122 protein-coding genes, 1 pseudogene, 2 riboswitches and 2 other annotated features (2 of these 127 cut by a window edge) are annotated in these 115,343 nt (G+C 35.3%); of the genes and pseudogenes, 42 read left to right on the top strand and 81 right to left on the bottom strand.

Annotated elements, in window-relative coordinates:
- On the bottom strand, positions 1-830 hold the 5' portion of the coding sequence (locus NST63_RS02175) for an ABC transporter ATP-binding protein (RefSeq protein ID WP_071977311.1). 61 nt of this gene lie to the left of the window's left edge; the window shows 830 of its 891 coding nt (coding positions 1-830); its start codon is at positions 828-830; its stop codon lies off the left edge, out of view.
- A gap of 146 nt (positions 831-976) precedes the next feature.
- On the opposite strand from NST63_RS02175, the gene NST63_RS02170 reads away from it, so the two are divergent.
- Positions 977-1,567: a TetR/AcrR family transcriptional regulator gene (locus NST63_RS02170; RefSeq protein WP_341041163.1), complete on the top strand. Its 591-nt coding sequence runs from the start codon at positions 977-979 to the stop codon at positions 1,565-1,567.
- Between the two features lie 230 nt (positions 1,568-1,797).
- Here the strand turns inward: NST63_RS02170 and NST63_RS02165 are convergent, their stop codons facing one another.
- Positions 1,798-2,067 carry a hypothetical protein gene (locus NST63_RS02165; RefSeq protein WP_058004154.1) on the bottom strand — a complete coding sequence of 90 codons (270 nt, stop codon included), beginning with the start codon at positions 2,065-2,067 and terminating at the stop codon, positions 1,798-1,800.
- A 217-nt stretch (positions 2,068-2,284) separates the two neighbouring features.
- On the opposite strand from NST63_RS02165, the gene NST63_RS02160 reads away from it, so the two are divergent.
- From NST63_RS02160 to NST63_RS02150, 3 genes are all read left to right on the top strand, one after another.
- The gene (locus NST63_RS02160; protein WP_058004155.1) at positions 2,285-2,617 is read left to right on the top strand and encodes a winged helix-turn-helix transcriptional regulator; all 333 of its coding nucleotides are present in this window, start codon (positions 2,285-2,287) and stop codon (positions 2,615-2,617) included.
- A 224-nt stretch (positions 2,618-2,841) separates the two neighbouring features.
- Complete coding sequence (locus NST63_RS02155; protein ID WP_071977313.1) at positions 2,842-3,327, top strand: C40 family peptidase; 486 nt, start codon at positions 2,842-2,844, stop codon at positions 3,325-3,327.
- A 247-nt stretch (positions 3,328-3,574) separates the two neighbouring features.
- Positions 3,575-4,627: an ATP synthase beta subunit C-terminal domain-containing protein gene (locus NST63_RS02150; protein ID WP_212946122.1), complete on the top strand. Its 1,053-nt coding sequence runs from the start codon at positions 3,575-3,577 to the stop codon at positions 4,625-4,627.
- A gap of 99 nt (positions 4,628-4,726) precedes the next feature.
- Here the strand turns inward: NST63_RS02150 and NST63_RS02145 are convergent, their stop codons facing one another.
- The 4 genes from NST63_RS02145 to NST63_RS02130 form a co-directional block, all read right to left on the bottom strand.
- Entirely contained in the window at positions 4,727-5,002 is a 276-nt protein-coding gene (locus tag NST63_RS02145; protein WP_341041162.1) for a hypothetical protein, read from the bottom strand.
- A 521-nt stretch (positions 5,003-5,523) separates the two neighbouring features.
- A complete protein-coding gene (gene proS / locus NST63_RS02140) occupies positions 5,524-6,960 on the bottom strand; it encodes a proline--tRNA ligase (protein ID WP_212946121.1) in 1,437 nt (478 codons plus the stop codon).
- A gap of 54 nt (positions 6,961-7,014) precedes the next feature.
- Positions 7,015-7,222: a binding site (T-box leader), on the bottom strand.
- Between the two features lie 65 nt (positions 7,223-7,287).
- Positions 7,288-8,322, bottom strand: coding sequence for an AI-2E family transporter (locus NST63_RS02135; protein ID WP_212946120.1), 1,035 nt, complete (start codon positions 8,320-8,322; stop codon positions 7,288-7,290).
- 222 nt (positions 8,323-8,544) lie between these two features.
- Positions 8,545-9,450: a TIGR01777 family oxidoreductase gene (locus NST63_RS02130; protein ID WP_212946119.1), complete on the bottom strand. Its 906-nt coding sequence runs from the start codon at positions 9,448-9,450 to the stop codon at positions 8,545-8,547.
- 175 nt (positions 9,451-9,625) lie between these two features.
- Here NST63_RS02130 and NST63_RS02125 point away from each other — a divergent pair, with 175 nt between their 5' ends.
- Positions 9,626-9,898, top strand: coding sequence for a hypothetical protein (locus tag NST63_RS02125; RefSeq protein WP_341041161.1), 273 nt, complete (start codon positions 9,626-9,628; stop codon positions 9,896-9,898).
- An 81-nt stretch (positions 9,899-9,979) separates the two neighbouring features.
- On the opposite strand, the gene NST63_RS02120 is transcribed toward NST63_RS02125, so the two are convergent.
- Positions 9,980-11,134, bottom strand: coding sequence for an ABC transporter permease (locus tag NST63_RS02120; protein ID WP_341041160.1), 1,155 nt, complete (start codon positions 11,132-11,134; stop codon positions 9,980-9,982).
- Positions 11,131-11,874, bottom strand: coding sequence for an ABC transporter ATP-binding protein (locus NST63_RS02115; protein ID WP_058004163.1), 744 nt, complete (start codon positions 11,872-11,874; stop codon positions 11,131-11,133). The genes NST63_RS02120 and NST63_RS02115 overlap by 4 nt, the downstream gene beginning before the upstream one ends.
- Positions 11,875-12,034: 160 nt before the next feature.
- Here NST63_RS02115 and NST63_RS02110 point away from each other — a divergent pair, with 160 nt between their 5' ends.
- A complete protein-coding gene (locus tag NST63_RS02110) occupies positions 12,035-12,736 on the top strand; it encodes a LytR/AlgR family response regulator transcription factor (protein WP_071977318.1) in 702 nt (233 codons plus the stop codon).
- A 60-nt stretch (positions 12,737-12,796) separates the two neighbouring features.
- Positions 12,797-13,780, top strand: a complete 984-nt coding sequence (locus NST63_RS02105) for a sensor histidine kinase (protein WP_341041159.1) — start codon at positions 12,797-12,799, stop codon at positions 13,778-13,780.
- 100 nt (positions 13,781-13,880) lie between these two features.
- On the opposite strand, the gene NST63_RS02100 is transcribed toward NST63_RS02105, so the two are convergent.
- The 6 genes from NST63_RS02100 to tatA all read right to left on the bottom strand — a co-directional run bounded on the left by NST63_RS02100 (position 13,881) and on the right by tatA (position 18,642).
- A complete protein-coding gene (locus tag NST63_RS02100) occupies positions 13,881-14,609 on the bottom strand; it encodes an amino acid ABC transporter permease (protein WP_078110902.1) in 729 nt (242 codons plus the stop codon).
- Positions 14,610-14,624: 15 nt separating this feature from the next.
- Positions 14,625-15,278 (bottom strand): amino acid ABC transporter permease, encoded by a 654-nt coding sequence (locus tag NST63_RS02095; protein ID WP_341041158.1) that lies wholly within the window; start codon positions 15,276-15,278, stop codon positions 14,625-14,627.
- Positions 15,279-15,353: 75 nt separating this feature from the next.
- Positions 15,354-16,157 (bottom strand): transporter substrate-binding domain-containing protein, encoded by an 804-nt coding sequence (locus tag NST63_RS02090; RefSeq protein WP_341041157.1) that lies wholly within the window; start codon positions 16,155-16,157, stop codon positions 15,354-15,356.
- A 20-nt stretch (positions 16,158-16,177) separates the two neighbouring features.
- Positions 16,178-16,906, bottom strand: a complete 729-nt coding sequence (locus tag NST63_RS02085; protein WP_180212813.1) for an amino acid ABC transporter ATP-binding protein — start codon at positions 16,904-16,906, stop codon at positions 16,178-16,180.
- A 259-nt stretch (positions 16,907-17,165) separates the two neighbouring features.
- Positions 17,166-18,236, bottom strand: coding sequence for an AI-2E family transporter (locus NST63_RS02080; RefSeq protein ID WP_212946113.1), 1,071 nt, complete (start codon positions 18,234-18,236; stop codon positions 17,166-17,168).
- Positions 18,237-18,474: 238 nt separating this feature from the next.
- Positions 18,475-18,642 (bottom strand): twin-arginine translocase TatA/TatE family subunit, encoded by a 168-nt coding sequence (tatA, locus tag NST63_RS02075; RefSeq protein ID WP_071977323.1) that lies wholly within the window; start codon positions 18,640-18,642, stop codon positions 18,475-18,477.
- Positions 18,643-18,878: 236 nt separating this feature from the next.
- A riboswitch (cyclic di-AMP (ydaO/yuaA leader) is annotated at positions 18,879-19,023 on the top strand.
- 112 nt (positions 19,024-19,135) lie between these two features.
- Here tatA and NST63_RS02070 point away from each other — a divergent pair.
- Both NST63_RS02070 and NST63_RS02065 read left to right on the top strand, forming a co-directional pair.
- On the top strand, positions 19,136-20,956 hold the full coding sequence (locus NST63_RS02070) for an APC family permease (RefSeq protein ID WP_259548689.1): 1,821 nt from the start codon (positions 19,136-19,138) through the stop codon (positions 20,954-20,956).
- Between the two features lie 97 nt (positions 20,957-21,053).
- Positions 21,054-21,243, top strand: a riboswitch (Lysine riboswitch).
- A gap of 139 nt (positions 21,244-21,382) precedes the next feature.
- A complete protein-coding gene (locus tag NST63_RS02065; RefSeq protein ID WP_251345559.1) occupies positions 21,383-22,828 on the top strand; it encodes an amino acid permease in 1,446 nt (481 codons plus the stop codon).
- Positions 22,829-22,855: 27 nt separating this feature from the next.
- Here the strand turns inward: NST63_RS02065 and NST63_RS02060 are convergent, their stop codons facing one another.
- The gene (locus NST63_RS02060) at positions 22,856-23,353 is read right to left on the bottom strand and encodes a CBO0543 family protein (RefSeq protein WP_212946110.1); all 498 of its coding nucleotides are present in this window, start codon (positions 23,351-23,353) and stop codon (positions 22,856-22,858) included.
- A gap of 134 nt (positions 23,354-23,487) precedes the next feature.
- Between NST63_RS02060 and NST63_RS02055 the strand changes: the two genes are divergently transcribed.
- Positions 23,488-24,492 (top strand): DUF3231 family protein, encoded by a 1,005-nt coding sequence (locus tag NST63_RS02055; protein WP_341041156.1) that lies wholly within the window; start codon positions 23,488-23,490, stop codon positions 24,490-24,492.
- A 37-nt stretch (positions 24,493-24,529) separates the two neighbouring features.
- On the opposite strand, the gene NST63_RS02050 is transcribed toward NST63_RS02055, so the two are convergent.
- Positions 24,530-25,912 carry a glycine--tRNA ligase gene (locus tag NST63_RS02050; RefSeq protein WP_212946108.1) on the bottom strand — a complete coding sequence of 461 codons (1,383 nt, stop codon included), beginning with the start codon at positions 25,910-25,912 and terminating at the stop codon, positions 24,530-24,532.
- 453 nt (positions 25,913-26,365) lie between these two features.
- Between NST63_RS02050 and NST63_RS02045 the strand changes: the two genes are divergently transcribed.
- Together NST63_RS02045 and NST63_RS02040 are read left to right on the top strand one after the other, a co-directional pair.
- Positions 26,366-26,902, top strand: a complete 537-nt coding sequence (locus NST63_RS02045) for a YceI family protein (protein ID WP_058004174.1) — start codon at positions 26,366-26,368, stop codon at positions 26,900-26,902.
- A gap of 279 nt (positions 26,903-27,181) precedes the next feature.
- Positions 27,182-27,865 carry a DsbA family protein gene (locus NST63_RS02040; RefSeq protein WP_341041155.1) on the top strand — a complete coding sequence of 228 codons (684 nt, stop codon included), beginning with the start codon at positions 27,182-27,184 and terminating at the stop codon, positions 27,863-27,865.
- Between the two features lie 52 nt (positions 27,866-27,917).
- Here the strand turns inward: NST63_RS02040 and NST63_RS02035 are convergent, their stop codons facing one another.
- A complete protein-coding gene (locus NST63_RS02035; RefSeq protein ID WP_341041154.1) occupies positions 27,918-28,445 on the bottom strand; it encodes a hypothetical protein in 528 nt (175 codons plus the stop codon).
- 373 nt (positions 28,446-28,818) lie between these two features.
- Between NST63_RS02035 and NST63_RS02030 the strand changes: the two genes are divergently transcribed.
- Complete coding sequence (locus NST63_RS02030) at positions 28,819-29,721, top strand: cation diffusion facilitator family transporter (protein ID WP_078110273.1); 903 nt, start codon at positions 28,819-28,821, stop codon at positions 29,719-29,721.
- Positions 29,722-29,796: 75 nt separating this feature from the next.
- On the opposite strand, the gene NST63_RS02025 is transcribed toward NST63_RS02030, so the two are convergent.
- Complete coding sequence (locus tag NST63_RS02025) at positions 29,797-30,777, bottom strand: ketoacyl-ACP synthase III (RefSeq protein WP_212946105.1); 981 nt, start codon at positions 30,775-30,777, stop codon at positions 29,797-29,799.
- Positions 30,778-30,933: 156 nt separating this feature from the next.
- Here NST63_RS02025 and NST63_RS02020 point away from each other — a divergent pair, with 156 nt between their 5' ends.
- The 7 genes from NST63_RS02020 (at position 30,934) to NST63_RS01990 (ending at position 37,936) form a co-directional block, all read left to right on the top strand.
- Positions 30,934-32,262, top strand: a complete 1,329-nt coding sequence (locus tag NST63_RS02020) for an MFS transporter (protein WP_341041152.1) — start codon at positions 30,934-30,936, stop codon at positions 32,260-32,262.
- 916 nt (positions 32,263-33,178) lie between these two features.
- The gene (locus tag NST63_RS02015; protein WP_341041151.1) at positions 33,179-34,171 is read left to right on the top strand and encodes a nuclease-related domain-containing protein; all 993 of its coding nucleotides are present in this window, start codon (positions 33,179-33,181) and stop codon (positions 34,169-34,171) included.
- A 119-nt stretch (positions 34,172-34,290) separates the two neighbouring features.
- Complete coding sequence (locus NST63_RS02010) at positions 34,291-35,190, top strand: ABC transporter ATP-binding protein (RefSeq protein WP_212946102.1); 900 nt, start codon at positions 34,291-34,293, stop codon at positions 35,188-35,190.
- Positions 35,191-35,928: an ABC transporter permease gene (locus NST63_RS02005; RefSeq protein ID WP_341041150.1), complete on the top strand. Its 738-nt coding sequence runs from the start codon at positions 35,191-35,193 to the stop codon at positions 35,926-35,928.
- A 6-nt stretch (positions 35,929-35,934) separates the two neighbouring features.
- Entirely contained in the window at positions 35,935-37,074 is a 1,140-nt protein-coding gene (locus NST63_RS02000; protein WP_212946100.1) for a sensor histidine kinase, read from the top strand.
- Positions 37,071-37,673 (top strand): response regulator transcription factor, encoded by a 603-nt coding sequence (locus tag NST63_RS01995; RefSeq protein ID WP_071977334.1) that lies wholly within the window; start codon positions 37,071-37,073, stop codon positions 37,671-37,673. Before NST63_RS02000 ends, NST63_RS01995 begins: the two co-directional genes overlap by 4 nt.
- 104 nt (positions 37,674-37,777) lie before the next feature.
- Positions 37,778-37,936 carry a hypothetical protein gene (locus tag NST63_RS01990; protein ID WP_212946099.1) on the top strand — a complete coding sequence of 53 codons (159 nt, stop codon included), beginning with the start codon at positions 37,778-37,780 and terminating at the stop codon, positions 37,934-37,936.
- Positions 37,937-37,982: 46 nt separating this feature from the next.
- On the opposite strand, the gene NST63_RS01985 is transcribed toward NST63_RS01990, so the two are convergent.
- From NST63_RS01985 to NST63_RS01950, 8 genes are all read right to left on the bottom strand, one after another.
- Positions 37,983-38,627 carry an SDR family oxidoreductase gene (locus tag NST63_RS01985; protein WP_212946098.1) on the bottom strand — a complete coding sequence of 215 codons (645 nt, stop codon included), beginning with the start codon at positions 38,625-38,627 and terminating at the stop codon, positions 37,983-37,985.
- Between the two features lie 78 nt (positions 38,628-38,705).
- Positions 38,706-39,455 (bottom strand): zinc ribbon domain-containing protein, encoded by a 750-nt coding sequence (locus NST63_RS01980; RefSeq protein ID WP_341041148.1) that lies wholly within the window; start codon positions 39,453-39,455, stop codon positions 38,706-38,708.
- Between the two features lie 62 nt (positions 39,456-39,517).
- Positions 39,518-40,453 (bottom strand): helix-turn-helix transcriptional regulator, encoded by a 936-nt coding sequence (locus NST63_RS01975; protein WP_341041147.1) that lies wholly within the window; start codon positions 40,451-40,453, stop codon positions 39,518-39,520.
- A gap of 177 nt (positions 40,454-40,630) precedes the next feature.
- Positions 40,631-41,704, bottom strand: coding sequence for an ABC transporter substrate-binding protein (locus NST63_RS01970; protein ID WP_212946095.1), 1,074 nt, complete (start codon positions 41,702-41,704; stop codon positions 40,631-40,633).
- Positions 41,701-42,504 carry an ABC transporter permease gene (locus NST63_RS01965; RefSeq protein ID WP_058004191.1) on the bottom strand — a complete coding sequence of 268 codons (804 nt, stop codon included), beginning with the start codon at positions 42,502-42,504 and terminating at the stop codon, positions 41,701-41,703. The genes NST63_RS01970 and NST63_RS01965 overlap by 4 nt, the downstream gene beginning before the upstream one ends.
- A gap of 1 nt (position 42,505) precedes the next feature.
- Positions 42,506-43,306 carry an ABC transporter permease gene (locus NST63_RS01960; RefSeq protein WP_058004192.1) on the bottom strand — a complete coding sequence of 267 codons (801 nt, stop codon included), beginning with the start codon at positions 43,304-43,306 and terminating at the stop codon, positions 42,506-42,508.
- Positions 43,296-44,402: an ABC transporter ATP-binding protein gene (locus tag NST63_RS01955; protein ID WP_212946094.1), complete on the bottom strand. Its 1,107-nt coding sequence runs from the start codon at positions 44,400-44,402 to the stop codon at positions 43,296-43,298. Before NST63_RS01955 ends, NST63_RS01960 begins: the two co-directional genes overlap by 11 nt.
- A 21-nt stretch (positions 44,403-44,423) precedes the next feature.
- On the bottom strand, positions 44,424-44,966 hold the full coding sequence (locus tag NST63_RS01950; protein WP_058004194.1) for a helix-turn-helix domain-containing protein: 543 nt from the start codon (positions 44,964-44,966) through the stop codon (positions 44,424-44,426).
- A 365-nt stretch (positions 44,967-45,331) separates the two neighbouring features.
- Here NST63_RS01950 and NST63_RS01945 point away from each other — a divergent pair, with 365 nt between their 5' ends.
- Positions 45,332-46,201: a transporter substrate-binding domain-containing protein gene (locus NST63_RS01945; RefSeq protein ID WP_341041146.1), complete on the top strand. Its 870-nt coding sequence runs from the start codon at positions 45,332-45,334 to the stop codon at positions 46,199-46,201.
- Positions 46,202-46,225: 24 nt separating this feature from the next.
- Positions 46,226-46,906: an amino acid ABC transporter permease gene (locus tag NST63_RS01940; RefSeq protein ID WP_341041145.1), complete on the top strand. Its 681-nt coding sequence runs from the start codon at positions 46,226-46,228 to the stop codon at positions 46,904-46,906.
- Between the two features lie 247 nt (positions 46,907-47,153).
- On the opposite strand, the gene resA is transcribed toward NST63_RS01940, so the two are convergent.
- From resA to NST63_RS01920, 4 genes are all read right to left on the bottom strand, one after another.
- Positions 47,154-47,675, bottom strand: a complete 522-nt coding sequence (gene resA, locus NST63_RS01935) for a thiol-disulfide oxidoreductase ResA (RefSeq protein WP_180212821.1) — start codon at positions 47,673-47,675, stop codon at positions 47,154-47,156.
- A gap of 82 nt (positions 47,676-47,757) precedes the next feature.
- A complete protein-coding gene (gene tyrS, locus NST63_RS01930) occupies positions 47,758-49,002 on the bottom strand; it encodes a tyrosine--tRNA ligase (protein ID WP_341041143.1) in 1,245 nt (414 codons plus the stop codon).
- A 52-nt stretch (positions 49,003-49,054) separates the two neighbouring features.
- Positions 49,055-49,271, bottom strand: a binding site (T-box leader).
- 77 nt (positions 49,272-49,348) lie between these two features.
- On the bottom strand, positions 49,349-49,990 hold the full coding sequence (locus NST63_RS01925; RefSeq protein ID WP_212946090.1) for a nitrite reductase: 642 nt from the start codon (positions 49,988-49,990) through the stop codon (positions 49,349-49,351).
- A 570-nt stretch (positions 49,991-50,560) separates the two neighbouring features.
- Positions 50,561-50,695, bottom strand: coding sequence for a hypothetical protein (locus tag NST63_RS01920; protein ID WP_341041142.1), 135 nt, complete (start codon positions 50,693-50,695; stop codon positions 50,561-50,563).
- Positions 50,696-50,873: 178 nt separating this feature from the next.
- Between NST63_RS01920 and NST63_RS01915 the strand changes: the two genes are divergently transcribed.
- The gene (locus NST63_RS01915) at positions 50,874-51,842 is read left to right on the top strand and encodes a LacI family DNA-binding transcriptional regulator (RefSeq protein ID WP_212946089.1); all 969 of its coding nucleotides are present in this window, start codon (positions 50,874-50,876) and stop codon (positions 51,840-51,842) included.
- Positions 51,843-51,895: 53 nt separating this feature from the next.
- Here NST63_RS01915 and NST63_RS01910 read toward each other — a convergent pair whose 3' ends face one another.
- Positions 51,896-52,414 (bottom strand): topology modulation protein, encoded by a 519-nt coding sequence (locus tag NST63_RS01910; protein WP_212946088.1) that lies wholly within the window; start codon positions 52,412-52,414, stop codon positions 51,896-51,898.
- A gap of 335 nt (positions 52,415-52,749) precedes the next feature.
- On the opposite strand from NST63_RS01910, the gene NST63_RS01905 reads away from it, so the two are divergent.
- Positions 52,750-53,169, top strand: a complete 420-nt coding sequence (locus tag NST63_RS01905) for an acyl-CoA thioesterase (protein ID WP_058004203.1) — start codon at positions 52,750-52,752, stop codon at positions 53,167-53,169.
- A gap of 45 nt (positions 53,170-53,214) precedes the next feature.
- On the opposite strand, the gene NST63_RS01900 is transcribed toward NST63_RS01905, so the two are convergent.
- Complete coding sequence (locus tag NST63_RS01900; RefSeq protein ID WP_058004204.1) at positions 53,215-53,652, bottom strand: Dps family protein; 438 nt, start codon at positions 53,650-53,652, stop codon at positions 53,215-53,217.
- 189 nt (positions 53,653-53,841) lie between these two features.
- Between NST63_RS01900 and NST63_RS01895 the strand changes: the two genes are divergently transcribed.
- Positions 53,842-54,228: a DUF2500 domain-containing protein gene (locus NST63_RS01895; RefSeq protein ID WP_341044134.1), complete on the top strand. Its 387-nt coding sequence runs from the start codon at positions 53,842-53,844 to the stop codon at positions 54,226-54,228.
- A 7-nt stretch (positions 54,229-54,235) separates the two neighbouring features.
- The gene (locus NST63_RS01890; protein WP_341041141.1) at positions 54,236-54,400 is read left to right on the top strand and encodes a hypothetical protein; all 165 of its coding nucleotides are present in this window, start codon (positions 54,236-54,238) and stop codon (positions 54,398-54,400) included.
- A gap of 114 nt (positions 54,401-54,514) precedes the next feature.
- Here NST63_RS01890 and NST63_RS01885 read toward each other — a convergent pair whose 3' ends face one another.
- The 4 genes from NST63_RS01885 to NST63_RS01870 form a co-directional block, all read right to left on the bottom strand.
- Entirely contained in the window at positions 54,515-56,419 is a 1,905-nt protein-coding gene (locus NST63_RS01885; protein ID WP_341041140.1) for an ABC transporter permease, read from the bottom strand.
- Positions 56,394-57,164: an ABC transporter ATP-binding protein gene (locus NST63_RS01880; RefSeq protein ID WP_058004206.1), complete on the bottom strand. Its 771-nt coding sequence runs from the start codon at positions 57,162-57,164 to the stop codon at positions 56,394-56,396. The genes NST63_RS01885 and NST63_RS01880 overlap by 26 nt, the downstream gene beginning before the upstream one ends.
- 140 nt (positions 57,165-57,304) lie before the next feature.
- The gene (locus tag NST63_RS01875) at positions 57,305-58,276 is read right to left on the bottom strand and encodes a HAMP domain-containing histidine kinase (protein ID WP_341041139.1); all 972 of its coding nucleotides are present in this window, start codon (positions 58,274-58,276) and stop codon (positions 57,305-57,307) included.
- Positions 58,273-58,974: a response regulator transcription factor gene (locus NST63_RS01870; RefSeq protein ID WP_341041138.1), complete on the bottom strand. Its 702-nt coding sequence runs from the start codon at positions 58,972-58,974 to the stop codon at positions 58,273-58,275. Before NST63_RS01870 ends, NST63_RS01875 begins: the two co-directional genes overlap by 4 nt.
- A 156-nt stretch (positions 58,975-59,130) precedes the next feature.
- Here NST63_RS01870 and NST63_RS01865 point away from each other — a divergent pair, with 156 nt between their 5' ends.
- Positions 59,131-59,892: a MerR family transcriptional regulator gene (locus tag NST63_RS01865; RefSeq protein ID WP_341041137.1), complete on the top strand. Its 762-nt coding sequence runs from the start codon at positions 59,131-59,133 to the stop codon at positions 59,890-59,892.
- 93 nt (positions 59,893-59,985) lie between these two features.
- On the opposite strand, the gene NST63_RS01860 is transcribed toward NST63_RS01865, so the two are convergent.
- Entirely contained in the window at positions 59,986-60,783 is a 798-nt protein-coding gene (locus NST63_RS01860; RefSeq protein ID WP_341041136.1) for a hypothetical protein, read from the bottom strand.
- Between the two features lie 7 nt (positions 60,784-60,790).
- Positions 60,791-61,672 carry a hypothetical protein gene (locus tag NST63_RS01855; RefSeq protein WP_341041135.1) on the bottom strand — a complete coding sequence of 294 codons (882 nt, stop codon included), beginning with the start codon at positions 61,670-61,672 and terminating at the stop codon, positions 60,791-60,793.
- A gap of 440 nt (positions 61,673-62,112) precedes the next feature.
- On the opposite strand from NST63_RS01855, the gene NST63_RS01850 reads away from it, so the two are divergent.
- The 4 genes from NST63_RS01850 to NST63_RS01835 all read left to right on the top strand — a co-directional run bounded on the left by NST63_RS01850 (position 62,113) and on the right by NST63_RS01835 (position 65,478).
- On the top strand, positions 62,113-62,805 hold the full coding sequence (locus NST63_RS01850) for a response regulator transcription factor (protein WP_212946081.1): 693 nt from the start codon (positions 62,113-62,115) through the stop codon (positions 62,803-62,805).
- A 4-nt stretch (positions 62,806-62,809) separates the two neighbouring features.
- A complete protein-coding gene (locus NST63_RS01845) occupies positions 62,810-63,745 on the top strand; it encodes a sensor histidine kinase (protein WP_341041134.1) in 936 nt (311 codons plus the stop codon).
- Positions 63,746-63,869: 124 nt separating this feature from the next.
- Positions 63,870-64,793, top strand: a complete 924-nt coding sequence (locus NST63_RS01840) for an ABC transporter ATP-binding protein (protein WP_078110763.1) — start codon at positions 63,870-63,872, stop codon at positions 64,791-64,793.
- Complete coding sequence (locus tag NST63_RS01835) at positions 64,786-65,478, top strand: ABC transporter permease (protein ID WP_212946079.1); 693 nt, start codon at positions 64,786-64,788, stop codon at positions 65,476-65,478. The genes NST63_RS01840 and NST63_RS01835 overlap by 8 nt, the downstream gene beginning before the upstream one ends.
- Positions 65,479-65,525: 47 nt before the next feature.
- Here NST63_RS01835 and NST63_RS01830 read toward each other — a convergent pair whose 3' ends face one another.
- The 5 genes from NST63_RS01830 to NST63_RS01810 form a co-directional block, all read right to left on the bottom strand.
- The gene (locus NST63_RS01830; protein WP_341041133.1) at positions 65,526-67,238 is read right to left on the bottom strand and encodes a methyl-accepting chemotaxis protein; all 1,713 of its coding nucleotides are present in this window, start codon (positions 67,236-67,238) and stop codon (positions 65,526-65,528) included.
- Positions 67,239-67,849: 611 nt separating this feature from the next.
- Positions 67,850-69,793 (bottom strand): ABC transporter permease, encoded by a 1,944-nt coding sequence (locus tag NST63_RS01825; protein WP_341041132.1) that lies wholly within the window; start codon positions 69,791-69,793, stop codon positions 67,850-67,852.
- Complete coding sequence (locus tag NST63_RS01820; RefSeq protein ID WP_212946076.1) at positions 69,765-70,538, bottom strand: ABC transporter ATP-binding protein; 774 nt, start codon at positions 70,536-70,538, stop codon at positions 69,765-69,767. Before NST63_RS01820 ends, NST63_RS01825 begins: the two co-directional genes overlap by 29 nt.
- A gap of 104 nt (positions 70,539-70,642) precedes the next feature.
- A complete protein-coding gene (locus tag NST63_RS01815; protein ID WP_341041131.1) occupies positions 70,643-71,632 on the bottom strand; it encodes a sensor histidine kinase in 990 nt (329 codons plus the stop codon).
- Entirely contained in the window at positions 71,629-72,330 is a 702-nt protein-coding gene (locus NST63_RS01810) for a response regulator transcription factor (protein ID WP_341041130.1), read from the bottom strand. Before NST63_RS01810 ends, NST63_RS01815 begins: the two co-directional genes overlap by 4 nt.
- A 487-nt stretch (positions 72,331-72,817) precedes the next feature.
- Here NST63_RS01810 and NST63_RS01805 point away from each other — a divergent pair, with 487 nt between their 5' ends.
- Entirely contained in the window at positions 72,818-73,495 is a 678-nt protein-coding gene (locus NST63_RS01805; RefSeq protein ID WP_341041129.1) for a FadR/GntR family transcriptional regulator, read from the top strand.
- Positions 73,496-73,509: 14 nt separating this feature from the next.
- A complete protein-coding gene (locus NST63_RS01800) occupies positions 73,510-74,736 on the top strand; it encodes a CynX/NimT family MFS transporter (RefSeq protein WP_341041128.1) in 1,227 nt (408 codons plus the stop codon).
- 67 nt (positions 74,737-74,803) lie between these two features.
- Here NST63_RS01800 and NST63_RS01795 read toward each other — a convergent pair whose 3' ends face one another.
- The 7 genes from NST63_RS01795 to NST63_RS01765 form a co-directional block, all read right to left on the bottom strand.
- A complete protein-coding gene (locus tag NST63_RS01795) occupies positions 74,804-75,415 on the bottom strand; it encodes a DedA family protein (protein ID WP_341041127.1) in 612 nt (203 codons plus the stop codon).
- Positions 75,416-75,435: 20 nt separating this feature from the next.
- Positions 75,436-76,077: a hypothetical protein gene (locus tag NST63_RS01790; RefSeq protein WP_341041126.1), complete on the bottom strand. Its 642-nt coding sequence runs from the start codon at positions 76,075-76,077 to the stop codon at positions 75,436-75,438.
- 13 nt (positions 76,078-76,090) lie between these two features.
- Positions 76,091-76,405 (bottom strand): PadR family transcriptional regulator, encoded by a 315-nt coding sequence (locus NST63_RS01785; RefSeq protein ID WP_251339864.1) that lies wholly within the window; start codon positions 76,403-76,405, stop codon positions 76,091-76,093.
- Between the two features lie 144 nt (positions 76,406-76,549).
- Positions 76,550-78,523, bottom strand: a complete 1,974-nt coding sequence (locus NST63_RS01780) for a translation factor GTPase family protein (protein WP_341041125.1) — start codon at positions 78,521-78,523, stop codon at positions 76,550-76,552.
- Between the two features lie 211 nt (positions 78,524-78,734).
- Positions 78,735-79,040 (bottom strand): hypothetical protein, encoded by a 306-nt coding sequence (locus NST63_RS01775; RefSeq protein ID WP_341041124.1) that lies wholly within the window; start codon positions 79,038-79,040, stop codon positions 78,735-78,737.
- A 323-nt stretch (positions 79,041-79,363) separates the two neighbouring features.
- The gene (locus NST63_RS01770; protein ID WP_341041123.1) at positions 79,364-79,648 is read right to left on the bottom strand and encodes a hypothetical protein; all 285 of its coding nucleotides are present in this window, start codon (positions 79,646-79,648) and stop codon (positions 79,364-79,366) included.
- A 46-nt stretch (positions 79,649-79,694) separates the two neighbouring features.
- On the bottom strand, positions 79,695-79,847 hold the full coding sequence (locus tag NST63_RS01765) for a hypothetical protein (RefSeq protein ID WP_341041122.1): 153 nt from the start codon (positions 79,845-79,847) through the stop codon (positions 79,695-79,697).
- A gap of 457 nt (positions 79,848-80,304) precedes the next feature.
- On the opposite strand from NST63_RS01765, the gene NST63_RS01760 reads away from it, so the two are divergent.
- Positions 80,305-80,859 carry a flavodoxin family protein gene (locus NST63_RS01760; protein WP_341041121.1) on the top strand — a complete coding sequence of 185 codons (555 nt, stop codon included), beginning with the start codon at positions 80,305-80,307 and terminating at the stop codon, positions 80,857-80,859.
- Between the two features lie 52 nt (positions 80,860-80,911).
- Here NST63_RS01760 and NST63_RS01755 read toward each other — a convergent pair whose 3' ends face one another.
- The 18 genes from NST63_RS01755 to NST63_RS01670 form a co-directional block, all read right to left on the bottom strand.
- On the bottom strand, positions 80,912-82,765 hold the full coding sequence (locus NST63_RS01755; RefSeq protein WP_212946069.1) for an ABC transporter ATP-binding protein: 1,854 nt from the start codon (positions 82,763-82,765) through the stop codon (positions 80,912-80,914).
- Complete coding sequence (locus tag NST63_RS01750; protein ID WP_341041120.1) at positions 82,762-84,486, bottom strand: ABC transporter ATP-binding protein; 1,725 nt, start codon at positions 84,484-84,486, stop codon at positions 82,762-82,764. Before NST63_RS01750 ends, NST63_RS01755 begins: the two co-directional genes overlap by 4 nt.
- A 4-nt stretch (positions 84,487-84,490) precedes the next feature.
- Positions 84,491-84,949: a MarR family winged helix-turn-helix transcriptional regulator gene (locus tag NST63_RS01745; RefSeq protein WP_078110913.1), complete on the bottom strand. Its 459-nt coding sequence runs from the start codon at positions 84,947-84,949 to the stop codon at positions 84,491-84,493.
- A gap of 201 nt (positions 84,950-85,150) precedes the next feature.
- Positions 85,151-85,960 (bottom strand): lysozyme inhibitor LprI family protein, encoded by an 810-nt coding sequence (locus tag NST63_RS01740; RefSeq protein WP_341041119.1) that lies wholly within the window; start codon positions 85,958-85,960, stop codon positions 85,151-85,153.
- A 76-nt stretch (positions 85,961-86,036) separates the two neighbouring features.
- Positions 86,037-86,729, bottom strand: a complete 693-nt coding sequence (locus NST63_RS01735) for an AIM24 family protein (RefSeq protein WP_212946157.1) — start codon at positions 86,727-86,729, stop codon at positions 86,037-86,039.
- Positions 86,730-86,747: 18 nt separating this feature from the next.
- Positions 86,748-87,350, bottom strand: a complete 603-nt coding sequence (locus NST63_RS01730; protein WP_341041118.1) for a hypothetical protein — start codon at positions 87,348-87,350, stop codon at positions 86,748-86,750.
- 275 nt (positions 87,351-87,625) lie between these two features.
- Positions 87,626-88,486 (bottom strand): AraC family transcriptional regulator, encoded by an 861-nt coding sequence (locus NST63_RS01725; RefSeq protein WP_341041117.1) that lies wholly within the window; start codon positions 88,484-88,486, stop codon positions 87,626-87,628.
- Positions 88,487-88,614: 128 nt separating this feature from the next.
- Positions 88,615-89,391, bottom strand: coding sequence for a sulfite exporter TauE/SafE family protein (locus NST63_RS01720; protein ID WP_212946156.1), 777 nt, complete (start codon positions 89,389-89,391; stop codon positions 88,615-88,617).
- Positions 89,392-89,462: 71 nt separating this feature from the next.
- Complete coding sequence (locus NST63_RS01715) at positions 89,463-89,702, bottom strand: sulfurtransferase TusA family protein (protein WP_212946063.1); 240 nt, start codon at positions 89,700-89,702, stop codon at positions 89,463-89,465.
- 18 nt (positions 89,703-89,720) lie between these two features.
- On the bottom strand, positions 89,721-90,848 hold the full coding sequence (locus tag NST63_RS01710; RefSeq protein ID WP_341041116.1) for an MBL fold metallo-hydrolase: 1,128 nt from the start codon (positions 90,846-90,848) through the stop codon (positions 89,721-89,723).
- Positions 90,849-90,931: 83 nt separating this feature from the next.
- The gene (locus NST63_RS01705) at positions 90,932-91,327 is read right to left on the bottom strand and encodes a DsrE/DsrF/DrsH-like family protein (RefSeq protein ID WP_058004240.1); all 396 of its coding nucleotides are present in this window, start codon (positions 91,325-91,327) and stop codon (positions 90,932-90,934) included.
- A 12-nt stretch (positions 91,328-91,339) separates the two neighbouring features.
- Positions 91,340-91,573, bottom strand: coding sequence for a glutaredoxin family protein (locus NST63_RS01700; protein WP_212946061.1), 234 nt, complete (start codon positions 91,571-91,573; stop codon positions 91,340-91,342).
- 12 nt (positions 91,574-91,585) lie between these two features.
- Positions 91,586-92,161, bottom strand: coding sequence for a sulfurtransferase TusA family protein (locus NST63_RS01695; RefSeq protein ID WP_212946060.1), 576 nt, complete (start codon positions 92,159-92,161; stop codon positions 91,586-91,588).
- A gap of 52 nt (positions 92,162-92,213) precedes the next feature.
- Entirely contained in the window at positions 92,214-92,510 is a 297-nt protein-coding gene (locus tag NST63_RS01690; RefSeq protein WP_058004243.1) for a rhodanese-like domain-containing protein, read from the bottom strand.
- Between the two features lie 18 nt (positions 92,511-92,528).
- A complete protein-coding gene (locus tag NST63_RS01685) occupies positions 92,529-92,888 on the bottom strand; it encodes a rhodanese-like domain-containing protein (RefSeq protein WP_212946155.1) in 360 nt (119 codons plus the stop codon).
- Positions 92,889-92,959: 71 nt separating this feature from the next.
- Positions 92,960-93,223, bottom strand: coding sequence for a metal-sensitive transcriptional regulator (locus NST63_RS01680; protein WP_058004244.1), 264 nt, complete (start codon positions 93,221-93,223; stop codon positions 92,960-92,962).
- A 251-nt stretch (positions 93,224-93,474) separates the two neighbouring features.
- Positions 93,475-93,858: a DUF302 domain-containing protein gene (locus NST63_RS01675; RefSeq protein WP_212946059.1), complete on the bottom strand. Its 384-nt coding sequence runs from the start codon at positions 93,856-93,858 to the stop codon at positions 93,475-93,477.
- A 17-nt stretch (positions 93,859-93,875) separates the two neighbouring features.
- On the bottom strand, positions 93,876-94,445 hold the full coding sequence (locus NST63_RS01670) for a class I SAM-dependent methyltransferase (RefSeq protein ID WP_212946058.1): 570 nt from the start codon (positions 94,443-94,445) through the stop codon (positions 93,876-93,878).
- A gap of 262 nt (positions 94,446-94,707) precedes the next feature.
- Here NST63_RS01670 and NST63_RS01665 point away from each other — a divergent pair, with 262 nt between their 5' ends.
- The 3 genes from NST63_RS01665 (at position 94,708) to NST63_RS01655 (ending at position 98,408) form a co-directional block, all read left to right on the top strand.
- Positions 94,708-96,063 (top strand): MFS transporter, encoded by a 1,356-nt coding sequence (locus NST63_RS01665; RefSeq protein ID WP_212946057.1) that lies wholly within the window; start codon positions 94,708-94,710, stop codon positions 96,061-96,063.
- 110 nt (positions 96,064-96,173) lie between these two features.
- Positions 96,174-97,094 carry a copper amine oxidase N-terminal domain-containing protein gene (locus NST63_RS01660; RefSeq protein ID WP_341041115.1) on the top strand — a complete coding sequence of 307 codons (921 nt, stop codon included), beginning with the start codon at positions 96,174-96,176 and terminating at the stop codon, positions 97,092-97,094.
- Positions 97,095-97,427: 333 nt separating this feature from the next.
- Entirely contained in the window at positions 97,428-98,408 is a 981-nt protein-coding gene (locus NST63_RS01655) for an NERD domain-containing protein (RefSeq protein ID WP_341041113.1), read from the top strand.
- Here the strand turns inward: NST63_RS01655 and NST63_RS01650 are convergent.
- Positions 98,405-98,899 (bottom strand): histidine phosphatase family protein, encoded by a 495-nt coding sequence (locus NST63_RS01650; RefSeq protein ID WP_436580422.1) that lies wholly within the window; start codon positions 98,897-98,899, stop codon positions 98,405-98,407. The genes NST63_RS01655 and NST63_RS01650 overlap by 4 nt on opposite strands.
- Positions 98,900-99,412: 513 nt before the next feature.
- Between NST63_RS01650 and NST63_RS01645 the strand changes: the two genes are divergently transcribed.
- A complete protein-coding gene (locus NST63_RS01645; RefSeq protein WP_212946054.1) occupies positions 99,413-100,000 on the top strand; it encodes a GNAT family N-acetyltransferase in 588 nt (195 codons plus the stop codon).
- Positions 100,001-100,045: 45 nt separating this feature from the next.
- Positions 100,046-100,600: a DNA-3-methyladenine glycosylase I gene (locus NST63_RS01640; RefSeq protein WP_071977373.1), complete on the top strand. Its 555-nt coding sequence runs from the start codon at positions 100,046-100,048 to the stop codon at positions 100,598-100,600.
- A 76-nt stretch (positions 100,601-100,676) separates the two neighbouring features.
- Here NST63_RS01640 and NST63_RS01635 read toward each other — a convergent pair whose 3' ends face one another.
- The 6 genes from NST63_RS01635 to NST63_RS01610 all read right to left on the bottom strand — a co-directional run bounded on the left by NST63_RS01635 (position 100,677) and on the right by NST63_RS01610 (position 105,000).
- Positions 100,677-101,021: a DMT family transporter gene (locus NST63_RS01635; RefSeq protein ID WP_212946053.1), complete on the bottom strand. Its 345-nt coding sequence runs from the start codon at positions 101,019-101,021 to the stop codon at positions 100,677-100,679.
- Positions 101,022-101,032: 11 nt separating this feature from the next.
- Positions 101,033-101,359: a DMT family transporter gene (locus NST63_RS01630; RefSeq protein ID WP_078110706.1), complete on the bottom strand. Its 327-nt coding sequence runs from the start codon at positions 101,357-101,359 to the stop codon at positions 101,033-101,035.
- A complete protein-coding gene (locus NST63_RS01625; RefSeq protein WP_341041112.1) occupies positions 101,359-101,898 on the bottom strand; it encodes a TetR/AcrR family transcriptional regulator in 540 nt (179 codons plus the stop codon). The genes NST63_RS01630 and NST63_RS01625 overlap by 1 nt, the downstream gene beginning before the upstream one ends.
- 183 nt (positions 101,899-102,081) lie before the next feature.
- Positions 102,082-103,173: a metallophosphoesterase gene (locus tag NST63_RS01620; protein WP_212946050.1), complete on the bottom strand. Its 1,092-nt coding sequence runs from the start codon at positions 103,171-103,173 to the stop codon at positions 102,082-102,084.
- Positions 103,174-103,324: 151 nt separating this feature from the next.
- The gene (locus NST63_RS01615; protein ID WP_212946049.1) at positions 103,325-104,116 is read right to left on the bottom strand and encodes an ABC transporter permease; all 792 of its coding nucleotides are present in this window, start codon (positions 104,114-104,116) and stop codon (positions 103,325-103,327) included.
- Positions 104,113-105,000: an ATP-binding cassette domain-containing protein gene (locus NST63_RS01610; protein ID WP_212946048.1), complete on the bottom strand. Its 888-nt coding sequence runs from the start codon at positions 104,998-105,000 to the stop codon at positions 104,113-104,115. The genes NST63_RS01615 and NST63_RS01610 overlap by 4 nt, the downstream gene beginning before the upstream one ends.
- Positions 105,001-105,230: 230 nt before the next feature.
- On the opposite strand from NST63_RS01610, the gene NST63_RS01605 reads away from it, so the two are divergent.
- Entirely contained in the window at positions 105,231-105,998 is a 768-nt protein-coding gene (locus NST63_RS01605; protein WP_236722903.1) for a TetR/AcrR family transcriptional regulator, read from the top strand.
- A gap of 42 nt (positions 105,999-106,040) precedes the next feature.
- On the opposite strand, the gene NST63_RS01600 is transcribed toward NST63_RS01605, so the two are convergent.
- Together NST63_RS01600 and NST63_RS01595 are read right to left on the bottom strand one after the other, a co-directional pair.
- Positions 106,041-106,823, bottom strand: a complete 783-nt coding sequence (locus NST63_RS01600; protein ID WP_071977380.1) for a GNAT family N-acetyltransferase — start codon at positions 106,821-106,823, stop codon at positions 106,041-106,043.
- Positions 106,824-106,907: 84 nt separating this feature from the next.
- Complete coding sequence (locus tag NST63_RS01595) at positions 106,908-107,501, bottom strand: TetR/AcrR family transcriptional regulator (protein ID WP_341041111.1); 594 nt, start codon at positions 107,499-107,501, stop codon at positions 106,908-106,910.
- Positions 107,502-107,618: 117 nt separating this feature from the next.
- Between NST63_RS01595 and NST63_RS01590 the strand changes: the two genes are divergently transcribed.
- Positions 107,619-108,164 (top strand): hypothetical protein, encoded by a 546-nt coding sequence (locus NST63_RS01590; protein WP_341041110.1) that lies wholly within the window; start codon positions 107,619-107,621, stop codon positions 108,162-108,164.
- A 77-nt stretch (positions 108,165-108,241) separates the two neighbouring features.
- Here the strand turns inward: NST63_RS01590 and NST63_RS01585 are convergent.
- From NST63_RS01585 to NST63_RS01570, 4 genes and pseudogenes are all read right to left on the bottom strand, one after another.
- Positions 108,242-109,580, bottom strand: a pseudogene (locus NST63_RS01585) (IS3 family transposase).
- An 82-nt stretch (positions 109,581-109,662) separates the two neighbouring features.
- The gene (locus NST63_RS01580) at positions 109,663-110,022 is read right to left on the bottom strand and encodes an ArsR/SmtB family transcription factor (protein ID WP_341041109.1); all 360 of its coding nucleotides are present in this window, start codon (positions 110,020-110,022) and stop codon (positions 109,663-109,665) included.
- Positions 110,022-110,453, bottom strand: a complete 432-nt coding sequence (locus NST63_RS01575; RefSeq protein WP_078110696.1) for an SRPBCC family protein — start codon at positions 110,451-110,453, stop codon at positions 110,022-110,024. The genes NST63_RS01580 and NST63_RS01575 overlap by 1 nt, the downstream gene beginning before the upstream one ends.
- Positions 110,454-110,622: 169 nt before the next feature.
- The gene (locus NST63_RS01570) at positions 110,623-113,838 is read right to left on the bottom strand and encodes an SNF2 helicase associated domain-containing protein (protein ID WP_341041108.1); all 3,216 of its coding nucleotides are present in this window, start codon (positions 113,836-113,838) and stop codon (positions 110,623-110,625) included.
- Between the two features lie 792 nt (positions 113,839-114,630).
- Here NST63_RS01570 and NST63_RS01565 point away from each other — a divergent pair.
- Positions 114,631-115,343, top strand: partial view of a sigma-70 family RNA polymerase sigma factor gene (locus NST63_RS01565; protein ID WP_341041107.1) — the 5' portion only. The gene runs 226 nt beyond the window's last position; 713 of the gene's 939 nt are visible here — the first part of the coding sequence; the start codon lies at positions 114,631-114,633; the stop codon falls past the right edge of the window.

The following is a 115,343-nucleotide window of genomic DNA, read 5'->3' as shown; positions in this document are numbered from 1 at the left end:
TGAATATCCAAATGCTGAATATGACATTGCGATAACACTTTGATAAATCGGTTATAGTCTCCCTGTACTGCCACTTTAAGTCGAAGATGATCGATGCTTAAAATCTCTATCCCAGCTTGTTTTATGGTTTCCACATCATTCATCGTTTCTACTAAAATATCAAATAGTTTTCTCTGCTTTGCTTGTAGGTTCTTAACGTCCTCCACAGCTACTAATCTACCATCTTTTATAATACCTACTCGGTCACATGTACGATCAATTTCCTGAAACATGTGGGAAGACATAAGAATCGTTTTCCCTTTTGACTTCTCTTCCAAAACTAATTCAACGAATAAGCTCTGCATAAGAGGATCCAGTCCCGATGTCGGTTCATCTAGAATCAATATTTGCGGATCATGCATAAAGGCTGCCACGATTCCTACCTTTTGCTTCATCCCCTTAGACATTTTCCGAATGGGTGTTGTTACATCAAATTGTAACCGCTTAATTAATTGGTCTCGATAGGTTCGATCTTTCATTCCTCGCATCCCTGCAAGGAGCTCCAGAAATTCTAAACCATTGATTCCATCCAAAAAAGCAATTTCTCCAGGGAGATACCCGACTGTCTTTTGTATTTCTGCACTATTCTTCCAACAATCCATCCCATTTATTTTAGCTGAACCCGACTCAGGTTTCATAAACCCCATTAAATGCCTAATCGTAGTTGATTTACCTGCCCCATTCGGACCTAAATATCCAAACACTTCTCCCTTTTTTACTTCAAAGGATAAATCAAATATTCCTTTCCCATTGGGAAACACTTTCGTTAATTGATTCATTTGTATTCCCATTCCAATCACCCCTTTTTAAATGTTTTGAACTAATATCATACATTTATTACATATTAAAACAATTAAAATAAAATAACAATATGTTTTGAATGAAATATATTGTTTCACTTCAAAAAGTTTTGTATTATTATGTTGAGGTGAAAGCAATGGACGGTTATCAACGAAGGACAGAAAAAAAGAAGGAAAATATTCGAAATGCTGCTTTTGAACTTTTTAAAGTTTATGGGGTTGAGAAGGTGAGTATAGCGGAAATCGCTAAAAAGGCAAACGTCTCCCCTGTTACCATATATAATTATTTCGGAAATAAAGATGAACTTTTTAAAGAGGTTTTGTCTGAGTATATGAATAATGAATTAGAACAATATGTGGAATTACTCCACTCTAATCTTCCCTTTCCGAAAAAATTAGAAAAGATGGTTTTCAATAAAACTGAAGCCGCCAAAACCCTTAGTTCGGACTTTCTAAGAGGAATAACCGATCCCTCCCTACAAGAAGTCATCGAGGATTTTGCTAACAATAAAGCGATTCCCTTAATGATGGAGATGATTGAACAAGGAAAAGCGGAAGGGTATGTTAACCCGGATCTTTCAACAAATGCGATTCTCATTTACATTCATACATTCAGTGAAATGACGCAGCGTCCTGAATTATTTTCAAACACTCATATGAATGAATTACTTGATTTAAGCAATCTTTTCTTTTACGGCTTACTTGGACAGCCAGTGAAAGATTCATAAAAAAAGCTATATTTGTATAGTTTATTCCTTTGTAAATACCCTACTGCCGGCATTTACAAAAGGAATAAAGGGTTAAGCGTTCTTTTAAAAATTGCAGCTCTTTTTTCAGTGGAATGAAGGACTTATCGATCTTCCACCCATTTTGATTAGTTAAAACATTATCTAGATAGCAACAATGTTTAAGAAAAGAGCCTAGAAATAAGGGGCCCTCTATTAGAGCCCCCCTACTTTTAATCTTCTTGTTCTACAACATTATAGTAATCAACACTGTACATCGCACCTTCACTCACCATTTCATTATCAGCAAAATCATACGGATCGGAGTGTCCAACCTTTGTCATTGGAGACTTCATGTGCTTCTTCTTTGTCATCCAGGAGTCGGCTTTTGTCTTCATATTGTTTATCATTACTCGAGCTTTTTCTCTGTTATTCTTCGATGAGAAATAGGAAATACCTGCAATCCCAATACCAGCTAACACAACATGATTCATTTTAACCATTTGATCGTCCTCCTTGTCCATTTCTTTTCTTCTACCCGAAAATTGTCCATATCATGCATATATTACAAATATTTCATCATTTTAAGACAAAATAACTCTTTTAAAATATTTTCGTAAAAATAAACTAACTAACTATTAGTAAGTTTACAAAAGGTGTATAATAGATTTTAAATAGGAAGAAAGTTATACCTATTTCCATATAGGAGGTGTATCAAATATGGAAGGATCACGCCTTTGTCCAAAATTTGAAAAGGCATTTCAATTATTAGGAAAACGTTGGATTGGTGTCATTATCCGCGTTTTAGAAAAACAACCGATGCGTTTTAATGAGATTGCTGAGCAAATTCCACATATAAGCCAAAAAATGCTTTCTGATCGCTTAAAAGAATTAGAAATGGAGCAAATCGTCATTCGAGATGTTTATCCTGAAACACCTGTACGGATTGAATACCGTTTAAGTGAAAAAGGCCATGCTATTACTCCTGTTCTCGAGGAAGTACAGCACTGGGCTGATAAGTGGGTAACAATGGATGATTGTTGTAATGAATAACCTTAGCTTAATGGCTAAGGTTTTATTTTTTAAATCGATATTATTTGAATAGTCACACCAACAAAACTTGATAAGTACCACTAATTCCTTTATTAGGTGTAAAAGCCAGCAATCAGAATCGCCTTTTTAAAAGTTCTTTCGTTCAATTTAGAATCTTTTTTCATTCCCCATCATATATTGTTATCGTGTGAAAAATATACAGATATATTGGGGGTAAAAAGGAAATGAATTGGAGGATTCAAAAGAAAGGATTTTTACTAGCGATTACAGCCTATTTTGCTATTGCAGTCACACTATTATTTACACCACTTTTTCAGGCATCAGCTTCTATCAACTATGGTGAAGAAGTTGTATCATTTGCACAAATGCATGAAGGAAAAAAATTCAAAATGGGAGGCACCAGTCCTGAAGGATTTGATGCCAGTGGATATACACAATATGTATACAAAACAGCTGCAACTCACTTGACTATTCCTAGAACTAGTAACAATCAATACAAAGCAGGAAAATCGATAAAAGCAAACCAACTGCAGTTAGGTGATGTCGTTTTTTATGCTACAGGTCATAAAAAAGGAAAAGTAACATTTTCTGCAATTTATATAGGAGATGGAAAATTTATCGGAGCTACTTCAAAAGGAGTAAAAACGATTAACATGTCCGATAAGTATTGGAAAGAACGCTATGTAGGTGCAAAACGTTATATTCAATAGCCTTTAAGACGGCTCTCATTATGAGAGCCGCTTTTATTTTTCCAAAGCTTTATTTTGCTTAAAAATTGACCATTCCATAAGGCAAATATTTATAAACACTACACTATCACGAAATTTAATCAAACGTTTGATTAAATTTCGCTATTTAACATTTACTCTTTAGCGAAAAAATAATTATATTTAAACAAAAAACTCATTGCATTTAAACGTAATTTGTATTACTATCTGAAGTAAGGAGGTGCAAATATTGGAAAATTCAGATTCACTTAGATTAAATGTTGCATTGTTAAGAAGAAAAGTACCTAATTTAACAACTGCTGCTCGTTCAGTTGGTTTACGACCAGCCACAGTTTCTAATTTATGTACTGGGAAAATTCCAGTTGGCCGTGCAGAGGTACGAACTTTGGTAGCTTTAGCAACATTAGCCGAATGTAGTTTAGATGAATTAATTTTGAGAGGGGAGAAAGTCGAGATGATTGAAACTGGAATTAAAACTCTAGATCTATTTGCTCCACTTGCGAAAAATGGGACCGTCGGATTAGTTGCTCGCCCAGGTATGGGACAATTGGTCATTTTAGCAGAACTATTTTACAAAATGAAAAAAAATGGTTATGCGAATGTTCTCCTTATGCCTGAAGGTGATCACCCCGAATTAAATGATCTATTAGAATTTGTAGATATTATTGCTTATACCATTGATGAAGCCTACGAAAAAATGGCATCATACGATAAAGGCAAGGATCTTATTTTTACAGCCGATCGTTCACATGTCGTTTCTGGAGAGATCTATCAATTGCAGGAACGATTGCAAAATATCGGTGTAGAAAATGTAACAACCATCTTGCTTGATCTATCAGGTGAAGTTGTTGATGAGGAATTACCTTACGGACCACTTGAGACCCTTTGGCAATTTGATGCAGACCTAACAGCAAGACATCGTTTTCCAGCAGTTAATCCTATTTTCTCCACATCATCCGTTTTAGAGGGTGCTCATCTAGATCAAAATCACTTCATGATCCAACAACGTGCTCAAAAGCTTTTACGACGATACCGCGAATTGCGTTCACTTGTCACTGTTAGCGGCATAGAAAAACTACCTACTACAGAAGTTCAAACCTATAAACGTGGGGAACGCTTGGAAGCCTATTTAACCCAACCTTTTTATGTAGCTGAACCTTTCACAGGAAAAAAAGGAGAATCCGTTCTATTACAGGACACACTTTCAGATGTGCAGAAAATTTTAGACGGGGTAATAGACTCCACTGATATCGAACAGTTAGATTTTATAGGAAAGCTTTAGGAAAATTAAAGTGACACCACTCAACATTTGAGTGGTGTCATCCTTTATTTTATTTGGTTCTTCTTTTTCTTGATCGGTTTCCTTCTTTTTTTATCTGGTTCATCCTTTATTTTGTCCTGTTTCTTTCTTTTTTTGTTTGGTTCGCTCACTTTTTTTAGTGGTTCCCCCACGTTTGTGGGGTTTCACCCTTTTTTTATTTGGTTCATCCTTTATTTTGTCCTGTATCTTTCTTTTTTTGTTTGGTTCACTCACTTTTTTATGTGGTTCCGAACGTTTGTGGGGTTTCACCTTTTTTTTATTTGGTTCATCCTTTATTTTGTCCTGTTTCTTTCTTTTTTTGTTTGGTTCACTCACTTTTTTTAGTGGTTCTCTCACGTTTGTGGGGTTTCACCTTTTTTTTATTTGGTTCATCCTTTATTTTGTCCTGTTTCTTTCTTTTTTTGTTAGGTTCGCTCACTTTTTTTAGTGGTTCCCCCACGTTTGTGGGGTTTCACCCGGTTTTTATTTGGTTCCTCTTTTTTTTTGACCTGTTTCTTTCTTTTTTTGTTAGGTTCGCTCACTTTTTTTAGTGGTTCCCCCACGTTTGTGGGGTTTCACCCGGTTTTTATTTGGTTCCTCTTTTTTTTTGACCGGTTTCTTTCTTTTTTTGTTTGGTTCGCTCACTTTTTTAAGTGGTTCCCACACGTTTGTGGGGTTTCACCCTTTTTTTATTTGGTTCATCCTTTATTTTGACTTGTTTCCTTCTTTTTTTGATTGGTTCGCTCACTTTTTTTAGTGGTTCCCACACAGTTGTGTGGTATTACCCATTAATTATTTAGTCCAACCTTTATGTTCCAGTTCCACAATTCAAATAAAAAAAATGCAGATGTTTCCATCTGCATTTTCTTTCATCTAATTTAATAAGCTTTTGCCCAGTATACTAAATGCTTCGCTTCGCCGCCACAGCATACACATGTATCCGATACTTTTTCTTCTTCGAAAGGAATACAGCGTGAGGTTGCGGATGTTTCATCTTTAATGAAGTTTTCGCAGGCTACATCTCCGCACCACATCGCTTTGATAAAACCAGGATTTTCGACTAGAGCCTTTTTGAATTCGTCCATATTTAATGCGATATTGGTTTTTTCTTCACGATGTGCTTTGGCCTTTTCGAAAAGGTTGTTTTGGATATCTTCAAGAAGCTCAACTACTTTTGCTTCAAGATCTTCCATTGCTACGAAGATTTTTTCACCTGTGTCGCGACGTGCAAGTACGACTTGACCTTTTTCAATATCTTTAGGTCCCACTTCTAAACGTAGTGGAATTCCCTTCATTTCATATTCATTAAACTTCCAGCCTGGCATTTTATCACTAGCATCAATATCTACTCTTGCTACCTTTTTCAGTTGATCTCTTAATTCATATGCTTTATCAAGTACGCCTTCTTTATGTTGAGCAATTGGTACAATCATTAGTTGTTTTGGTGCAATTTTAGGTGGTACCACTAAACCGCGGTTGTCACCATGAACCATAATTAATGCTCCGATTAAGCGGGTTGTAATTCCCCATGACGTTTGATGTACCGTTTGAAGTTCGCCATTTTTATCTGTGAATTGGATACCAAATGCTTCGGCAAAGCCCGTTCCTAAATAATGTGAGGTACCTGATTGTAATGCTTTTCCATCATGCATTAAGCTTTCAATCGTTAATGTATGAACGGCACCTGCAAATTTTTCCTTATCTGTTTTACGTCCACGTAAAACAGGAATCGCAAGGTATTTCTCGCATACTTCTGCATACATTTCAAGCATTCTTGATGTTTCTTCCTGAGCATCTTCACTCGTCGCGTGACATGTATGACCTTCCTGCCATAGGAATTCAAGAGAACGTAAAAATGGTCTTGTTGTTTTCTCCCAACGAACAACATTGGCCCATTGATTATATAGCTTTGGTAGATCACGATAGGAATGAATAATATTCGCATAATGCTCACCGAATAATACCTCTGATGTCGGGCGAATAACTAGACGTTCTGCTAGTTCCTCAGAGCCGCCATGTGTAACCCAAGCTACCTCTGGAGCAAAACCTTCAATATGATCCTTTTCCTTTTGCAATAGGCTCTCAGGAATCAATAATGGCATATAAATATTTTCATGACCTGTTTCTTTAATTTTCCCATCTAGTACATCACGAACATTTTCCCAAATAGCAAAACCATACGGACGAATAATCATTGACCCTCTTACAGAGGAGTAATCTACTAAATCTGCTTTCTTTACAACATCTGTGTACCATTGTGCAAAATCATCTTCCATTGCAGTAATTTCTTCGACAAATTTCTTATCCTTTGCCATGATTCAACTTCCTCTCAAATTTTTTCTTAAACGCAAAAAGACCTCCGTCCCTAGAAAAGGGACCGAGGCCTGGTGGTACCACCCTTATTTACAGCTTAGCTGTACACTCTTTACTGATAACGGTTTTGAATAACCGCATGTATCTTAGTCTATCGATACAGAACTCAAAGGCAGGTTCAAATGGGCCTTTTGGAAACTTGCACCAACCGTTTCCTCTCTAAAAAAGACGGGACATTTTACTAATCCTTATCGACGTTTTTTGATTTATAATTTTTACAAAAATATACTAATTATTTACGACAAAGTCAAGTAGATGAAAAATAAATTTTATTTTTTACGTTTGATGAGTTTTTTCTCTTTTTCATTTTTCACATCTAATACATCCAAAAGGAAAACGAAAACTGGAATTCCAAGAATTAACCCCCACACACCGAAGAAGTGCTCTGAGAAGATTAATACAATAAATGTATAAAATACGGGAAGATTTGTTTTCGATGACATAAGTTTTGGATTTAAAACATACGCTTCGATCGCATGGACAACCGCCACAATAACCACTACATAAAGAACTTGAATAGGTCCTCCAATACTATAAGCAATAAAGCATAGTGGGACAAGTGAAATAATTACACCTGCAACAGGGATTAGACCTAAAAAGAAAATCATAATCGCTAATCCAAATAGCTGCGGAAATCCCATAATGGATAAAGCAATCGTTGTAAGAACCGTGTTCACAATCGCAATGATAAACTGAGCTTCAATTACCTTACCAAAGGTTGCTGCAAACTTCTTACTAAAGAACTCGATCTCATCATAAAATGGACCGACTTTACTCTCTTTAAACTTTTTTGTAAAATCGATGAGACGTTCCTTTTCTAAAAGATAGAAAATACTTAATATCAGTGATAAGAAAACATCTACACTCACTTTACTTACATTTGTAAAATAACCAAGGAGGAAAGTAAATCCTTGTTTTAAAAAGTTAGTAATTTCGTCTTTCTCTTGTATCTGTTTTACAATATAATTTATGACAACATTTTCTTGTGGTTGAGAGTAAAAATCAAAAAGCTGCCTAACTAATTGTGTAATTTCCGCAATGAGAACAGGTAGATATTTGACAATTCCAAGAGATAGCAAGCCGACAATCGCTATATAAAGGACGACGACGACCACCTTCCGATGAATCGGCAATCGTTTCGCTACAAATTCTGATAGACGATCCATTAAAAAGGCAAATATAAATGTTAGCAGTATTAAATTCATCATGCTTCTCAGAAAATATAAAATGAGAGCAATCAAAGCAAATATAATAAGGCGCTTCACTCCTCTTTTTTTAAAAAAACTGCTAACAAACTCTGTCATTATCTTTTTTTCCCCCTAAATATTAGCTTCTTCAACATCATAATACTTCATTTTCTCATACTTTCATACTATATACTCAAAAAAAGACTTGATTTTTTTAAATAGATACAAAAGTATCTATTTCAATACATTTTTTAGTAATAAATTTGTCCTGCTTATCAAGTCCAGCCAAAGTACTTCTCTTTCCTTACTATATGAAATAATAATGTTGTCCCATTCAAATTATGTGTAGACTATTTCTTCCAACGCCCTTTCAAGTTGTGGAAAATGGAAATTAAAATCGTATCGCAATGCTTTTTCCGGTATAACCTTCTGCCCCTCCAATAACATGCTACTCATCTCGCCAAGCCCTAATTTTAATGCCCAACTTGGAACTGGTAACCAATGTGGTGAGTGCATGACGGAAGAGATAGCTTTTCCAAACTGTCGCATCGTTACAGGATTTGGAGCAGTTACATTTAAAGGACCTTCAATCTCCTTATGAAGGATAGCAAAGTACAGCAATCGCACAACATCTTCCACATGTATCCATGATACCCACTGCTCTCCTGTTCCAATCGTCCCACCTATTTTCAATTTATATGGAAGCAGCATGAGAGGTAATGCCCCACCATTTCCTAAAACTAAACCAAATCTTGCAAAGACTACTCGTGTACCAGTATTTCTCGCCTTTGCCGCTGCATTCTCCCACTTCCGGACTACTGTTGCTAGAAAGTCCGGTGCCTCATCGTTATTCACCTCGGTGAATTCTTGTGTTTTAGACATTCCATAATAACCGATAGCTGATGCATTAATAAGGACTTGAGGTTTCGGATGTAATTCGTTCATCATTCGCACAATTTCGGTCGTTGCTGTCATTCTGCTGTGTACAATTTCCTTCTTCTTTTTATTTGTCCAGCGTAATCCATTAATAGTCTCCCCCGCTAGATTGATAATAGCATCGACCTCTTTTAACTCCTTCTCCGGTCTACTATCTTTTTGAAGCCATTCTACTGCAGATAGTCCCCTTGTTTGAATCGTTTTATTTGGATTCCTTGTTAAAATTGTTACTTGATGCCCATTCCCCAAAAGAAACTTCTGTATTTTTTCACCTATAAAACCACTTCCACCTGCAATCACTATATGCATATGCTCTCCCCTTTTCCCTATCAGTTATCGTCCATTTATCCAATGTATATGCACATTTATAAGGTATTTCTAGTGTAATCTTTTAACTTTATTAAAGGAAACGATAAAAAACTTATTGATTTATGTATTATAAAACGAAAATCTTCATATTTATCAAAAAAGGACAGGGAGAGTGATGGTTTTAAATACGTTCATGATTTTGTGTTTTAGCATACTACTAATATTAATTCTATTAATTATTTGTCTTTCTTTTATTTCAAAGCACAAACAAAAGGCTATTCAGATATTTACATTTGAGAGCTTTATTAATTCTCCTCCAATAAGTGAGAATCACAAAAAAGGCTTTATCGATACTATCAATGACTTTTTTGATAATAATAGCACTGGAACAATCGATGGGATAGAAAATGACGACAGCGATGTTGGAGGGGATGATGGTGGAGAATAGTATTCCGCAATTGTCAGAAATGAAATCACGAGTCCATAGAAAAAAGGATGACATATCAATCACCCTATTTCTCTAGTTTTATTAAGATTTCCCAAGGACCCACTTACTCTTTTGGAACATTAGGGAAGCAATCGTAAATGTAATTGCGATAAATATAATGGAGCTTCCAGCTACTAATAAGATACTATTTAAATCATAAATGCCATAGATTAATTGCTTAATCAGGGCGTAAATATTCATAAATGGAATAATAAAGTGATACGGTTGAAATTCATTTGGTGTGATACCAATTAAAAGAAAGTATGGAATCATTGATACCATCATTACAGGTGATACATAGTTTTGTGCTTCCTTCATCGTATTTGCTGCCATGCTAAGGACCATCTGTAATGCGGAAACTAGAAAAGCAAATACAATTATGCCTACAGCTAAACTACTTATAAATGTAGTAATATGCTGGTCAAGCTGAAGAGCTTCCTTCATATTAGACGTAAATAATTGAACAAAAGCTACTAAAGTTAGTACAGAAAAAATGCCACTAATCATTCCAAGAGTTGCAATCGTAAACCACTTTCCTACTAAAATATGAATTCTCTTCACAGGAGTCATCATTAATGCCTCCATTGTTTTTCTTTCCTTTTCACCGGCGAATAAGTCACTTGATGCCGGTAGTCCTCCCATTAAAACACCTAAAACAATAACAAGCTGTGCCATGATAGAAATCATATATTTAGACATCGTATCTTTTTCACCTGTAACCGATTCCTGTTTATAGGTGAAGGGTTCCATAATCGAACTGCTTACATTTGCTTCCCCCAGTTTCTCTATAATTCGTTCATTCTTCTTGGAAGAAAGTAAACCTAGAATCATATCGGTAGCCGAGCTTCCTTTACTACTTGTCGGTTCGCTATAAACAGTAATGTCTGGTACTTGATTTGCTCCTTCTTTTACATCAATGGCAACTACTGCCTTACCTTCTTTAACCTCATGTAGGGGATCATCAGATAAGTTAATATCCAGCTGTTTGATACCTTTAAACCAATTAATAATTTCTGTATCTGTATGTTCATTGATTGATACGGATATGCTATCCCCTTCCTTATCAGACTGAATATAATTATCAATAAAAAACACAATACCGATATTAAACAAAATAGGGATAATAATGCTTAGAAAGATTGTTTTTCGATCACGAAAGGCATCCTTCAACTCTTTCAGATAAACATTCCAAATCATGCCGTTTCACCTCTCACTATACGTGACATAAAGATATAATTTAAATTCTCGGTTTCTTCTTGTTGATACAGCTCCTGAAGGGAACCATGATAGATCAAATTTCCCTTATGAATCATAACAATGGTCTGACATAGCTGTTCAACCTCTTCCATAATATGACTAGAGAATACGATGGTCTTTCCCTCTTTACGCAAGTGATGAATAAGCTCTCGAAACATATTTGCCGAAGTGATATCTAAACCTGTAGTCGGCTCATCTAAAAGAATCACATCTGGATTATGAATCAGTGTCCGAGCAATCGCTACCTTTTGACGCATTCCTTTTGAAAACCCCCCTACTTTTCGGTCAAGATATTCCTTCATTCCAAACCGTTTCGCAAGATTTTCGATTCGCACATTTGATTCATGTTTGCTTAAGCCATATAGTTTGGCAAAATATTGGAGATTTTCCTTCGCGGTTAACCGATCGTACAATCCTGTTTCACTACCGAAAAGAACCCCGATTTTCCTTTTTATTTCCATCGTTTGCTGACTAGTATTTTTTCCATCTATAATAATTTCTCCTTTTGTAGGTTCTAAAATTGTCGCGATCATCCGTAATAATGTTGTTTTTCCTGCACCATTTTCACCGAGCAAACCAACAACCTCACCCGTTGGGATTGTAAAGCTTACATTTTGAACAGCATGAATTTCCTGCTTTTTTTCCTTAAATGTTCGGGAAACATTATTTATTTCAATCATTCGATATCCCTCCAGCCCTTTTGATATGTTAATCATACTCGATAACCATTTTCCCGACTTCAATAATGTCGCAAAACGTCTTTTTCATGTCATGAATAGGTCAAATTTCATGATGAATCTGGTACAATATAAATATTATTATTGGTAAAGAGTGGGGTATATGATAAAGATTGGCTTAGTGGATGATCAAGCATATGATTTAGAAAAACTACAAACGATTTTGGAAAAAGAAGAGGAGATTGAAATTGTCTTCGCTACGAATAATTCCGAACATGCCTACTCATTACTGAAAACAACAGAGATTGATCTTCTCATTACTGACATTGAAATGCCAAATTTGTCCGGTTATGAATTAGCAGACTTTGTACATACGAATGCCTTAAATATTCGTATTATCTTTGTAACAGGATATAGTGCATATGCCGTACATGCCTTCGAGTTGAATGTATTGGATTATATTTTAAAGCCCTACTCTAAAGAGCGTTTATTAAAAGGCATTCATCGATTCAATCACATCAATACAGAGAAGTTAGAAACAGATAAAATGATGTTAAAGTATAAATCTGATATACATATGATCGAAAAGCAGGAGATTATTTTTATTGAACGAACAGGTCGATCAACGACAATCGTCACAAAAACAGGAGAATTCCAAACCTATCAAACTTTAGGGGAGCTAGAATCAAAGTTAACAAACAAAAGCTTTATTCGGGGACACCGTGGTTTTATTATTAATATACAATATATTAAAAACTTTTCTCTTTACACGAAACAGTCTTATATTGTCCATTTCCATCACACTGAAAAAACAGCCATGATGACGAAAGTGAATGTAGAACAATTACAAAAAAATTATTACTAAAACCTTTCTCAAAAACTGGCTAGTGAATTTACATATCAAGTTGCAAAAGGAGCTACTGTGTTGAAAACCAACCTGCTTCATTTATTATATTTTAGTATGAATAGTATTCTAGTAGCCTTATTGTTTATTATAAAATCCCATAACTCAGCTATTATTTCTATAATATTTTTGCTAGTATCTGTTTTCATCTTCGGCTATTTTAAAAGAAAAATGACGATTAATAAGGATCTATCCCTTCTTATTCTTTGCTGCTTCATCCTTTTACAAGGACTTATGATCGCAAGTATCCTTGCAACGAAACAGATTACTAGCGTGATCTTCCTACTAGCAGGAATTAATCTTATGTATTTTCTAATCAATTATCTTAGCTTAAACAGTTATCTATATCAAAAGAGAATTGATGCGATTCAAGAGGAAATAAAACATTTCAATCAATCGGTGCAGCACTTACGTATACAGCGCCATGATTTTTTAAAGCATGTCAATGCCTTGGATTATATGTTTGAAAGTAAAGAATATGATCAAGCACATCAATATGCGAAATCCTTGGTACAGGATTATCAAACAGTCAATGGCACAATACAAGGGGAATCAAGCCATATGACTGCTGTTCTTTTAAAAGCAGTCGCACGGTCTCGTTACGATAAAATTAAGTTGCATTTACACTCGAATCAACCAATATCGCATATCCCGTTACCACCAGTCGACCAAGTTAATTTAATATCTAATTTACTAGACAATGCACTAGATGCAGCTGCAATTAGTAAGGAAAAAAAGATTATTTGCTCAACAAGAAAACAAAAAGGGTTCTTTATTTTCGAAATCAAGAATTCAACGACAGAATTGCCAAACGAAATTGCCGATCATTTATTTCAACGATTCAATCAAACGACCAAAGCTGGGAATCATGAGGGACTGGGGACATTCATTATTTCTGACATTATTAAGCGTTATAATGGAAATATTAGTTATTCCTATAATGGCAATGAAATGGCTATTAAAGTTAAGTTTCCAATTGTTGAGGAGTATATGCATGTCCTATAAAAAACTAAAATCCTCCACTTATTTTCAGATAGAAGTGGAGGATTTTATATTTTGCTAATCTTTTATAGCTACCAAAAGGGTGCTCCATAAAATGGATATGTTACAGATTACTTGGTAAAGTTTGTTGATTGTTCTTTTGAAATCTATTCTTATGCCTTCCACCTTTATTATTCGTATCTAAACGCTTCTCTAACGCTCTTGATAGAAGTGATAGGGCATAATTTACTACAAAATACATGATTGCTACTAGTATAATAATTGGTATAACGTAGTTTCCACCTTTTGGACCACTATAAATCCCCTGTGCATTATGGAGCAGATCTGGTAACGCAATGATTATAGCTAAAGAAGTATCTTTCAATAGTGATATAAACTGACTAACCAATGGAGGAATCATTCGTTTCAAAGCTTGTGGTAGGATAATATTCCACATAGTTTGAATATAGGATAATCCCGAAGACCGAGCAGCTTCTATTTGACCTTTTTCAATAGAATTTAGGCCGCTTCTTACAATCTCTGAAATCATTGCAGATTCGAAAATCGTTAACGCTGTTATGGCTGCGGTAATAATCTCCATTTTTATTCCAACTTCACGTAAGCCAAAATAAGTAAAGAAAATAATTAATATTAAAGGGAGATTACGTAATGCTTCTACAACGACAGCCACTATTTTAGAAAGAACAGGGATCTTTGCATATCTTAATATCCCCAATATACTACCGATTACAAAGCTTAGTATTATCGAAATGAAAGCAACTTCTAATGTAACTAAGAAACCTTTTAACAAATAGGTAAGATTCCCTGCAGAATAAGCTCCTAAAAAATCCATCTTCTATCACCCCTTTTAATAGCTTCTTGCTAATCTTTTTTCTAAATGATTAACAAATAAGCTTAATGGGACGGTTAATATTAAATAAAACATACCTACAAAAATATACGTATCAAAAATAACATAATTTCTTTGTGCAATATAATCACCAAAGTACATTAATTCTAATCCAGCCACTACTCCTAATATGGAAGAATTTTTAACTAAATTAATAAATTGATTCCCAATTGGAGGGATAACAATCTTAACTGCTTGCGGTAAAATTATGTACCTCATCGTTTGGATATAAGTCAGTCCAGATGAACGGCCCGCTTCCATCTGTCCTTTATCAACCGATTGAATTCCTGCACGTACGGCTTCGGCAATAAAAGAGGCAGTGTAAATAGAAAGACCAATGGTTCCCGCAACAAAACCACTTAAATTGATTTTAAAGGTACTTAAGCCATGATAAAAGAAAAACACAATGATAATGAGAGGAATATTTCTAATAAATTCAACAAAACATGCTCCAATAAAATTTAAAATTTTTATCGGGGCAATTCTCATTACTGCTACGATAACCCCTAATATAAAGCTACCAATAAGGCCAATTAAACTAACTTTTATTGTATTAAGGAATCCTTCAAGATAGAGATCAAAATAATTAGTTAAAACGGAGAAATCAAGCATAGTCTCCCTCCTTTATAAAACAAGTTGTTCAACTACAAGGACGGGCATAGATAAATGCCCATCCCGATTGAAGTTTTATTCCTTAATCCATTTATCTTTTATTTTGTCATATTCTCCACTATCCTTAAGTTCCTCTAAGAATTTATTCACATAGTCTGTAAATTTTTTATCATCCTTTTTAATCGCTATTCCATATGGTTCTTCTGTAAATGTGCCTCCAACTACTTCATAGTTTTCATCTTGCGCAGCCATTCCATAAAGAATTGAGTTATCCGTTGTAAGAGCATCACCTTTACCAGATTTTAAAGCGGTAAATGCTTCTGCATAGTTTTCAAATTCCAATAATTCTGTATCAGGAGCGGCTTTCTTTACGTTTTCTCCAGATGTTGCTCCTTTCACAGCTAATACCTTCGTACCTTTTCCTAAATCTTTTACACTTTGAATTTTACTTCCTTTTTTCACTAACAATGATTGCCCCGCATCAAAATATACATCTGAGAAATTAACTTCCTTTTTACGTTCATCCGTAATTGTCATAGTCGCAATAATGGCATCAATATCCCCATTTTTCAATTTCGGAATACGTGTCTTAGAAGTAATCTCTACTAACTCAACCTTATTCTCATCACCTAAAATTTCCTTTGCAAGCGCTTTGGCTATATCTACATCAAATCCAGTAACTTCACCACTTGAAGGATCCTTATATCCAAATAAATACGTATCATACTTAACACCTACAACAAATTTTCCGCGATCCTTGATTTTATCCAAGGTGCTCTTGCTCTCCTCCCCAGAAGATGATTTTCCACATCCCGCCAACAATGCAGCAATTAATGTAAAAATGACCCCTACAAACAACCACTTTTTCATTTTCTTCATTTAAAATTTCCCCCTTATATTTAATGATTTAACACACGCTTTAAAAAGACCTTTGCTCTTTCTTCATGAGGATTCTCAAAGAATTCGATAGGCTTTCCTTCCTCGACAATCCTCCCTTCATCCATAAATACAACACGGTTAGCTACTTCTTTCGCAAAACCCATCTCATGAGTAACTACTACCATCGTCATCCCTTCTTTAGCTAATGATTTCATTACTTCTAGGACTTCCCCAATCATTTCGGGATCTAGTGCGGAAGTAGGTTCATCAAAAAGCATTACCTTTGGTTTCATTGCAAGTCCTCTAGCGATAGCGACCCTTTGTTGCTGTCCCCCTGATAGTTGAGATGGATAAGAATTTGCTTTATCAGGGATTCCTACCTTCTCCAAATAATACATGGCTGTCTCTTCTGCTTTGGCCTTATCTTCACCAAGCACTTTAATAGGAGCTAAAGTAATATTTTGTAACACCGTTTTATGCGGGTATAGATTAAAATGTTGAAACACCATACCTATATCTCGTCGAAAATCATTGATATTCGTATGTTTGTCATTTACTTTAGTTCCGCCCACAACTAGTTCGCCATCTGAGATTGTTTCCAAACAATTGATACATCGAAGCATTGTACTTTTCCCCGATCCAGATGGACCAATAACTACGACAACCTCTCCTTGATTAATTTCTAGATTAATATCTTTTAAAACATGAAAATCCCCATAATGCTTATTGACATTACGAAATGTGATCATACGGCCCCCCCCTAACTAAGAACGACAAAAATAATCTTTCTCTAAAATATGAGAAAAACTCTCAATTTATACAATATTCTAAATCCCCATAATAATGTAACTTTCGACCCTCATGCCTAAAATCCTTCATTTTTTTCAAAACATATCCAAATTAGGACTTTTGACCCAATGGAAATATAGGGATTTAAAAACTAAAAAATTATAATTTTTTTAACAAAAAAAGACCTTTACCTAATAACGGCAAAGGTCTTACAACTGTTTATTCGACTTTTCTAATCCTAAATAATTGATAAATGTGTAAAACAACAACCTTCAATACTGCATAGGTCGGGATAATTAAAATCATCCCTAGCACACCTGCAAGATTCCCCCCGACAAGGATGAGTAGAATAATGGTTAATGGATGAACATTTAGTGTTTTTCCCATGACCTGTGGAGATACCAAATTACTTTCAATTTGTTGAGCGGCAAACATGACGATAATGACATAAAGTGCCATAATCGGATTTTGGAAAAAAGCGACAATAATAGCGGGCGTCGCGGCGATAAATGGTCCAAGGAATGGGATGACATTGGTTGCCATTCCAAAGAGTGCTAGAATCAGCGCATAATCCAAACCGATAATTAAATAACCAATTAATAAAAGAATCCCAACAACAGAGCTCACAATTAATTGACCTTGGATATAGCCTCCAAGTGCTTTGTCCATATCATGTAAAACGGAACGAATTTCTTTTTCCTTTGATTTAGGGAAAAAGCGTGTCACATTTGGTACAAACCGATCCCGATCATTTAACATATAGAATAGGATAAATGGAACAATGACTAGTGAGAAAATAAATCCAAAGACATTTCCTAAAACTTTGGCCACCGCTCCCCCCGTTGCCAATGCATTTGCTTGCAATTTAGTTGTTAAATTTGCAATGATATCCTTTGCAAATTGAGGGATATATTCTTGATTTTTTTGCCAATAAGTAAAAGCATCCTGTGCGGCTTTCACCATATCTGGTACATTTTCTATTAACCGCTTAAACTGATCTTGTAATAACGGACCAATTAATTCAATCACTGCAATGACGATTCCAATCAAAATCACAAATATCAGCATAATAGCTAGTTTTCTTGGAATCTTCCATCCTTCTAGCAGCCTAACAACTGGTCTCGCCAAATAGTATAAAATTCCCGAAATTAAAAACGGAATAAACAGGGTTTGAATAAAGATAACTAATGGAGTGAAAACAAAGCTCACTTGATTTAATAGCCAAATGATAATTAAAACAATAATTATCCCTATCCCTAAGTTAAAAAATTTCTTTTTTATTTTAAACACCTCTACTATTTACTTTTATTTACTATGATAATGAATTTTCCCATAAGTGAAAAGGAATTTCCCCAATGTTTTAAAAAATTTTCACCAAATAAATAGGGACTGTCTAAAAAGCAAAAGGGTCAGACCCCACAACACAATATATAGAATGAATATATACAAAATCACTCTATATACTAGTTCATCGTGAGGGATCAGACCCCTTATTAGACAGCCCCTTGCCCGTACATATTAGATAAGATTATTTTTTTTCATTTGAGTCGTCATCCATGATGCCGCTCATACCTTTTTTAAATTCTCTTAATGTTTGACCTGCAGCTTTACCTAACTGAGGAAGTTTTGACGGACCAAAAATCAATAGGGCAATGACAATAATAATAAGAATTTCTCCGAATCCTAAGTTACCCATTTGTTCATCTCCTAAATGTTTAAACTAGATTTATACGATCTTTCAATTTAATCATTATACCTACGGCTATTTTAAGCCTATTACTTTTGAAATTCAAGTTACTAAAATGGACAAATGATGACGTTTTTAGCAAAAAATGTTGTTTATTCTGCAATTAAATAAAGACTAAAAAAAAGAAAAAAATTCTTCTTTACAACTTTTTTTGATGGGAGTAATATTTCAATATAAAAAATTAATATCTTTTATCGCTTAATTCGAAAGAAGCGGGGGAACCATAATTGTGGCTATTAGTCACTTGGGGTGAATCCTTTTTTTAAAGGTAGGGTTACTCTCATACCCGAATCCGACAGCTAACCTCGTAAGCGTTGCGAGAGAGGAGTGTTTATGTGATCGAATCTTCGACCACAGAGGACTACATCCCTCTGTGGTTTTTTGCTGTGCAATTTTAAATAATCAAGACACCAAACAGACTTACATTAAGGAGACTTTATTTATGTACAGTTCATTTAAACGTTTATTAATTGGAAGGCCATTAAAAACACATGAGCTTGGTGAACAAAAACTAACAAAACTTAAAGCATTAGCTATTCTTTCATCTGATGCCTTATCTTCTGTTGCCTATGGTACAGAACAAATTTTAATCGTTTTAGCGACGATTAGTACATTAGCCTTCTGGTATACGATCCCAATAGCGATCGGTGTTTTATTTCTTTTGACAGCTCTTACCTTATCTTATCGTCAAATTATTTTCTCTTACCCTCAGGGTGGAGGTGCTTATATTGTCTCGAAGGAAAATCTCGGTATCAATCCTGGTTTAATTGCGGGAGGTTCTTTATTAGTTGATTATATACTAACCGTGGCTGTTAGTATTTCTGCAGGTACTGATGCTATCACATCAGCGTTTCCTATCTTGCACGAGCATAATGTGTTCATTGCCGTCATGCTTGTCATTTTTATTACAATACTAAATTTACGTGGCTTAACTGAATCTGCAGCAGTTTTAGCCTATCCTATCTATTTATTTGTTTTTGCATTAGTGATGCTAATTTTTGTAGGGATGTTTAAAATTGCAACAGGGCAAGTGTCACCACAATTGCATACATCCATTGGGACACCAGTAGCAGGGATATCTTTATTCCTATTACTACGCGCCTTTTCATCCGGCTGCTCAGCATTGACTGGTGTAGAAGCGATTTCGAATGCTGTCCCAAATTTTAAAGCACCTGCTGCAAAAAATGCGGCTGCAACATTAGCCTTAATGGGGTTGATTCTTGCTGTTCTATTCTCAGGAATTACTTTTTTAACCTATTGGTTTGGAATTGCCCCTAAAGGAAATGAAACGGTGATTTCTCAAATTGCAGCACAAACATTCGGACGAAATTTCCTTTATTTCTTTGTCCAGGGAACTACTGCTTTAATATTAGTACTTGCTGCTAATACAGGTTTCTCGGCATTTCCTATGTTAGCTTACAGTTTATCCAGGGATAAGTATATGCCAAGAATGTTCTCGATTAGAGGAGATCGTTTAGGATACTCAAATGGCATCATTTTTTTAAGCATTGCCTCTATTTTGCTCATCATTGCATTTAAAGGAAAAACAGAGCATTTAATTCCCTTATATGCAGTAGGCGTTTTTATTCCATTTACCCTTTCGCAAACAGGTATGAGTATGAAATGGTTAAGGGAAAAACCGAAAGGATGGATTGGTAAACTAGCTATTAATTTAATAGGTGCACTGATTTCGTTTCTTGTACTAGCGATTCTTTTTGTAACTAAATTCCATCAGGTTTGGTTTGTCATTATCTTCCTGCCTATTGTTGTATATACGTTTTATCAGATAAAAAAACACTACTCAGCGGTTGGAGAACAGCTACGTTTATCAAAGCATATAGAGGAAGAAATTAAGGGGAACATTTTTATAGTGCCGGTTGCGGGAATAACAACAGTTGTTGATCGCTCGATTAATTATGCGAAATCTTTATCTGATCAAGTAATTGCTGTATATGTTGCCTTCGATAAGGAAGATGAAAAAAAGATGGAGCAACAATGGGCTGAATTAAATAATGGGGTTCGCCTTGTGACACTTTATTCATCCTATCGGAGTATACTTCATCCTTTGTGTAAATTTTTAGAAACGATACAAGCGAAAGCAACAGAAAAGCATTATATGGTGACTGTACTAGTCCCACAATTCATCCCTAAAAAAAGATGGCACACTATTTTACACAATCAATCAGCTCTATTGATAAGAGCCAGATTGCTGTGGCAAAAGGACATTGTTGTTTCAACATTGCCGTATAAATTTAAAAAATAGAAGCCAAAATCTTGTTTCAAATAATTTACCATTGATTTATTATAAAATTATTTTATAATAGTAAATTATGAACTAAATAAAAAAATCCTCATCAAACCGATGGGGTAGAGGTCGCGGTTATTAAGAGTAAGACGGACGAGATCCAGAGAGATTGGTAACTCCATCTGAAAGGAATAACTGCCGAAGCTTGTACACATCTCTGTGTGTATCGGCTGGGGCTGTATCCAAATAGGAGCAGAACTGTCACGTTTATTGATTCCAAATGAACGTGTTGTGCTATCTTCGGAAGGTATGATGCGGGGTATTTACAATGCCGCGAAAATCTTTTTCGTGGCATTTTTGTTTATTCCCCACCCTTCCAATGATCAATTAAGCGGCCACCTCATAGGGTCTGACGCTTATTATGAAAAGGGAGTGTATTTCTACATGGATAATCAACAAGAACCTCAACTAAAACGCAAATTAAAATCCCGACATCTATCGATGATTTCACTTGGAGGTACCATTGGTACAGGTCTCTTCTTAGCTAGTGGTGGAGCGATCCATACAGCAGGTCCAGGTGGAGTAATCGTCGCATATCTATTAATCGGAATCATGGTTTATTTTCTAATGACCAGTCTTGCAGAGATGGCTGCCTTTATGCCTGTATCTGGAACATTCAGTACGTATGCATCAAGATTTGTTGATCCCTCTTTGGGGTTTGCTCTTGGATGGAATTACTGGTATAACTGGGCGATTACAATTGCCGCAGAATTATCAGCAGTCACTATAATTATGAAGTTTTGGTTTCCACATACTCCTTCTTTAATTTGGAGTAGTATTTGCTTAGTCATTATGTTTCTCTTAAATTATTTATCTGTTAAAGGATTTGGTGAAGCTGAATTTTGGTTTTCCCTCATTAAAGTCATAACTGTTATCGTCTTTATTATTACAGGTTTTTTAATGATCTTTGGCATTATGGGTGGCGAACCTGTAGGCTTTAAGAACTTCACTGTTGGTGATGCCCCATTCCATGGCGGATTCATGTCCATGCTTGGAATATTTATGGCTGCAGGATTCTCATTTCAAGGTACGGAACTTCTTGGAGTAGCTGCAGGTGAAAGCGATGATCCAGAGAAAAGTATTCCAAAAGCTGTTCGACAAGTATTCTGGCGTATTCTTTTATTTTATATATTAGCTATCTTAGTAATCGGTCTTCTTATCCCTTATACTGATAAAAATTTAGCGATGGAAGATGTTGCAATGAGCCCTTTTACTATTATTTTTGATAAAGCTGGAATTGCCTTTGCAGCATCAGTAATGAATGCAATCATTCTGACAGCTGTATTATCTGCAGGAAATTCAGGGATGTATGCATCTACTCGTATGTTATGGGATTTAGCACGGGATGGGAAAGCACCAAAGTTTTTAGCAAAATTGAATAAAAACGGAGTACCAGTTAATGCATTAATCGTAACATCTTTAGTTGGAACAATTGCCTTTCTGGCCTCATTTTTTGGTGATGGTGTTGTGTATGTTTGGTTGCTCAACGCTTCTGGAATGTCAGGGTTTATTGCATGGCTGGGTATAGCGATTAGTCACTATCGATTTAGAAAAGCTTATGTGGCACAAGGTCGTGATTTAAATGACTTACCGTATCGATCAAGGCTATTTCCATTCGGACCAATCTTCGCCTTTATCCTATGTGCAATTGTTATATTAGGACAAAATTACTCCGCATTTTTAGGTGGGCATATTGATTGGACAAGTATTTTAATTTCTTATATCGGTTTACCACTATTTATCATCGTTTGGTTAAGCTATAAGTTCATTAAAAAAACAAAAATTGTCCCTCTTGAAGAATGTGATTTTAGTACAAATAAAAATTATTAATATTGACCGTCTCTGACGGTCTTTTTTTTATACCGGTACATGGAAGATCCATAGAAAAAGAAGAGCAGTTATAACGGAAAGAGCATAAACAAGCAACGGTTTAAACATATGCAACCTCATAAATGTATACATGACGAAATAAAATGGAAGCTCCATCCAAAATCCCCATCCATGGTCAAATTCAATCTCATTAAAATAAATAAATAAACCTTCAATTAGCATGGAGCCTATAACCCACTTACTTAAAAAAATAAACTTTTTTATTTTCCTTACCCCCTCTGGATAACGGGATAAGAACAGTAAGGATAATAACGGTAGGAGAATGAGGACATTAAATAATTCTATTTCTTTTTCAGATAGAAAAGGGGAATGATATTTCCAAAGCCAATAGTCCCTACATAATACAATATAAGTTAAATTACAAGTAATTACATATAATAACGTTGTGTGATAGTCTCTCCAATTTTTTAGATACCCTTTCCAAATCAATATAATCAATAATAAAACTGTCACTGTGATGCTCATTTAATTACTCCCATCTAGTCTCTTGCCTATGATTATTTTTTCCAAGCCGGAAGTTTCTATCCACTAATTATTTGCGGTTGAACGGATAAAAAATGCCGAATATCAAAAAATAAAAATGAAAGAGGTGATTACAAATGAAGGAACGGAACACAAAACTAACTAGTCCCGAAATAGGAGCTCTTTGGGGAACTTATATGAATAATACAATGGCTTGGTGCCTTATTACTTATTTTCTTCATCATATTAAAGATAGTGAGATTGAAAAAATTCTACAAAAGTCACTGGATTTTACTAATTTACGAATACAAAAAATTACTACTATATTTAATGAGGAAAATATCCCTATTCCAGACGGCTTTACTGAAAAGGATATTAACTTAACTACACCACCACTGTTTAATGATCCTTTCGCCTTAAGCTTTGTTTATAATGTGGGAAGATTGGATATGATTTTTTATTCATTTGCCATTGTAAATACTGCAAGACATGATATCACTTCCTTCTTTTCATCTGCATTATCTGATGCTTCCATGCTATATGAAGATGCAGTAGCTTTACTATTATCAAAGGGATTATATGACCGTCCCCCGAATATTCCGTATCCTACAGAAGTTAAATACATAAAAAAAGAGACCTATATAAATGGGATATTTCATAAAAGAAGACCATTAAATGTTAGTGAATTGACTGAGATCTTCTTTAACATTGAAAGGAACTACTTTTCTATTCTGCTATGTACGGGTTGTTTGCAAGTTGTTCGTGATAAGGAAGTAAAGGACTATATAAAAAAAGGAAAAGAAATTTCTACTAAACAAATTAAATTTTTTAATGATCTATTATTCAAAGAAGATTTACTTGGGATCACAACTGTAAATATGGAGGTAACAGACTCACAGGATTCCCCTTTTTCTGACAAATTAATAATGAATCTTTTCAATACTTTAAATGCACTGGATATTTCATTGCTCGGACATTCATTATCCACTTCATTACGAACGGATTTATCCTTACAAATTAGTAAGATTATCGCTGAAATTCTGTCCTATACGAAGGATGGTTTTGACTTAATGGTTAATAGAGGCTGGTTAGAGGAACCTCCTGCAGCTCCTGATCGAAGAGCTCTTGAAAAAAATGAATAACGAAATAAGGAGGCTTCCATAGGAGCCTCCTTATTCATTAGAATTGAATTTTTTCTTCTAAAAAGCTTTTTAGTTCTGAAATTGGAAGACGCGTTTGTTCCATAGTATCCCGATTACGAACCGTTACCATATGATCTTCTTTTGAATCAAAGTCATAAGTAATACAGAATGGAGTACCAATTTCATCTTGTCGACGATAACGTTTTCCGATTGAACCAGTTTCGTCAAAGTCAACCATATAGTGTTTAGCTAAATCAGCGAAGATCTCGCTTGCTTCATCAGATAATTTTTTCGATAATGGTAGGATTGCCGCTTTATACGGTGCAAGTGCTGGGTGCAAATGCATAACTGTTCTTGACGTCCCATCTTCTAATGCTTCTTCTTCATAGGCATTAATCATAAATGCTAGTGTTACACGGTCTGCTCCTAAAGATGGTTCAATACAATACGGAACATAGCGTTCATTTGTTTCTTGATCCAAATAGGTAAAATCTTCACCAGAAAATTGCATATGCTGTTTTAGATCGTAATCTGTTCTTGAAGCAATTCCCCATAGCTCTCCCCATCCAAATGGGAATTTGTATTCAAAGTCCGTTGTTGCATTACTATAATGTGATAGTTCTTCCTCAGAATGATCACGGAGACGAAGATTTTCTTCTTTTACTCCAAGTGATAATAACCAATTCTTCGCGTATTCCTTCCAATAATTAAACCACTCTAACTCTTCACCGGGTTTACAGAAAAATTCTAATTCCATTTGTTCAAATTCACGAGTACGGAAAGTGAAGTTTCCAGGAGTAATTTCATTACGGAAGCTTTTACCGATTTGAGCAATACCAAACGGTAATTTCTTACGCATCGTACGTTGAACATTTTTAAAGTTTACGAATATCCCTTGTGCTGTTTCCGGACGAAGGAAAATTTCGTTTGTACTCGTTTCAGTTACACCTTGGAACGTTTTGAACATTAAATTAAACTGACGAATCCCTGTAAAGTCTTTACTACCACAATCTGGACAAGCAATATCATATTCCTTCATAAGCTCTTCCATTTTTTCAAACGGTAGCCCATCAACAATAATTTCTGTCCCTTTTGCTTCTGCTGCATTTTCAATTAACTTATCTGCACGATGTCTCGCTTTACAATTTTTGCAATCGATCATCGGATCATTAAAGTTACCAATATGGCCAGATGCTTCCCATGTTCGAGGGTTCATTAAAATAGCTGAATCAAGACCTACATTATAAGGGGATTCTTGAATAAACTTTTTAGTCCAAGCCTTTTTAATATTATTCTTCAACTCTGTACCAAGTGGACCATAATCCCATGTATTTGCAAGACCTCCATAAATCTCTGATCCAGGAAATACAAATCCACGGTGCTTCGCATGTGATACAATTTGTTCCATAGTTACTGCCATAGTTATTCTCTCCTTTTCGTAAAAATCAAAAAGCTCTCGTTCCCAGGCTCGTTTAAGCCTGGGGACGAGAGCTATACTCACGCGGTTCCACCCCAGTTGATGTGTAAATATACACATCCACTTTCTTACAACGACTCCAGATTGCCGTTTCACTAAAACTTCTTATCAGGCTTCCACCTTCCCTGACTCGCTAGCAAAGAATACATTTAGCTACTATTGATCCTTCAATGTCGTCCATATTTTTAAGATTATATTACCCCAATGGAGGAATATAAGTCAATGGACGATAGCTCTTTATTGTTAACACCTACTATAAAAAAGTTATTAAATATGATATTTTCACATAAAATAATTGACAAATGGAGGCAATGAAAATATAATTATATTAAATCACCAACTATAAAATATATAGCAACTTACATTAAGTAATTAATATAAATGGAGGAATGAAATATGACAATGTCAAAATGGACTGTTGACACAGCACATAGTAGTATTGATTTTTCAGTAAAACATATGATGGTATCTAAAGTAAAAGGAGCTTTTCAACAATTCTCTGCTGTAGTTGAAGCTGATCCAACAAACCTAGAAACAGCAAACATCGATTTCAGCATTGATGTCGCAAGTATCGACACTAGAAATGCAGATCGTGATAACCACTTACGTTCTGCTGATTTCTTTGATGTTGAACAATACCCAACAATGACCTTTAAAGCAAACAAAATTGTGAAAACAGGTGAAGATGAATACAATGTTACAGGTGATGTTACACTTCATGGCGTTACACGCGAAGAAACATTTGCAGTGACATTCGAAGGATTAGCAAAAGATCCAATGAGTGGAGCGGAAAAAATCGGCTTCAGTGCTAATGGGAAAATCAAACGCAGCGACTACGGTTTAACTTGGAATGCAGCTCTTGAAACTGGCGGTGTCCTAGTTGGAGATGAAATAAAAGTAGCTATTGAAATCGAAGCAGCGAAGGAAGCGTAAAAATAAAAGGTGTCATTCGACACCTTTTATTTTTTAGGCTGCCACGTATAGTTGATTGCTCTTGTCAAAAGCGATTTAGCAATTCTTATGGAGCTTGTAGCTCTTTTCTCAGTGGAATGAGAGGTGTAACGTTATAACTACATCTAAATAGAAACTATGTTTGAGAAAAGAGCCATTTTTTACAATTCCATGTCATTGCGGTCTATAACTTGACGTTTCAAACTACATTATGTAAAACTTACGTTAAATTAGAAACTATAATGGTAAAGGTGTGCAATTATGGCAAAGTCAAAAAAAGCTAATAAATCAGGAAGTTCATTTTTTTGGATCGTTATTGTAGTAGCTGTAGTCTTACTTGCATTAATTGTATTTTTAAGTAAACAATCTTCTGATGAACCAAAACAGGACGAGACCTTCACATTTGATTATAGTAATCAGCCATTTGAAGGTGATGAAAATGCCCCAGTTGAAATTGTTGAATTTGGAGATTACAAATGTCCAGCTTGTAAAGATTTTAATGATACTGTCTATCCAGTCATTCAGAAGGATCTTATTGAAACGGGGAAAGCCAAATTATATTTTATGAACTATCCATTCATTTACAAGGATTCGGAACGCTCAGCACAATTTGCTGAAACCGTTTATCAAGAACTTGGAAATGATGTATTTTGGAAATTCCATCATCTTCTTTATAGCAAACAGCCTAAAGAAGAAAAAACCGATTTCTTTACTCTCAAAGTCCTTAAAGATTCATTAGCTGAATTGGTGAATGAAGCAGATGTAAAGAAAGTGGAAGAGGCATTTAAAAATAAGGAATATAAGGATGCATTAGCAAAAGATCGATCCTATGTGAGCGAATTAAAAATCGACTCCACCCCTTCCCTCTTCATCAATGGAAAGAAATTCACAGGCAGCTCCTATGATGAATTTATTCAAGAAGTGAAAGATGCGGCTAAAAAATAATAATAAAAAAAGAAACGCTTGATTTTTCAAGGGTTTCTTTTTTTATTAACTCTTATTGATCAATTGTTTTAATAGTCATAAATATTCTTGAGAAAACATTTAAAATGTTTACCTCATTTACAGTATCATTATATAAACCATATCCCCAAGATTTCTCAGTATCATCTGATAGGTGGTAATATCCAGAGGCATACTCACCTGAATCTGTATCTGGAAATGCATCATATTCAATTTCTGCTTTAATGAAAGGTACATGGGACTTTTTCGATTCAATAAAGAAAAATGGAATACCAGAATTTTTATAGATTTTTGCATATGGAGCTCTAGCTACTTCTATTAAATGCTCCTTCATAATAAAGATTGCATCATATTTTGAGGATAGATTTCCTTTTCTTATATCATTTAAATCGATGCTTTTAAAAACAATGTTCCTTTCCCGAACATCAGGTATTTTACCAACAACACCAATAGTCAAATCTCGCCCTTCATATAATGGGCTATCCTTGACCTCATTTTTATCCATACTACAAGCTGCTAACGTGGATATCAACAAAAAGAGCAGTATAATTTTTCTCCTCATTTAACCCTCCCGAGTCCATACTTTTTCCTAATAATAGCATATATTCCCACAGGAAAATTCACCTAAATACTGCATATCTTTGAAGCTAATAAAAAATTTGGAGACTACGATAGCTACAGAAAATAATGTTAATGTTTGTTATTCTTTTCACGGAAACGAGAGCTTAAGTAAAGAGATTTATTATAAAAATTTGGAAAAAGACACATACTAATTTGGTATTGTTTTTCGCGAAGGAAACATTTTTAGTTCATGATCAAAACCGTAGATTCACTCAACTATCTTTCTCTAGACCCACCAACACTGCGTTTGTTATGATACAAAGGCAACGTTAACAAGTTACAAAAGACGGTTTTTTTGATTGGGGTGTTTTACATTGGGGAAAAGGGAAGCCATTGCTAAAAAAATTGCATGGATTAGTGTATGGAGTAATATCCTCTTAACCTTAGGGAAAATGATTATAGGTTGGTATGCACATAGTGATGCCGTATTTGCTGATGGAATCCATTCTGCTGCTGATGTGTTCGCCTCTGTCATTGTTCTATTAGTTATTAAAATTGCAAATAAACCTGCAGATAAAGAACATCCATATGGACACGGAAAAGCAGAAGTCATTGTATCTGGAATTGTTGGTATTTTATTGTTGTTAGTAGCCCTTTATATTGTTTATGAAGGGATTAGTGGCTTCTTCCACCCAATAGAGACACCTAATATTCTAGCAATGTGGGTTGCAATCTTTTCTTATCTTTTTAAGGAATTCTTATATCGTTCCTCTATGAAAGTAGCGAAAGCTCATAATAGTAAAGCGATTGAAGCCATAGCATTTGATCATAAAGCAGATATAGTTGCTTCGATTGCTGCAGCCATAGGGGTATTATTATCGGTTATTGGAGATAAAACTGATATTACGATTTTACTGTATGGTGATAAGGTAGCCAGTATCTTTGTTGCATATTTAATCTTTAACATTTCAAAGGAATTGCTCAGTGAGGCATTTAATATCCTTTTGGAAAGAAATATTGATATGGATACGCTCCAAGATTTTGTAACCATTATTTCTACATTTAAGGATGTCAAACGAATCGATAAAATCCGTGCTAGAGACCATGGCCACTATATTCTTGTTGATTTGAGAATTTCTGTTGACCATAGTAAGACAATAAAGGAAGGTCATGATCTTGCTAGAGAAATTAAACACGCACTGATGAGCAATTACGATAATATTCAAGAAGTGCTTATTCATTTAAATCCTTATTACACGAATGAGGAAAAAGAATAAGTAAGACGAAGCTGTCTATACTGAGGTCTACCCTCTTTTACCTTTTAGACAGCCCGTCTGAACTCCTTCGTTCTTCTAGAGATTCCATTTTATTAAGAGACCTGCATGTGTGAGTCCTCCACCAAATCCGTACATTAAAAGGGTCTCTCCGTTCTTTACTTTTCCTTCTTTTATAGCTAAGTCCAATGCTAAAGGAATAGAAACGGATGATGTGTTTCCAAAGTATTGCATACTAGTTAATGTCTTCTCCAGCGATATTCCTGTTCTATCACATACAGTTTCGACCATTCTAAGGTTCGCACTGTGCGGGATGAACCAGTCTACCTCATTTAGCGACATGCTGTTTTTTTCCAATAATTGCTCGATTCCTTCTGGTAATGTTCGAGCAACCCATTTATAGACTTCTCTCCCGTTCTGCACCATCTTCTTACTATCGATCAGCTCCTGCCCGTGCATTGTTGTCGATAGATGCGTTCGATAGACATTTTGTCCCCCATCACCATTCGTACCAAGGTGACTGCCAATAAAGCTAGGATTTTCCTCGTCAAATTCAACTAAAGCAGCAGCAGCACCATCCCCAAATAAAATACATGTCGAGCGATCCTGATAATCCGTTACTTTCGTTAATGTTTCGGTTGCTACCACCAAGACTTTCCGATGTAGACCTGAAGTAATTAAACCGTTCGCTACATGTAAGGCATAAGTAAATCCTGCACATGTGGCGTTTAAATCGATGGCACCTGTTTGTGGAATATGGAAATGATCTTGAATTTGACAAGCTACACTCGGAAAAGCGTAATCAGCTGTCGTTGTAGAAACGATGATGAAGTCAATATCTTGAATATTCTTTTGGTAGTTTTCCGCTAAAGTTTCAATCGCTTTAAATGCTAATGATGAAGCGAATTCATTCTCTTCTGATATTCTTCTTTCTTTCATACCAGTCCTTTGAACAATCCATTCATCATTCGTATCTACTAGCTTTTCTAAATCAGCATTGGTTAGTTTCTTATTTGGTACATAAGTTCCAATTGCTGTAATTCTTGCTGTTGACTTCATTTTAATCCTCCCCTTTTCTAATACCTAATATTATTATCTAATATTAGTACCTGGTATTAATTATGTCAAATTTGTTTGTAAAGTTTGTGTAAATAAAAAGGGTTTTTTCCAATATACATGGAATGAACACATTATCAATTGAAAGAAGGTGAACAAATGATTCAGAATCATCAGGCGAAACAAATAGATGCTCATCCTGATCGACCATTATCTACATGGAAATTATTTTTATCGCTACCGATTTTGTCTTGGGCCTTATACGATTTTGCTAATACGATCTTTTCCTCCAATATCAACACCATCTTTTTCCCATTATTTCTTGAGCATGCAGTTGGTGGAAATGCGGTAATGAATCAAATTGCTAGTACGTTTATTTCTTACGCTAATGCAGCAGCAAGCTTTTTCTTAGTTATCTTTTCACCACTTTTCGGAACAACCATTGATCGAACCGGAAAAAAGAAAAGTTGGATTGTCTGGTTTACGTTAATCACCGTCATCGGTACTTTATCAATGGGGATATTTGCTTATTATCAAGTACCTGGTCAATTATTTAATCTTCCTATCTCACTGATTCTTGTTATTATTTCTTTTGTCATTGCAAAGTTCTTTTATCATTCTAGCCTCGTCTTTTACGATTCAATGATTTCCGATTTAGCTCCTAAATCGCACATCCCTTTAATTTCTGGATTTGGTGTAGCGGTAGGCTATTTAGGGACATTACTTGGTTTAGGCGTATATCCTTTTGTCGGAGATGACGGGTACCATATTGCATTTTTACTCACAGGGGCATTATTCTTTCTATTCGCATTACCTCTATTCTTTTTTTCTAAAGATAAAAAAGTCATACAAAAACCTGATCACGCAAGCTTTTTATCAGGTTATAAAGACATCATTGCTACCTTTAAAGAAATGAAAAATTACAAACCTGTCTTTACATTTATGATTTCATACTTTTTCTTAAATGACGCGATTGCAACAGCTATTGCCATGATGGCCATTTATACGAAGGCTGTCGTAGGATTTACAACAGGCGAATTTATTTTGCTGTATTTAGTCTCCACCGTATCCAGTATTATTGGGTCATTTATATTTGGATTTATTACAAAAGCTCATGGTACTAAACGGGCAGTACTCTATGTTGGGATATTAATGTGTTTAGCTCTACTTGTTGGAAGTATTGCCACAGCAAAATCAATGTTTTGGGTTGCCGGAAGTATGTTTGGAGTGAGTCTAGGTGCCATGTGGGTCACCTCAAGAACCTATATTGTTGAACTCAGTCCAGAAAACAAACGTGGGCAATTCTTTGGACTATTCGCCTTCTCTGGAAAGGTTTCATCCATACTTGGTCCCCTATTGTATGGATCAATCACCTGGATTTTTGCAGGCTACGGAAATTTAGCCAGTCGCTTAGCAATGGGATCTCTTATTATTATGACGTTTATAGGAATATTGGTACTATTTAAAGTTAAACCTGTCAAAAATTAGGGATGTATGATGGTTCACTTGATATGACAAGTGAACTTTTTTGTTCGGACTTTTGGAAATTAATCAGTTGGAGAGTATTTTTTGTGGGATTAAGTTTACTTTTTGAGGGGATTCGTTGAAAATGATGGGTACTGTAACCTTTTTAACAGGTTTTCTCTCTTTTTTGTTTGGTTTCTCCTTCTTTTTCATTGGTTTCTTTCTTTTTTTGTCAGGTCCTATTCGGATTGTTAGGTTTTAGAACTTTTTTATCAGGTTCTTCTTCTTTTTTGTTTGGTTTCTCTTTCTTTTTCATTGGTCTCTTTCTTTTTTTGTCAGGTCCTATTCAAATTGTTAGGTTTTAGAACTTTTTTAACAGGTTCTTCTTCTTTTTTGTTTGGGTCATCCTTCTTTTTCGTTGGTCTCTCTCTTTTTTTGTGAGGTCCTATTCGGATTGTTAAGTTTTAGAACTTTTTTATCAGGTTCTTCTTCTTTTTTGTTTGGTTTCTCTTTCTTTTTCATTGGTCTCTCTCTTTTTTTGTCAGGTCCTATTTGGATTGTTAAGTTTTAAAACTTTTTTATCAGGTTCTCCCTCTTTTTTGTTTGGTTCATCCTTCTTTTTCATTGGTTTCTTTCTTTTTTTGTCAGGTCTTATTCGGATTATTAGGTTTTAGAACTTTTTTATCAGGTTCTCCCTCTTTTTTGTTTGGTTCATCCTTCTTTTTCGTTGGTCTCTCTCTTTTTTCGCGAGGTCCTATTCGTACTGATAGGTTTTATAACCTTTTTTACAGGTTCTTCTTCTTTTTTGTTTGGTTTCATCCTTCTTTTTAATGGCTTTACATATAAATAAACAATACAATTCCTCAAATATTTCCTCTCAAAGAAGGATTTTTTTGGGACCTAATAGAATATTAATCTAACAGTAAAAGGAGTGATTTTTTTGATTGTTAAAGAGTTAACTATTCCATACAAACTATTAATGGATGTTGCCTTATTAAGGCGTCTTCGACCTACTCACCCTAAATTAGCTATGATTGAAGAAGATTTAACTAGACGTAAAGCGGGGTATCGTGGCGAGAAAAATCTTCTCTATCATTTAGGATTTTTACCACCCCAAAATCAAAAAATTTTTTTTGGACTCCGTTTACCATTTGAAGATAAAACCTTCCAAATCGATACCCTTATTCTAACTCCCTCATTTATTCTCATTATCGAAGTAAAAAATTATTCAGGAATATTACTTTTCGAAAAACATTCTGATCAATTAATAAGAATTTATCAGAATAAGGAGGAAACATTCCCTAATCCAATTTTCCAGGTACAACGACATCATATACTGTTTGATCGGTTTCTAAAACATTACAACATTCCAAATGTACCAATTGAACACATTGTTATTATTAGCCATTCAACCACACAAATTAAAACGGCTTCTGATAATCTTCATATCTATGAAAAGGTTCTTCACTCCGAAAAAATCATTTCCAAAATGGCAGAACTCCATCAGAGACATAAACAAAACAAACTTAAAAATCATCATCTACAAAAGGTCTCACAACTATTACTTGAACAGCATAAACCCGAGGTACCAAATTCTAATGAGATTTTTGACATTTACAAGGACGAGATTATAAAGGGGGTATGTTGTCCAGTTTGTCGAGGCTTTAAAATAGCTCGAAAACACGGAAAATGGGTATGCTCACGCTGCCATTCAAGTTCTAAAGAAGCACATAAACAAGCTATTCTTGATTTTCTCCTTTTAATAGAGCCTTCCATTACAAATAAAAGTTGCCAAGACTTTCTTGATTTATCTAATCCCAGTCTTGTACACCGACTTTTATCATCCATGAATCTACCCTCCGAAGGTAATGATGGTGGAAAAAAATATTTACTCCCCACTCCAGCATATTTCCAAGAACATTATGGTTTTTAATAGATGAATGCTATATATAAAAAATGACATTTGTCATCTCATAAATATGACATTCCTTACTAAAAGCATCTCATTATATTTTTTAAACTAAGACTATAAGTTACGGAGGTGCATGATCAATGAATGAAATTGTCAATGTCAATAAGGTTTCAAAAGCCTTTCAGGATAAGCATGCAGTAAAAGAAGCTTCTTTCTCAATAAATAAAGGAGAGATCGTTGCCATACTAGGACCAAATGGGGCTGGAAAAACAACAACTATTTCGATGATGCTCGGTCTACTGAAGCCTACTTCTGGAGAGGTTCGTTTGTTTAATCAAAATCCAGATGATAAAAGCGTACGAGAAAAACTCGGGATTATGCTCCAAGAAGTAAGTGTCATGCAGGGGCTAAAGGTACGAGAATTACTTGATTTAGTCAGACAGTACTATCCCAAGCCGCTCTCACTAGAAGAAGTGATTGCTTTAACGGGTTTAACTGAAAATGATTTAAAAACACGCGCGGAAAAATTATCGGGTGGTCAAAAGCGGCGTGTAAGTTTTGCCCTCGCTCTTTCCGGAAATCCAGAGCTAATTATTTTAGATGAACCAACCGTCGGAATGGATATTTCTTCTCGAAACCGTTTCTGGAAAACGATTCAGATGCTATCTAAGAAAGGCAAAACGATTATTTTTACTACTCATTATCTTCAAGAAGCTGATGATGTGGCAGAACGGATTATTTTATTCAATAAAGGAAGTATTATTGCTGACGGTACTCCAGTAGAAATAAAAGCAAGACTGACGAAACAATTTGTTTCATTTAACACTACTTCTGGTTCAATTAATAAGCTTTATGGACATTCCGTTATAACTGCTATTTTTGAAAAAAATGATCGAGTATATGTTCAAACAGATGATACAGATGCCGTATTAGCCCTGTTGTTTTCAGAAAATATTGGGGCTCATAATATACAAATTGAACGAGGAAAATTGGAAGAAGCATTTGAACAACTAACAACTGAGCACAAGGAGGTCATTTAAATGAGACTGACATGGTTACAATGTAAAGCTGAAATATTAAGGGTGTTACGAAATCCCTATTTTGTTTTTTGGTCCCTTTTAATGCCAATCGTATTCTATTTCATTTTTACAAAGGTCGTCAATACAGGAGCACCTGATGCTGAAGCATGGCATGCACATTATTTAATGTCAATGACTACCTTTAGTGTTATGGGCTCATCGATTATGACCTTAGGGATCAGGATTGTGCAAGAAAAATCGCAAGGATGGTCCACCTTTATGAGGTTAACGCCACTGCCTGATTTTGTCTATTTCTTTGGACAAATGATTGGTCAAACAATGATCCATGTCCTTTCAATTTGTGTCATCTTTATCGCAGGAGCGATTATTAATGGTGTTTCTTTAACTTTATTTGAATGGGTAATGAGTGGACTATGGATCTTAGTTGGCTCGATTCCTTTTCTAGCATTTGGTACGATTATTGGGTCTATGAATAAAGTTGAAACAGCATCCGGGATTAGTAATGTTCTTTATATGGTTTTAGCCGTTTCAGGTGGTATGTGGATGCCAATGGAGATTATGCCCAAAATGATGCAAGCAATCGGAAAATGGCTTCCTTCCTATAATTATGGAAATGGTGCATGGCAAATTGTTCAAGGAAATTTGCCAGAATGGAAAAATATTCTCATTTTATTCTGTTATTTCGTCGCTTTCATGCTACTATCAAAATATATACGAAGAAAACAAGAAGCGGTGTGATCATGAATGTTTCAATTAAAAAGCTTAAGATTTCAGATATTCCCTAAGAGATATGGTTTTTTCCCATATATGTTTCTTGTATATTTAGCTCTTCCTGTCTTTTATATAGCTGGCGAAACCGGTTTAAGGAGAGTCATTGGATTTATTCTTCTAGGTATATTTGTATTCTCCTATCGTCAGCTATACTTTTCGGTTTCTAATGTTGTTGCTTTTTCCTACTGTTTAGCCATACAAATGGCAATTGTATTTTTGTTTAGTATGTTTTATGATCCGAACCTATTATTCATGGGGTTCTTTCCAGCTAATTTTATCGGATGGTATTTTGATAAAAAGAAATTTAAGATTGCCCTTATTAGTTTTATCTTAATGGAGTTAATACCAGCTTTCTATCATGGTCTATTCTTTTCAACGAATACTCTCTACATTTTACCGTTTTTAGTGATTATGATCTTATCTCCATTTGGCATTCGTTCCATGAATAAGCGGATGGAGCTTGAAAAGCAGCTAGATCAAGCAAATGAAAAGATTAAAGAGTTGGTTAAACGGGAGGAACGGACACGTATTGCCCGTGATCTACATGATACACTCGGGCATACCCTATCCCTTATTACATTAAAGAGTCAGCTGGTAGAAAAATTGACTAAAATCGATCCAGAAAGAGCACAAATAGAAGCAAAGGAAATAGAAAAAACATCAAGATCTGCTCTTAAACAAGTACGTGAGCTTGTAACTAGCATGCGCGCCATTACGATTGCGGAGGAACTCATTCAAGTTCAAGAAATATTACAAGCGGCAGGAATAGCCTACCATCATGAAGGTTTAACTGACTTATCTAACATCCCTCCATTGACACAAAATATCATTAGCATGTGTTTAAAGGAAGCTGTAACAAATGTTGTCAAACATAGTAAAGCAAAGAACTGTTCAATTACAATCCAATCTACTACAGATAGCCTTCGCTTTATCGTTAAAGATGATGGAATTGGATTAAACAATAAAAATGAAAATGGGAATGGCTTAAAAGGCATGGAGGAACGACTTTCTCTTATTGATGGCATTCTACTACTCTCACATCAAAAAGGAACGAGCCTAGAATTACAGATACCTATTATCAAAAAATTAGAGAAGGAAGGTGCTGTCGTTTGATACGAATCTTTATCGCAGAAGATCAACGGATGCTGCTCGGAGCACTCGGATCATTACTAAATCTTGAGGAAGATATGGAGGTTATTGGTCAAGCTACAAATGGCGAAGAAGCACTTTCCTCTATTTTAAAGTTGGATCCAGATATCTGTCTGATGGATATTGAAATGCCCGTAAAAAGTGGTTTGGATGTGGCAGAAGCTCTAAAAAAAATAAACAATCCAACTAAAATCATCATATTAACGACCTTTGCTCGACCTGGTTATTTTGAACGTGCGATTAAAATTGGTATTGATGGTTATTTACTTAAAGATAGTTCCATTGAGGATCTATCCGATGCCATTCGCCAGGTGATTTCAGGGAAACGGATGTATAGTCAAGAATTGATGTTTGATCTCATTAGAGAAGAAAATCCTTTAACACCTCGTGAACAAGAAATTTTAAAATTAGCAGCCGAAGGAAAAACAACAAAGGAAATTATGGCCGCTCTTTTCTTGTCCTCAGGAACAGTACGTAACTATATTTCTGAAATCATTCAAAAATTAGAAGCAAAAAATAGAATGGAAGCCATTACTATCGCTCAAAACAAGGGTTGGATCTAACATGAAAGAAACATTTACCTCTTATTATGCATATTCTATTATAGGTGCCTAAACCAGTATCACTTGGGAATCTTTTTGAACAAATGCATTTGGAGGTGGAGTGAATGCTTTGGCTCATTGCCGCCATAATTATGGTCGTATCAATTGCTTGGATTTTGGATTATCGAGACCAGAAACAAAAGAGAAAGAAGAGCAGGATAAATAAAATAGATAAAGGTCCTACTTTAAAAATGGGAGATCATCGATATACAAATGATCGGTGAATAAAGGAAAGTGGGCTATACCACGAATAATAGCCCACCTTTCCACCTATAGCTGTTTGATTGCCACATTAATTGGTGTTTCACCTGCTACTACATCAAATGAACGTCTTAATGTATTCTTTTCATTAAGACAAGCGATGATCAGTTCAGCAACATCCTCTCGAGAAATAGCTCCTCTCTGTAGGTTTTCTGCAATTGAGACCTTCCCTGTACCTGGATCATTTAACAATCCACCAGGACGAATAATTGTGTAATCTAAATCACTGGAAACTAATACCCGATCAGCATAGTGCTTTGCTACATAATATGGTTTAATTGATTCATTCCAATTTTCACGGTGATGTGCTTGTAGAGCACTGACAATAATAAAACGTTTAATTCCTACCTTTTCTGCAGCTTCCATTGTTTTCACTGCTCCATCCAAATCTATCAGTAAGGTCTTGTCGGCACCCGTTTTCCCCCCAGAGCCTGCCGTAAAGACGATTGCATCACAGCCTTTTATGGCATCTGCTATTGTCTCAACCTTATCTTCAAGATTCGCGATTACTGTCTCAATTCCCTCATTCTTTAATTGGAGAGACTGCGCTTCATTTCTTACCATTGCCTTTGGCGTATGTTCTTCATTCTTCTTGAGCTTTTGAATAAGGTGTCGACCAATTTGTCCATTTGCTCCGACAACAAATACTTTCATTTACTTTAGCTCCCTTCATTGAAATAATCAATTTCTTTTATTATTTCAGAAGAGAAATCAGTTTACAAATCAACCCAATTATTTAATCGCTATATATATATCTACCACTGCTTGGTCGGGATCAACGCATCTCTCATCATACAGTTCAAAATCACCTGTATATGTGCGTTCTACACCAGAAGTTTCGAACCATTTCCAAATATCTATCCACGCCATCGGAACAATTTCAGTGATTTTCCCCTGATTAGTTGTAAATACTGCATAATTCGATGCCGGTATCGTTTTGATCACGAAATCATTTGAAGATTGATTTGGCTCTTCCACCTCTGTTCCAATAGAGAAATCATATTCGCTTGAAACATCACTTTCATAGTTAGAATAGAGGGCAATTGTATGCTGTGGGTTAACTTGATTCGGTATTTGCGCTGCAATTTGTCCTGTATAATATTTTTCCCACATAGATGGGATCACACCTTCAGGAGTAGCTTCTATTGCATTCATTGTTCTTGTATTTATTCCCATGAAGGTAAAACCATCTTTTAAGACTATTTTAGGTTCGGAAATTGGATGACATTTCCTCCAACGTTTTAAATATGGTATCGATTTTTGCAATATAGTAAGTGCCTCATCCTCTTTTATCCCTTCCTCTACCATAAATGGGATGCAAAATTGGATCATTTCCTCCATCGTCATATTTGGTTGCTTAAACTCCCCATTTTCATAACAATACAAGCAAAATTCCTTATTCTTTTCCCCTGTCAATTCGGTTCCAAAAATAGAGCTCTCCTTCATAGGCATCCCACAGCTTTGACAAAATACTTGATTCATTATTAACAACCTCCTTTTTTTCCTAGTATATCGACCCTAACTTGACATCTTTATGTCATGTTTCAATAATTATCATCCAAGTATTTATCTATCATGTTTTTTAGCAGCTCTTTTAGTTTTTTCCTTACATGTAAGGGCTCAAGTACTTCAATGCGATCCGAAAAGCTAAGTAAAAAACTGTACATCCCTTCATCCTCAGGCATTTCTGTATGGACAAGGAGTCTCCCATTTTCATCCTTTATCACATTTTCAATCCCAAACATCTCTTCCATAATGGATTGGTGTTTAGCTTGAAAGGTTATTGTAAGCAGTGTCACGTTTTTGGGATTGTACCAAGCTTTATCCCAAGGAGATTGATCAACTTGCACTTCCTTTCTATTAAATGTCTTGTCACTTATTACCAAATCTTTCATTCTCGGAATCTTAAATAACCTAAATTCTCTTCTATGTAAACAAAAACCGTATAAATACCAAGATTGGCCTTTCAAAACAATCGTATGTGGTTCTACATCCCGATAAGATTTCTCTCCTAAATTATTTGAATAGAAAAATTGTATACATAAAGAACCTTCGATTGCCCGTTTTAAGCTTGTGATTTTTCCCTTTAACAATGTATTTCCACCCCAAGGACTAAAATCTACAAAAAAAGTTTCTGGCGGCTGTTGGGAATCAGACAATCCTTTAATTTTTTCCAATATGGTTGATGCATGTTCATCTTGATAGGAGGTAGAAATACTTTTTAATGCAGTGGAAATAGCAGATAATTCATCTCTTGTTAAAACATTTTTATCCATTCTAAAACCATCAATTAATCCAATGCCACCATTTTGCCCTTGATAGGTCACTATTGGGATCCCCGCTTGATTAAGTGTCTCAATATCACGATAGATGGTTCGTACCGACACTTCAAACATGTCTGCTAGCTCTTGTGCCTGCACTCTCCGTTGGTTGATCAAAACCATTGTAATCGCTAAGAGCCTATCTAATTTCATGACCATTTTCCTTCCTTCTACAAAATCATTTGTTATTACACTTTTCTTTGTAAATATGAGTTTTCCTTCTAAGCAACGTCTTTTTCGTTAAAACTAAATTGTTTTTTAAAGTGGACATTTTATTGAAAGTCATTATACTAAAAAAACCGATCTCAGCTATGGCCAAAATCGGTTTTTATCCTGCTATTTTCGATGCATTTTAAATTCTAAGAACAGTTCATTATAGTGAGCAAGCATTCGTTTTCCAAGATTTTCATATACCTCAAGACCTTCCGCTTTATCTAAATCTGGATAGAAGCGCTTGTCTTCAGATATTTCCTTCGGTAAATAATCCAATGCCTTTTCATTTGGCGTCGAGTAACCAATGTACTCAGCATTTGCTGCTGCATTTTTTGGATCAAGCATAAAGTTAATAAACTTATGCGCCCCATCAATATTCTTAGCAGTTTTAGGAATGACCATATTATCAAACCAAAGATTAGAGCCTTCCTTTGGAACAACATAGTCTAAATCCTCATTCTCTTCTACAATACCTGCTGCTTCTCCAGACCATACTACACCAATGGCTGCTTCATTGTTGGCTAAAAATAGTTTAATTTCATCCCCAACAATAGCTTTTACATTTGGTGTTAATAAGTCTAGCTTACGTTTCGCTTCTTGAAGATGTGCCTCATTTGTATCATTTAAGGAATAATGAAGACTATTTAATCCCATTCCAATAACTTCTCGTGCACCATCTGTTAGTAGTATTTGATTTTTTAATCCTTTATCCCATAAATCATTCCAGCTAGAAATGTTTTTTCCATTAAGAAGCTCTTTATTATATACAATTCCCACCGTTCCCCAAAAATAAGGAATTGAATATTTATTCCCTTCATCAAAAGGTAAATCTAAAAAGCGAGGATTAATATATTTCAGGTTCGGTAGCTTTGAATGATCCATTGGCAAGAGCAGATTTTCTTTCTTCATTTTATCAATCGCATATTCTGAAGGCACAGCGACATCAAATGTGGTTCCACCTTGCTGAATTTTCGTCATCATCGCCTCATTCGAATCGAAGGTTTGATAAATGACTTTAATTCCTGTTTCTTTCTCAAATTTCTTTATCAATTTCGGTTCAATATAATCTCCCCAGTTATAAACCGTTAATGTATTCCCACCGGCTAGTCCTTGAGAAGAATTTATTCGATTGATAAAAAATAGAATCGCAAAAGACACGATAAAAATCATAATAAACACTCGTACAAGTTGCTTCATTTTTTAACCCCCATTCCACTTGGGCGGTTATTACGCTGATTAATGTAGTAATATCCAATCACGAGAATGATTGTGAACAAGAAGATCAAGGTTGATAATGCATTAATAGATAAAGAAATACCTTGTCTTGCCCTTGAATAAATTTCAACAGATAATGTTGAAAATCCATTTCCCGTTACAAAGAAAGTAACCGCAAAATCATCTAGTGAATAGGTTAATGCCATAAAAAACCCAGCAAAAATCCCTGGTGTAATAAATGGCAGCACAACCTTTGTCAGCACATTCCATCGGCTTGCACCTAAGTCTCGTGCAGCATCAAGTAGTGTCGGGCTCATTTCCTGAAGCTTCGGCAATACCATCAATACAACAATAGGTACACAGAAAGCAATATGTGAAAGTAAGACAGAAAAGAAGCCTAGCTTAATACCAATAATCGTAAACAAAATTAGAAAAGATGCACCAATAATGACATCTGGACTAACGATTAGTACGTTATTCAGTGTTAATAATGTATTTTTTGATCTTCTTTTTCTCACAAAATAAATAGCCAATGCACCAACAACACCCAGAATGGTAGACAATGCTGCTGAAAGAAGAGCAATGACAACTGTATTTAACACAATGATTAATAACCTTGTATCATGAAATACCTCTTTATACCATTCCAATGTAAAACCTTCAAAGTCATGCATGGATCCCCCACTATTAAACGAGTAATACATTAAATAGAAGATTGGGGCATACAAAATAATAAAAATGATGACTAGATAAAGATTAGCTATTTTTCCTTTTTTTCTCATGTTATACCCCTTTCTTTCTATTTCCTGTAACAAGCATGAATAATGCCATCGCTATAATTAAAAAGACGGCAATTGTTGATCCCATTCCCCAATCCTGTGTAACGAGGAAATGCTGTTCAATCGCTGTACCAAGCGTTATCACACGGTTTCCTGCAATTAATCGTGTAATCATAAACAGAGACAATGCAGGGATGAATACAACCTGACAGCCAGATTTTACTCCATCTATCGTTAATGGGAAAATCACGCGACGAAACGTTGTCCAAGGAGAAGCTCCTAAATCCTTCGAAGCATCTAAAAGGGTTGGATTCAGTTCTTCTAACGAGTTGAAAATCGGTAAAATCATAAAAGGTATAAAAATATAAACCGCTACAAATAGGAAACTAAAATCGGTGAATAATATTTGTTTTGTTCCAATGCCTACCCATTCTAAAAATGTATTGGCTGTACCATATGTTCCAAAAATCCCAATAAATGCATAGGCTTTTAACAGTAAATTAATCCACGTAGGCAAAATAATCAGCAATAGCCATAGATGCTTATGCTTCGTTTTTGTTAGTAAATATGCAGTCGGATAGGAAATAATTAATGTAATAGCTGTAATTAAAAACGCATACCAAAATGAACTAAGAGTCATTTTTAAATAGACTGGTGTAAAAAACTTGCGATAGTTTTCGAATGAAAAATCTCCTTCAATATTAAAGAAGGAATAATACAAGATTAGAAGAATAGGAGCGACGACAAATAGAATAATCCAAAGAACATACGGAATAAGATATATATTGCGTGATTTAGTTTGCATGATCGCCCTCATTATATGATTCTAATCGCTTATCAAATTCTTCCTCTGTCTCACCAAATCTCATGACATGAATCGCCTCTGGGTCAAAATAAAGTCCTATTTCATCGCCTACTATAGCTTTTTTAGTTGAATGAACAAGCCACTCATTTCCCGCTTCATCATAACAACAAATTTCATAATGAACACCACGGAATAATTGGGAATCGACGCGGACCTTTAGCTTACCTTGATCCTTTTTCGTAATTTCCAAATCCTCTGGTCGAATAACAATTTCTACAGATTCATTAGGATCAAAACCTTGGTCGACACACTCAAATTGTTTGCCAACAAACTCTACTTCAAAGTCCTGAATCATTTTTCCTGGTACAATATTCGATTCACCAATAAAGTCAGCGACAAAGCGATTAATTGGTTCATCATAAATATCTGTTGGTGTTCCACTCTGTTGAATTTTCCCTTTGTTTAAAACAAATATCTCATCAGACATTGCTAAAGCTTCTTCCTGATCATGAGTAACAAAGATGAATGTAATTCCGAGACGACGTTGTAGCTCACGAAGTTCGTACTGCATTTCAGTACGCAGCTTTAAATCTAGTGCCGATAACGGTTCATCAAGGAGGATCACTTCAGGCTCATTGACAATAGCTCGAGCAATTGCAACACGCTGGCGTTGTCCACCTGACATTTCTCTAATTTCGCGAGTTTCATAGCCTTCCAAATTGACAAAACGCAAAGCCTCTTTCACTTTTTGTTGAACTTCGGTATTTTTCATCTTTTTAATACGTAAGCCAAAGGCTACGTTCTCAAACACATTCAGATGTGGGAAAAGGGCATAGTCTTGAAAAACAGTATTTACTTGACGATTATTTGCGGGAACATGATTAATCACTTTCCCATTAAAATAGATATTCCCATGGCTCGGCTCTGTAAACCCAGCAATCAAGCGTAGAATAGTTGTTTTTCCACACCCAGATGGACCTAATAGTGTATAAAACTTGCCTCGTTCAATTTCAAAGCTAACACTATTTAGAACGGCAGGGTCATCATCGTATTGCTTTGTTACCTCTTCAAAGCGGATAATTGTGTTTTCAGTCATAGTGGGCTCCCCCCTTAAAAATTATAAATAAGACTCTGTTGCTACGAGAAGTAATTTGGAGATACCTGGGGAATCATTGATGATTTGATGTTTCTCGGAAGCATGATAATAGATCACTTCTCCTGTTTTTGCGGAGTATACTCGTCTACCTAACCGAATCATGATTTGTCCACTTAATACATAAGCAAATGTTTCTGATAAAGATGGTTCAAATTCTTTAAATTCCCCTTTTTCTTCTAGGGTTAAAATAATTGGCTCCATTTCCTTTTCATTTGACTCTGGAACAAGCCACTGAATTTGATAGCCTCTTTCCTCATCTATATAATCGGTTTGATCCTGTTCTCCATAGACTACTTTCTGTTCTAATTCTTGTTCATCAAAGAAATCCTTTGGTGCGCAACCCAAAACTTCAAGAATATCAAAAAATGTTTCGATAGATGGGGAACTTAAGTCACGTTCAATCTGAGATATATAACCTTTACTTAAATCTGTACGCTCACCAAGTTCCTCTTGGGTTAATCCTTTTTTTAATCGTAAATTTTTAATCTTTTTTCCGATTTGCATTGTAATAACCCTCATTCATGTTTAGCATTAGTAAACTACAAATGAATAAAGTTCACTTATATTAAACTTAAAGTTTACTTTCCTAGACCATTATACATAATCAAACAAAAAATTCAATCCAAACCTTTCATATTTTATTAAATAAATAGGAAAAAAGTTGGTTTCCTTTTTATGGGGGGTCAGACCCCCTATTAAAATACATTGCCATTAGTGACTTTCTTGTTTCGAAGCTTCCCTTTTGGGGTCTGACCCCACCATGAGATTTACTAAAAATTCCGTCTTATCTTTCCTTTTGAAAAAGCGATTGCATAAATCCTAGTTGAATGCTATGTTTTTACTGATTACAGTATTTTGGGGAGGACATCATGAACAAGAGAAATCCTTTTAAGCACTTATTTATGTTTGTTTTAGTTTTGGCACTGGTTGTTGTAACTGCTGCCTGTGGTAATGGAGATTCCACAAAGGAAAAGAAGGAAAATTCAAGCTGGGATAAAATTAAGAAGGAAGGAAAGATTACTGTTGCTACTTCTGGAACACTTTATCCAACATCCTTCCACGAATCCAAAACAGATAAATTAACTGGATTTGAAGTAGAAGTCGTGCGAGAAATGGCTAAAAGAATGGATTTAAAAGTAGATTTTAAAGAAATGGCTTTTGATGGGATGCTAACTTCTTTAAACAGTGGAAAGGTCGATATCGCGGCCAATGATATAAATAAAACAAATGATCCAAGTAGAAATAAGAAATTCGCTTTCTCCACTCCTTACAAATTTTCTTATGCAACAGCAATTGTACGAAAAGATGATTTATCCGGAATTAAAACGGTCGATGATATAAAAGGAAAAAAAGCGGCTGGTGAAGCAACAACAAACTATATGAAAATAGCAAAAAAATTTGGTGCAGAAGAAGTAGTCTATGATAATGCAACCAATGAACAATACTTAAGAGATGTTTCAGCAGGAAGAACAGATATCATTATTAATGATTATTATTTACAAAAGCTAGCAATTGCTGCTTTTCCAGATCTAAATATTACCATTCATCCTGATCTCCAGTTCGAAACTGGTGAAAAAGGGACAAGTATTGTCATGAAAAAAGCAGACAGTAAAGAATTAAAGAAACATATTGATCAAACCATTCAAGAAATGCTAGATGATGGAACGATTTCAAAGCTATCCAAACAATTCTTTGATGGAGCAGATGTAACAAAACAACCTGAGGTTGAGCTTAAGTAATTACATCTAGAAAGGAAGAGGAATATGGCGAACATTCAATGGGAATATATATTTGATATTAAATTAGCCATTGAATCCTTTCCTTATGTTATGCAAGGTATTGGCTATACCATACTCATTTCTTTAGTAAGTATGCTATTGGGTTTAATCCTTGGCTTTTTTATTGCACTAGGTCGAATGTCAAACAAGTGGCTCTTCCGAATTCCCGCAAGATTATATATTTCATTTATGCGTGGGGTTCCAATTCTTGTTTTTTTATTTATTCTCTACTTTGGCTTACCTATGATCGGTATTGAATTTACAGCCGTAACAGCAGCTATCATCGGTTTTAGTCTAAACAGTGCAGCATATATGGCGGAAATTAATCGCTCTGCAATTGCCTCTGTAGATAAAGGACAATGGGAAGCAGCTTCCTCACTTGGCTTTACTTACTGGCAAACAATGCGGAAAATTATTCTTCCGCAGGCAGTGAAATTAGCTCTTCCCCCCTTGTCAAATGTGTATCTTGATTTAATCAAGGGAACATCATTAGCGGCAATGATTACCGTACCTGAGCTTTTTCAAAAAGCCAAGATTGTTGGTGGACGTGAATACGATTATATGACCATGTATATTGTAGCTGCATTAATCTATTGGGGAATCTGTTCAATCATCTCGATTCTTCAAAACTATCTTGAAAAGCGTTATGAAGGAAAGAATCTTTAATAGGTAGGCTCTTTTCTCAAACAAAGTTGCTATGTAAGTAAAGCTTTAACTAGTAAATATCGGCTTAGAATCGCTAACCATTCATTTTACTGAGAAAAAAGCTACAATCTCTATACGAACCACTGGAACCTTTCTTGGGTGTAAAAGCTGGTAATTGGGCTTTTACAAAAGCAACAAGCTTTACGAAAATAGCCAACATGTAAAAGGGTGCCATCACTTGTTGTGAAACGCACCCTTTACTATATTTCTATAATATTTCATGAATCCATTTTTCTAAATTCTTCTTTTTCATTTCCCCTTCTTCCATTCTCACAACTTTTCCCTCTCTATTAACAAAAAAGCTGGCTGGAAGATTATAAACATTATACATATTGTTTACCTTTGAATCCTTATCCTGCATGACCGGGAAGGTTAATCCATATTGTTTAATAAATTTATTTACGATAAATTTCGCTTCTTTCTGATCAATCGAAACAACTTCAAATCCTTGTTTATGGTATTTTTCATATGCCTTCTGAATAAGGGGCATTTCCCGTTTACATGGTTCACACCATGTACCCCAAAAATTAATTAGAACCGCTTTCCCTTCTAAATCCTTTAATCGGAATGTCTCACCATCTAGTGTCTCAAGCTTAAAATTGGGGGCCTTATCCCCAATTGCCACCTTTTTATCTTTATGAAGATTTTGGTATAAGGTAAATCCAACCACCCCAAGTAAGACGACTAAAATAATGGTCCGAGTGATCAGCCTTTTCTTTTTATTACTCATAAAGTCACCTCTAAAAAACATGTATATACTATTATCTTATAAGATAACAAGGTGAATAGGTAAAAAATTTGTGTTTGTATTGTTACAATTTTAATTGTATCATCTTCCGTTTTCCAACTTGCAATATCATTCCATCTACTATTGATACTTCGGTAAAAATATCATTAATCTTTTCAGAATTCATTTTCACCCCGCCATTTTCAATCATTTTCCGCGCCTCACCTTTGGATGGGAGTAATTCTAATGTCACTAGAAGTTCGATAATACCTATTCGTTTCTCTCCATCCCATTTACGCTCGGGTATATCTGTTGGAATGGCACCTTTTTGAAAAATGGTTTTAAAGTTTTCTTCCGCATGATCAGCTGCCTCTGCCCCATGATACATGTTTACAATGGTTTTACCTAATAACATTTTTGCATCGCGTGGATGAAGCTTGCCTAACTTTAACTCATTTTTTATTTTCAACTTATCTTCAAGTGATAAATCCGTCACAAGATCAAAGTATTTCCCCATTAATTCATCAGAGAGCGACATCGTTTTTCCAAACATTTCAGTTGGCTTTTCATCGATACCAATGTAATTATGTTTTGACTTCGACATTTTTTCTACTCCATCCAATCCTTCAAGTAATGGCATAAGGATAACAATTTGCTTTTCCAAGCCATAATGTTCCTGAAGATGGCGCCCCATTAGTACATTGAAATGTTGATCATTTCCACCTAATTCAATATCACTTTCAAGAACGACCGAATCATATCCCTGCATTAACGGATAGAAAAATTCATGCAATGAGATTGGTTTTCCAGTTGCGTAACGCTCCGAAAAGTCATTCCTTTCAAGTAATCTTGCAACCGTCATACTACTAGCTAAATGAATAATCTTTTCCAGATTTAGTTCAGATAACCACGATGAGTTATAATTCAGCTCAGCTTTCTCCATATCAAGAACTTTTCCAAATTGCTCAAAATATGTTTTAGCATTATGTTTCACTTCTTCATCAGTTAACTGCTTTCTTGCCGTTGATTTACCAGTCGGATCACCAATTTTCCCAGTAAAATCACCAATAATAAGCTGAATGATGTGACCATTATCTTGAAATTGCTTGAGTTTATTAAGGACAACAGTGTGTCCTAGATGAACATCTGGTGCAGAAGGATCTAACCCCAGTTTTACCTTCAACGGAGTATTTAATATAATGGATTTTGCAATTTTATTCTTTAACTCAAGGGCAGGAATGACTTCTTGTGCCCCATTTACATAAATAGCAAACTGCCTTTCCATCTCTTCTAATTGTTTACTTGTTAGCCGTTTAATAAACTGTTCCATTTTATGAACCTCCTATTTTATAAAAATAAAAAAGACAGCCACACCCCTTATAAAAAGGGACGTGGCTGTCTTACACGCGGTACCACCCTCATTGAAGAATATGCTCTTCCGCTCAAACGTATAACGGTACGTCCGTTCTTTGCTACTTCATTGTTCACAAAGAAAGCTCGAGGAGGTAATTCGCCCTTATCTTTGTTCCGATTTCCACCAACCATCGGCTCTCTATTACAGGGAGATAAGACACTACTGAATCCTGTCATAACTTTTTAAATATTTCTCCTATCATATCGAAAACAAAAAATAAATACAATATTAAATTTTTTAAAACATGATTGATGCAAATAGATTATACATTCGTTATTTCTTGTATGTGGTTTTTAAGATGGTCAATTCCAAAGCGATTAATGAATTTAAAGAAGGGCTCTCTCTTTTTTCCTTGTTCAGCATACATGTCGACCAACTTCTCCACCACCACATAGAGCTGTTCAGGGATTAACTGCTCCATAAATAGAGTACCTATTTGTGCATCCTTTCCTTTTGCTTTTCCACCAATATATAAATCATATCCATCCTTTATTTTCATTATGCCAATATCATTAACTAGTGGCTCGCCACATCCAATCGGACAACCTGTATATGCTGGTTTTAACGTAAAGGGAACAGGTTTTCCAGCAATTCGTTCATTTATTTCGATAGCAACCGGCATTCCTTCTCTCTCTGCACCTTTACAAAAATTACAGGTTCTCAAGCTTTTCACAAAGTTCCCTACTGGATAACAGGATAAACCAACTTCCTTAAATCTATTTTTTACTACCTCCACTTTGTCCTCTGGTACCTCAATATAAAGCTGTTGAAATGTTGTCAGCTCTAGCTCGTCGCCATCATTCAAATACTCTGTAATTACAGTTAATTGCCTAGCATTTAATTTGGCACCAAAAGAAATGCCACCATTAACAGCCAGCTTTATTTTCGTTTCTTTCTCATCCATACCACCTTCACATCCTATTCTTAGTTAAGTCATTTCTCATTTGTATAGGGCTCACCAATAACTGGACTATCTGATCACTTGATTGATTCTGCAGGACATCTTTTATAGGCGTCTTATATTTCCTAATAAGGGAGATAGGGAAATCCAATAAATACTATACCGCCGAACGGTATAATTAATGCTAAAATAAAAATACTCCATTCTCCTTTTGCTTAATTACAATCTACTTCTATACTTAGCCCCCTCAACAACCATTTTACTATACCCTTGTAAGGTATGTAAATACAAAAATAAATAATTGAGCAACTCTCAACTTAATTTCTCCGTTAGGTCTTCTTATATTTGAAACCTTTGTCGACATACTTCATATACAATTGCTGCGATTAGGGATATCATTTTAAAGCATTTATAAATTCTTGCATGTACTTCTCCTCTCAAATTTATTTTATACCTTACCTCCGTATATTGAAATAAAGAATCAAACAGACAACTTCCATCTAATTGTCTGTTTGATTAATAATTAACGATGAAAGAGTGCAGCTTTATATGGTTCATCATTTGAAATATCTCCTATTGCTTCACCCTTTTCACTTCATAAAAATCATAAAAATCCAGCATATCGTCTTTTTTGTCTCGAATCACCAAGTTTGCTATGATAATTTCAACTACACATAAAATGAATACAATCAATATACCTATCAACATATTTTATCATCTCTCCTTCTTCCTCTTTTAAGAAGGCTCTTTTCGTATAGGTTGTTGCTTTTATAAAATCTTTAACTAAATAACAACAATGTTTGAAAAAAGCCTCTATGAAAAAGGTAATGGATGAAACGCGTTTCAGGTCAAGGCTGAGTTTGATTTTTATAGAGAGGATTTTTTTATGGCAAATATTCGTGAAATTGCAAAGCTTGCTGGGGTGTCAGTAACAACAGTATCTAGGGTTATTAATAACCATCCTTATGTTAGCGAGAATAAAAGAAAAGCTGTTCTAAAAGCTATGGAGACATTAAATTATAAAAGAAATATTCACGCAATCCATTTAGCTAAAGGTAGGTCTAACATGATTGGGATCGTACTTCCAAACATCGATCATCCATATTTTAGTCAATTTGTTGAAGGTGTTGCAGAAGAAGCAATCAAACATCACTTGCAAATAGTTTTATTCCAGACAAACTATGAAATTGCAAAAGAGCTCGATGCCCTTGAATCACTACGAGGTAACTTGATTGATGGATTGATCTTTTGCTCACGTGCCATCTCCCTTGATATTCTTCATCAATATAATGACTATGGATCAATTGTTCTTTGTGAGGATTCAGATCAATCCATATACCCTTCCATCAGTATTCCACATGAACAAGCCTTTCAGTTTGGATTAGAATACTTATTAGAAAAAGGACATACTAAAATTGCTTATACATTAGGAAGAAGAGAAGGACCAAATAGTTTTAAAAGAATGCAAGCTTATGAAAAAATGATGAAAAGAATAAATCAAAATATACGTAAAGAATGGATTTTTGATAAATGTCTATCCATTACAGATGGAAGTGAGGTTATGTCGAAATTTAAAGCATTAAAAGAAAAACCAACTGCCTTTTTGGCAACTAATGATCAAGTTGCTGCCGGGCTTTTATTAGGAGCAAAAAAATTGGGCTATATTGTTCCTAAAGATATAGCTATTTTAAGCTTTGATAATCAACCGATTGCGGAATTAATGGATATTTCGTCTATTAGTATCCCTATTAAAAAAATTGGTGCATTATCTGTCAGCACTTTATTAGATACGAACAATCAAAGTAGTAAAAAAATGATACTACCATTTAAATTGTATGAACGATCAACTGTCTAACTTTATCCTTTACAGGTTTCGAGGAATTTCTCAGGAAATAATTCTTTATTCGACTAATTTTTTGCTAGATTGTCTATATATTCTCTGATTTCTCTCTTATTCTTTAATGTAATAATTGTTTTTCCTAAATCCTGATATTCTTTAAAGCGTTCATTCATTTTAACCTTACGTGGGTGATAGGTAGTTACAATAAACTTGATAAATTGCCAATCAAGTTTCTCCTTACACCCTTTTCCCATGTCCGGTCGAGTTCTGCCTATATTCTTTAGCCATCTCTTCGTTACACGGTATAAGCAAACTATTAGAGGAAGCTCAAGGTAAATAATTGTATCTGCAGGGGCGATGCGAATATCAAAGGAACCTGTATAATTACCTTCAATAATCCATTGGGACTGTTTGACAATGTTCTCCTGTTGGCCACGAAATTCCTCTTCGCTTGCCTGAACCCAACCAGCCTTCCAAAAATACGCATCCAAATGAAACACATCTATATGTAAAATGTCTCCTAACTGTCTAGCAAAGGTAGATTTTCCTACACCCGCAGAAACTCCAATAATCATGATTCGTTGCATACTACCCAACTCACTCCTTCCCTAATATCAACTTATTTAAAATTTGTTTAATTCAGAGAATAAACATAATATCAGAAGTTCTAATATTTATCTAGTATTGAAAGTCTGTTTTTGATAGTTTTTTGCTTTTGTAAAAACCCAACTGCTCGCTTTTACAATCAATAAAGGATTCAGTAATTTGGTAGAGAAATGAAAGGTGTAGTAGTCTTCAGCCGATAGTTATCAGTTTAAAACTTTTACTTAATAGCAGCAATGTTTGAGAAAAGATCCTTTAGAAAAAACTAGAAAAAAGAGATAAAATAGAAAGAGATATTTTACCCAAAGGAGTTTATGTCATGTACATATCTACAGTTGAAATTCAGCTATCATATGCTGACACAGATATGATGGGAGTTATTTATCACGGCAATTATGTAAAATGGATTGAGCTCGGCAGGACTAAATTAATCGAAGATGTAGGATATAATTATCTGGATATGGAGCAAGCGGGCTACTACGCACCAGTATATAATTTAGAAATCACCTATAAAAAATCAATCAAATATGGAGACAGAGTCTTTGTAAAAACATGGGTTGAGGAAAACAAAAATTTACGTACCATTTACGGATTTACTATTGTGAATCAGGAAGATGAAGTATGTGCTGAAGGAACGACGACACATATTGTTGTACGAAAAGAGGACTTTAAACCCGTTCAATTTAAAAAGATATTTCCAGAATGGTTTCAGAAGTATGAGGAAATTAAGAAGCAATAGTTCTTCACAACTAAAGGGGCTGTCACATTAACAGCCCCCTCTTCTTTATCGTAAATATGCTTGAAGCATCCAGATATGCTGTTCTAATGAAGTTTGAATATCAGTAAACATATCCGCTGTTGGATGATCGTTTGCCTCTTCAGCTAATTCAATTAATTCCTTAGAACCCTTAACAAGACTTTCATAATCACGAACAAGATCACTGACCATGTCCTTTGCTTGCAATTCATTACCTGCTTCATTCAATGTTGTAAGCTCTAGATATCCCCTTAATGTTGCGACAGGTTTACCTCCAATAGCTAATATTCTTTCCGCGATTTCATCTATATTTCCTTGTGCTTCCGTATAAAATTCTTCAAATTTAGCATGTAATGTAAAGAAATCTGGTCCTGTTACAAACCAATGATAATTCTGTAATTTTGTATTGATCACATTCCAATTTGCCAGCTGTATATTTAATTTATTCATTAATTGATTTTCCATTTAAATCACTCCTTATGTATTGTTCTTACATTTATTATAATAACATTAATTATAATTATTATCAACTAATAATTATTATAATTTAATTAGTATTATTATTTATTTTCAATTGTAATTTATTTTGAAACTTTTATAAAAACATTTGCGTATTTGTATATAAAACCTTTTGGGGGGATTTCATTGGATAGTATGTTTGATCTTGCACCCATTTTCTTTGGAATTATCTTTATTATCGTCATTGGATCCATTATTTTGAATGCAGGTAAAGGTATCAGTCAATGGAAAAAGAATGAGGATTCGCCACGATTATCTGTTCATGCCATGATTAGTAGTAAGAGAACGAATGTAAGTAGACATACACATCATCATGACGATCATATGCATTCCCATAGAACCTCTACTACTTATTATGTAACATTTCAATTTGAAAGTGGTGATCGATCCGAATTTAGGATTTCTGGAAAGGAATATGGACAGCTTGCTGAAGGTGATTCGGGGACTCTCACCTTTCAAGGAACAAGGTATCTTGGATTTGAAAGAGACTTTCACTCGTCTCAGGATACACTAAGGGGGTAATCATTACTTGGAAAACGGATATTTTGTTGGCTGGGGAACACTAGCCCTTATTAATGCAGGATTAGCTCAAGGAAAAAACAGATCAGGGTTCAATTGGTTTCTCCTTTCATTATTCTTGGGTCCTCTGGCTACACTGGTATTATTATTTGTAGAGAAGCGCAAAGAAAATTAGGTCTTTGCAATAAAACCAATAAAAAAGCCCTCATGTAAAATTTATACACATGGGGGCTTCGGTGTTTTTTATGCTCTTTTCTCAAACATTCAAAAAAGGTTACAGATGGGATCCTTAGATCAATGTTTTCCTCAAATTCCGCAAGTATCGATAACGGATCATAAAGAAATATATCAGCTGAGCAACTAGAAAACCTGCAAGGACAATGATCACCTCGGTAGCAATTGAGAGCTGATAATAGCTTTGCAATGCCATAAATGCAAAGGCACTGTGTACAAATGCTACCACAATAGGTACGAAGAAAAGTAATGATAGCTGACGGGTGACTATTTTATTCAACTCCTTATCTGTTAGCCCTACTTTTGTGATTGTTAAATATTGACGACGATCATAATCTAGATCTGCGTAAAGTCGGAAATACAAGAAGCTTCCCGCAGCTATGAAAAAGACAGCACCGACAAGAAGAGCCACAAATAGCATCATTCTAAACATATTCATTTGCAATTTATACAAAGTACCACTTACAATCATTGAGTATGGCTGATCAGGTTTAGAACTTACTATACCTTCATCTACTAGGTTTTCAGCCATACCTGCTGTTTTCTCGAGATTTTTAGTGTAAAATCCAGTAAATATTCCAGTATTCACTGGTTTTAATTGCTTATAAAGATCATCGCTTACGACCAATCCCTTATTTTGAATCAATTGAATAGGAAAAACAATATTTTCAGTAAGCTTAACTTGCTGAAGGGTAAGATGGTCTTGTTTTAAAGTATATTGCACGGATTCATCATTACTATAAGGTGATGTTCGCATTTCAAACGCCATGTTTCCTGCAAGTGGCTTCTCTGGTACATCAAATCCCGCTGCTTTTCCTATTTTTCTATAATCCGAGAACGAAATAATCGCCATTGTATCGGGTGCATAACGATCTGACGAAGAAGCGATTGCAATATATTTAATAGGCACTTGATTGGTTTTATACTGAATATTTCGATGCTTAAACTCATCATTAATTTGTTGTAAATGTTCCTTATGAATGGCTTGATCATCTAATGCGATATAACCGATTTCTGCCGGAAATTCCTTGTCCACCTGTTTATTCATGACATTCATTGAAGCAAGTGTACCAACTGCACAAAATGCAACCGTGGATACAATCGTAACCATAAAAAACATTCGTGCATTATCCTTCAAGCGATAAGCTAAACTAGAAATGGTGATTAAATTGGTTTTTTTCCAAAAGAATGATCGTCTTTTCTGCATCATCTTTGTGATATATACAGATAACTGGGTAAAAAAGAAGTAGGTACCAACGATTGTCATGGCAATGACCGGCAACATTCTAAAGAGCAGTGTTTTCATGGTAGTTGTCGCTGCTAGGTAATAGCTAACAATCAGTAACACCGCTGCCAGAAGTGATAATAATACAGAAGCTTTCGGTTCTTTCTTCGGTTTTTCCCCTGCCTGAAATAAATCAATTAACTTATTTACTCCAACAAGAATGGTTGTAAACAAGGAAATGCAAAAGAATAAAAGTAAAAAAGCAATCGTAGTCAATAATAAAGCTTTCACTGATAAAATAAACGGTAATTGATCGATTCCAATCATTCTCGAGCCAATCATTAGAAATAATTTTCCTGTAAGAATTCCTACTCCAATACCAACCACAATCGCTCCAATTCCAATAATCATATTTTCCAAGAAGACCATCCGGTTTAATTGACTTCTAGTCATTCCATGCATCATTAATACTCCAAATTCACGTTTCCGTGATTTGAGAAAAGTACTAACGGAATATAATACAAATAGGAAGGAGAATACATACATAATCACTTCTGCAGCGGTCATTAATTGTACCGCAACAGCAGATGTGACTCCTTTTTTAATATCTGGATGAAAAATAAACAGTGCATAAACAAAGAAAATCATCACCGAAAATGCACTACTCAAAAAATACGCAGCATATATCCGTTTGTTCCGGATTACATTTCTATAAACGAACTGTGGAAAGGTCACGACTATCCCCTCCTAATAATGCAAGCATATCAATGATCTTTTGAAAGAATGTTTGGCGGTTTTCCCCGCGATAAATTTCGTTATATAATTGGCCATCTTTAATAAAAATGACACGATGGCAATAGCTTGCTGCTACTGCATCATGGGTAACCATTAATGCAGTGGCACCATCCTCTTTATTAATGGTTGTGAGAGTTTCCATAACATCCTTTGATGCTTTGGAATCTAAATTTCCAGTTGGTTCATCGGCTAATATAAGGGAAGGTTTATGGATAATAGAACGAGCGATTGCTGTACGCTGCATTTGTCCACCTGAGATTTCATACGTTCGTTTCTTTAAAATTTTATCAATCCCAAGCTTTTTTGTGACTTCAATCAGCTTTTTTTCCATTTCACGTACGCTCACACCATCAAGGGTAAGTGGTAAAACAATATTCTCTTCAACCGTCAATGTATCTAGCAAATTAAAATGTTGGAAAACAAACCCCAATTCATGTCTTCTAAATAATGCTGTATCTTTCCGATTTAACACATGTGGATTCTTCCCATTAATTAACACCTCGCCGGATGTTGGTTTATCAATAGTTGCTATTAGATTTAGTAGAGTTGTTTTCCCGCTACCAGACGGGCCCATTATTCCTACAAATTCCCCTTTATTTATCGAAAAATTGATATTATCTAATGCCTTATGAGCTACTTTTCCCTCATATATTTTTTCTAAATGCCTTACATCTAAAATCGGCATAACCCTCACTCCTATATCTTTGTTATCTTCATTCTAACCAAAATCCTTTTCACCCTACCATTTCATATACTTACAATTCCCTTACAAATATGTAAGGTGCCAGGCCTCATGTGAATGGTTACACATGGAACCTGACACCTTTAGAAGACAAGACGAATAGTCGTCCCTTGATTGATTTTTGATTCAATTTCTATTTGATGCCCAAGCTTCTCGCATATTTGTTTTACGAGATACAGGCCCATTCCTGTTGATTCCTGGAAGTGACGGCCATTTTCTCCGGTAAAATAAGGATCGAATACCCTTGGTAAATCACTTGGAGGAATCCCAACACCCTCATCTGTTATTTCCAACACTATACTAATACCTCGTCTATAACTATTAAAATAAATTTTACGATTCTCTTGAATGGTGTAACGAAGGGCATTGGTTATAATTTGGGTAATGATGAATGATAGCCATTTCTCATCAGATGCTATCTGTATATCGTGATTAATTTGGATTGAAGGAAAAATGCGTTTTCGAATAAATAACCGTTTTTGACTCGAGGTAACCGCCCGAACGACATTTTCTAAGGAGAGACTTTCCACATAGAAATCACGTTCAAATGTATCAAGACGTGCAGTATATAAAACCATTTCCAGCCCTTTTTTTAAACGATCCAATTCATCCCCAATTGCAATAAAACGAGGATCATCTTCATCTTGGATCGTCAAATGTATGACTGAAATAGGCGTCTTCATCTGATGAACCCACTGATTGATAAACTGTATATGTCCATCCAGTTTATGTTTATAACGATATAAGTCCGTTCGATAGTGACGGAACTGGCTTTCTAGTAATTGTTGTAATCCTTCAGCCAATAGTGTGTTCTGGATACCATTTGCAAAATCCTCCAATTGAGCAAAAGGTTTTTCTAATTGTTGATAGAAGGAACGGTGACTTAAATATCGAAAAACTAGATACCCGATTAATAGACTCCCACTTAATATAGCGGCATATATCGAGATAGATAGATGACGATAACCATCCAGCCAGTATATCATCATAATAATCAATAATTGAAGAATATAAATAACAATCAACGGGAGCTGCTCACGAATAAATAGCTTCATTCTTTATGCCCCCAGTCTGGAATCAAACGATAACCTTGACCACGAATCGTTTGAATGGCATCATTTATTCCAAGTAACGTTAGCTTTTTTCGTACACGAGTGACATAGACATTTAGTGTATTATCATCGACAAACGCCTGATCATCCCAAATTTTTTCCAATAATCGATCACGACTAACTATACGTTCTAACTTTTTCATTAGTTCATCAAGTATTTTCGCTTCTGTAAGGCTTAGTTCAATTGTTTGTTCATTTAAAGAAAGCTGTAGACGTTCAACATCGAGCGTTAAGCCATGAACGGTATAGCTTCTACCATTTTCTGTACTGGCATACTGACCATATGCCCTTCTAAGTTGACTATTAATTTTCGCAGTCACAATTTCATAATCAAATGGTTTCGTAATATAGTCATCTGCCCCATTATCTAACGCCATAACCTGATCCATCTTACTATCACGGGCAGATATAAATAGAATGGGACAGGTAGATATGCTGCGAATTTGTCTACACCAGTAATAGCCATCAAATTTCGGTAGATTAACATCTAATAGAACCAGATGGGGAGAATACTGTTCAAATTGATTTCTTACTTCTTCAAAATCATCAACGGACTGTACATCATAGCCAAATTTATGTAAATGCTCTTTAAGTAAGTTAACAAGTTGTTTATCATCTTCAATAATGAATATTTTAAACATCTATATTCCCCACTTCCCTTTATACTTCATTAAATTGTACCAAAAATAGGATAATAATGGTGATAAGAGAACACAATGGCTCATTAAAAATTATTTTTGTTACCTATTGACCCCAACCTTAGGGAAGCCATTAATATATCCAATGAGGTGGAAAACATGTTATATACGGTAAAAGATATTGCATCATTAGCAAATATCACGATTAAAACTTTGTATCATTATCATAAAATCGGTCTATTAGTGCCTAGTAAGATAAGTGAAGCTGGCTATCGATTATATGGAATAAAAGAACTAGAGCGCCTACAGGAAATATTATTTTACCGCGAACTTGACTTTCCTCTCAAAGAAATAAAACAAATATTAGACGGTAACCCTGATCGAATATCTATTTTGTCTAATCAAAAAAACCTCCTTCAAGCACGCATAAAAAGTATGGAGAAATTAGTCCAGACAATTGATCAATCGATTCAGTATACCGCGAAAGGAGAAATCATGGATCAATCCAATATGTTTAATGGTTTTCACAATAGGAAGGAATGGAACGAGGCACTTAGTGAGCAGAAACAATATTTAAAAGAAACATACAACTATGATGGATTTGAAGAAAACTCCATTCAGGTTGAGAAAATGAATGAGCAAGCGATAGAAGCCAAATATTTCATGGAAACATTGGCTAAAGCACTCAAGGATGGATTAAAATTTGACACAACTGAGGTCCAAACACTTATCGAACAGCATATTCAGTTTCTAAATAAACATGGACATTTAATGGAAGCAAACGATTTTGCCGCTCAAGCACGATTCTTCCTACAAGATGATTTCCATCGAAACATGCTTGAATCTCAACAGACTGGTCTTTCCTATTTTCTTTGTATTGCTACCGAGGAATACGCAGTTAATAATAACAATCAGAAATAGGGATGTCAAAAAGATAAAGGAGACGTCACCTTTAATCGCCTCCCTTTCCTTATTGCATCTTATTAGGAAATATAAAATTAAGGACCTTCAACATTATTGCTCTGAATATTGATAGCGATATTTAATATAGGCAACTCGATGATCCGTGGAACTCGACCAACTCTTCCACATACTATTGTTTTTCTTTGTCTCCTTCGTTAAAAGTGGAGCTTCTGCCCCTGCTTGCAACAACATATGATCGACTGATGTTGTTTGCATTAATTGATCATTTCGATCATAGAACTGTACCTCTATGTTTACGTTTAAATTTTGTTTACTAAAATTCTTTACTACAACTAAATTTTCATAATTTGAATCTCTACATGATGATGATTTAGAAGAGTAGCAATGTTGTTGGGACTCAACAATAGCAGCCGCAATCGGTTGTTCTTCTATGGATGGCATTTTTTCAAACGCTTTATGGGCTCGTTTCAATATCTCTATATAATCGGCTTTCTCTCCGGCCGGTAAAATAAATAAAAATACCATCATTAAATGTAAGAAAATAAAACCAAACACTCCAAAGAGATTAAATAGCAAGTGGAGCATTTTTCGAAAGGGGGTACGCTGTACAAGAGATGTTATGATGGAAACAAGAAAAATAATAAAAGCTAAACTAAAAATAACCCCTCCCATAATAAAAATTTCTGTATGATTTGGTAAAATAGGAAATTGATATTTCCTTAAATAATCTATATTCATACCGAAAGCAATGCCGAAAAAAACAAGCCATATGAATACACTTATACTAAGTGGCCTGATTAATACTTTGTAATGTCTATGGCTCATAAGCGAAAAAATAAACACAAGCAATGGTAACGAAGAAATAAGAATGAAAATGTAACCAAACATCCGTCTATTACACTTCCTTTCTATCTTTTTCCATGAGTTTGAGTTGTAACTTCTCATCTGTAAATTCAATGATAAAATCATTTTTAGTTTCTTGTAATGAATACAAAAATGCTAATCTTTCCTTTGTTTCATTGAAAAGCTTCTTATACATTTGTTGATAATTATCGGGATTTGTTTTCCAGCGGGTAAATAAATAAAAGTAACGATCATGCCAGAAAGCGTATAGTTTCCATCTAAACCATCTCCATTCAATGCCCGTCATAAATTTCATCTTCTGTGTATGAATAAGCTTTCTTGCTTCATAAAAAGGAAGTTCCACTAATTTCATCGAAAGGATATAACATGTATGTAAACGTTCTAAAATTTTCACTAAATATTCTTCATCAAATTTTAAATAATCCCCATTTCTCCACAATGTTGTTTCTTTAGAATCCTCAGCTATATGTATAATCGAAAGTAAATGATCCATTGTTTCGTTGAAATAGGTTATATTTTGTTGATTAAAAAAGGAGTGTTCTTGTTGCTCGCCTATTTCCTGTAATGATTTGAAGAAATCCACACATTGTTGAAATGTTTGTTTTGCCTTATCATTCTCGAGGTATTCAAAAAAAGTTGCAGCAATAGTATATAAAATTTGAAATAGGTACTCGCGTTGAATAAAATCCTCACCCATTTCCTTACTCGAAATGCTTCGAACTGAATTTTCATCATGTACCAATAAACAAGCTTTAAATTCTTTCTTTCCCTTTCGATAAATTAAACACTCTATAATGTGATCTTCCTCCTGATAGACGATTCTCCCGTTGAATTGCAGTAAGGAAATGCCTAATTGCTTTAGCACCTTTGTATCAGATAACCTCATTTCTAATTGATTGAGTAACTCATTCATTCGATCACCATTTTCTTTTATAAATTTCAAAAATAACCAGACTTATGTGATTTTATTCTTAGGCTAAAAGTATTTATATTTTTTGTCTATCCATTTTTATGACTAATTTTCATAAAAATAAATAGGATAAACGTGCTATGACGAATGAGTACACAAGCCATAATCAAAATTATTGTCCCTTTCTTTCAATTGTGGCTATTTTTGGAATCTACTTTTCGGTAAAATTAATATAATGATAGGCTCTTTTCTCAAACATTGTTGCTATTTTAGTAAAGTTTTATCAATTAACTATCGGCTAAAAAGACCACTACACCTTTCATTTCACTAAGAAGAGAGCTACAAGCTTTATAAGAATGGCAGAATCTTGTATTGGGTGGAAAAGCTGGAAGTTGGGCTTTTACAAAGCAACAAACTATATGATGAAACGAAGGAGTATGAAAATGAATAACCGCATTTTGTTCGTAGAGGATGACCAATCAATTCTTGAAATGGTTAAAGATTATTTAACGAAGGAAGGATTTCAGATAACTACGGCAATGGATGGCGAAGAAGCCGTTTCAACTTTTCTTAATCATGCCTTTGATTTAATTATCCTTGATATTATGTTACCGAAACTCGATGGATTAGAAGTAATGAAAATCATTCGTGAACGAAGTACTGTTCCAATCTTAATTATGTCTGCAAAGGATAGTGATCTTGATCAAGCATTAGGTCTTGGTTTAGGAGCAGATGATTATTTATGTAAGCCATTTTCCATGGTTCAGCTTGTTGCAAGAATTAAGGCCCAAATTAGACGGGCTACAAAGTACTCTCAGCCCAAAGAGTCGGTAGTAAATATTTTGTCTATTCGTGATTTAACAATTGACTTCACCAATTATCAAGTAAAAAAACACGATCGGCCAATTAAACTCACTTCAAAAGAATTTGAGATTTTAAAGCTTTTTACTACTCACCCTAATCGTGTATATACAAAAGCACAAATTTATCAATCCATTTGGCAAGATGAATATTATGGCGATGAAAATATCATAAATGTTCATATGCGAAGATTGCGAGAAAAAATCGAAGATGATCCGTCCAACCCTCAATATATTAAGACTTTATGGGGGATTGGGTACAAATTAGAGGAATAATCCTATGGTCACGATTTTATCATTAATTATCATTCTTTTAATCGGAATCATCCTGCTCCAATTTTACAATAAGAAGGTACGCAGTCGATCCTTAGCCTATTTGCATAAAAAACTTCAATCCATTCTGACGACGGAAACAAGTGAAAGACTACTTATTGTTACAGATGATCAGGAACTTAAGTCAATCTTAATTGCAATTAATCATCTTCTAGATTCAAATCATAAAATAAAGGCAACTTATGCTAGAACAGAAGATTCCATGCGTAAAATGCTATCCAACATTTCCCATGATTTGAAGACACCACTCACCGTCATACTTGGCTATATTGAAATATTAAAAATTGATACTTCCCTAAACGATAAAGAAAAAGAACAATTATTAAATAAACTTCAAATGAAAGCAAATGAAGTTTTAGAACTAATTCATAAATTTTTTGATTTAGCAAAGCTTGAATCTGGTGATAAAGATATTCAGCTAACCAAAATCAATGTGAGTGAGATTTGCCGTAAAAATATCCTTTCTCATTTTGAACACTTAACAATGAACCATTTTGCAGTTGATATAAATATACCCGAAAAGGATCTTTATGCACTTGGTAATGAGGAAGTGCTGGATCGCATTTTAAGTAATCTCCTTTCAAACGCTATTACGTATGGGGTAGATGGAAAAATGGTTGGGGTATCTGTTAAAGAACATGGAGCATTTATTTCTATAGATATTATAGATAAAGGAAAAGGAATTGATGAAATTCATATTGACAGAGTATTTGAGCGAATGTATACATTGGAAGATTCACGAAACAGATTTTATCAAGGAAGTGGTCTAGGCTTAACCATTACAAAAAGACTTGTAGAAGCATTAGGAGGCGAAATCCATCTCAAAAGTAGGCCATATGAAAAAACTGTGTTTACCGTTATGTTAAGAAAGATCTCCTACTAACATTGGGAAAATAAGGACCCTCTTTTGTAATGACAAACTTAAGATTTATGTAAGAAATGAGTAAGAAAAAAGAGATTTTCATTTCCTATACTTACAGTATCAAAACCAGAAAGGAATATGGATCATGTCCTATCTTTTAAAAACGAATCATTTATCAAAAGTATTTCATGGAAAGGAAATCATTTCTGATGTTAATTTACATGTAAAGCAAGGAGAAATTTATGGATTTATTGGCCCCAATGGTGCAGGAAAAACAACGATTATGAAAATGATAACCAACTTAATTAAACCAACTAGTGGTGAAATTGAAATGTTTGGCGAAAAATTAACAGATACATCCTATGAGATTTTAAAACGACTAGGAACAATTATTGAGTACCCCATTTTTTATGAAAAATTAACCGCTGTTGAGAATCTGGAACTCCATTGTGAATACATGGGCTATCATAATAAGAAGGCAATAGTAGATGCACTAGAACTAGTAGGCTTGAAAAATATTAATCATAAGCCAGTAAAGGAGTTTTCCCTTGGAATGAAACAAAGGCTTGGTATTGCCCGAGCCATCTCAACAAAGCCGGAACTACTCATTTTAGATGAACCAATTAATGGTCTTGATCCTATTGGTATCAAGGAGTTAAGAGATTTATTTAAAATGCTTTCTAAGGAATATGGTATGACCATCTTTGTTTCCAGTCATATTTTAGGCGAGATGGAACAAATGGTGGATACCATCGGAGTCATTAATCATGGTAAATTACTTGAGGAAATCTCACTAGATAGCATTAACGGGAGACATACTGAATATATCGAAGTTGTCGTGGATAACAGCAATCTGGCCTCCTTTATTTTAGAGGAAAAGGTAGGGATAAAGAATTTCAAGGTTTTAAATCATGGTCTAATACGAATCTATGATTCTAATGTTACTCAAAAAGAAATATCTAAATCACTAGTGTTAAACGATATATCAGTTGAATCCATTAATAAGAAAAGCCATTCATTGGAAGAGTATTTCTTAAAATTGATTAATGGTGGTGGAATTCATGCTTAATATTATTAAACTTGAACTGAAAAAATATAAACTTAGTGGATTAATTAAAGGGGCACTCATTGCAACTTCGATTATTTTCCTTATCGTAGCTTTATTATTTTTTGTAAAAGTAGATGATGAACTTGCCTTTGAAAATGTCAACGATGCACTGATACTTATTGATACTGCTGTTAGGTCTGTATTTATTATTTATGCTGCATCGCTAATTTCAAAACTAGTGATTGACGAATTTAAAAGTAAGACGATTTCCATTTTATTCATGTATCCCGTTAATCGAAAGAAAATATTAATTGCTAAGCTGCTGATCATTGCAATTTTTACTTTTGTCTCAATCATATTTGCCAATACTGTTCTTGCGATTTTATTTTATTTAATCAATAGTATCTACCCTACATTAGAAGATACGTTTACGCTTGCTTTAATTAAGAAACATTCATTGACAGTACTAATGAACGCACTATCCGCTACTGGAATGAGCCTCATCCCCTTATTTTTTGGGATGCGTAAATACTCAGTACCAACAACGATTATTTCCTCAATTATTCTTGTTAGTTTTTTCAGCTCAAACTCAGGTGGGAAGTCATTGAATGATATTGTCATTATTCCAATTACGCTTGCCATTATCGGTGTGCTTATCGCCTTTTTCTCCATTAAAAATATAGAAAAAACAGATTTATTACTATAAAAATGAGCGAGTAGAGACTTTGATCTTTGATCTACTCGCTCTTTACCTTATATATTAAACTTATTCACTAGCTCTCTTAATTCCTCCGCATTATTAGAAAGAGATCTTGCAGAAGAATTAATTTCCTCCATGGAAGCCAATTGCTCCTCTGTTGATGCTGCCACTTCTTCTGAACTCGCTGCATTCTCCTGTGCATAAACAGAAATTTCTTTAGCTGTTGATGATACCACTTCTACATTAGCAGAAATTTGTTGAACAGTTGCTGTAATATCTTCTATTTGTGGAGTGATATTCTGTGTCCGTTCAATGATTTGCATGAATCTTCTTGAGGTCTCTACTGACCCTTTAACCCCTTGTTCGGCATTTTCCATAACTTCATTCATCATATCTATCGAATGCTTCATATCCATCTGTATCCCTTGAATAAGCTGTGCAATCATTTTTGTGGACGATTGCGATTGCTCTGCCAAGTTTCTTACTTCATCCGCTACCACTGCAAATCCTTTACCATGTTCTCCTGCCCGTGCAGCTTCAATAGCTGCATTTAACGCAAGCAAATTAGTTTGATCAGAAATCCCACTAATGACATCGAGAATTCCACCAATTTCATGGGAACGCTCAGCTAATGATTGAATAACTTCATGAGATTTCGATACAGATTCATGAATAAATTTCATTTGGGCCATATTCGTTTCGATCGAATGGCCTCCCTCTTCTGCTTCCTTAGAGGTTTCCCTTGCAAGCTCTGAAACATTTGTTGTGCTTTCTGCAATGCGTAACACACCTTGAAGAACCTCTTGTAAGGATTTTGAATTATTTTCAAGTTTTTCAGTCGAATCCTCTGCTCCGCTTGCTATTTCTTGGATAGCTGATGCAACATGTTCCGTTGCAGCTGCCGTTTGATCCGCACTTGCTGTTAGCTCTTCTGATGCTGCAGCCAATTGTTGAGATGTATCACTTACTTGTTTGACCATCCCATTAAGGCCAACAATCATATGATTAAATGAAGTGGTCAATTGACCAATCTCATCCTTAGATTGATACGTTCCCTTTACGGTAAAGTCCCCTTTTTCAGCTTTGGAAAGCAAATCAACAATATCTTTTGTTGGATTTACAATTACTTTTGTAATTAATATTCCTAAAGCAGTGGAAATAATTAATGCTACCAAAATAATCCCGATTGTGATCAATGACTCAGATTTATAGGAATCTTTAATATCAGTTTTAATTTGCTTGGCTACCGCCTGGTTTAATTGCATTAAATCATTTAGAGTATTACTTACTTTTTCACCTTGAGGCAGAACCTTTGATTTATAGAGATCATAAGCCTCTCCGTTCTTGTTTTGTAATGCTAAATCAAGGACCTCATTTCGAACAGCCCGTAAGTCCTTCGCTTCTTGTTTGTATAAGTCGAAAATTTCAAATTCCTTTGAAGATAGATTAGACTGACTAAGTTTATCAATGACTTCATCTATATCCTTCTGTAGTGAAGCGATATCATTTTTCATTTCAATATTTCGTGATTCCTCAGTTGTAATCATTACCTCTAATATATCTGCATCAATGGTTCGATCATTTCTTTGAATTTGCCCAATCCATTGATTAGGTATGAAACGATTTTGATACATAGAATCAGAGCGATTTGCGATATCTTTTATAAAATGCAAACCTCCAAATCCCACAACTAGTAACGCCAGAATTTCAATCACGATAAGCATAGATAATTTTCGTGATATCCTCAAATTTCGCAAAAAATGCATTGTAGGCTTCTCCTTATATTTTATTAAATTGTTTGGATATCATCTTCTTGTTATATACGAACACTTCTATCCATAAAATTTAATTTATACTATATTAATTACTTATTCAACATTATTCGACGTAGTACGACATTTTTTTAACGAATTTGTGGATATAAATTTGCAACTCATCTGTAATTGAAAACAAACTTCTATATGTGTGTTACATATTTTTAATGTCAATACAAATAATAGTAATGGTGTTTTCACCAATCTAACTTTCAAATGGAGGGAATCATTTTATGAATAAGCTTAGAATAATCATTCATTTCCTCATTTATTTGTGGAAAAACTTTATTCAAAGAAACCTTCAAAAACTTAATGGGCTCTATAAGTTCCCCACTTATTCGTAAAGACTACATTTAAAGTTAGATCCACAGGTTTTCTTTAAAAACACAAAAACCCCCCAGTACAAGTCAACTACTGACTTGTTCTTAGGGGGAGTGTTTTATCAACGAAGTTTTATTTCCTCCATTTAATCTCTACTCTAAAATATATCCAATTACCGAAACAATAAAAATTATCATCAGTCCAACAATGATCCATTTTCTTATTTCAACACCCATCATCCTTCACACCATTACTCTATTTAATTGGCGAAGATATAAAATGCGAACAAAGATAAAATAAAGCACCTGAGCTGAACCAAATGCACCTACCGCTATTAAAGAAGGGCTGAATGTAACCGTAAGACCAACTTGTCCTTGAATGATGGCAACAGTAACGAGAGTTCCTATAGCTGCTACAATTAACGGTAGGAAAAAGAGAACGAACATCTGAATGGTAGCTGCTCGATTCATTTCCTTTTGACTAAGCCCTATTTTAGATAGAGAATGGTAAATCTTTTGATCCTGTTGAAGGTCGGTATATAGTTTAAAATATAGAAAACTCACAGTTGATAACGAAAACAAAATGGCAATAAAGAGAAAAATAAATTGGATTAAACGATACATTTGCTCTGCTTCTAAATAGTGTAAGCCACGTAGCATCGCATACCCTGTGTCTCCGTGGACAACCGTCTCTGGTATTTTCTTCGTTATCAATATTTCCTCCGACTTTTCAGTCGGAAGCTGATTATTCTCCCAGCTAGGAATATAATAATTAATTAAAACTGAGAGATCCATCCTCTGCTGCTCCTTGGTTAAAGAGGCAGCTAGACCATTAAAGTCTTCATCAGATAGTACACAAAGCGAGCTAAATCCAAATCGATCCAAGAGATTAATCTCTTCAATCCCTGCTATTTTAAAGCTTGTTGATTTTGCTGTCAGCTTGGATAGTGATTGTTGATGCTCAACGGCCTTCTTACTATCATTGTGTAACTGAGCAATATTTTTAGAATTAAAAATGGTGATGGCTTCATGATTCTTTACAGATATCGTTGATAACCCATAATCCGCTGCGTAACGATTATAGTCTGATGCTTTCATTACTGTAAATGAAGTTTCTTTAAATGTATATTGTAGTGAATGCTGAACATGCTTTTCATACTTTACTCCAACAGATTCCAACTGTTGATCAATCTCTTCAATATCCTTCTTCCAATTTTCTTGATCTTGTTCATTAAAAGGAGTATAGGTGATCGCATATGGATTTTTTCTATATAAATCTCTCGTTTCGTTACCCATACTGACGATCAGACTTACAAACCCACAGGCCATAGCAGTAACAACTGTAATAATAAAGAACATTCGTGCATTGTCCTTCATCTTATACGCCATCTCTGATATCCATAGCATATTAATTCCTTTTCTAAAAAAAGAACGTCTTTTTTTTAGCAATCTAATCGAAAAAACACTTAACTGTGTAAAAAAGAAATACGTGCCAATACTACCTAATCCTAAAACATATAAATAGGTTTTCCCTAAATCATGGAACATCAAATAAAACGAACCTACAAAGCTAATGATACAAACAAAGGCTAAGAGAATTGATAGTTTTGGTTCCTTTTTTGGCTTACTATTTCCTAGAAGCAATTCAAGGGCCTGTTGTTGTCGTAAAAAGAGAATCGTCATAATCGATATGCCCAAAAACAAAACAAAGAAACAAGCAAATGTTAATATAATTGCCTTCACTGGTAGATAAAAGGGAAGATTATCAATACCTGTCATCGTTGAAGCAAATAACAAAAACAGCTTCGAACAAATCAAGCCAATAACGGTTCCCATCACAATCGCCGCAAAACCAATGATCATATTCTCAAAAAATACGATTCCATTTACTTGTCTACGTTCTGCACCAAGTATAGTTAAAATACCAAACTCCTTTTTTCTTGCTTTTAAAAAGGCACTAATGGAATATAGTACAAATAAAAGGGAAAAGAAAAAGATGACATATTCCCCTGTTTTCATCCCAACCTGTGCAGTTTGTCCCATTTCTGTCTTTTTTAGCTCAGGGTGAAACATAAATACTGCATAAGAAAGGAAAATCATGACAGAAAAAGTGCTACTCAAAAAATAGGCTGCATATGCCCGTGAATTACGTTTCACATTATTCCACGCTAATTGACGAAAGCTCATGTGCATTGCCTCCTAAAAAAGAGAGTGTATCTATGATTTCCTGAAAAAATGCCTGTCTATTTTCTCCACGGTAAATTTCATTGTATAATTGTCCATCCTTAATAAAAACGATGCGATGACAATAACTTGCTGCAAGTGGATCATGGGTAACTAGTAGCATCGTTGTATGATCGGTTTGATTAATAGTTTCCATCATTTCCATGACAGAGCGAGAAGATTTAGAATCTAAATTCCCTGTCGGCTCATCTGCTAATAATAATGATGGTGAATGAATTGTTGCCCTTGCAAACGCTGCGCGTTGTTTTTGCCCTCCAGATACTTCATAGGTTCGCTTATTTAAAATATGGGTTATTCCCAACTTTTCTGCTATGGTTGCCAGCTTTTCATCCATTTCTTTATTGCTTCTTCGATCTAATGTTAAAGGAAGTATAATATTTTCACCGATTGTTAATGTATCAAGTAGGTTGAAATCCTGAAAAACTAGACCGAATTCCTGACGACGAAACTTTGCTAAGTCATTTTTTTTCAATCCATTGGGGTTTTTCCCGTTAATAAAAATTTTCCCAGACGTTGGCTGATCTATCGTTGAAATTAAATTTAATAAAGTGGTTTTCCCACTGCCAGACGGACCCATAATCCCAACAAATTCACCTTGCTTTATTGTTAAATCAATATCTGTTAATGCACGATAGTTTACTTTTCCATTATAGATTTTTGATAATCGGTTAATTTTTACAATCTCCACTCGTTTTCCATCCTTTCGTTGTCCAATTGACCTTAGTTTACTAAAACAAAGACAGATGAACGACCGATTAAAATTACAATAACCTTACATCCCTGTAAGGTTATCTATTGTAAATTTCTAAAACTTAAACTCACAGTTGTTCCCTTGTTAACAACCGATTTCAACGAAATATCATGACCTAACTGCTTACAAATTTCAGCAGTTAAATAAAGCCCCATACCAGTTGACTCCTTATATTTACGACCATTTTCACCAGTATAATAAGGTTCAAACACACGCTCAATGTCCTGCTTAGGGATCCCTACCCCCTGATCCCTCACCTCAATTATTTGTTCTGTACCCTTTTTGACTGCGGCAATAATGACTGAATTTCCATAACCCGCCGAGTAGCGAACGGCATTCGTTAATAATTGATTGAGAATAAACCTTAACCATTTCGCATCTGTTAATACCTCCATTGTCTCTGATATTTCAATAACAGGGTACACCTCGTTACGAATGAGTAAGCGTTTGTTTTCATGAACCACTTCACTAACAAGTTTCTTCAAATCTACCGATTCAATATGAAAATCCGGTTCAAATGAATCCAAACGAGACATATATAAAATCATTTCCAATCCTTTTTCAATCCGATCTACTTGATCATGAATATCATCAAAAATAGGCTCAATCTTACCTTTCAGCAATAAATGAATAACTGAAATGGGCGTTTTCATTTGATGGACCCATTGATTCGTAAAGGTTCGATGATTTCTCTGCTGGTATTCATATCGATGTATGTCTTGCTTATATTGTTGGTATTGGTTCTGTAAGACTTCCTGTAATGCTACTGGCAATGCAAAAATTTCCTTCCCATGAACCGTCTCCTCCAGAGTATGCATAGGTTCTTGCTTGGAAAGCTTTTTATAGAAGGAGAAATGGGTAAAAAAACGAAAAAGTAAATAAGCAATTAATAAACATCCTCCAAAGAAGAGAGAATAAAGTGCAATCGATAGATCATGATTTCCATTTAACCAGTAAATACTAATGATCAATAAAAGCTGAATTATATTGAATACAATTAAAAAAAGATGATCCTTCAAAAAGAGCTTCATGATTGATCCTCCTCTGAAAGATTCAATCGATAGCCTGCTCCTCTTACTGTTTCTATCACATCATCTAATCCCAAATCCTTTAATCTTTTACGTACCCGAGTGATATAAACATTCAATGTGTTTTCACCTACAAATTGATGATCATCCCATAAAACATCTAACATATGAACTCTTCCAACCACCTGTTTTGGATGCTCCATTAATAATTCCAACAGATTAGCTTCCTTCAGACTAATTTCCGTTTTGCTCTCCCCATATTGAAGTTCTAATGTTTCTGGAAAAAGGGTCAGTCCCGAAACGTGAAGCTTTCTAATCTTTTTATCTAAAGCATAGCTACCATATGCTCTTCGTATATTACTCTCTACTTTTGCTAACACTACTTCTGGATAAAAAGGCTTCGTTATATAATCATCCGCACCGTTTTGTAGGGCAAGGACTTGATCCATTTTATCGGCTCTTGCTGAGATAAATAAAATAGGACAAGTTGATTTTGTTCTGATTTGCCTGCACCAGTAAAAACCGTCATAACGCGGAAGATTGACATCTAATAACACAAGATCTGGTTGGACCTGTAAAAAAGCCTGTAGTATATTTTCGAAATCAGTCACTATTTCCACAGAATAACCGTATTTCTGCAAATATTCCCGTAATAAAGTGCTTATCTGCTCATCATCTTCTATGATTAATACTTTGTTCAATGTTCATCCCTCGTCTTTTTGGCTATTAAAGAGTAATTAACCTTCTTTTTCCTTGGCTCTTTTCTAAAACATTGTTGCTATTTAAGTAAAGTTTTTACAAATAACTATCAGCTGAAGACCGCTACACCTTTTATTTCGCTGAGAAAATAGCTACAAACTTTATGAGAATCGCTGAATCTTTTACATCAAACTTTATGAAAATAGCCTTTTCCTTTTGCTTACATTGTCTTATTTAAATTCCTAAATTTCAAATGGAAATTTACATTTCTTATATGATGTTATTTCCCAAGGTGGCATCTGGCTAAATATATTTGTGCCACAACTTAAAATAATAAGTAGCTATCAATAATTCAATAATTGTATTAAACCAAATTAAAAATTGGCCATCTCTCTTCTCAGCTAAGAAATAAAAATCATTTACATTTTATTCACGCTATGATAAATTAGCCTATGAACCAATCATCCTACAAATTTTTAGAGGTGTACTATGGAAATTTCAAAAACCAATCGCTTATCTCTTGTTGAACAAGTAGTAGCACAAATGGAGGACTTAATTGAATCTGGTACATGGCCAATTGGGTATCGCATTCCTCCAGAATTAGAATTAATGGGACAATTTGATGTAAGTCGGAATACATTACGTGAAGCGATACGAGCTCTAGTCCACGCAGGGCTTCTTCAAACAAAACAAGGTAGTGGTACATATGTACTAACATCCAGTGTGCTTGGAGCTGCACTAGAAAAACGAATTCAAAAGGCAAGTCTTCTGGAAACTTTGGAGGTTCGACAAGCACTTGAGAGGGAAGCCGCACATTTAGCTTCCATTAGAAGGAATAACGAAGATATCGAGCAATTAAGGATCCTACTAAAAAAATGTCAAACGGCTGCTAAACAAAAGGATCGGAAGGAGTATGTAATATCAGATATGCTTCTGCATAAAGCAATCGTAGATGCTACTCATAACAGCATATTAATAGACTTGTATGACCATATGACTACCTCTATTCAAGCTTCTATTGAAAACCTTGCTGAAATGACGAATGATGTTGATTTTCATATTGATCCACATAAAAGACTTGTCCATGCCATTATCGATCAAAATACAGGTCAAGCAATGGCAGCTGTTAATGAATATATTGCTCAATTTAAAGAAACTTTAACATAAACGGGAGGTGCATCATGAGTTCACAACAAGTATCAGTTCACCAAGAACATACATCAACAGTAAGTGTAAAATCAAAAGCGATATTATTTATCATTGGAATTATTTTTATTGCTGCAAACCTTAGAGCACCATTGACATCAGTCGGACCATTAGTTGCCCCAATTCGGGACAGTTTAGGAATATCAAATACATTGGCAGGGACACTAACAACTGTTCCACTTCTTGCCTTCGCCCTCCTTTCACCTTTTGCACCAAAACTTTCGCGCAAATTTGGAATGGAGACTGTCCTCTTTACTTCATTAATTTTAATAGCAGTTGGCATCACGTTAAGAACCTTACAAAGCGTCTGGACTTTATTTGGAGGGACCGTCCTACTTGGATTAGGAATTGCGTTTGGTAATGTATTACTACCAAGTATCATTAAACAGAGATTCCCGAAAAAAATAGGATTGATGACAGGTGTTTACGCTGTTGCCATGAATTTATGTGCTGCGATTGCATCAGGATTAAGTGTACCTGTTTCATCAAAAATCGGTTGGCATGGTGCATTAGGCTACTGGGGATTTATCGCATTTATCGCTATCCTATTTTGGATCCCACAAATTCGTACTCATAAAATAAAGGCTGAAACAAAAACGAATCAACAATCTTCAGTGAATTTATGGAAATCAGGTTTGGCTTGGCAGATAACTCTCTTTATGGGATTACAGTCACTGATATTTTATACAATTGTTGCTTGGCTTCCTGAAATCCTTAAAGAACAAGGGGTCAGCTCCAATTCAGCTGGATGGATGTTATCTTTAATGCAGTTTGCTATCATTCCCTTTACTTTTATCGTGCCAATTATTGCCGGTAGAATGAAAAATCAGCTTGCTTTAGTTGTTCTTACTGCTCTTTTCTTTATCGTAGGAATGTTTGGGGTTCTTTATGGAAGTGTAGCACTTATACCATTATGGATCATTATTATAGGTATTGCTGGGGGAGCAGCATTCAGCTTAGCTATGATGTTTTTCAGTTTACGGACCCGAAGTACACATGAAGCAGCTGAGCTTTCAGGGATGGCCCAATCATTTGGCTATCTGCTTGCAGCCATTGGCCCTACATTATTTGGTATATTACATGATCTTACACATAGCTGGACTCTACCTTTATGGATGCTAATTATTGCCTCCTTTCTTATTTTAATTTCTGGTATGAGTGCTGGAAAAGATCAGTTTATAAAAGTTAAGCATGATAGTTAATCATACAAAATAAGACACTGAGAAAATGGCTCTCTGTGTCTTATTTTTATATATGGATAAAAGATCTCTATTGTTTAGCTAATCTCTTTTTGATAAATAAAATGACAAATAAAATAATCAGCACGGCTAATATCGCGTAGACGATATTTGAGTAGACATCCATATATCCAACGATTGTTTCCCATGAAGCCCCCACTGCAGCACCTACATTCACTAAAATGGTATTCCATATTAATGTCCCTATAGTAGTAAAAAGTAGGAATAAACCAATATTCATATGTGACATTCCTGCCGGTATCGAAATTAGGCTTCTAATTAAAGGAATTAAGCGACAGAAAAAAACCGTCCATACCCCATATTTATTAAACCAGTTATTTCCCTTATGAAGATCTTTTTTTGTTAAGCGTAGTAGATGTCCCCATTTTTCAATGATTAATTCTAATCTTTCCACATCGAGCAGACGCCCAATTCCATAAAGAGCAATAGCACCAAAAACTGATCCCAAGGTCGATACAATAATTACCCCCAGTACACTTAAATCAGAGGAGGTAGTCATAAAACCTCCAAATGTAAGAATGACCTCTGATGGGATCGGTGGGAAGATATTTTCTAATGCGATTAAAAGGAAAATCCCGACATACCCGAACTCATCCATTATATTTGTTATCCAAGCTTCCATTTGCTCACACCTCTTTTTTATCATGTTAAATGTTCATTAATTTTACGATAAATGAATGAATCCATTAGTTTATAACCACAGAATAAAGCAATAAATCCCATCCCATAAGCAATAAGTATGAGACCGATGATCAATAATAACTGTGACGAAGGATAGACCCCCCCATATATCAACCATATGATAATATCTACAAGGGCTGCTAGAATCGCCCAGCCTATTAAATAATAATGAGCATGTAGGTTAAAAAGCATGGTATCTTTTGATAAGGATAAAATTTCCTGAACTTTGAATTGGTTAATCGCTTCCTTTGAAGCTTCATTTTTTGGCTTACCTTGCTTAATTAAGTCGGCTGCATAGTCTTCCAAATAATGTTGTAGTTCTAATTTATCCTCCTTACTCATGGCTAGGTTTTCAACATAAGCCTGAATATTGTTTTGCTTTTGATACATGACATTCATACGAATATGCCCTATATAATTAATCACTCCCCATACTACTGCCAGTGCAAATGCTAATAGATAGCCAATTGTCAACCATCCCGGATCCTTCATATCAGACCGATCAATATAGAAGACTAAGAAGCAGAAAGCTATCGATAGTAAGAGAAGCCAGCTATATTTTATATCATGTAAGCAAAATACTTTTCTCATAATCTTACTCATACACCATCCCTCCTTAAATAAAACGGTCAACCATTTTCGTCATTTGATTCCAATCATGAATAAACCTTTGTAATAAAACAATGCCGTCTTCTGTAATGGCATAATATTTTCGTCTCCCACCATGGCTTTCATTTCCCCAATAAGATGTAATTGCTCCTTGCTTCTCTAATCGCTTCAAAGATAGATAAAGTGTCGCTTCCTGAATTTCAAACATACCTTCTGTACGCTCTTTTATCTCTTTGGAAATTTCATAGCCATAATTCTCTTTTTCTTTAAGAATGGAAAGAATGAGAAGATCAATCGTTCCTTTCAGCATTTCTTTATTCAAAATTAAGACCTCCACAAACTACCTTACATTATTAAGTACTTAATTATCATATGTTATATTACTTAAAATTGCAAGGTACTTTTTAATGATATATATATTCTTCATTAAAAAAATCCACTGTTCCTAAGAACAGTGGATTTTGGCTTAATATGTCTTCATAACATGTAGTAAATAATCTTTCCTATTTAGAGGATTAAAGTCTACTCGTTTTCTTACTGGAAAATCACTCACCATTTTTTTATATCCATATGGTTTGGCAATAAATATACCTTCACCTTCTGTAAATGAGTAAAGATTTCTCTTGAATTTCTCGGTTACAGCCATAGGAAGCGTCCCTTTCAGAATATAGGAATCCCTACGAAAGAATGGTTCCGTAAATTCTGCCTGAATCGCTGAAAGTTTAAACATTGCTTGGCTAATAGAGTTAGCAGGAACACTTAATTCAAATTTGTTCATTGGCTCATATACATCCGTGCCCGCTTTCACAAGTGCCTCCATTAATACTAATGGAACTAACTTTCTAAAATCACTCGCTGTTGTGACGGGACTTGCATATCCAGTATGTGTAAGAGTTACGACAATATCTTCTACTTCCCATCCAAACAATCCTTGCTTTAATACATCAAAAACCGTCTCTTCAATGGCTTTATGAAACGCCAAAGGCAAAGAACCGAGTTCCACTCCTAGTTTATAGGTCTTACCGCTACCAAATTCACTAGGTTCTACTCGAAAACCCACTGTCCCATAGAAGGGGTTATCTGCCTCCCCCATTCTTTCTAATGCCTGACCGATCCCTTTTGGTTTTTCAATGCAGATGACTCTTGTTTCAGAAAAGGTAACGTCTACATGATATTTCTCTTTTAAAACCGAGTGAATAACCTCTTTTTGAACTTCTCCAAATATACGGATGAAGAGGTCATGATGAAAGTCATCCTTTAATACATGTATAAGAGGATCCTCCTCAGACATTTCCATTAGTGCTTGATAAAGATCATGTGTTTTTTCCTTTTGTACTGATTTAATCTGTGTTTCTAGCTGCGGGGCCGCAAAAGGAATATTCATGATTTTAGCGGACCATTCACCTACAAGATCCCCAATTTTAATATCCTTCAAGCCCCAAACTTTACAAAAGTCCCCGGCTATTACTTTTGGCGATATCACACTGCTTCCGTTATAGAATTGGTGAATCTTTTTAATTTTTTCAGTGTGTGTATTTATTGTCTTTTCTATACTTTTTCGATTGATCTTTACATATTCTCTAACATGAATGGTCCCAGAAAAAACTCTAATATACGCAATCTTTTCACCTGATGCCTCTCTCTCAATCTTGAACACTGTCCCTGACAATGACTCTTTTTCTAAACCATGACTAACGGGAAGCATCGTTTCAACCCCATTAAGCAATTCTCTTACACCAATACCAGTCATAGCTGAGCCAAAATAGACAGGACAGAGCTTACCTTCCTTTATTTGATTGATCATGATAGCTTTTATTTGTTCTTCTGTGATTTTTCTCTCGTTTACATATGCTTCTAATAAAGAATCATCATTCAATGCCAATAGACTCTCTTCAAAAAAATAAGGATCTGATTCTGCATTAAATTGTTTTTGAACAATCTCGGCTTCCTTCGTTCCTAATTTTTCTACGGTATATAACGGAATAATATTTTCTATCAGTTTTTCTTTTATATTCTCAATTAATCTCGTTGACTTTGCCCCCATGCGATCAATTTTATTGATAAAAATGAGGGTCGGTATCCTTAACTTTTTAAGAATGCTCATTAATATTTTAGTCTGCGCTTGGATCCCTTCCACAGCAGAAATGACAAGAATCGCACCATCTAAAACGGAGAGGGATCGCTCCACTTCCGCAATAAAATCTGCATGTCCAGGAGTATCAATTAAATTAATCTTTACATCTTTTAGAAAAAAAGAAACGACTGATGCCTTAATCGTAATCCCTCTTCTTCTTTCTAATTCCATTGAGTCTGTTTGAGTATTTCCATGATCGACCTTTCCAATCGTATCAATCACAGCAGTCTCAAATAAGATACGTTCAGTCAAACTCGTCTTTCCAGCGTCTACATGCGCTACAATCCCTATATTTATTATTTTCATGAATGAATATCCTCATTTCGTTTCTCAAATTAAATTCCTCTTTTCTTTTGATAAATTGCCGCATTGTAGAATCACTCCAATCAATTTTGTAAATCTATTATATAATTATTGTAAATACTTGTGAAATTTCCAATAAAAATAACCTGATCTCCATTTATCAGGTTATAACTATTAGATAGCCATAGAATTGGTGAATTTTAAAACATTCATTTCAAAAAGACAAATATTCACTTTTTTCAGCAACGCGTTTTCGTCTCACCAAGGTTAAAAATATAGCAATAGATAAGAAAGACATTAAGATTAAAATTCCAGCACATATAAAGAAATCAGTATTAAAGGGATAATCGTATATATAGATTAAAACACTGTTAACAACCAATAAAACGGCTAGAAACAATTCAAAAAGAAGTGTCATTAATATAAACAATAAATAAGGAAACACAATCTCATTTCTTGAAACATGCTGTAAAGTAAGGCCTTCCCAGCAAATATCAGCTAGCTTAACAAGCTTCATCATCTCTCCATCACCCCTAGAATATTCTTCTATTAAAAAAGTATGCCCAAAAAAGAGAGTTATTTACTGAATAGTGAATAATTTTATTAGAAGGTCCTACAGCACGGACTTAGTCATTTGTTGGCTTTTATAAACATAAGCTTTTAGACTTTAATAATGGCACTTTTCTCAAAAATTATTGCTATTAAAGTAAAGTTTTAACTAATAACTATCGGTTAAAGACTCTACACCTTTCATTATAAAGAGTATCCCTAGTCATAAAAAATCAGCCTCAAACAAGTTTGAGACTGATTCCACTTCATGCTTACCTAATAAAAATAAGGATATTAGTTCTCTGCTATACTTTTTATTGCTTGTTTATACTTCTCATACCAGATTTCCCACTCATTTTTTCGTGATTGTACAGTTCTTCCATCTAATAATGCCTGGATAACCTGTAGACAAACATGCCATCCTGCAAGATCCTTTGGCGTATGATTCGTAATTTCCTTTATTGTCTCATTAAAAATTAATAAACATCCTTCAGGCTCTTTATATAATTCGAAACGAACACGATCCACGGCCCATGTATATTCCAATACCGAATACATTTTCAGTTCAGTAATCTGCATTTCCTCAAAGGTGCCATCCCCCATATTAAACGTAATCAGCCCACCCTCACGAAGATCTGCAACTCTTAATTCTGAAAAACACTTTTTTTAATTCTTCATTATCTGTTAGCATCGCCCACACTTTTTTTAAATCGTGTGGAAAATGGTGTTCATATCTAGCAATGTAATAATCATCAACCTTTTTTATAGTAGCTAACATTCACTTCACTCCTCTTTTTAGCATGCTTATTTATCCACTGACATGATTTAAGTATATCTCTAAAAAGACATTCTATTTCAACAGACTCATTCCCTTTACCTTTTTACTAAATCTATCTATTAAATTTAGATCGGATATCAAGTGGTAGACTAACAAAATCATTATTTTCGATTGAAACGATCGAAATAATCATCTTTATTGATTTATAATCGCATTATACAATATCAATGATAAAGGCTTTTTTCTCAAACAATGTTGCTATTTAAGTAAAGTTTTAACTAATAATGATCGACTGAAAATCGATACACCTTTAAATTTTACTGGGAAAAGAGCTACAATCTCCATAAGAACCGTTGGAATCTTTTATTAGGTGTAAAGGCCGGCAGTTGGGCTTTTACTAGAGATTAAAAGATACGAAAACAACCATTATAATAAAAGAAAAGGAGTGGACTTATTCATGTCAATTGCCGTTATTTATGGTGGGTCTAGAACAAATGGAAATTCAGAAGAATTAACTAAGTACACTATTCAAGGATTAGAAGTGGAAAGCATATTTTTAACAGATTATACGATTCAGCCCATAGTGGATGGACGACATGCAACAGAGGGATTTCATGAAGTAAATGACGATTATAACGCAATTATTGAACGGATTTTACCTCATGACATTTTCATTTTTTCTACCCCTATTTATTGGTATAGTATGTCTGGTGTGATGAAAAATTTTATTGATCGTTGGTCACAGACATTGCGTGACATAAATTATCCGCAATTCAAAGAAAAAATGGCAACAAAAAAGGCATACGTTATAGCTGTTGGCGGAGACCAACCGAATATTAAAGGACTTCCGATGATTCAGCAATTCCAGCATATCTTTGATTTTATGGGAATCACATTTGAGGGCTATATCCTAGGTGAGGGAAATAAACCTGGCGAAATTGCAGAGGATAAAAATGCTTTATATGCAGCTGAACAAATTCAAAAAAAGCTAAAAGAAGGGTTGTCTAATTAGCAAAGGGGCACATCCCCTTATTAGACAACCCTTCAATTAATCATGTTGCTATCTATACGGCAGCTGTTTTAGAAAATTGGCTATTATAAAGATCCGCATAAAATCCATCTACCTCTAATAGATCTTGATGTGTACCTTGTTCAATCACCTTTCCTTGATTCATGACTAGAATTAGATCAGCATCTCTGATTGTTGAAAGACGATGAGCAATGACAAAGCTAGTTCGATCCTCCATTAATCGATTCATTGCTTGTTGGATAAGTAGTTCGGTCCGTGTATCGACACTCGATGTCGCCTCATCTAATATCATAATAGGTGGGTCTGCAAGTATCGCTCGGGCAATCGTAAGGAGCTGTTTTTGTCCTTGAGAAATATTCGAAGCTTCTTCGTTTAAAACTGTGTCATAGCCTTCTGGGAGTGTCCGAATAAAATGGTCCGCACGAGCTGCCTTGGCAGCTTGATAAATTTCCTCATCTGTTGCACCAATTTTTCCGTAAGCCAAATTTTCTTTAATTGTTCCATTAAACAGCCATGTATCCTGTAGAACCATTCCAAATGTTGTTCGCAAATTTTCACGTGAGATTTCCCGTGTATCAATACCATCAATTTTTATTTTCCCGCCATTTAATTCATAAAATCTCATTAAAAGATTGATTAAGGTTGTCTTTCCTGCTCCTGTTGGTCCTACAATTGCAACGGTTTGTCCTGGTTGTACATCAATATTCATATCCTTTATTAACAAGTCTTTCCCGTACCCAAAATCAACATGTTCAAATGTCACAGCACCCTTTGCCTCAGTGAGACTAGCTACCTTTGATTCCGGGATTTCTTCTTCTTCATCCAATAATTCAAAGACCCGTTCTGCCGCTGCAACTGTAGATTGAATGATATTAGCAATATTAGCAGTCTGAGTAATCGGTTGAGTAAACTGGCGTGAATACGTAATAAATGCTTGGATATCTCCTATTGAAATGGATCGCTTAATGACTAAGATTCCTCCAATTATGCTAATAAGGACATAGCTCAAATTCCCAATAAAAAACATCATCGGCATAATAATTCCAGAGATAAATTGAGCTTTCCTTCCTGCTTGATATAATTCTTCATTCACCTCATCAAACTGAGCAATCGCTTTTCTCTCATGACCAAAAGCCTTCACCACTTGATGACCTGTATACATTTCTTCAATATGTCCGTTTAACTGACCAAGTGAGCGCTGTTGATCCATAAAATGCTTCTGTGATCTCTTCAATACAGGTCGAATGACAAAAATCGATAACGGCAAACTAATGATCGATATCAATGTCAGAAGTGGGCTGATCGTCAGCATCATAATAATGATACCAACAATGGTCACAATAGATGTTATAAACTGAGTCGCACTTTGTTGAAGGGTACTCCCTATTAAATCTACGTCATTCGTTACACGACTTAATGTTTCACCATTTGCACGACCATCATAATATTTAAGTGGAAGTTTTTCTAGCTTTTGGTTCACATCTTCTCTTAATTGATAAACAGTTTTTTGGGCAACAATTGACATTAGGTACTGCTGAATATAACTAAATAAACTACTAATGACATATAGTCCAGCTAATAAAAGTAACAACTGTCCAACAGCCCCAAAATCAATTTCTGCTCCTGGTACGCCAGTTAGTTTTCCATAGATCCCTTCAAATAATTTAGTAATGGCATTCCCCATTATTTTTGGTCCTGCAATCATAAAAATTGTACTCATAATCGCTGCCGCAATTACAGCAATTAAACGATTTCGAAATGGTTTTAAATAGCTTAGTAATCTCCATAATGTTCCTTTAAAATCTTTCGCTTTTTGTTGTCCCATCATCATGTGCCCGCCGCCATGACCAGGTCCACCGCCTTGAGGTCTTGCTTTTCTTTTACTCATGCAATTTCCTCCTCTTGAAGCTGGGATTCAACAATTTCACGATAGACATCATTGTTCTCTAACAACTCTTCATGTGTTCCAATACCAGCAACTTCTCCCCTATCGAGTACAATAATTCGATCTGCATCGATGACCGTACTCACACGTTGAGCGACAAGAATTACAGTTGCATGGGCAATCTCGCTTTTTAGCGCTTCACGTAGTTTAGCATCTGTTTTATAGTCCAATGCTGAGAAACTATCGTCAAAAATATAGATATCTGGTTTTCTAATAAGTGCCCGGGCAATAGATAAGCGCTGTTTTTGCCCACCTGACACATTAGAACCACCTTGAGTAATCAACGACTCATATTTGTTTTCCATATTATTAATAAAATCATCTGCCTGAGCTATATTAGCGGCATACTCAATTTCTTCTTGGGTGGCATCCTCTTTTCCAAAACGAATATTATCAGCAATCGTTCCTGTAAATAGGAGCGCCTTTTGTGGAACGAAACCAATCTTTGAACGAATTTCTTCCTGTGATGCATCACGAACATCAATACCATTTACTCGTATCGAACCACTTGTTACATCATAGAAGCGTGGAATTAAGTTAACAAGAGTAGATTTACCGGCACCAGTCCCACCAATAATTGCGGTAATTTCACCTGTATTCGCTTTAAAGCTAATATTTGATAAAGCAGGTTCCTCAGCTCCAGGATAACTAAAAGATACTTGATCAAACTCAAGAGTGCCTGGGTTGAGATTAGCCTCCTTTGTTCCATCATCCAAAAAGGTTGGCTCCATCTCAAGAACCTCATTAATACGTTTTGCAGAGACAGCTGCACGCGGGATCATAACAAACATCATAGATGCCATGACAAGGGCAAACATGATTTGCATAATATATTGAATGAAAGCCATTAGATCCCCTACTTCCATGGCTCCATTATTAATCCGAATTCCACCAAACCAAATAACGCCTACAACAGTTAAATTCATTACAAGCATCATTACAGGCATCAAGAGTGCCATTACTTTATTCACTTTTATTGAAACATCGGTTAAATCCTTATTCGCCTTTTGGAGACGAATCTTCTCTTCCTTTTCACGATTAAATGCACGGATGACCCGAATACCAGTCAAATTTTCCCGTAATACTAAATTCAATCGATCCAGACGTGTTTGTACAGCTTTAAAAAGCGGAATTCCTTTATTCATTATAAGAAGAATGGAACCAACTAATAATGGAATAGTAACCACTATAATAAGAGACAGCTTTGCATCCTTTGACAATGCCATAATCAGACCGCCTATAAACATAATTGGCGCACTTATAACCATACGCAACATCATGATGACAACTTGCTGTACTTGTGTAATATCATTTGTGGTTCTTGTTATGAGGGAGGCAGTACCTATGTGATCAACATCTTGAAGTGAAAACTTCTCTACATGAGTAAAGACTTTTCGACGAATATCCCGTCCTAGTCCCATCGCAGCTTTAGATGAATAATAACTTGCAATGACCGATGCAAAAGCACCAAATGCAGCTACCAGAAGCATTAGCCCTCCAATTTTCCAAATATATGGTGTATCTCCCACAACCACCCCTTTATCAATAATATCCGCCATCAAAGTTGGTAAATAAAGATCTGACATGGATTGGATAAACACAAGTCCAAATACAGCTAGAACGATCCATTTATAAAACGTAAGATTTTTTAGTAGTTTAATCATCCCATCATTCTCCTTTTTCAGTCATTTCTTTTTCTAAAAAAAGTGCAATTTTCTCGAGGGAATGAAGGAAATCATCACGTTGCTTTTCAGTAAATGTTTGGAGCGCTAACTCAAAACCATGATGAATGCTTCCCTCTCGTAACCAGATTTTCTCAAAAAATTCCTTGCCTTTTTCGCTAAGTATCAGTTGCATTTCCCTACGATTATCCTCAACCGGATGGCGATGAATTAAATCTGCTAAGACCAAACCATCAATAGCCTGACTTAATGTGCTTTTAGGAATATAGCTTTCCTTCGCCAATTCCTTTTGAGTCATTTTCCTTCTAGGAGCTATCTTCATTAGAATCACTAATTGCGGCATGGAAAGATTATTGTCTGCAGCCGTTTTCTGGAAAATTTTACGTGAATTTTGTTGAACACGATCAAATGCTTGGAGAATTTCAATTAATTTAATGCTACTCATAACTTATCCTTTCTGTTCTGTTTCGAATTGTTCATTTATGAACTGTTTAAAATCATACAATAAATTTACTCCTTTAGATTCTTCAAGTCAATCGTTTAATTTTTGTTCATAACTATCTTTTTGTTCCACGCAAAGAGGCCTGAATCACCATTTCATGTGAAATCAGACCTCTTAATCGTCTTATTTTTAGGCAATAATCCTTTATTGCATATAGGTTTTTACAAGTTCATAACATCTTTCTTTCGTTACACGAGCAGCTACACTAAGATACTCTACTTGTTCATGAGTACCCCCTTTATATTTTGAAGATTCTTGTAGCGCAGTCTCATCTCTATATGTTATCCATTGTCTTTGCTTATGCTTTAACTTCTCCATCTCATCAGATGGCAACGTCATTTTTAGTTGATTATAAACATCATTTAATGCATGATCCCATCTTTCATATCGTTCATGTTCTGCTTGTTTCATTTCTACCGTATTTTCATTTTTATATAAACCATCTAAGTCAGACATTCCATATTCAATCGAATCAAGTTTTGCTAGAAATTCATTTCTTTGGCCTGCATTCGAATGACTAATAGTTTTGTTTTTAGAATCACTTTTTTCTTGATTTAGATTTTGAGATTCATTGTTTTGTTTAATGACTTTTTGATTCGCATTCGCCTTTTTGCTCTCTTCTGCTAGCTTTGCATACTTATCTAATTCAGTTTTTAAATGACCAGATAACGATTTTTTATCTCTAATTTGGTTTGCCTTTTCAATGGCTTTATCCCATTCATCCTGTTCAATCGCTTGTTTAACCTGAATAAGTGCTTCTGTGTTTTCATATAATTCCTTTATATTTTTATCTTCAGGTTTTTCGTCTAATGCAAGAGCATAGGAGGCAGCAGCTTTTTCAAATTCACCACTCTCTAATGCTTCTTGTGCCTTTTTCATCGCTTTATCATATATACCATTACTACAACCTGCAAATATTATAGATGCAACAATAAGGAGCAATCCCTTTTTCACATTTATATCCTCCATTCAAAATTAAGGGGGTATCCGAAAAATTTAAGTTTCAGACACACCTCTTTAATATATTTCATCAACTATTCTGTTTCATATGTACCTCTTCATATGGTTGGACAACAACAAAACCTTCTCCTTCAAATTTCATCTGAATAGATTCACCACTTCCTCTACCTAAGAAAGTCTTGAAGGAAATATCTGTTTGAAACTCCGGCTTTAAATCTCCCGACCAAGCGACCGTTGCATTTGGATCTGTAATAATAGGTTTTCCTGGTGTCACCTTTAAAGTAAGTGGTTCATAATAGGTAGTGATCGCAACCATTCCGGTTCCTTCACAACGGACATTGAATAATCCTCCCGCCATCATTCCAGCCACTTTTTTCATTAATTTAATGTCCCATTTGATACTTGGTTCAAATGCGAGTAAATCATTTCCGTTAACAAAAATGGCATCATTCTGTAAATGGAGAATAATTACTTTTTTACCTGAATCAGCAAGATATAATTTCCCATTCCCATTTGCCTTCATTAGGGATGTTCCTTCACCCGTAAATGCCTTTTTAAATGTTTTGCCTAAACCATGCTCAAAAATCCCCTCACGTTCAAACTTTATTTTCCCAGTGTAAGAGACCATTGAACCCGCTTTTGCCCATACTTGCCCATCTAAGTTTACTTCAAGAATACGAGGTGTTTCTAATTCAAAAAATCCTTCGCCTTTATCCTCCTGTTCTGTTTGTTGAATAAATTGGTCAATTGAATATTTGCTCACCATAAATCATCCTCCCTTTTAATAACAAACATTGTTCTCCAGGTATGTAGCAATTTTTTGTAAAACCACTTTATCTGTTATGATAATAGAATATTTTTTTGAAAAAAGTCTTTTTTTTAACTTAATTTCTAAATGATATCCGTGATTTACATCTTCATGAAGCCCATAAAATTTATGCCATTTCTTAATCTCCTCTATTTCAAAGGAATCGATGGCTGAGTAATGATAGAATTTTCCATTCATAACCATTCCCTCTTTAACGATAAAAAATGAATCTTGTAGTTTAATGGATGTAGTAAATAAATAAAAAAGAACCGACAATGTAAAATAGGAGGAGTGGAACCAATTTGTAGTAAAAGTAACAATGACGAATACTACAAATAGACAAATAGTTAGCACAGTCGTCCATTGAGCCAAACGGTATCCTCTAGAATCCTTCTTTAATGGTTTCTCGATCTTCATTTCTGGCAAAAACCGAATGGCATGATAATCTTCATTAGAAGGATAAAGTGCTTCCTGACTAAGATTTATTGCATTTCTTAATTGGAAATTATAACGAATTAACATTCCGGTTATACAAGCTAGAACGATACTAAATAGGATATTAAACATTATTTCCATAATAAATCACCCTACAAGATTTTACGAATGAACCATTGAAAATGTTTCATGTTCTTTTATTTAAATATAAGACTGATTTCGTATAGATTGTTGCTTTTGTAAGAGCCCAACTACCGGCTATTACATCCAATAAAGAATTCAGCGATTCTTATGAATTTTGCAGCTCTTTTCTCCGCGAAATGAAACATTTAAAATAGCAACAATGTTTAAGAAAAGAGCCCAATAAAAAAAGCCCGAAGCTATTTTTTGCTTCGGGCTGTTCATTTTATCCTTACCTATTTCACTGGAATCCATATTTCGGAATATAAATCTGGACTTGATGGATCATCTTCTGAGTAGACCTCTAATTCAGGTGTACCGGCATGCTCATATCCACTGGAAGGAAACCATTCTGAGAATATTTGTTTCCATACCTTTGGCATTGCACCAGGCATCGGACCATGAACCTCAAACACTGCCCATTTTGAAGCAGGAATTTCAAAGCTATCTAACCCTTCCGGCACTTCCCCATTACTTGCAGATGCGATCCAATACTCCATTTTCTTTGATTGATCAGCAATATTATCAACACAGATTCCCAGCACCCCTTTAATTGGTCCATTATTCACCTTAAATAATAGACCGTCGGTACCATTCTCATTGACTTCCTCCCAAAATTTTGGGATACCGATTAAATTTTCTTCATTCTCATAAGAATATTCCCTCTTTAATCCAACTACTTGAAATGCAGCTTCTTCCACAATACGATATTTCATTGGTTCTACCCCTTTCAGATTGACCTGAATAATCAGGCGATTATAGGATTGCAGCTTTCCTATCCCTTTTCGAGCATCACTGGGAGTAACACCGTGTTGTCTTCGAAAAGCTTTAGTAAAAGCCTCGGGAGTGTCATAACCATATTTATAGGCAAGATCAATAATTTTACAATCAGTACGCGATAGTTCTTCAGCAGCTAAAGTTAAACGCCTCCTACGAAGATATTCACCTACCGATATATCCGTTAGGACGGAGAATGTTCGCTGAAAATGAAAGCTTGATGCATTTGCATGTCTAGCAATACTTTCAATTGTTATATCCTCAAGCAAATGATCCTCCATATAATTGATTGCCTTTTGCAAAGATTCGATCCATGCCATGTCACTCACTCCTTAATTACATTTTAAAAGGGGGAACCATTTATATCCTGTTATTTTATGCTTTGTTCGGACAGTAAATGGCAATATCATAGATTATTACAATAAATAGAATAGACTCATCATTCAAATTATAATATATCTAGCCAAATTTTTGCTGCAGTTACAAAAATTAAAATGGATAAAATAACTTGAAGAACCTTCGTATTAGTATTTTTTCCGATCTTAGCTCCTATTGGTGAAGCGATAATACTTGCAATAACGATAATTAATGCTGGCAAATACTCCACTTGTCCCGTCGATACTTTTCCAGTAGCGGATCCGATCGATGAGAGAAAAGTGATGGCTAAAGAGGAAGCAATCGTCATTTTTGTAGGGATCTTTAAAACAACTAGCATAATCGGTACTAATAAAAATGAGCCACCTGCTCCTACAATTCCTGCACCAATTCCTATAACGAATGCAAGCAGTGCAGCTAACCATTTATTAAATTTCACTTGATTTAGTGGAATATTATCTATTCCTTTTTTAGGAACAAACATCATAATTGCTGCAAGCAGTGCCAATATCCCATAAATGATATTCACTCCACCTTCAGACATATGTGTCGAACCAAAGCCCCCTACAAAGCTTCCAATGAGGACACTAATGCCCATAAAGCCAATTAAAGTCTTATTTAAATACCCACCCTTTCGGTAAGCCCATACACCACCTATCGTTGCGAAGAACACTTGAATTGCCGTGATGCCTGACACTTCATGAGCACTAAAATGTGCAACTCCGAGAATTGCAGGAATATATAATAATAGAGGGTAGTTAATTATCGCCCCACCTATACCTAACATCCCCGAAATAAATGAACCTACAAAGCCAATGAAGAAAATGGTAACAATAAGGCCAATATCCATCACCGTTTACCTCCTTTAAAAAAGGAACCATAATCGGTTCCTTTTATTTAAAGCATTTTACTAATGTTACTTCACATGTCACTACTAGCCTTTTTTATCCAAAATTTTAGAATTCCATCAATTTCTTCTTGTTTTATAAGCTCATGACCAACTGTATTAGTCCATGCAGCCAGATCATTCTTTGCACCTTTATCAGTTGCATGAATTTCTAAAATTTCTCCAAGTTTCAGTTCATCCATTGCTTTTTTTGTTCTCACGATTGGCATTGGACATGCTAGTCCTTTTGCATCTAGAATTTTTGTCACTTCCATCTCTATATTCCTCCTATTCTACCGAACCGCACAACGATTTGGCCCAATTTCCATTTCACGTTGCTTTTCTTCATCAGGGGAAAATTTCCCCATATTTGCTTGTCGAATTTCTTGATACGCATTTGGTTGAGGTGGCAAATTCTCCGTTACTAGCCTTCTAAATTCCCTTTCATCCTCTATGCTTAAGCCATGATTCTTTCTATACAAAGTTCCTAGCTTCTCTGAAACACTGCCATCATCCTTCAACTCATCGATAATCATGAAATGAGCTGGTAGAACAATTAGCTCTTCTGATAATTCTCTATAACGAGTATACAGGCTGTCTCTTAAATCAGCGACCCAATCTTCCGCCATCCCAGCTAGATCTGGTCTTCCGATTGAATCAATAAATAAAATATCCCCTGTTAATAAATATTGGTCATCAATGATAAATGACGTTGAGCCAAGGGTGTGGCCCGGTGTGTATAAAGCATGAATATGAATACTTGTATTTCCAATCATTACATCGCTTCCGTCTTCTAATGCTTGATAATTAAATGTAACTTCTGTTGCATCTTTAGACGGTAGCCAATAGATCGCATTCATTTCGTTGGCAATGCTTCTCCCCCCTGAAATATGATCCGCATGAAGATGCGTATCAAAAACATGCTTTATTGTTGCATTTTTACTTTTCGCAAAATCTATAAAAATATCAATCATGCGTGTGGCATCTATTACTGCTGCTTCTCCATTAGATATAACCATATAGGATAAACAACCTTTACCCATTCGAACAAATTGGTATACTTCGCCACCATTGATCAAATCCCCTATTTTTACTGGCTCTAAATACTCGCTCCAAGCTTTCATACCGCCTTTTAAATAGGAAACAGTAAGACCCGCTTCAGATAACATATTTGCGATCATGACTGAGGAACCTTCCTTCGCACAAACCACCAATACCTCTTGATCAGTTGGAATACGATCAAGAATTCCCTCTACCCCATCAAGCAATTCAAAATAAGGAATATTTAAATGGTCAAAGAATTCCCCTTCAATTTTCCAATCCGCAAATTCTGAATGATTGCGTACATCTAAAATAAACAATTTTTCTTTAGCAACAATCCTTCTAGTTACATCCTTAGCTGTTAACATATGAACCGTCATTCCAAATTACCCCCTTAGGTATATTTGATACTAAAAAAAATACTCTTATCTTTGATTTAATAGGGGGCTTTACCCCCTATCAATTAGAATGTTAATGTAATATCAGCATCTTTAGCAAAATCTAAAAATGTAACGGCTCCGCCAACTTCAATTCCTGAGACAAATGATTCCTTTTCAAGTCCCATAACATCCATTGTCATTTGACAACCGATAAATTTCACTCCCATTTCTTGAGCCATTTCAACTAACTCAGGGATAGATGGTACATTTGCCTTTTTAAACCCTTCAGCAAAGTGTTCTTTTCCTTCAGGCATTGGAAGTTGCTTATGAGCTTCCTTATGAATTAAATTTAAACCTTCAAAAGTAAAGAAGATAGCTACCTCTTGATCAGTTGCTGCTGCCGCTGTTGCAATATTAAACACCTTGTATGCATCAAATAGTCCACCATTACTTGCAATAATTGCTACTTTTTTATTCATGTTCATTTCCTCCTAGTTTTCTAATGCTTTCATTATTTGATTTGGGTCATAACCGACAACCCATTTGCCATTAATCTCTATTTGAGGGACTCCCATTTTCCCTGTCATATCAATTAGTTTTTGAACAATTCTCGGATTTTTGTCTACATTAATCTCTTTAAATGGAATGTTTTGATTCAATAAAAAGTTTTTTAACATGACACAATATACACATTGGTTAGTTGTGTAAACAGTAACAGGTTCCATATTGATTACCTCCTAGCTGTTGATATTAATCGTTTTACCTAGCCAGTTACTCATCCCAGGAACAACATTAAATACCTTCTTATAGCCTTTCGCTGCTAATTTTTGTGCAGCAAGATCACTCCGATTCCCTGTACGACAAATAATAGCAATTTCCGCCTCTTTATTGAGATCATCTAAACGACTTTCTAAATCTTCTAATGGTATAGAGATGGCCTTTGGAATATGATTAAATACATATTCGGCAACTTCACGAACATCGATTAAGACGAAATCAGCATTTTCTTCTAACTTCTTTTCTAATTCTTCATTACTTAAAATATGGGGATGTTTTCGCTCATCAGATTCTTCATTCGAAGACTTTCTCAAAAAATGTTTCAATACATCTCCATCTTCAATTGTCCCTAGATATTGATGGCCAGTTGTTTCTGCCCAGGCTTTCATATCTGCTTTTGAACCCTTATCAGTGGCTTGAACCTCTAATACTTGACCAGCTGCTAAATCATTCATTGCCTTTTTCGTTTTAACTATTGGCATTGGACAAGCTAGCCCTTTTGCATCCAATGTGAAATTGGTTTTTAATGATTCCATACGATAACCTCCATACTACTACCCCTATAGGTATATTGCATTCCAAAAATTTTTATTCTGTTTCACCATCCCACTCTAGCATACCACCAGACATGTTAATTACCTGATAGCCCCAACTTTCAAGAAATTGTGTCGCGCGTCCACTTCTTCCTCCAGAGCGACAAACCATAATATATTCCTTTGATTTATCTAATTCATGCATACGTGCTTCCAATAAACCTAGAGGAATATTTACAACACCTGGTATCTTACCTTCTTTTACCTCATCCACCTCACGAACATCGATTAGATTTAAAGACTTACCACTTTCAAGTAATTGTTTTACTTCAGTTGTTGATAGTTGTTTCACTTTATTCCCTCCATTTACTTATCTCCAGCTGCTTACTCCGCCTTTTACATTGGCTATATGTTTAAAACCTAATTTTTTTAGCATTTTACTCGCCTGTTGGCTTCTCATCCCACTTTGACATATAACCACAACATCTTTCTCTTTTGATAGAATTTGTGCTTTTTGTGATAGCTGTTGAAGTGGAATATTTTTAAATCCAGGGATATGAAATCCTTTATACTCGCCCGGTGTACGCACATCGATAAATTGTTTATTTTGATGATCTTCTAATTCATGTTCTAACTGACTAATCGTTATGTTCTTTACTCCCTTTGTTGGCAAAAAGCGAATAACAATAAAAATAACAATCACACCAAAAATTATATAGCTCAACAGCATCTTCTCCTTTTTAATTACCATTACCCCTATAGGTATATAGAACCTTAAAAATAAAAGGGGTGTCAGACCCTTTATCTACTTTTTACGAGTAGATTAACAGCTTCCTTAATTAATTCCTCAGGACTGTCTCCATTATTTTCATTCGCTTCTTTTACACATTCAACGAGATTAGAACTTACGATTACACCAATTGTTCGATCAATTGCTGTTCTTGCAGCGGATAATTGAGTAATCACATCTTTACAGTCTTTCGTTTCTTCCATCATTCTTAAAATGCCTCGTAATTGACCTTCAATGCGTTTCACTCGATTTTTCATTTGATCATTATATTCCATTCCCTTTCCTCCCTTCGCACAAATTATTTATTAAGGCTGCTCCACCTTTCCTTTCACTGAGAAAAGAGCAGTAAACTCCGTAAGAATGTTGAATTTAAAAGTCGGTACTTTGGCTTTCACTAAATACTAAAACAGCCTTTATTAAAAATGACCTTATTTCAAGGATCATCTATTTATTTGTAAAATGACTTAACAAAACTAATCATATACCCATATGGGTATATTGTCAACCGAAAATATATTTCTTTATTTTATTTACAATAATCAATACAGAGTATTAATCGTTTCTCAATATCCGCTGCTAAACGCTGCATCTTTTCATCATGTAACATGCTAATTAGTGATGTAGGTCGAGGCATGCCAATTTTAGTCTTCCCATTATCTTCAAACACTACTATTTTACATGGCAGAAAATAACCGGCCATTAGATTTTCACTTAGTACACGATAAGCTTCATATGGATTACATACCTCAAGGACTTTAAACTCTCTTGAAAAGTCTAATCCTTTATCATTCAGCTTTTCCTTCATATCAAATGTAGATAAGACTCCAAATTGCTCCTTCCTCAAGCTTTCCTCGAGGGCTGCAATTGCTTCTGTCATACTTTTACCTGTTTCAATTGTGTAATCAAACATATTAAATCATCCTTTCACTACTTCATCTCTATAATCGCTGCATAAACTGCAGCATTTAATGAAACAATCTTGGAATGAAATCCATTGTCTAATAAAAAGCTTTGCATTTTATCAGAAGATATTCTTTCATGAATGGGTGGTCCTACCTGTGATTCTACAGCATCCCACTCAATAATCATTAATTTCCCACCTTTTTTTAAAATCCGCTTGAATTCACTTAAAGCTTTCTCCATATTAGGTATCTCATGCATAACGAAGGCAACAAATGCTTTATCTACGCTCGCATCATCCAATTGGATATTTTCAAGATCACTTAGAACATATTGAATATTCTTTATTCCTTCTTTTAACGCACGTTCCTTTAACAACTCAAGCATTTTAGGCTCAACATCTACCGCAAATACATGATTATCCGTTTTTCTAGCAAACGGAATAGTGAAAAATCCATTTCCAGATCCAAGATCGGCAATACGATCATGATCAGAAAGATCTAGTAATGAGATTATTTCTTTTTGATTAAGCAGTTTCGTTCTTTTTGGATCCAATAGTTTATCTGCCTTTTCTGGGCTAAAACGATGACCAGCCATATTCATCCTCTCCTTTTCATTTGAATTCATTCGGAATTATAGACCTATATGACCCGCTATGTCGAATAATAGGATTGCTGAATTTTAATTTATTATTCCAATTCAACCGTAAAGAATATTATTTTTAAAGACAAAATTGAACAGCCGGGAATTATCGCCATTTCTCTTTACATTAGAAGCAAAATTCTTTAGAATTATTGTTTCTTTTAATATGATAGCATTGACTATATTTTTATGGATATCTTAAAACTAGGTGATAATTATGACACAAACATTACGTAAGCCATGGTTACTCGTTTTAACCATTGGATTAGGCACATTATTAAATCCGTTAAATTCTTCAATGATTTCAGTAGCATTAACACGAATGCAGCATGAGTTTGCTTTAAGTTTTGCAGATGCCTCATGGCTAATTTCCGTTTTTTACCTGGCTAGTGCTGCTGCGCAACCTGTAATGGGGAAATTAAGTGATATGTTCGGACCAAAAAGATTATTTTTAGCTGGGTTGATTCTTGTTGCAATCGCTTCGACACTAGCACCGTTTTCACCCAGTTTTCCTTTTTTATTAGGGTGTCGGGCGCTTCAAGCAATTGGTAGCTCCACATTGTTTCCTAGTGGAATGAGTATGGTTCGCACAAGTATTTCTAAAGGGCAGGCAAAAGCACTTGCGACATTATCTATTTTCTCCTCCACCTCAGCAGCTTTTGGCCCTTCCATTGGAGGGTTTTTAATTGAATCATGGGATTGGCCATCGATCTTTTTCGTTAATTTCCCTTTTATCGTCCTTTCCTTTATTATGGCAATTTTTATTTTGCCTAAGACTGATCAAGTAAAGATTGAATTGGGACGTATAGATTTCGGAGGCATTCTACTTTTTATCATAACAATGATTGGATTGATCCTATTCCTTTTATCTTTGGAATCAACTATTCGCTGGTGGGCATTAATTGTATTTATCATCGCAGGAATCATATTCTATAAGTATGAAAACAAGAGAAATGAACCGTTTATTGACTTCGATTCTTTGAAAAAGAATTCGAATGTGTCCTTTATCTATTTGCAGTTCATCAGTATTAATCTTGTGTTTTATTGTTATTTCTTTGGGTTTCCACTATTTTTACAGCAGGTTCATCATTATAGTGAAAAGCATACAGGTTTAATTATGCTTGCCCTCGCAGGGTTTGGTGTTATTATTGCACCGATTGCAGGGCGATTGATTGATCAATATCATTCAAAACTTCCACTTGTTATCGGAGCAATATTTTTATTAATAGGAACAGCCTTATTGTTAAGTCTGCGGGAACAATCACCACTATTGTGGCTACTTATCATTATGGCAGTCCTTGGAATTAGTAACGGCTTCAATAATATTTCCATGCAAACTGCTCTATATGAACATGTGAAACCTGAGGAAACCGGCTCAGCTTCTGGCCTTTTCCAAACAAGCCGTTATATTGGCTCCATTCTTTCATCCAGTCTATTAGGTATTTTATTTAGCACACATTTAGATGTGCAGCATCTTCACAAGGTTGCTATCGTCTGCCTATTTTTCTGTGTATTAGTGCTCATATTGGCACTTCGACTTCCGGGAAAATTGCAGCTAAAAAAACAGGGGTAGGGGTATCATGGATGCCCCTTTTTCTTTAGCTAAACTTTCTATCATCGATCTGTAACTTTTCCCTTTCTTTTTCGTCAATATAGATAGAATAACTGCTGGGAGGAAAGATAATGAAAAAAGTGAGTATCATTACTGCAAGTGTAATAGCAACTGGAATCGCATTAAGTAGCTCTCCTGTCATGGCCGCTAAATCTGAAACAGCAGATGAGAGTACCCAACAAATGGATGCATCGGACTATATCAGCGGAACTGGGGTTATAACGGAAATAAACCAAGATGGAAACTCCCTATCAATAGTTGTTGAAAATCCCGAAAATTCATTAATTACAATTTTTCCGATCACTAAAGATGTGTTGTTAGTTGATAACAGGACCACTAACAAGATCAATAAGAATCAGCTAAAAAAAGGGACGAAAGTAACAGCATATTATGATAAACATAAACCAATGCTAATGATTTATCCCCCAACGATTACTCCAGAGCTATTGGTCGTTCACAGCGACAAGGACATGGGGATGGTCAAGGTAGCTAAGTTTAATCAACAACTGGTTAGCTTAGATGGTCAGCTAAAATTAAATCTTAGCAATGACACCATTCTCTTAAATAAAAAGGGAGAAAAAATTAATAAAAAGGACCTGTATGGCAAGGATCTAGTTGTCTTTTATTCAATAACAACAAAAAGTATCCCAGCACAAACGACACCCAAAAAGATTATTGCTTTAGACAACCTTGATCAGAAAAAAAGGGAGATACGGCAAATAATCGGTAAAGATTACTATATGAAAAAAGAAGTGAAGATGATTCCCCTACGCAAAGTGGCAGACCATTTAGGCTATCATGTGAAATGGGATGCTAGAACTTCTAACACCATCATCACCATTAGTAAGCAAAATCGATCCTATCAAATTTCAATTGGAAAAAAAGAATATGGATACAATCGCAGCATTAAATTTTTTGAGGTGGCTCCTGAAATAAAAAATGGAAAAACCTATGTTTCTGAAGATTTCCTCGAGGAGTTATTTAAGGAGTAATTTTAGTAGTAGAGCTTCTGTAAAAGTAGGAAGCTCTTTTTTCGTGCAAAAGATGTCCCCGTTCGTGCGAAAAAGGATAAATTCGTGCGAATCTTACCCCTATTCGTGCGAATGGACCGTGTATTTTAAAGATCGTGCGAATCGTTGCCCAAAACGTGCGAATATCGATTGATTTCGTGCGAATCACCTCCGAAATCGTGCGAAAATAATCAAATTAAGCTAGCTTTATTAAAAAATAAAGACTCTTAGAGTTAGATTTCTGAAAGTTCCTTCCCCATGCAGGAATCCAGACACAGTTGTTGAATAAATTTAGAAAGAAAAGGAGTTGAAAAGATGATTAAGAAGGAGTGCAAAAAATCATTTCGATTATTAGAATTGGAAACCATTCACCGGATAATATCCCCTTCACATCAGAGAAGATCAGTGATTGAAGAGAACTTAAGAAGAGAAAAAGCTGGATACCAAGGTGAAAAATCACTAGATTATTATTTAAGCTTTTTATCAGATCGAAAATACCTCATCTTCCACGGGATTAGGCTTCATAATACTAATCAATATTATTTTCAAATGGATATTCTTATACTATCTCAACGTTTTTTTGTCATTTTAGAGGTAAAGAACTTTGGAGGTGCGATTACATTTGACGAAGAATTAAAACAATTAATCCAGGAAAAGGACGGGGAAATTAAAGTTTATCAAGACCCACTCTCTCAAGTTCTACTTCAAAAGCGTCAATTTGCGAAATGGTTGCAGATACATAAGATTTCTTCCCTCCCCATCTTCACATTTGTTGTCATCAGTAACCCCTATACACTTATTCATTTTAAAAACCCATCTAATCGTCTACATATGGTAAGTAACTCTATGCATCTAATCTCAAAAATCGAAGACATTGAAAGAATAAATCATAGAGATGTTTTAACAAAAAAAGAACTCCAAAAACTAACAAAATTATTATTAAGGGAAAACGAATCAAAAAAGGAGGATTTATTAAAGCAATTCCAGATTCACAAAGATGAGATTATCAAAGGTGTTTATTGCCCCAATTGTTTTCAACTCCCAATGAAAAGAGGACACGGAAAGTGGTATTGTAATCAATGTCTACAGTCCTCAAAACTTGCACATTTATTTTCATTGCAAGATTATATTTTGCTATTTGGAACCTCCATTACCCATAAGCAATTAAGTGATTTCCTTCAGATTTCCTCACGAACAATTACTACAAATATTATCAAATCATTGAATTTACCATTCGAAGGAAAAGGGAAAGGAAGAGTATATGAACTATCAATTTTGGAAAGGAAAATGTTTTAAAGCAATATTAAATGCTCTTGTCTATTAAGAAATCTCATCACTTTTGAACTTGCGTTTACCTCGAACAAATGCATCCCTGTGTCACCAGTTGGAAAAACAGTATCACTATTGTATGGAACTAAAAGGCATGCTTTTAAAAAATTTGAGATAAATCCACCATGTGACACAATAGCGATGCGCCGATACTGATAATAATCTGTAGTCACTCTGGAGTACACTCGTTCCGCTCGATAGCGAAACTCGAGTTCAGATTCTCCATTTTGAATCGGAATATGTGCAGGTCTCCCATTCACAGGTAAAGGATATTTCTTTGCTGCCACTTCCTTAGGGAGTCCAGCTAAGACACCATTATTAAACTCCATTAAGTCCCTATCCTCAATTAAGGAACAATCTATTCGTTCCTTTAATAATTCAGCCGTTCTTTTTGCCCTTTTTAGTGGACTTGTTAATATGATATCCGGTGGGAAATGGGTACCTACATATTGAGCCATTTTCTTTGCCTGAAGTTCCCCAAATGGTGTTAACGGAAAATCAGCTCTCCCTTCATGTACATCTAATAAATCTGCTATCTGATTGCCCGTGTCTTATGACTAATATTTCCATTTCCATCCCCACTTCATGTTTGTCTGTTGCTATACATCATTCTCCCCTCTAAGGACTTTTTCCTTCATACTTATACTCATAACAAATAATTCTCATTTTCTACTTCCAGTTGAATAGAAATTATGATCATTCAACCAAACGTTGATAGGCTAATAAATCTCTTTATGCTATTTAAGGAAGTGGATACAGAACAATTAAGTCCCCAACTATTTGCTAACCTTTGCCCCATTTCTAGATAAACAAACGATTAGTAATATATGATTATGTAAGGAAAACTAGTCTATTTCTATTGAGAGATTTTTCAATTTTAGTATAATTACAATAATATAAGCACCGTTTATTAATGTTAAGGCCTTCATATATAGACAAGGCCTTTCATTATTTTTTCAAGGAGAGAGCAAATGGAAATAAGAGAATATCATTCAAGCGATGAGGTCGGATGGCTCCGTTGTAGAGCTCTGTCATTTCTTCATACAGCATACTATGACAATGTCTTAAGGGAAAAGGAGCACTATGAAAATCCATCTATTGAATTAATTGCTATTGAAGATGGGACAATTGTTGGTTTACTAGATATTGAGTATGAAAAAGAAGAACTCACAGTCTGTTCTAGAGGATCTGGTCTTGGCGGGATGATATGGCATGTTGCTGTTCATCCCGATTACCAAAGAATGGGGATTGGTAATAAATTATTATATGAAGCTGAAAAAATAGCCAAGCAAAAAGGGCTAAATCGTTTAGAAGCTTGGACAAGAGACGATCAGTGGGTGCAAAATTGGTACGAAAAAAATGGCTTTAACAAGGTGGATTCCTATTTGCATGTATTTATGGATGGAGAACAAGAACTAGAGGGATATGTCCAATCTTCATTCCCCAAATTATACCCTGTTCAGGCTTTTGCCCATTATCTTGGCGAGGAAAAAGAAGAATTAAAGAAGCAATTTAAACGTGTCCATGAATGTGTATGCTATGAAAAAATGTTAAAATAAGTGATATTGCCGAAACGTCAACCTTTTTTAGAAAGGAAATTGTATATGAACAGATGCGGTTGGGTCAATGATGATCCATTATACATTCATTATCATGATCACGAATGGGGTGTGCCTGTTTATGATGATCAATTATTATTTGAGTATTTAAATTTAGAGGGTGCACAAGCAGGCTTAAGCTGGTACACCATTCTCAAAAAACGGGAGAATTACCGAAAAGCATTTGATCAATTTGATCCTGCAAAAATTATTCATTATGACGATAAAAAAATACAGGAGCTATTAAACAATGAAGGCATAGTCCGTAACAAACTAAAGATCAACGCAGTAATAACGAATGCAAAAGCCTATTTTAACATTGTTGAAGAATTCGGTTCCTTTCATACTTATTTATGGTCATTTGTCGGAGGAAAACCGATACAGAATCATTTTCACTCATTAAGTGACGTCCCTGCCACTACAGAGATTAGTGATAAACTAAGTAAGGATTTAAAAAAACGCGGATTCAAATTTGTCGGCTCTACAATTTGCTATGCCTTTATGCAAGCTACAGGAATGGTTAACGATCATATTGTCAGCTGTCATTGTTATCCGGGATAATGGGACAAGGGGTCAGGTCCACTGTCCCGTTCTTTCTGAATGAAAATGGGACAGGGGGTCTGACCCCCTGTCCCAATTATTTTGATTGTACTAGTTTTTCAGAACGATCTTTTTGATTTAACATCACGACGCCACCAATTATTAGTATAATACCAAGTCCAGAATAAAGATTAAAAGATTCACCCCAAGCAACTATACCGACAATGACGGTTAAGGCTGTACCTACACCCGACCAAATGGCATAAGCTAAACTTAGCGGTATCATCTTTAAACATAAAGACAAACAGTAGAATGCAATACCATAGCCTAGAGCAACCCCTATACTAGGGAAGATAACAGTAAACCCATCTGATATTTTTAGCATCATTGTTGCAACAACTTCCGAAATAATAGAAATTGATAAAAATAGATAACCTTTCATAAATACTCCCCCTAATGTCCTCCGCCGAAAAGATTTAACACAACAACCCCTACAATAATCATGGCTATCCCTGAAAGCTTTTTGAAATTAAATCGTTCACCAAAAATGGCTGCTCCTGCAATAGCCGTTAAAGCTGTACCTAAGCCAGCCCATACAGCATATGCTGTACCAAGTTGGAGATGCTTTAATGTTAAGGATAGAGTATAAAAAGCTAAGGCATATCCAATCACAACTCCCAAACTCGCCCATACATTCTTAAAGCCATTTGAGAGTTTCAACATGGAACTAGCAAAAACCTCTGACACGATAGCAATTAGCAAAAGAATATATACATACATTAGTGTTCTTCCTTTCTAGTCATTTGTAATAATTTTTCTATTACCTCATCTGTCACACGATCTGAAACTGGTAAAATATTTAACAGCCGTGAATAATACAATCCATCAATAGTTAAACGGATCAGTTGAACGGTCGATGCATCGATATCGTTCTCCTGAAGTAAATCATTCATTAAACATTCATACATTTCCGTAATGTTCGTATTACTATTTTGCATAATTTGGATCGCAACATTGAAACGTGCTCCAGCATGTAAGTCACGCTGTGAGGCGAAGATAAACGCTCTAATATGTTTCCCAGCCCCTTTTTCGTGTTCTACTATGGTTTCATATGCTTCTAGGAACTCATTTATAATTTCCTCCGCCACTGCAAGTTGTAATTCGTTTTTGTTTTTAAAATGATATAATAGCCCACCTTTACTAATTGAAGCTTTTTGAGCAATCCCATCTAGTGTCAATGAGTTCAAATCATTTTCCAGTATATATTGAATCGCTGTATTTAGGATTAATTGTCGTTTTTTTATAGCTTTTAATGACATGACCCATCACCTTTTAAACCGTCTAGTCGGTCTTTTTAATATTCCTAATATAAAGTGTTATCCATCATGTGTCAATTACTATTACACTATTCTTTCCTGCTCTTGAGAGGTCTCATTTTTTTCTCCAACCATTCTTAAAATATGGGGGCAGTTCAATACTATGACCCCATCATAACTATTAACCTAGCTTCCCAAACATTCGAAAGGGATCCAGCCTACCTCCCCGTCTCCATTCTTTACAAGAACAAAGCCATCACATTCCTTATCAACAATCCATACCTTCTCTCCCTGCTTAACAGATAAAAAGGTTGTACTTAGATCATCTTTGCAATAAACTTGATCTTCTTTATAAGATAAATATTCATTTTTTATCCACTGTTGAAAACCTAAATTACTATTCTCACATAGAGTAAAATATGGTTCCTTTTTTATTATTTTCATTTCATAATTTGGATAAGTCACCGTACCTTTTCGATTCAAAGAGTCTGTATAATCTCTGTGAACCACCTTTTCTTCCTTTAGTTCATCCACATATATAAATGTGTATGTGTCCTTTTCTATAACTAAAGCGTTTAATTGGCCATCGTCTTTAATTTGGTTTCCACCATCTATTGAAATAATCCTTTTATGCAAATCAATGATGGGGTTATGTGAGCAAATTTCATCTGACCGATAATTTACAACGGGCCAATGTCCGACAATGACCATTTTTTCAGCATAATGCTCTTTTTCATAAAAAGCTGGTAAAGATAAAGCCATTGACTCTTCGGTTTTCTTCCAATCTTCTATTCGATCAATTCCTGCATGAACAATAATATAATCATCTGTTTCATAAGCAATCGGAAGGGATTCAATCCATTCAATTTCATTATGAAAATGCTGGCGATAAAATTGCGATAATTCCTCTATAGAAGGAAAATCATCTAGTGATCTCCCTTTAATAGATAACATTTCATTTAACACGGATTTTTTCCGTGTGTTCATATAAGGGATAATCCATTCGCTTCCATTATAAACGGAACGATGGAGTACATCACAATTCCCTTTTGTTACATATACATGTTTAGTCTCCCTAGATAAATTCCTTACGAATTCTATCACATCTAGACTATTATCTCCTTTTTCACAAAGATCACCATTAATAAAAAGATAATCATCATCTGTATAATTTAACTTGTCTAGCAATTTTTTAAAAAGCTCAAGATTTGCATGTATATCTGATATAACAATAGTACGTTTGGTTTTATCTATATCCACTCGTCTAACATCAAGCATTTTCTCATCTCCAAATTTCTTCTGACTATTCTTTACAATTATATCAAAATATACAGAAATTACATTCTAATTAAAAAACACCTCCCACTGAGGCTTAGACCCATACGGTCATTTCATCAAATGGAAAGTGTTTCGCACAATAACTAGTTTATTAGCGGCGTCCTGTCTTCCGTTGAAACATCCAATTACACCAAATATACGAGCCTATAAGGATCAATAGACACCAGCCTATTGCCCACCATGCATAATGGTGTATTGGAGTATGGATGAGCAACCCACGAATCGTTTCAATTACTGGAGTGATTGGTTGGTGAGCGGCAACTCCTTGCAGCCAACTTGGCATCGTATCTGTTGGAACAAATGCACTAGATAGATAGGGTAGAAAAAGCAGGGCAAATCCATAACTACTAGCAGCAGTCGGACTGGTAGCCACCAAACCTATTGCTGCAAAAAGCCAAGTAAAGGTGAGAATGAACAATGTGATGATCCCAATTGCACCTAGCCACTCAAGAAGATTCGCAGAAGGTTGAAATCCAACTAATAATGCGACACAAATAACAATTCCCGTCGCCACAAGATTGCGTACTAAACTAGCAATGACATGACCTGTTATCACATGGATACTGCTGATAGGCATGGTTCGAAACCGATCAATGATACCGTTTGTCATGTCTGTAGCGACATCCACCGCTGTGCTTGATGATCCAAAGCCTGCACATAGGAGAATAATTCCTGGCACAACATAGGTTACATATTCACCACTCGGATCGATTGCTCCACCAAATACATAAGTAAATAACAACATTAGTATGATTGGTAGTGCAATAGCCATGATTAAGCTTTCCGTATTTCGCAAACTATGTCGCAGGCTACGACCGATAAAAACAGAATTTACCACTCCAAAAGATGGGGATTTTACTTCGAATTTATTCGGTATTTTCATGATAAAGATCCCTCCTGATTTGTCATAGTTAAATCAATAAAAACATCATCCATACTTGGCTTTCGTATATTGATTCGGGTATTTTCAGGAAAATGGCCCATATATTCATCAAGTACAGATTTCAATTCTTGGATACTTCCATCCGTTGGGAACTCTTGAATAACTTCATCATTTCCATTCCGAAACTCAACCACTTCTCCACCAATCCTTGATTTTAACTCATCTGCAGATCCTTGAGCGACGACACGCCCATTAGCAATGATGGCAATTTCATCAGCTAACTGATCTGCCTCTTCCAAATATTGTGTTGTTAGGAAAATGGTCATTCCACTAGCTGCAAGCTTTAGAATAATATCCCATAATGCTCTTCTACTATGAGTATCTAGCCCGGTTGTAGGTTCATCTAAGAATAGGATGGCTCGCCTCACGACTAAACTAATGGCTAGATCTAATCGACGACGCATACCACCTGAGAAAGTCGTTACTTTCTTATGTGCAGCCTCAACTAGATCAAAATATTCCAAGAGTTCTGTTGCACGGGTACGTGATTGGGCAGGAGAGAGCCCAGATAGTCTCCCCATCATCCGAAGGTTTTCTTCCGCAGTTAATATTTCGTCAACTGCTGCATATTGACCGGTAAGACTAATGGATCGCTTCACCCCAGCCTCTTCAGTCACAACATCATATCCTCCTACACGTACTGAACCTTCATCCGGAAAAACTAAAGTTGATAAAATATTAATCAATGTTGTTTTTCCAGCACCATTAGGACCGAGCAAGGCGAAAATGCTCCCCGATGAAACCTTTAAATCAATCCCACTTAACACTTCATGATTACCGAAACTTTTTCGTAAACCAGCAATTTCAATCGCAACAGTAGTCAACTATCCCACTCCCCTTTTGTATACGTTATATACTGTTTATTGCATACACAGTATATAACGTATACAATTAAATTGCAACATGATTTTTTTCACTTTTAGCCTATAATTAAGGTTAAAAAATTCTCTTATTGTTAAACGGTTACTGCAAAGGACCAATATTGATAGATTCAATAATAGAACAAGAAATAGAAATGATTTGATCGAACCAAATGTTTAGGAGGAAAAGGATCGTGGATGAGAAAATTAATGAACTATTACCTCAAGGGGTTGCACTTAGTTGGGGGTTAGTTAAGCAACCACAACGGGGTCCAAAACGGGAACTGAATGTAAACCAAATTGTAGAGGCAGCGATCGCCATCGCAGATGAAGATGGACTTACAGCAGTTTCTATGAATCGGGTGGCAGCATCACTTGGATTCACTCCGATGTCGCTTTACAGATATATTCCTAGTAAGGATGACCTTTTATTACTCATGCAGGATGCTGTCTGCGCTATCCCCCTACCTCCTATAAAGGAAGAGGCAGGTTGGCGTGAAAATATTAAAGAATATTTCAATGCATGCTTAAAAGTATATACGGATCACCCTTGGTTTGGAGACATCCCTATCTCTGGGGCCCCTATCACCCCAAATAATCTTCAAGTTGTTGATTGGGCATTAGGTTGCATTAAGGAATTACCTCTGAGTGATTTTGAAAAAATGGGAGTTATTCTATTAATCAGTAACTATGCACGCGGTTGTGGGTTAATTCAAAGGGATATGAACCGTGCCTTACAATCTGGGGCAACTGAAGGAACATTTAGTGGTCGAGATTACAGTGCTGCACTTAAGCAGCTTGTTACATCTGAACGATTTCCTCATTTGCACCCGATTATCATGTCAGGTGTCTATACAGAGGAGAACCCGGAAGCAAATGATGTAGGGGATGACTTTGATTTTGGATTAGAACTGATATTAGATGGAATTGATAGCTATCTATTATCTAAAATGGGGAAATAAACCGTACCGTTCATTTTATCAAAAAAATCAGCGGGGTCCTATTTATCCCCGCTGATTACTCATTAAAGACTTGTCTTTAAGCAATTTCAGTTTTTTTCTTACCGAATGAACAGTTAGCCGATGAAAGGTGATTAATTCTCCTTTAAATACGGCTGAAAATATCCCATATGGGGTAGGTGATAACCGCATGAGCTCATCTCGATTATTAATTTCAATGATATTGGCTTGAATCCCTAATTGACTTGCCGCCTCTAAGAAATTACTCGTAGCAATATCTACATATGGACATTGAAAAGACCGTATGATGGTTAATTGTTCAAACCTTTCTACTCGCTCGTCCCAATCAGTAGGAAAATAGGGATCTGGAGCTTCGTGAAATTTATGTACAAGTAATTCAAAATTATATGGAGCTTGGTCAATCATTAAAAAGTTATTTTTAAGAAAAACCTCCTTACTTGGTGTCCATGAAGTCTCGGAATTGGTTAAGACCACCACCCCATGTTTCCCCATATTTCTCGCATCCTCTAGACATTTATCTATAAGTTTCGTTCCATACCCCTTACCTGTTACACTTACCCATAAGCAATGAATGACTAAATAGTTTTCGGCATAAACCACTCGAGAAGATGACTCAGAGGCTGTATATTCAATAAAGCCTACCTGCTTTCCATTCTCCAATAGCTTTACATATTTCAATCCTTCTTCGAATTGATCATTCAACCATTTATTTTTGTTTATATATCCTTGGGATTTCGGTTTACTTCGTAAACAGTAGCTTCCTGTCCCTTGAAGAATTTCATGATTTAGCTCGATGATTTCCAACAGCTTCCCCCCTTGTTTGACCTCTTAACCTTTCTACAGCAACAAACACTTCTCCTTTAAATTCTATTAAAAAGTTTTACAACCCTATCATTTATCATCTATACAAATCGAATCCAAATGATAAGTAAATACATTATGAATCCATTCCTTCGTCACCCGCTGTGGTTCTTGCATAGCATGGAATGCCAATCCATCAACAATTGCATATAAACGCTCTGCTTCTATATCTTTATTGACATTCTTTTTAAGTAATTGATTCATTTCTAAAAGGGTCATTAATTTTTGGATACCTTGAAAGATTCCGTCATTCACATGGTCAAATATATCCACTTTATTTTTTGAATGAAAAGTAAATGCCAACCAAACCTCCATTTCTGCGATAGTCTCTGTATTAACCGGGACAATTTCCATTAGTATACTCACTACTTTTTCTTTCGGAGATAAATCACTCATAACTAGTTTATTAATTCTTTCTGTTACTCGTTCCTTAACGAGATTCATCGCATAAATAAGCAGTTCATTTTGGGTCGAAAAGTAATGACGTAATGCACCTAATGATAATCCCGCTTCCTTTGCAATGTTTCTTACTGTCGCTCCCTCCATACCGTTATCGAGGATCACCCTCCATGTTGCTTCTGCTATTTGTGTTCTTCTTTGTTCATGATCAACTATTTTTGGCATACCATTATTTTAACAATAAAAAAACACCACAGCAATTAAATAATACAGTTGTATTATTTAAAAACACCTGTTAAAATATTCTTACTTAATACAATTGTATTGGAATGGGGTGCCTTCTTGAATTTTGTAGCATGGATGATTGTTGCTAGTGAAGTTGGGTTTTGGGTTTTTATTATTTTAGGGCTAGTTACACGCTATTTCCTAAAGCGGGAAAAACTAGGATTATTTTTCCTTGCTTTAACTCCTTTAATCGATTTGATATTATTAATCACTACGAGTCTTGATTTATATAATGGGGCTACCGCGACAAGAGCACATGCGATCGCGGCCGTTTATATAGGGGTTTCTATTGCTTTTGGAAAAAGCATGATTAAATGGGCTGATGAAAAATTTCGTTATTATGTGACAAAACAAGGACCAAAACCGGCTCAGCGTTTTGGAATGGAATATGCTGTACACTATTTAAAAAGTTGGGGAATGCATGTCTTAGCTTACGTTATAGGAGCAGGGCTTTTAATTGGCTTAATTTACCTCATCAATGACCCTTCACGTACGGAGGCACTGTATGGAATATTAAAGCTATGGACCGTTGTGCTAGGTGTTGACCTACTTATTGCTATTTCAAATTTTGTTTGGCCTAAAAGAGCGAAAGTGAAGGCTTAAATCTTTAATTTGGTATATTTTCCAAAATGAAAAGGACCGACTTAAATGATCTGAACCCAAAAAGTTAGACACGAATTTTAAGCAGCTTCCTTGGCATGAGTACGGTATTGAATCGGACTCATGCCTTTTAATTTTGCCTTAATTCGTTTGTGATTGTAATAGTGAATATACTTCTCTAATTCTTCTTTGAAATGCGCCATACTGTTAAATTCTTCAAGATAAAGCAGTTCACTCTTTAATAAGCCGAAAAAATTCTCTATCACCGCGTTATCTAAACAATTCCCTTTACGAGACATGCTTTGTGTAATTCTATGTTCTGTTGATACTTCTTCATCTGATAATGCCAGCCCTGATCAGAGTGAAGAATAGGGGTATCGCAATCTTCTAATCTCTTAAAAGCCTTGTCCAACATCTTTGAAACAAGTGCGTAAACTGGGCGTTTTTCAACATTATATGCAATAATTTCTCCGTTATAAAGGTCAAGGACTGGTGACAAATATAGCTTTTCCCCATGTAAATGAAATTCCGTTACATCGGTTACCCACTTCTCATTTGGCTTTGTTGCTTGAAAATCACGTTCTAAAATATTTGGGGAGATTTTTCCTACTTTTCCACGGTATGAACGATACTTTTTCATGCGGACAAGACATTTTAACCCCATCTCATTCATTAAGCGGTGCACCGTTTTATGGTTTAGTTTTATACCACGATTACGCAATTCTAAGGTGATACGACGATAGCCATATCGACCTTGGTGTTCATCAAAAATCTGTTGGATCACTTCTTTCACTTCTTTATATTTATCTGGTTTATTCATTTGGTTTACCCAGTAATAATACGTACTGCGAGGAATTTCAGCCACTTTTACTAAATCTTTCACTTTAAATTCCTGCCTTAGTTCATAAATTACTTTCGCTTTGTCTTGTACTGTAATCTTTCCTTTTCTTGAACTAAGGCATTCAACTTTTTTAAATAGGCGTTCTCCATACGTAAACGTTCAATTTCAGCGAGTAGTGCTTCTGGTGATCCTTCTACTGGTTGAGTTTTCTTTGATTCCTTTTTCATGGATGGACGCCCCTTCTTTTTCGGTTGTAGAGCGTCTATCCCTTGTGTTTCAAATAAACGTTTCCAATTCCACACAGTGCCAGAGTCAGGAATGTTAAAGACTGTGGTGGTTTCATTAATGGACGCTCCCATTTCATTTATATAATGAATTACGTCCATTTTAAACTCAACCGAATAATTTGTATATGTTTCCCGAAAAGCTTCCAATCCATGTTGTCGATACTTCGCTACCCATTTTTTTAACATCGTTGTACTGACATTATGGCGTTTTGCTGTATCTTTGAAAGATTCCACACCTTTAAGGTAGTCTTGAATAGCATTTAATTTAATTTCCAGTGAATATTTCGTCATAAAAAAACTGCACCTCCAATTGTTAGTTGTGTCTAACAATTGGGGGGCAGTTCATAAACGTTGGTCCTTTCTCCTAACTAGCCTATTTTCTTCCATCTGGAGTATTGTCTATTTCCAATTCCTCAGTTGACTCAACAATATATTTCAGTCTCGTCAACTTATTACTCCAGAATTGTTCATAATAAGCAAGCCAATCCTTCAATTCTGTTAATGTTTCCGGTACAAGTCGGTACCTTTTCTCTCTTCCAACCTTTCTTCCACTGACTAATTCTGCTTCGGAAAGTATATGTAGATGCTTTGCAACGGCTGTACGGCTCATAGAAAAGTGTGAAGTAATTTCAGAGATTGGCAGCTCCTTTTCCGATAACAACCGAAGTACTTCTCTACGAGTGGGATCAGCGATTGCTTGAAATACATCATACTTTTGGGCTGCCCTAGACACTAACCCTCAATCAGCTTTCGTAGTTTATTAACAATACCTGCCCAACCTTGATTCATGTTTTCACGAATAATCGATGCTTTTTCACCCGCTTTTGGCACAATCGCATCTGCTTCTTTCCAACCACCATGTATGAGAGTAAATTCTGTTTTATCACCTAAATCTTTTAAAATGAATGTAACGAACCAACCATCTGTATCCCATGAAAAGGTTAAGCGATTGGGAGCATCAATTTCTAGCACTTTACAAGGGGATGGTCCGAAAGGAGATTGCACATGAAACTCATGTCCTAATTGGAGTTCAAAATCATTTGGCATAAACCATGATGCGATTCCTTCAGATGTTGTGACAGTCTCCCAAACTTTTTGGATAGGAGATTGTATAATAACTGTTTGCTTAATATCTGGTACATTATTTTGATGAATTGTTTCCATTATCAATAACCTTCTTTCATTTTATAGAACCTTTTGGTTTCACTTTCTGATTATATAAAACCTTTTGGTTTCATGTCAACTTTAGATCTTCCCACACCTAATGATTATCATTACTCTTGTTCTGAACTTTTACACATAAAAAGAGAGACAAGCTTAGCTTGTCTCTCACTTATATCATCAGTATTTCTCTTATATCATTTTCTGTAAGTGTAAAAGAGGAATTTTTATTAGGATCAATAATTTCCTCAATTAAATGGCGCTTTTCTGTTTGAAGCTCATTCATTTTTTCTTCGATTGTTCCACGCGAAATCATTTTAATAACCTGTACTTCATTTGTCTGTCCCATACGATGTGCACGATCGGCTGCTTGCTCTTCTACGGCAGGATTCCACCATAGATCATATAAAATGACCGTATCAGCTCCAGCTAAATTAAGACCCGTACCTCCTGCCTTTAAGGAAATAAGAAATATATCTCGCTCACCTGAGTTAAATCGACGGCACAAATCTACACGCTCCTCTGAAGGAGTTTTACCATCAAGATAAAAATATGGTAATCCCTGTGCGACGAGCTCACTTCCAATCAAATGAAGCATCTTTGTAAACTGAGAAAAGATCAACACTCTTCTTTTAGAAAGCATAGATTCTTTAACGATTTGCTTTAGTTGCTCAAATTTTGATGAGGTTCCTTTATAGCCATCAACAAACAGAGCGGGATGGCAGCAGATTTGTCGTAATCGTGTGAGGCCAGCAAGGATTTTAATTCGATTTTTCCTTATTGTATCTCTATCTAAATGTTTTAACGTGTCATGCCTTAGCTTTGCTAAATAGGCAGCATACAGCTTCTTTTGCTCCGGAAGTAACTCGATAGATTCCATGGACTCCACCTTCCCTGGAAGCTCGGATAAAACATCCTCTTTTAATCGGCGAAGTAAAAATGGACGAATCCTTTTAGCTATGACTTTTCTTGATAAGTTGTTGTATTCCTTTAATCCTTGAAATAAGTCAGGAAATACCACATGAAAAATGGACCACAGCTCCTCTAGTGAATTTTCTACAGGTGTTCCTGTAAGAGCGAAGCGATAATCTGCCATTATCTTTTTTACCGCACGAGCAGTTTGGGTAAACGGATTTTTAAATGCTTGAGCTTCATCAAAAAATACCGTATGAAAATGTTGTTTCTCAAACCATTTAATATCCCTTCGTAGCAATGGATAGGAGGTTATCAACACATCTATTCCAGTTAGTTCCTTTTGTAAATGAAGCCGTTCTTTTTTATTACCATCAATAACAATCGCCTGTATCTGCGGAGTAAATGTCATCATTTCACTCAGCCAGTTATAGGTCAAAGATGATGGACATATAATGAGAGCCGGATGCTGCTTCTGTCTAATATCCGCTAGTTCCGATTGAATAAAACTAATGCTTTGCAATGTCTTTCCTAATCCCATATCATCTGCTAGAATTCCTCCGAAGCCGTAACTAGCAAGGGTTTTCATCCATTGATAGCCCTGTACCTGGTAATCCCTTAGTACTGACTGTAGTTCCTTTGGTACCTCAAATTCCATACTACCAGGGTTCTGGATTGTTTCTAGGAATTGACGGAATGTGTCTTCTAATTCAAAAGAAGGGCCCTCCTCTACAGAATCAAGAGCACGAAGGCCCTGCACAATGGGTACATTGAAGCTACCTTCCATATCCTCATTCTGAATTGGAAGCGCCTGTAAAAACCGTTGAATTTCTTCAAATTCCCTTGTCTCCAAAGATAATAATGATCCATTTCGCAAACGATAGTATTTCCTTTTCTCCTCCAGCGCTAATAAAATGTCACGAATATGTTTTTCAGGTATTCCATCCATTTCGAATTTAAATTCCAGCCAATTCTTCCGTTCCTTTTTCATCTTTATCCTGATTTTCGGAGGAGTATTTCCTTTATATATCCGATTTCTCACTGCTGTCGTTGCGTAGATTTGAACAATCTTTTCAAGCTTCGGAATCATATAATATAGGAAATCGTATTCCAACTCTTCATTATGCAAAAAATATCCACCATCTGTTTTAGCGAATGAACTCTCCTCCATCAATTGGAGAATTTCATTTTCTTTCTCAATATCCCTTCTGATCATTGCTCCTGAAGGAAGTTCACGATTTTCTAATGGATTGATCACCATATTTTCATAGTGAAATTCCAGCCCTGCAAGCAAGCGGTTTTTTACGCGATCCAAATATAGCTTGGCCACCAAGGGAATCTGAACCAGCTGTCTTGAAATGGAGGGAGAAATGTTTACATTACCTATCCGTTTCAATCCAGGAACCACTTTATTAAGGAATATCTCTTTTTGCTCTAGAGGAATCGTAATTTGATTTGTTCTTGATGAATCTAATAATTGCTTTAAATACAATAGACGATGACAATCTTCACTTTCTAAACGAACCAATATTCCATCATATAAAGCATACCCATACAATTCGAACACCATAATCCGCTTCAAGCCTTGAATTTTCAAACTATATCCACTTCTATCGTTTTCGGCAAAATCATATCGGATTGGAAGGGGTTCCTGTGATACTTGTAATCCTTCACAAATCTTTCCCTGATGATGCAAATGTACGTACGGGAGATTTTTCAATAAAGGAATAAGTGTTTCCCATGAAGAAGGAGGAATCAATAATAAATCATTGTCTAAGCTCTCATTCATAGAGTCCATTATGCTCTTCTGAAACGCATTTTCATCTTGAATCACTTGGATCAGCTGCTGAATGACAAGATCCGTTTCCTTTCGAAAACAGTGAATACTTGGATCATAAGTAAAGGTATCTGAAAGAAAAATTGACATTCCTTCTTTCACACGCATTAAAAAGTTGCGAATATCTTGTATCTTTATTAATCCAATCTTTAACTGTATCCCAAAAATATATTTCCCATCCCCTATAAGTACAGGTTTACATATAAAATCCGCATCAATTACCTGTCTATTTTCAAAATATAATTGATGTCCACTTGAACGCTTTGGAACATCATCAAATAGGGTCAGTATACCTTCAGTTAGCCCCTGATTTTCTGAATCCATTGGTTGGATACTTTGAAATGGGGTTTTTCCTTGGCGCTGATATTCGTATATAGATAGCAAGACTGCGGCAATATGCTGACACTCCTTTTGAAAAGAAGCTAATTTGGGACAACTACATTGTGTCCGAATTTCTCCATCTGCATTTTTTACGATTGTCACAAGGAAATCATCCACACCAGCTACTTTAGCTATAAATTCATTTGAATTGAATTTTTCAAATGTTATTTTATTCGTCCGAAAAAAACCTTCTCCTCTTTTGAAGGAGACTGTCCCGCACATATCTTTAATGATTTTTGGATTTAATTTTAAATTCATTCAGCCCTCTCCTTCCTGAGGATTCGTTTTAATATAGGCCATTTTCGTATTGTTTATTGCTTTTATAAAAGCCCTACTACCGGCTTTTACACCTAATAAGGGGTTCAGCGTTCTTTTATAGTTTGGGCTCTTTTCTCAATGAATAGGCAAGTCCTTTTAACCTATTTGTATATGTTAAAAACTTTGGTGCTTAGAAAAGAGCATTATATATAAAATTATTTGTTGCTTTTGTAAAAGCCTTACTGCCGGCTTTTACACCTAATAAAAGGGGCAGCATTCTTTTATAGCCGGCAGCTCTTTTCTCTGTGCAGAGGCATCTCGTTTTAAATTGTTTGTATATGTTAAAAACTTTGGTAAATAACAATGGCTGAGAAAAGAGCTTTAATATACATATAAAATTGTTTATTGCTTTTGTAAAAGCCCTACTGCCGGCTTTTACACCTAATAAAAGGGCAGCGTTCTTTTATTGCTTGCAGCTCTTTTCTCAGTGAGATAAAGGTCTTGGCGATATTCAACCTATTTTTGCTAGTTTGAATATTACCTTAATAGAAACAATGGTTGAGAAAAGAGCATCATAAAAAATTATATGATCATTGTATCATAGGGCTCAGTGATTGTCTGACAGCACCTACTTTTAAAGAATTTTTCTCGCATTATTTGGATAATTGCTAAAAATTGATATACTTTTAATAACGCAGCATCGATTTACTTCAAAAAAAATGATTACCATGAGTATAATTCCGTTCTCTTCATTCGTTATACATATAGAAACAGGAAATGGAGGTTTTCAATGTGATTATAGATAAAAGGAATGAGCTCTATGAGCCATCTCGAGAGCTTCATCAAAAATTTAATACTCTTATTGAAGATATAGGAGAAGGATTATGGAAGTACTGCGGCTACTTAACTGGATCGCCTTGGGATGGAGAAGATCTCTATCAAGAGACGATGTTAAAGGCATTAGGTGGTTTATATCAACGGTGGCACCCAACCAATCTCAAATCCTATCTTTATCGAATCGCGACGAATACTTGGATCGATCAATGCCGTAAAAGGAAAAAAGAGATTGGGCACTTAACTGAACTAGATGGTGAGAAAGTAGAAGAGATTTCAGATCACTTTGACATTGAAGAAGCATTGGAACATCTCTTCTATCTTTTTACACCTAGACAGACAGCGGTATTTTTACTGATGGAAGTTTTTCAATTTACAGCTGAAGAAGTTGCAGGTATGGTGAAAACAACACCCGGAGCAATTTATGCAACAACACGAAGAGTCCGAGATAAATTAAAAAGAACTGAATTGGCACCCCTAAAAGCTCACGAAAACTCAAAGAAAAATCATAAAATTATTCAAGCCTACTTAAAAGCTTTTAATCAAGGAGATGTAGAAGGAATACTAAGGTTAATAAGTGATCATGCACACTATGAGGCTTCTCTAGGATTCTTAGAAGTAACAAAAGAAGAAATTCGAAATGGCTCCCTACAATATGGTCTACCACTCTA

Origin of the sequence: Heyndrickxia sp. FSL W8-0496, from assembly GCF_038007825.1 — a bacterium.
Classification (GTDB): domain Bacteria; phylum Bacillota; class Bacilli; order Bacillales; family Bacillaceae_C; genus Heyndrickxia; species Heyndrickxia oleronia.
Note: the sequence above shows the minus strand (reverse complement) of the source record. Positions and strands in the feature narration are given on the sequence as shown.

Bases quoted from the DNA above. Each gene is read 5' to 3' on its own strand.
- NST63_RS02170 (WP_341041163.1), top strand. From the start codon at position 977: ATGGACGGTTATCAACGAAGGACAGAAAAAAAGAAGGAAAATATTCGA.
- NST63_RS02165 (WP_058004154.1), bottom strand. From the start codon at position 2,067: ATGGTTAAAATGAATCATGTTGTGTTAGCTGGTATTGGGATTGCAGGT.
- NST63_RS02160 (WP_058004155.1), top strand. From the start codon at position 2,285: ATGGAAGGATCACGCCTTTGTCCAAAATTTGAAAAGGCATTTCAATTA.
- NST63_RS02155 (WP_071977313.1), top strand. From the start codon at position 2,842: ATGAATTGGAGGATTCAAAAGAAAGGATTTTTACTAGCGATTACAGCC.
- proS (WP_212946121.1), bottom strand. From the start codon at position 6,960: ATGGCAAAGGATAAGAAATTTGTCGAAGAAATTACTGCAATGGAAGAT.
- NST63_RS02135 (WP_212946120.1), bottom strand. From the start codon at position 8,322: ATGACAGAGTTTGTTAGCAGTTTTTTTAAAAAAAGAGGAGTGAAGCGC.
- NST63_RS02130 (WP_212946119.1), bottom strand. From the start codon at position 9,450: ATGCATATAGTGATTGCAGGTGGAAGTGGTTTTATAGGTGAAAAAATA.
- NST63_RS02125 (WP_341041161.1), top strand. From the start codon at position 9,626: ATGGTTTTAAATACGTTCATGATTTTGTGTTTTAGCATACTACTAATA.
- NST63_RS02120 (WP_341041160.1), bottom strand. From the start codon at position 11,134: ATGATTTGGAATGTTTATCTGAAAGAGTTGAAGGATGCCTTTCGTGAT.
- NST63_RS02115 (WP_058004163.1), bottom strand. From the start codon at position 11,874: ATGATTGAAATAAATAATGTTTCCCGAACATTTAAGGAAAAAAAGCAG.
- NST63_RS02110 (WP_071977318.1), top strand. From the start codon at position 12,035: ATGATAAAGATTGGCTTAGTGGATGATCAAGCATATGATTTAGAAAAA.
- NST63_RS02100 (WP_078110902.1), bottom strand. From the start codon at position 14,609: ATGGATTTTTTAGGAGCTTATTCTGCAGGGAATCTTACCTATTTGTTA.
- NST63_RS02095 (WP_341041158.1), bottom strand. From the start codon at position 15,278: ATGCTTGATTTCTCCGTTTTAACTAATTATTTTGATCTCTATCTTGAA.
- NST63_RS02090 (WP_341041157.1), bottom strand. From the start codon at position 16,157: ATGAAGAAAATGAAAAAGTGGTTGTTTGTAGGGGTCATTTTTACATTA.
- NST63_RS02085 (WP_180212813.1), bottom strand. From the start codon at position 16,906: ATGATCACATTTCGTAATGTCAATAAGCATTATGGGGATTTTCATGTT.
- tatA (WP_071977323.1), bottom strand. From the start codon at position 18,642: ATGGGTAACTTAGGATTCGGAGAAATTCTTATTATTATTGTCATTGCC.
- NST63_RS02070 (WP_259548689.1), top strand. From the start codon at position 19,136: ATGTACAGTTCATTTAAACGTTTATTAATTGGAAGGCCATTAAAAACA.
- NST63_RS02065 (WP_251345559.1), top strand. From the start codon at position 21,383: ATGGATAATCAACAAGAACCTCAACTAAAACGCAAATTAAAATCCCGA.
- NST63_RS02060 (WP_212946110.1), bottom strand. From the start codon at position 23,353: ATGAGCATCACAGTGACAGTTTTATTATTGATTATATTGATTTGGAAA.
- NST63_RS02055 (WP_341041156.1), top strand. From the start codon at position 23,488: ATGAAGGAACGGAACACAAAACTAACTAGTCCCGAAATAGGAGCTCTT.
- NST63_RS02050 (WP_212946108.1), bottom strand. From the start codon at position 25,912: ATGGCAGTAACTATGGAACAAATTGTATCACATGCGAAGCACCGTGGA.
- NST63_RS02045 (WP_058004174.1), top strand. From the start codon at position 26,366: ATGACAATGTCAAAATGGACTGTTGACACAGCACATAGTAGTATTGAT.
- NST63_RS02040 (WP_341041155.1), top strand. From the start codon at position 27,182: ATGGCAAAGTCAAAAAAAGCTAATAAATCAGGAAGTTCATTTTTTTGG.
- NST63_RS02035 (WP_341041154.1), bottom strand. From the start codon at position 28,445: ATGAGGAGAAAAATTATACTGCTCTTTTTGTTGATATCCACGTTAGCA.
- NST63_RS02025 (WP_212946105.1), bottom strand. From the start codon at position 30,777: ATGAAGTCAACAGCAAGAATTACAGCAATTGGAACTTATGTACCAAAT.
- NST63_RS02020 (WP_341041152.1), top strand. From the start codon at position 30,934: ATGATTCAGAATCATCAGGCGAAACAAATAGATGCTCATCCTGATCGA.
- NST63_RS02010 (WP_212946102.1), top strand. From the start codon at position 34,291: ATGAATGAAATTGTCAATGTCAATAAGGTTTCAAAAGCCTTTCAGGAT.
- NST63_RS02005 (WP_341041150.1), top strand. From the start codon at position 35,191: ATGAGACTGACATGGTTACAATGTAAAGCTGAAATATTAAGGGTGTTA.
- NST63_RS02000 (WP_212946100.1), top strand. From the start codon at position 35,935: ATGTTTCAATTAAAAAGCTTAAGATTTCAGATATTCCCTAAGAGATAT.
- NST63_RS01990 (WP_212946099.1), top strand. From the start codon at position 37,778: ATGCTTTGGCTCATTGCCGCCATAATTATGGTCGTATCAATTGCTTGG.
- NST63_RS01985 (WP_212946098.1), bottom strand. From the start codon at position 38,627: ATGAAAGTATTTGTTGTCGGAGCAAATGGACAAATTGGTCGACACCTT.
- NST63_RS01980 (WP_341041148.1), bottom strand. From the start codon at position 39,455: ATGAATCAAGTATTTTGTCAAAGCTGTGGGATGCCTATGAAGGAGAGC.
- NST63_RS01975 (WP_341041147.1), bottom strand. From the start codon at position 40,453: ATGGTCATGAAATTAGATAGGCTCTTAGCGATTACAATGGTTTTGATC.
- NST63_RS01970 (WP_212946095.1), bottom strand. From the start codon at position 41,704: ATGAAGCAACTTGTACGAGTGTTTATTATGATTTTTATCGTGTCTTTT.
- NST63_RS01965 (WP_058004191.1), bottom strand. From the start codon at position 42,504: ATGAGAAAAAAAGGAAAAATAGCTAATCTTTATCTAGTCATCATTTTT.
- NST63_RS01960 (WP_058004192.1), bottom strand. From the start codon at position 43,306: ATGCAAACTAAATCACGCAATATATATCTTATTCCGTATGTTCTTTGG.
- NST63_RS01955 (WP_212946094.1), bottom strand. From the start codon at position 44,402: ATGACTGAAAACACAATTATCCGCTTTGAAGAGGTAACAAAGCAATAC.
- NST63_RS01950 (WP_058004194.1), bottom strand. From the start codon at position 44,966: ATGCAAATCGGAAAAAAGATTAAAAATTTACGATTAAAAAAAGGATTA.
- NST63_RS01945 (WP_341041146.1), top strand. From the start codon at position 45,332: ATGAACAAGAGAAATCCTTTTAAGCACTTATTTATGTTTGTTTTAGTT.
- NST63_RS01940 (WP_341041145.1), top strand. From the start codon at position 46,226: ATGGCGAACATTCAATGGGAATATATATTTGATATTAAATTAGCCATT.
- resA (WP_180212821.1), bottom strand. From the start codon at position 47,675: ATGAGTAATAAAAAGAAAAGGCTGATCACTCGGACCATTATTTTAGTC.
- tyrS (WP_341041143.1), bottom strand. From the start codon at position 49,002: ATGGAACAGTTTATTAAACGGCTAACAAGTAAACAATTAGAAGAGATG.
- NST63_RS01925 (WP_212946090.1), bottom strand. From the start codon at position 49,990: ATGGATGAGAAAGAAACGAAAATAAAGCTGGCTGTTAATGGTGGCATT.
- NST63_RS01920 (WP_341041142.1), bottom strand. From the start codon at position 50,695: ATGTTGATAGGTATATTGATTGTATTCATTTTATGTGTAGTTGAAATT.
- NST63_RS01915 (WP_212946089.1), top strand. From the start codon at position 50,874: ATGGCAAATATTCGTGAAATTGCAAAGCTTGCTGGGGTGTCAGTAACA.
- NST63_RS01910 (WP_212946088.1), bottom strand. From the start codon at position 52,414: ATGCAACGAATCATGATTATTGGAGTTTCTGCGGGTGTAGGAAAATCT.
- NST63_RS01905 (WP_058004203.1), top strand. From the start codon at position 52,750: ATGTACATATCTACAGTTGAAATTCAGCTATCATATGCTGACACAGAT.
- NST63_RS01900 (WP_058004204.1), bottom strand. From the start codon at position 53,652: ATGGAAAATCAATTAATGAATAAATTAAATATACAGCTGGCAAATTGG.
- NST63_RS01895 (WP_341044134.1), top strand. From the start codon at position 53,842: ATGTTTGATCTTGCACCCATTTTCTTTGGAATTATCTTTATTATCGTC.
- NST63_RS01880 (WP_058004206.1), bottom strand. From the start codon at position 57,164: ATGCCGATTTTAGATGTAAGGCATTTAGAAAAAATATATGAGGGAAAA.
- NST63_RS01875 (WP_341041139.1), bottom strand. From the start codon at position 58,276: ATGAAGCTATTTATTCGTGAGCAGCTCCCGTTGATTGTTATTTATATT.
- NST63_RS01870 (WP_341041138.1), bottom strand. From the start codon at position 58,974: ATGTTTAAAATATTCATTATTGAAGATGATAAACAACTTGTTAACTTA.
- NST63_RS01865 (WP_341041137.1), top strand. From the start codon at position 59,131: ATGTTATATACGGTAAAAGATATTGCATCATTAGCAAATATCACGATT.
- NST63_RS01860 (WP_341041136.1), bottom strand. From the start codon at position 60,783: ATGTTTGGTTACATTTTCATTCTTATTTCTTCGTTACCATTGCTTGTG.
- NST63_RS01855 (WP_341041135.1), bottom strand. From the start codon at position 61,672: ATGAATGAGTTACTCAATCAATTAGAAATGAGGTTATCTGATACAAAG.
- NST63_RS01850 (WP_212946081.1), top strand. From the start codon at position 62,113: ATGAATAACCGCATTTTGTTCGTAGAGGATGACCAATCAATTCTTGAA.
- NST63_RS01845 (WP_341041134.1), top strand. From the start codon at position 62,810: ATGGTCACGATTTTATCATTAATTATCATTCTTTTAATCGGAATCATC.
- NST63_RS01840 (WP_078110763.1), top strand. From the start codon at position 63,870: ATGTCCTATCTTTTAAAAACGAATCATTTATCAAAAGTATTTCATGGA.
- NST63_RS01835 (WP_212946079.1), top strand. From the start codon at position 64,786: ATGCTTAATATTATTAAACTTGAACTGAAAAAATATAAACTTAGTGGA.
- NST63_RS01830 (WP_341041133.1), bottom strand. From the start codon at position 67,238: ATGCATTTTTTGCGAAATTTGAGGATATCACGAAAATTATCTATGCTT.
- NST63_RS01825 (WP_341041132.1), bottom strand. From the start codon at position 69,793: ATGAGCTTTCGTCAATTAGCGTGGAATAATGTGAAACGTAATTCACGG.
- NST63_RS01815 (WP_341041131.1), bottom strand. From the start codon at position 71,632: ATGAAGCTCTTTTTGAAGGATCATCTTTTTTTAATTGTATTCAATATA.
- NST63_RS01805 (WP_341041129.1), top strand. From the start codon at position 72,818: ATGGAAATTTCAAAAACCAATCGCTTATCTCTTGTTGAACAAGTAGTA.
- NST63_RS01800 (WP_341041128.1), top strand. From the start codon at position 73,510: ATGAGTTCACAACAAGTATCAGTTCACCAAGAACATACATCAACAGTA.
- NST63_RS01795 (WP_341041127.1), bottom strand. From the start codon at position 75,415: ATGGAAGCTTGGATAACAAATATAATGGATGAGTTCGGGTATGTCGGG.
- NST63_RS01790 (WP_341041126.1), bottom strand. From the start codon at position 76,077: ATGAGTAAGATTATGAGAAAAGTATTTTGCTTACATGATATAAAATAT.
- NST63_RS01780 (WP_341041125.1), bottom strand. From the start codon at position 78,523: ATGAAAATAATAAATATAGGGATTGTAGCGCATGTAGACGCTGGAAAG.
- NST63_RS01775 (WP_341041124.1), bottom strand. From the start codon at position 79,040: ATGATGAAGCTTGTTAAGCTAGCTGATATTTGCTGGGAAGGCCTTACT.
- NST63_RS01770 (WP_341041123.1), bottom strand. From the start codon at position 79,648: ATGCAGATTACTGAACTGAAAATGTATTCGGTATTGGAATATACATGG.
- NST63_RS01765 (WP_341041122.1), bottom strand. From the start codon at position 79,847: ATGTTAGCTACTATAAAAAAGGTTGATGATTATTACATTGCTAGATAT.
- NST63_RS01760 (WP_341041121.1), top strand. From the start codon at position 80,305: ATGTCAATTGCCGTTATTTATGGTGGGTCTAGAACAAATGGAAATTCA.
- NST63_RS01755 (WP_212946069.1), bottom strand. From the start codon at position 82,765: ATGAGTAAAAGAAAAGCAAGACCTCAAGGCGGTGGACCTGGTCATGGC.
- NST63_RS01750 (WP_341041120.1), bottom strand. From the start codon at position 84,486: ATGATTAAACTACTAAAAAATCTTACGTTTTATAAATGGATCGTTCTA.
- NST63_RS01745 (WP_078110913.1), bottom strand. From the start codon at position 84,949: ATGAGTAGCATTAAATTAATTGAAATTCTCCAAGCATTTGATCGTGTT.
- NST63_RS01730 (WP_341041118.1), bottom strand. From the start codon at position 87,350: ATGGAAATAATGTTTAATATCCTATTTAGTATCGTTCTAGCTTGTATA.
- NST63_RS01725 (WP_341041117.1), bottom strand. From the start codon at position 88,486: ATGGCATGGATCGAATCTTTGCAAAAGGCAATCAATTATATGGAGGAT.
- NST63_RS01720 (WP_212946156.1), bottom strand. From the start codon at position 89,391: ATGGATATTGGCCTTATTGTTACCATTTTCTTCATTGGCTTTGTAGGT.
- NST63_RS01715 (WP_212946063.1), bottom strand. From the start codon at position 89,702: ATGGAAGTGACAAAAATTCTAGATGCAAAAGGACTAGCATGTCCAATG.
- NST63_RS01710 (WP_341041116.1), bottom strand. From the start codon at position 90,848: ATGACGGTTCATATGTTAACAGCTAAGGATGTAACTAGAAGGATTGTT.
- NST63_RS01705 (WP_058004240.1), bottom strand. From the start codon at position 91,327: ATGAATAAAAAAGTAGCAATTATTGCAAGTAATGGTGGACTATTTGAT.
- NST63_RS01700 (WP_212946061.1), bottom strand. From the start codon at position 91,573: ATGGAACCTGTTACTGTTTACACAACTAACCAATGTGTATATTGTGTC.
- NST63_RS01695 (WP_212946060.1), bottom strand. From the start codon at position 92,161: ATGGAATCATTAAAAACCAATTTCACATTGGATGCAAAAGGGCTAGCT.
- NST63_RS01685 (WP_212946155.1), bottom strand. From the start codon at position 92,888: ATGCTGTTGAGCTATATAATTTTTGGTGTGATTGTTATTTTTATTGTT.
- NST63_RS01680 (WP_058004244.1), bottom strand. From the start codon at position 93,223: ATGGAATATAATGATCAAATGAAAAATCGAGTGAAACGCATTGAAGGT.
- NST63_RS01675 (WP_212946059.1), bottom strand. From the start codon at position 93,858: ATGTTTGATTACACAATTGAAACAGGTAAAAGTATGACAGAAGCAATT.
- NST63_RS01670 (WP_212946058.1), bottom strand. From the start codon at position 94,445: ATGGCTGGTCATCGTTTTAGCCCAGAAAAGGCAGATAAACTATTGGAT.
- NST63_RS01665 (WP_212946057.1), top strand. From the start codon at position 94,708: ATGACACAAACATTACGTAAGCCATGGTTACTCGTTTTAACCATTGGA.
- NST63_RS01660 (WP_341041115.1), top strand. From the start codon at position 96,174: ATGAAAAAAGTGAGTATCATTACTGCAAGTGTAATAGCAACTGGAATC.
- NST63_RS01655 (WP_341041113.1), top strand. From the start codon at position 97,428: ATGATTAAGAAGGAGTGCAAAAAATCATTTCGATTATTAGAATTGGAA.
- NST63_RS01650 (WP_436580422.1), bottom strand. From the start codon at position 98,899: ATGGCTCAATATGTAGGTACCCATTTCCCACCGGATATCATATTAACA.
- NST63_RS01645 (WP_212946054.1), top strand. From the start codon at position 99,413: ATGGAAATAAGAGAATATCATTCAAGCGATGAGGTCGGATGGCTCCGT.
- NST63_RS01640 (WP_071977373.1), top strand. From the start codon at position 100,046: ATGAACAGATGCGGTTGGGTCAATGATGATCCATTATACATTCATTAT.
- NST63_RS01635 (WP_212946053.1), bottom strand. From the start codon at position 101,021: ATGAAAGGTTATCTATTTTTATCAATTTCTATTATTTCGGAAGTTGTT.
- NST63_RS01630 (WP_078110706.1), bottom strand. From the start codon at position 101,359: ATGTATGTATATATTCTTTTGCTAATTGCTATCGTGTCAGAGGTTTTT.
- NST63_RS01625 (WP_341041112.1), bottom strand. From the start codon at position 101,898: ATGTCATTAAAAGCTATAAAAAAACGACAATTAATCCTAAATACAGCG.
- NST63_RS01620 (WP_212946050.1), bottom strand. From the start codon at position 103,173: ATGCTTGATGTTAGACGAGTGGATATAGATAAAACCAAACGTACTATT.
- NST63_RS01615 (WP_212946049.1), bottom strand. From the start codon at position 104,116: ATGAAAATACCGAATAAATTCGAAGTAAAATCCCCATCTTTTGGAGTG.
- NST63_RS01595 (WP_341041111.1), bottom strand. From the start codon at position 107,501: ATGCCAAAAATAGTTGATCATGAACAAAGAAGAACACAAATAGCAGAA.
- NST63_RS01575 (WP_078110696.1), bottom strand. From the start codon at position 110,453: ATGGAAACAATTCATCAAAATAATGTACCAGATATTAAGCAAACAGTT.
- NST63_RS01570 (WP_341041108.1), bottom strand. From the start codon at position 113,838: ATGAATTTAAAATTAAATCCAAAAATCATTAAAGATATGTGCGGGACA.